This window comes from Streptomyces sp. NPDC087787 (assembly GCF_044743035.1).
Lineage (GTDB): Bacteria > Actinomycetota > Actinomycetes > Streptomycetales > Streptomycetaceae > Streptomyces.
This window is the reverse complement of record NZ_JBIUVQ010000008.1, coordinates 219,456-312,675: the sequence shown is the minus strand read 5'-3', so window position 1 is coordinate 312,675 and position 93,220 is coordinate 219,456. Positions and strand designations below refer to the sequence as shown.

The 93,220-nt window shown below is 73.2% G+C and carries 86 protein-coding genes, 1 tRNA gene and 3 pseudogenes; 39 read left to right on the top strand and 51 right to left on the bottom strand.

Annotated elements, in window-relative coordinates; all coding sequences use genetic code 11:
* Both ACIOWN_RS16075 and ACIOWN_RS16070 read right to left on the bottom strand, forming a co-directional pair.
* Positions 1 to 633 (bottom strand): maltotransferase domain-containing protein (locus ACIOWN_RS16075; RefSeq protein WP_401982515.1); only part of this gene is annotated, 633 nt, incomplete at its 3' end.
* Between the two features lie 71 nt (positions 634 to 704).
* Positions 705 to 1,007, bottom strand: coding sequence for a DUF5133 domain-containing protein (locus tag ACIOWN_RS16070; protein ID WP_362356361.1), 303 nt, complete (start codon positions 1,005 to 1,007; stop codon positions 705 to 707).
* A 308-nt stretch (positions 1,008 to 1,315) separates the two neighbouring features.
* Here ACIOWN_RS16070 and ACIOWN_RS16065 point away from each other — a divergent pair, with 308 nt between their 5' ends.
* Together ACIOWN_RS16065 and glgX are read left to right on the top strand one after the other, a co-directional pair.
* Positions 1,316 to 1,828: a pep a2 gene (locus tag ACIOWN_RS16065; RefSeq protein WP_326800978.1), complete on the top strand. Its 513-nt coding sequence runs from the start codon at positions 1,316 to 1,318 to the stop codon at positions 1,826 to 1,828.
* Complete coding sequence (gene glgX / locus ACIOWN_RS16060; RefSeq protein WP_362356359.1) at positions 1,825 to 3,969, top strand: glycogen debranching protein GlgX; 2,145 nt, start codon at positions 1,825 to 1,827, stop codon at positions 3,967 to 3,969. Before ACIOWN_RS16065 ends, glgX begins: the two co-directional genes overlap by 4 nt.
* A 21-nt stretch (positions 3,970 to 3,990) precedes the next feature.
* On the opposite strand, the gene ACIOWN_RS16055 is transcribed toward glgX, so the two are convergent.
* Positions 3,991 to 4,794 (bottom strand): VOC family protein, encoded by an 804-nt coding sequence (locus ACIOWN_RS16055; protein ID WP_362356357.1) that lies wholly within the window; start codon positions 4,792 to 4,794, stop codon positions 3,991 to 3,993.
* Between the two features lie 151 nt (positions 4,795 to 4,945).
* A complete protein-coding gene (locus tag ACIOWN_RS16050; RefSeq protein WP_362356355.1) occupies positions 4,946 to 5,737 on the bottom strand; it encodes a SigB/SigF/SigG family RNA polymerase sigma factor in 792 nt (263 codons plus the stop codon).
* Between the two features lie 399 nt (positions 5,738 to 6,136).
* Here ACIOWN_RS16050 and ACIOWN_RS16045 point away from each other — a divergent pair, with 399 nt between their 5' ends.
* The 4 genes from ACIOWN_RS16045 (at position 6,137) to ACIOWN_RS16030 (ending at position 9,015) form a co-directional block, all read left to right on the top strand.
* Entirely contained in the window at positions 6,137 to 6,592 is a 456-nt protein-coding gene (locus ACIOWN_RS16045; RefSeq protein WP_362356353.1) for a MarR family transcriptional regulator, read from the top strand.
* Positions 6,589 to 7,452, top strand: a complete 864-nt coding sequence (locus ACIOWN_RS16040) for an ATP-binding cassette domain-containing protein (RefSeq protein WP_362356351.1) — start codon at positions 6,589 to 6,591, stop codon at positions 7,450 to 7,452. The genes ACIOWN_RS16045 and ACIOWN_RS16040 overlap by 4 nt, the downstream gene beginning before the upstream one ends.
* On the top strand, positions 7,412 to 8,272 hold the full coding sequence (locus tag ACIOWN_RS16035; RefSeq protein WP_362356349.1) for an ABC transporter permease: 861 nt from the start codon (positions 7,412 to 7,414) through the stop codon (positions 8,270 to 8,272). The genes ACIOWN_RS16040 and ACIOWN_RS16035 overlap by 41 nt, the downstream gene beginning before the upstream one ends.
* A 212-nt stretch (positions 8,273 to 8,484) precedes the next feature.
* Positions 8,485 to 9,015, top strand: a complete 531-nt coding sequence (locus ACIOWN_RS16030) for a hypothetical protein (RefSeq protein ID WP_362356347.1) — start codon at positions 8,485 to 8,487, stop codon at positions 9,013 to 9,015.
* Between the two features lie 124 nt (positions 9,016 to 9,139).
* Here the strand turns inward: ACIOWN_RS16030 and hemC are convergent, their stop codons facing one another.
* Together hemC and ACIOWN_RS16020 are read right to left on the bottom strand one after the other, a co-directional pair.
* Positions 9,140 to 10,075 carry a hydroxymethylbilane synthase gene (gene hemC / locus ACIOWN_RS16025; RefSeq protein ID WP_362356345.1) on the bottom strand — a complete coding sequence of 312 codons (936 nt, stop codon included), beginning with the start codon at positions 10,073 to 10,075 and terminating at the stop codon, positions 9,140 to 9,142.
* Between the two features lie 75 nt (positions 10,076 to 10,150).
* A complete protein-coding gene (locus ACIOWN_RS16020) occupies positions 10,151 to 11,113 on the bottom strand; it encodes an ATP-dependent DNA ligase (RefSeq protein ID WP_401982520.1) in 963 nt (320 codons plus the stop codon).
* A 211-nt stretch (positions 11,114 to 11,324) separates the two neighbouring features.
* Between ACIOWN_RS16020 and ACIOWN_RS16015 the strand changes: the two genes are divergently transcribed.
* Positions 11,325 to 12,296 (top strand): TauD/TfdA family dioxygenase, encoded by a 972-nt coding sequence (locus ACIOWN_RS16015; RefSeq protein WP_362356343.1) that lies wholly within the window; start codon positions 11,325 to 11,327, stop codon positions 12,294 to 12,296.
* Positions 12,297 to 12,342: 46 nt separating this feature from the next.
* Here ACIOWN_RS16015 and ACIOWN_RS16010 read toward each other — a convergent pair whose 3' ends face one another.
* The 3 genes from ACIOWN_RS16010 to ACIOWN_RS16000 form a co-directional block, all read right to left on the bottom strand.
* On the bottom strand, positions 12,343 to 13,845 hold the full coding sequence (locus ACIOWN_RS16010) for a metallophosphoesterase (protein WP_362356341.1): 1,503 nt from the start codon (positions 13,843 to 13,845) through the stop codon (positions 12,343 to 12,345).
* 87 nt (positions 13,846 to 13,932) lie between these two features.
* A complete protein-coding gene (locus ACIOWN_RS16005) occupies positions 13,933 to 15,126 on the bottom strand; it encodes a glycoside hydrolase family 64 protein (RefSeq protein WP_401982510.1) in 1,194 nt (397 codons plus the stop codon).
* Between the two features lie 186 nt (positions 15,127 to 15,312).
* On the bottom strand, positions 15,313 to 15,933 hold the full coding sequence (locus ACIOWN_RS16000) for an L-threonylcarbamoyladenylate synthase (RefSeq protein WP_362356337.1): 621 nt from the start codon (positions 15,931 to 15,933) through the stop codon (positions 15,313 to 15,315).
* Positions 15,934 to 16,320: 387 nt separating this feature from the next.
* On the opposite strand from ACIOWN_RS16000, the gene ACIOWN_RS15995 reads away from it, so the two are divergent.
* Positions 16,321 to 17,832 carry a helix-turn-helix domain-containing protein gene (locus ACIOWN_RS15995; RefSeq protein ID WP_362356335.1) on the top strand — a complete coding sequence of 504 codons (1,512 nt, stop codon included), beginning with the start codon at positions 16,321 to 16,323 and terminating at the stop codon, positions 17,830 to 17,832.
* Positions 17,833 to 18,407: 575 nt separating this feature from the next.
* Here ACIOWN_RS15995 and ACIOWN_RS15990 read toward each other — a convergent pair.
* A complete protein-coding gene (locus ACIOWN_RS15990) occupies positions 18,408 to 19,910 on the bottom strand; it encodes an FAD-binding oxidoreductase (protein WP_401982508.1) in 1,503 nt (500 codons plus the stop codon).
* A 253-nt stretch (positions 19,911 to 20,163) separates the two neighbouring features.
* Here ACIOWN_RS15990 and ACIOWN_RS15985 point away from each other — a divergent pair, with 253 nt between their 5' ends.
* Complete coding sequence (locus tag ACIOWN_RS15985) at positions 20,164 to 20,511, top strand: antibiotic biosynthesis monooxygenase family protein (protein WP_401982506.1); 348 nt, start codon at positions 20,164 to 20,166, stop codon at positions 20,509 to 20,511.
* A 26-nt stretch (positions 20,512 to 20,537) separates the two neighbouring features.
* Here ACIOWN_RS15985 and ACIOWN_RS15980 read toward each other — a convergent pair whose 3' ends face one another.
* Both ACIOWN_RS15980 and ACIOWN_RS15975 read right to left on the bottom strand, forming a co-directional pair.
* Positions 20,538 to 21,659 (bottom strand): DUF4037 domain-containing protein, encoded by a 1,122-nt coding sequence (locus ACIOWN_RS15980; protein WP_401982505.1) that lies wholly within the window; start codon positions 21,657 to 21,659, stop codon positions 20,538 to 20,540.
* A gap of 56 nt (positions 21,660 to 21,715) precedes the next feature.
* Positions 21,716 to 22,120 (bottom strand): nuclear transport factor 2 family protein, encoded by a 405-nt coding sequence (locus tag ACIOWN_RS15975; RefSeq protein ID WP_401982503.1) that lies wholly within the window; start codon positions 22,118 to 22,120, stop codon positions 21,716 to 21,718.
* A 236-nt stretch (positions 22,121 to 22,356) separates the two neighbouring features.
* On the opposite strand from ACIOWN_RS15975, the gene ACIOWN_RS15970 reads away from it, so the two are divergent.
* Positions 22,357 to 22,521, top strand: a complete 165-nt coding sequence (locus ACIOWN_RS15970) for a hypothetical protein (protein ID WP_401982502.1) — start codon at positions 22,357 to 22,359, stop codon at positions 22,519 to 22,521.
* Between the two features lie 51 nt (positions 22,522 to 22,572).
* A complete protein-coding gene (locus ACIOWN_RS15965) occupies positions 22,573 to 23,013 on the top strand; it encodes an Lrp/AsnC family transcriptional regulator (protein ID WP_401982500.1) in 441 nt (146 codons plus the stop codon).
* 71 nt (positions 23,014 to 23,084) lie between these two features.
* Here the strand turns inward: ACIOWN_RS15965 and ACIOWN_RS15960 are convergent, their stop codons facing one another.
* Positions 23,085 to 23,972 (bottom strand): Gfo/Idh/MocA family protein, encoded by an 888-nt coding sequence (locus ACIOWN_RS15960; protein WP_401982499.1) that lies wholly within the window; start codon positions 23,970 to 23,972, stop codon positions 23,085 to 23,087.
* Positions 23,973 to 24,156: 184 nt separating this feature from the next.
* Positions 24,157 to 24,387 carry a hypothetical protein gene (locus ACIOWN_RS15955; RefSeq protein WP_401982497.1) on the bottom strand — a complete coding sequence of 77 codons (231 nt, stop codon included), beginning with the start codon at positions 24,385 to 24,387 and terminating at the stop codon, positions 24,157 to 24,159.
* A 217-nt stretch (positions 24,388 to 24,604) separates the two neighbouring features.
* Between ACIOWN_RS15955 and ACIOWN_RS15950 the strand changes: the two genes are divergently transcribed.
* Positions 24,605 to 25,423, top strand: a complete 819-nt coding sequence (locus ACIOWN_RS15950) for an SAM-dependent methyltransferase (RefSeq protein WP_362356317.1) — start codon at positions 24,605 to 24,607, stop codon at positions 25,421 to 25,423.
* 115 nt (positions 25,424 to 25,538) lie between these two features.
* Here ACIOWN_RS15950 and ACIOWN_RS15945 read toward each other — a convergent pair whose 3' ends face one another.
* Together ACIOWN_RS15945 and ACIOWN_RS15940 are read right to left on the bottom strand one after the other, a co-directional pair.
* Entirely contained in the window at positions 25,539 to 26,462 is a 924-nt protein-coding gene (locus tag ACIOWN_RS15945) for a helix-turn-helix transcriptional regulator (protein ID WP_362356315.1), read from the bottom strand.
* Between the two features lie 118 nt (positions 26,463 to 26,580).
* On the bottom strand, positions 26,581 to 26,811 hold the full coding sequence (locus tag ACIOWN_RS15940) for a DUF397 domain-containing protein (RefSeq protein WP_401982496.1): 231 nt from the start codon (positions 26,809 to 26,811) through the stop codon (positions 26,581 to 26,583).
* A 153-nt stretch (positions 26,812 to 26,964) separates the two neighbouring features.
* On the opposite strand from ACIOWN_RS15940, the gene ACIOWN_RS15935 reads away from it, so the two are divergent.
* The 4 genes from ACIOWN_RS15935 to ACIOWN_RS15920 all read left to right on the top strand — a co-directional run bounded on the left by ACIOWN_RS15935 (position 26,965) and on the right by ACIOWN_RS15920 (position 29,056).
* A complete protein-coding gene (locus ACIOWN_RS15935) occupies positions 26,965 to 27,459 on the top strand; it encodes an ATP-binding protein (protein ID WP_362356313.1) in 495 nt (164 codons plus the stop codon).
* A 44-nt stretch (positions 27,460 to 27,503) separates the two neighbouring features.
* Positions 27,504 to 28,022, top strand: a complete 519-nt coding sequence (locus ACIOWN_RS15930) for a hypothetical protein (RefSeq protein ID WP_401982495.1) — start codon at positions 27,504 to 27,506, stop codon at positions 28,020 to 28,022.
* A 378-nt stretch (positions 28,023 to 28,400) separates the two neighbouring features.
* Positions 28,401 to 28,649 (top strand): WhiB family transcriptional regulator, encoded by a 249-nt coding sequence (locus tag ACIOWN_RS15925; RefSeq protein WP_362356373.1) that lies wholly within the window; start codon positions 28,401 to 28,403, stop codon positions 28,647 to 28,649.
* 143 nt (positions 28,650 to 28,792) lie between these two features.
* Positions 28,793 to 29,056: a DUF5133 domain-containing protein gene (locus ACIOWN_RS15920; RefSeq protein ID WP_100571865.1), complete on the top strand. Its 264-nt coding sequence runs from the start codon at positions 28,793 to 28,795 to the stop codon at positions 29,054 to 29,056.
* A gap of 86 nt (positions 29,057 to 29,142) precedes the next feature.
* Here the strand turns inward: ACIOWN_RS15920 and tgmB are convergent, their stop codons facing one another.
* The 3 genes from tgmB to ACIOWN_RS15905 form a co-directional block, all read right to left on the bottom strand.
* Positions 29,143 to 30,126 (bottom strand): ATP-grasp ribosomal peptide maturase, encoded by a 984-nt coding sequence (gene tgmB / locus ACIOWN_RS15915; protein WP_401982494.1) that lies wholly within the window; start codon positions 30,124 to 30,126, stop codon positions 29,143 to 29,145.
* Positions 30,127 to 30,140: 14 nt separating this feature from the next.
* A complete protein-coding gene (gene tgmA / locus ACIOWN_RS15910) occupies positions 30,141 to 30,332 on the bottom strand; it encodes a putative ATP-grasp-modified RiPP (protein WP_100571863.1) in 192 nt (63 codons plus the stop codon).
* 121 nt (positions 30,333 to 30,453) lie between these two features.
* Entirely contained in the window at positions 30,454 to 30,786 is a 333-nt protein-coding gene (locus ACIOWN_RS15905; RefSeq protein ID WP_362356371.1) for a YkvA family protein, read from the bottom strand.
* Between the two features lie 227 nt (positions 30,787 to 31,013).
* On the opposite strand from ACIOWN_RS15905, the gene ACIOWN_RS15900 reads away from it, so the two are divergent.
* Complete coding sequence (locus tag ACIOWN_RS15900; RefSeq protein ID WP_401982492.1) at positions 31,014 to 32,057, top strand: hypothetical protein; 1,044 nt, start codon at positions 31,014 to 31,016, stop codon at positions 32,055 to 32,057.
* A gap of 191 nt (positions 32,058 to 32,248) precedes the next feature.
* Here ACIOWN_RS15900 and ACIOWN_RS15895 read toward each other — a convergent pair whose 3' ends face one another.
* Positions 32,249 to 33,493 (bottom strand): hypothetical protein, encoded by a 1,245-nt coding sequence (locus tag ACIOWN_RS15895; RefSeq protein WP_401982490.1) that lies wholly within the window; start codon positions 33,491 to 33,493, stop codon positions 32,249 to 32,251.
* 398 nt (positions 33,494 to 33,891) lie between these two features.
* On the opposite strand from ACIOWN_RS15895, the gene ACIOWN_RS15890 reads away from it, so the two are divergent.
* Positions 33,892 to 34,125, top strand: coding sequence for a chaplin (locus ACIOWN_RS15890; RefSeq protein ID WP_362356301.1), 234 nt, complete (start codon positions 33,892 to 33,894; stop codon positions 34,123 to 34,125).
* A gap of 136 nt (positions 34,126 to 34,261) precedes the next feature.
* Here the strand turns inward: ACIOWN_RS15890 and ACIOWN_RS15885 are convergent, their stop codons facing one another.
* Entirely contained in the window at positions 34,262 to 35,626 is a 1,365-nt protein-coding gene (locus ACIOWN_RS15885; RefSeq protein WP_362356299.1) for an FAD-dependent oxidoreductase, read from the bottom strand.
* Between the two features lie 158 nt (positions 35,627 to 35,784).
* Here ACIOWN_RS15885 and ACIOWN_RS15880 point away from each other — a divergent pair, with 158 nt between their 5' ends.
* Positions 35,785 to 36,708, top strand: coding sequence for a DMT family transporter (locus ACIOWN_RS15880; RefSeq protein ID WP_362356297.1), 924 nt, complete (start codon positions 35,785 to 35,787; stop codon positions 36,706 to 36,708).
* Between the two features lie 7 nt (positions 36,709 to 36,715).
* On the opposite strand, the gene ACIOWN_RS15875 is transcribed toward ACIOWN_RS15880, so the two are convergent.
* Genes ACIOWN_RS15875 through crtI form a run of 3 tightly spaced genes read right to left on the bottom strand, consistent with a single transcriptional unit; the run spans position 36,716 to position 40,292 of the window.
* Positions 36,716 to 37,732: a DUF5914 domain-containing protein gene (locus ACIOWN_RS15875; RefSeq protein WP_362356295.1), complete on the bottom strand. Its 1,017-nt coding sequence runs from the start codon at positions 37,730 to 37,732 to the stop codon at positions 36,716 to 36,718.
* Entirely contained in the window at positions 37,729 to 38,754 is a 1,026-nt protein-coding gene (locus ACIOWN_RS15870; protein WP_362356293.1) for a phytoene/squalene synthase family protein, read from the bottom strand. Before ACIOWN_RS15870 ends, ACIOWN_RS15875 begins: the two co-directional genes overlap by 4 nt.
* Positions 38,751 to 40,292: a phytoene desaturase family protein gene (crtI, locus tag ACIOWN_RS15865; protein WP_362356291.1), complete on the bottom strand. Its 1,542-nt coding sequence runs from the start codon at positions 40,290 to 40,292 to the stop codon at positions 38,751 to 38,753. Before crtI ends, ACIOWN_RS15870 begins: the two co-directional genes overlap by 4 nt.
* A 386-nt stretch (positions 40,293 to 40,678) precedes the next feature.
* Between crtI and ACIOWN_RS15860 the strand changes: the two genes are divergently transcribed.
* Together ACIOWN_RS15860 and ACIOWN_RS15855 are read left to right on the top strand one after the other, a co-directional pair.
* On the top strand, positions 40,679 to 41,872 hold the full coding sequence (locus ACIOWN_RS15860) for a lycopene cyclase family protein (RefSeq protein ID WP_362356290.1): 1,194 nt from the start codon (positions 40,679 to 40,681) through the stop codon (positions 41,870 to 41,872).
* Between the two features lie 58 nt (positions 41,873 to 41,930).
* Positions 41,931 to 43,589 (top strand): NAD(P)/FAD-dependent oxidoreductase, encoded by a 1,659-nt coding sequence (locus ACIOWN_RS15855; protein WP_362356288.1) that lies wholly within the window; start codon positions 41,931 to 41,933, stop codon positions 43,587 to 43,589.
* Positions 43,590 to 43,611: 22 nt separating this feature from the next.
* Here ACIOWN_RS15855 and ACIOWN_RS15850 read toward each other — a convergent pair whose 3' ends face one another.
* Positions 43,612 to 44,457 (bottom strand): SigB/SigF/SigG family RNA polymerase sigma factor, encoded by an 846-nt coding sequence (locus ACIOWN_RS15850; RefSeq protein WP_362356286.1) that lies wholly within the window; start codon positions 44,455 to 44,457, stop codon positions 43,612 to 43,614.
* Positions 44,458 to 44,657: 200 nt separating this feature from the next.
* Positions 44,658 to 44,927 (bottom strand): annotated as a pseudogene (locus ACIOWN_RS15845) (IS200/IS605 family accessory protein TnpB-related protein); the annotation flags it as partial.
* 310 nt (positions 44,928 to 45,237) lie between these two features.
* Here ACIOWN_RS15845 and ACIOWN_RS15840 point away from each other — a divergent pair.
* The 3 genes from ACIOWN_RS15840 to ACIOWN_RS15830 all read left to right on the top strand — a co-directional run bounded on the left by ACIOWN_RS15840 (position 45,238) and on the right by ACIOWN_RS15830 (position 49,190).
* On the top strand, positions 45,238 to 46,776 hold the full coding sequence (locus ACIOWN_RS15840; RefSeq protein ID WP_362356284.1) for a CYTH and CHAD domain-containing protein: 1,539 nt from the start codon (positions 45,238 to 45,240) through the stop codon (positions 46,774 to 46,776).
* A 630-nt stretch (positions 46,777 to 47,406) separates the two neighbouring features.
* The gene (locus tag ACIOWN_RS15835; protein ID WP_362356283.1) at positions 47,407 to 48,906 is read left to right on the top strand and encodes an MFS transporter; all 1,500 of its coding nucleotides are present in this window, start codon (positions 47,407 to 47,409) and stop codon (positions 48,904 to 48,906) included.
* A gap of 110 nt (positions 48,907 to 49,016) precedes the next feature.
* Positions 49,017 to 49,190, top strand: a complete 174-nt coding sequence (locus ACIOWN_RS15830; RefSeq protein WP_362356281.1) for a CsbD family protein — start codon at positions 49,017 to 49,019, stop codon at positions 49,188 to 49,190.
* 446 nt (positions 49,191 to 49,636) lie between these two features.
* On the opposite strand, the gene ACIOWN_RS15825 is transcribed toward ACIOWN_RS15830, so the two are convergent.
* The gene (locus tag ACIOWN_RS15825) at positions 49,637 to 50,173 is read right to left on the bottom strand and encodes a hypothetical protein (protein ID WP_362356279.1); all 537 of its coding nucleotides are present in this window, start codon (positions 50,171 to 50,173) and stop codon (positions 49,637 to 49,639) included.
* Positions 50,174 to 50,190: 17 nt separating this feature from the next.
* Entirely contained in the window at positions 50,191 to 50,736 is a 546-nt protein-coding gene (locus tag ACIOWN_RS15820) for a DoxX family protein (protein WP_362356277.1), read from the bottom strand.
* 175 nt (positions 50,737 to 50,911) lie between these two features.
* On the opposite strand from ACIOWN_RS15820, the gene ACIOWN_RS15815 reads away from it, so the two are divergent.
* Both ACIOWN_RS15815 and ACIOWN_RS15810 read left to right on the top strand, forming a co-directional pair.
* A complete protein-coding gene (locus tag ACIOWN_RS15815) occupies positions 50,912 to 51,475 on the top strand; it encodes a hemerythrin domain-containing protein (RefSeq protein WP_362356275.1) in 564 nt (187 codons plus the stop codon).
* Positions 51,476 to 51,703: 228 nt separating this feature from the next.
* Positions 51,704 to 53,293 carry a N,N-dimethylformamidase beta subunit family domain-containing protein gene (locus ACIOWN_RS15810; protein WP_362356273.1) on the top strand — a complete coding sequence of 530 codons (1,590 nt, stop codon included), beginning with the start codon at positions 51,704 to 51,706 and terminating at the stop codon, positions 53,291 to 53,293.
* A gap of 13 nt (positions 53,294 to 53,306) precedes the next feature.
* Here the strand turns inward: ACIOWN_RS15810 and ACIOWN_RS15805 are convergent, their stop codons facing one another.
* Positions 53,307 to 53,675: an STAS domain-containing protein gene (locus ACIOWN_RS15805; protein WP_362356271.1), complete on the bottom strand. Its 369-nt coding sequence runs from the start codon at positions 53,673 to 53,675 to the stop codon at positions 53,307 to 53,309.
* Between the two features lie 215 nt (positions 53,676 to 53,890).
* On the opposite strand from ACIOWN_RS15805, the gene ACIOWN_RS15800 reads away from it, so the two are divergent.
* The gene (locus ACIOWN_RS15800; RefSeq protein ID WP_362356269.1) at positions 53,891 to 55,168 is read left to right on the top strand and encodes a PP2C family protein-serine/threonine phosphatase; all 1,278 of its coding nucleotides are present in this window, start codon (positions 53,891 to 53,893) and stop codon (positions 55,166 to 55,168) included.
* Positions 55,169 to 55,331: 163 nt separating this feature from the next.
* The gene (locus ACIOWN_RS15795) at positions 55,332 to 56,324 is read left to right on the top strand and encodes a hypothetical protein (protein ID WP_362356267.1); all 993 of its coding nucleotides are present in this window, start codon (positions 55,332 to 55,334) and stop codon (positions 56,322 to 56,324) included.
* A gap of 26 nt (positions 56,325 to 56,350) precedes the next feature.
* Here the strand turns inward: ACIOWN_RS15795 and ACIOWN_RS15790 are convergent, their stop codons facing one another.
* From ACIOWN_RS15790 to ACIOWN_RS15780, 3 genes are all read right to left on the bottom strand, one after another.
* Entirely contained in the window at positions 56,351 to 56,845 is a 495-nt protein-coding gene (locus ACIOWN_RS15790; RefSeq protein WP_362356265.1) for a hypothetical protein, read from the bottom strand.
* A 213-nt stretch (positions 56,846 to 57,058) separates the two neighbouring features.
* Complete coding sequence (locus ACIOWN_RS15785; RefSeq protein WP_362356263.1) at positions 57,059 to 57,268, bottom strand: hypothetical protein; 210 nt, start codon at positions 57,266 to 57,268, stop codon at positions 57,059 to 57,061.
* A 635-nt stretch (positions 57,269 to 57,903) separates the two neighbouring features.
* The gene (locus ACIOWN_RS15780) at positions 57,904 to 59,151 is read right to left on the bottom strand and encodes a PP2C family protein-serine/threonine phosphatase (RefSeq protein WP_401982485.1); all 1,248 of its coding nucleotides are present in this window, start codon (positions 59,149 to 59,151) and stop codon (positions 57,904 to 57,906) included.
* A gap of 286 nt (positions 59,152 to 59,437) precedes the next feature.
* Here ACIOWN_RS15780 and ACIOWN_RS15775 point away from each other — a divergent pair, with 286 nt between their 5' ends.
* Complete coding sequence (locus ACIOWN_RS15775; protein ID WP_362356261.1) at positions 59,438 to 60,250, top strand: SAM-dependent methyltransferase; 813 nt, start codon at positions 59,438 to 59,440, stop codon at positions 60,248 to 60,250.
* Positions 60,251 to 60,311: 61 nt separating this feature from the next.
* On the opposite strand, the gene ACIOWN_RS15770 is transcribed toward ACIOWN_RS15775, so the two are convergent.
* On the bottom strand, positions 60,312 to 62,390 hold the full coding sequence (locus ACIOWN_RS15770) for an NlpC/P60 family protein (protein ID WP_401982483.1): 2,079 nt from the start codon (positions 62,388 to 62,390) through the stop codon (positions 60,312 to 60,314).
* Positions 62,391 to 62,776: 386 nt separating this feature from the next.
* Here ACIOWN_RS15770 and ACIOWN_RS15765 point away from each other — a divergent pair, with 386 nt between their 5' ends.
* The 7 genes and pseudogenes from ACIOWN_RS15765 to ACIOWN_RS15735 all read left to right on the top strand — a co-directional run.
* Positions 62,777 to 63,523 carry a response regulator transcription factor gene (locus tag ACIOWN_RS15765; RefSeq protein WP_362356258.1) on the top strand — a complete coding sequence of 249 codons (747 nt, stop codon included), beginning with the start codon at positions 62,777 to 62,779 and terminating at the stop codon, positions 63,521 to 63,523.
* Positions 63,524 to 63,525: 2 nt separating this feature from the next.
* Positions 63,526 to 64,638, top strand: coding sequence for a HAMP domain-containing sensor histidine kinase (locus tag ACIOWN_RS15760; RefSeq protein ID WP_362356256.1), 1,113 nt, complete (start codon positions 63,526 to 63,528; stop codon positions 64,636 to 64,638).
* Positions 64,639 to 64,699: 61 nt separating this feature from the next.
* The gene (locus ACIOWN_RS15755; RefSeq protein WP_362356254.1) at positions 64,700 to 65,443 is read left to right on the top strand and encodes an SOS response-associated peptidase; all 744 of its coding nucleotides are present in this window, start codon (positions 64,700 to 64,702) and stop codon (positions 65,441 to 65,443) included.
* A 190-nt stretch (positions 65,444 to 65,633) separates the two neighbouring features.
* Positions 65,634 to 66,806 carry an AI-2E family transporter gene (locus ACIOWN_RS15750; protein ID WP_362356252.1) on the top strand — a complete coding sequence of 391 codons (1,173 nt, stop codon included), beginning with the start codon at positions 65,634 to 65,636 and terminating at the stop codon, positions 66,804 to 66,806.
* Between the two features lie 95 nt (positions 66,807 to 66,901).
* Complete coding sequence (locus tag ACIOWN_RS15745; RefSeq protein ID WP_362356250.1) at positions 66,902 to 67,315, top strand: SRPBCC family protein; 414 nt, start codon at positions 66,902 to 66,904, stop codon at positions 67,313 to 67,315.
* 299 nt (positions 67,316 to 67,614) lie between these two features.
* Entirely contained in the window at positions 67,615 to 69,015 is a 1,401-nt protein-coding gene (gene selA, locus ACIOWN_RS15740; protein WP_401982481.1) for an L-seryl-tRNA(Sec) selenium transferase, read from the top strand.
* Positions 69,016 to 69,025: 10 nt separating this feature from the next.
* A pseudogene (locus tag ACIOWN_RS15735) lies at positions 69,026 to 69,445 on the top strand (GTP-binding protein); the annotation flags it as partial.
* A gap of 66 nt (positions 69,446 to 69,511) precedes the next feature.
* Here the strand turns inward: ACIOWN_RS15735 and ACIOWN_RS15730 are convergent.
* The gene (locus ACIOWN_RS15730) at positions 69,512 to 70,015 is read right to left on the bottom strand and encodes a hypothetical protein (protein ID WP_362356248.1); all 504 of its coding nucleotides are present in this window, start codon (positions 70,013 to 70,015) and stop codon (positions 69,512 to 69,514) included.
* A gap of 162 nt (positions 70,016 to 70,177) precedes the next feature.
* Between ACIOWN_RS15730 and ACIOWN_RS15725 the strand changes: the two are divergent.
* Positions 70,178 to 70,729: pseudogene (locus ACIOWN_RS15725) on the top strand (selenocysteine-specific translation elongation factor); the annotation flags it as partial.
* Positions 70,730 to 70,812: 83 nt separating this feature from the next.
* On the opposite strand, the gene ACIOWN_RS15720 reads toward ACIOWN_RS15725, so the two are convergent.
* A tRNA-Sec gene (locus ACIOWN_RS15720) sits at positions 70,813 to 70,905 on the bottom strand.
* A gap of 109 nt (positions 70,906 to 71,014) precedes the next feature.
* On the opposite strand from ACIOWN_RS15720, the gene selD reads away from it, so the two are divergent.
* Positions 71,015 to 72,037, top strand: a complete 1,023-nt coding sequence (gene selD, locus ACIOWN_RS15715) for a selenide, water dikinase SelD (protein ID WP_362356246.1) — start codon at positions 71,015 to 71,017, stop codon at positions 72,035 to 72,037.
* 19 nt (positions 72,038 to 72,056) lie between these two features.
* Here the strand turns inward: selD and fdh are convergent, their stop codons facing one another.
* The 16 genes from fdh to ACIOWN_RS15635 form a co-directional block, all read right to left on the bottom strand.
* On the bottom strand, positions 72,057 to 75,317 hold the full coding sequence (gene fdh / locus ACIOWN_RS15710; RefSeq protein WP_362356244.1) for a formate dehydrogenase: 3,261 nt from the start codon (positions 75,315 to 75,317) through the stop codon (positions 72,057 to 72,059).
* 36 nt (positions 75,318 to 75,353) lie between these two features.
* Complete coding sequence (locus ACIOWN_RS15705; protein WP_362356242.1) at positions 75,354 to 76,178, bottom strand: hemerythrin domain-containing protein; 825 nt, start codon at positions 76,176 to 76,178, stop codon at positions 75,354 to 75,356.
* 101 nt (positions 76,179 to 76,279) lie between these two features.
* Positions 76,280 to 77,311, bottom strand: coding sequence for an NrfD/PsrC family molybdoenzyme membrane anchor subunit (nrfD, locus tag ACIOWN_RS15700; protein ID WP_362356240.1), 1,032 nt, complete (start codon positions 77,309 to 77,311; stop codon positions 76,280 to 76,282).
* Positions 77,308 to 78,336 (bottom strand): 4Fe-4S dicluster domain-containing protein, encoded by a 1,029-nt coding sequence (locus ACIOWN_RS15695; protein WP_362356238.1) that lies wholly within the window; start codon positions 78,334 to 78,336, stop codon positions 77,308 to 77,310. Before ACIOWN_RS15695 ends, nrfD begins: the two co-directional genes overlap by 4 nt.
* A 314-nt stretch (positions 78,337 to 78,650) precedes the next feature.
* Positions 78,651 to 79,043, bottom strand: coding sequence for a hypothetical protein (locus tag ACIOWN_RS15690; RefSeq protein ID WP_362356236.1), 393 nt, complete (start codon positions 79,041 to 79,043; stop codon positions 78,651 to 78,653).
* Positions 79,044 to 79,122: 79 nt separating this feature from the next.
* On the bottom strand, positions 79,123 to 81,459 hold the full coding sequence (locus ACIOWN_RS15685) for a prolyl oligopeptidase family serine peptidase (RefSeq protein WP_401982479.1): 2,337 nt from the start codon (positions 81,457 to 81,459) through the stop codon (positions 79,123 to 79,125).
* Complete coding sequence (locus ACIOWN_RS15680) at positions 81,432 to 83,216, bottom strand: N-acetylglutaminylglutamine amidotransferase (RefSeq protein ID WP_401982477.1); 1,785 nt, start codon at positions 83,214 to 83,216, stop codon at positions 81,432 to 81,434. The genes ACIOWN_RS15685 and ACIOWN_RS15680 overlap by 28 nt, the downstream gene beginning before the upstream one ends.
* A complete protein-coding gene (locus ACIOWN_RS15675) occupies positions 83,216 to 83,356 on the bottom strand; it encodes a hypothetical protein (RefSeq protein ID WP_362356232.1) in 141 nt (46 codons plus the stop codon). Before ACIOWN_RS15675 ends, ACIOWN_RS15680 begins: the two co-directional genes overlap by 1 nt.
* An 82-nt stretch (positions 83,357 to 83,438) precedes the next feature.
* Complete coding sequence (locus ACIOWN_RS15670) at positions 83,439 to 84,599, bottom strand: glutamate--cysteine ligase (protein WP_362356230.1); 1,161 nt, start codon at positions 84,597 to 84,599, stop codon at positions 83,439 to 83,441.
* Positions 84,600 to 84,743: 144 nt separating this feature from the next.
* Complete coding sequence (locus ACIOWN_RS15665) at positions 84,744 to 85,217, bottom strand: hypothetical protein (RefSeq protein ID WP_362356228.1); 474 nt, start codon at positions 85,215 to 85,217, stop codon at positions 84,744 to 84,746.
* A 40-nt stretch (positions 85,218 to 85,257) separates the two neighbouring features.
* The gene (locus ACIOWN_RS15660; protein WP_362356226.1) at positions 85,258 to 85,476 is read right to left on the bottom strand and encodes a hypothetical protein; all 219 of its coding nucleotides are present in this window, start codon (positions 85,474 to 85,476) and stop codon (positions 85,258 to 85,260) included.
* 94 nt (positions 85,477 to 85,570) lie between these two features.
* On the bottom strand, positions 85,571 to 86,809 hold the full coding sequence (locus tag ACIOWN_RS15655) for a cytochrome P450 (protein WP_401982476.1): 1,239 nt from the start codon (positions 86,807 to 86,809) through the stop codon (positions 85,571 to 85,573).
* A gap of 64 nt (positions 86,810 to 86,873) precedes the next feature.
* Positions 86,874 to 88,268 carry an NAD(P)/FAD-dependent oxidoreductase gene (locus ACIOWN_RS15650; protein ID WP_401982474.1) on the bottom strand — a complete coding sequence of 465 codons (1,395 nt, stop codon included), beginning with the start codon at positions 88,266 to 88,268 and terminating at the stop codon, positions 86,874 to 86,876.
* Positions 88,258 to 88,500, bottom strand: a complete 243-nt coding sequence (locus tag ACIOWN_RS15645) for a ferredoxin (protein WP_362356220.1) — start codon at positions 88,498 to 88,500, stop codon at positions 88,258 to 88,260. The genes ACIOWN_RS15650 and ACIOWN_RS15645 overlap by 11 nt, the downstream gene beginning before the upstream one ends.
* A 184-nt stretch (positions 88,501 to 88,684) precedes the next feature.
* Positions 88,685 to 88,825: a hypothetical protein gene (locus ACIOWN_RS15640; RefSeq protein ID WP_401982473.1), complete on the bottom strand. Its 141-nt coding sequence runs from the start codon at positions 88,823 to 88,825 to the stop codon at positions 88,685 to 88,687.
* A 94-nt stretch (positions 88,826 to 88,919) separates the two neighbouring features.
* The gene (locus ACIOWN_RS15635) at positions 88,920 to 90,599 is read right to left on the bottom strand and encodes a multicopper oxidase family protein (protein WP_362358030.1); all 1,680 of its coding nucleotides are present in this window, start codon (positions 90,597 to 90,599) and stop codon (positions 88,920 to 88,922) included.
* A gap of 550 nt (positions 90,600 to 91,149) precedes the next feature.
* On the opposite strand from ACIOWN_RS15635, the gene ACIOWN_RS15630 reads away from it, so the two are divergent.
* Entirely contained in the window at positions 91,150 to 93,072 is a 1,923-nt protein-coding gene (locus ACIOWN_RS15630) for a DUF1996 domain-containing protein (protein ID WP_401982470.1), read from the top strand.
* The last annotated feature ends 148 nt before the right edge of the window (positions 93,073 to 93,220 follow it).

Below are 93,220 nucleotides of genomic sequence, written 5' to 3'. Positions count from 1 at the left end.
CAGGGCGAGCGGCTCGGAGGCGGTGACCAGGTCCCGCAGCGGACGACGGGCGAGGACCGCGTCCACCTCCGGCGTCAGCGCCGCCGCCAGCCGGGTCATCACCGGCAGTGTGTCGTCCTGGAGCGCCGCCGCCGCGGCCAGCACGGTGTCCTGCTCCGGACCCTCGGGCACTCCGGCCGCCGCCCGGGTGTGCAGGGCGGCCCCCTCCTCCAGCACGAGACCCGCGTCGATGCCGGCCGGGACCTTGACGGACGCGACGCGGCGCCAGGTGGTGACCGGGTCCGCCCAGGCCTCCACCTGATACGTCCAGCGGCCGACCGCGCCCGGAGTGACCTCGGCGCCCCAGCGGTCGGTGCCGGGGGCCAGTTCGCGCATCGGCGTCCACGGGCCGGCCCGGCCCTCCGGATCCGTCAGCACCACGTTCGCGGCCACCGCGTCGTGGCCCTCACGGAACACGGTGGCGGTGACAGGGAACGTCTCTCCCGCGACCGCCTTGGCCGCTCGCCTGCCGCCGTCGACGGCCGGACGGACGTCCCGCACCGGGATGCGGCCGATCGCCGGGGCCGTACGGAAGGCGGGACCAAAGGCCCTACTTGAGGCGGGACTTGAGGCCTGGCTCGGGGTCGAACTCATGGGTGTCACCTCCACCGTGCTCGAGGCCGGGCTCGCGCCCGGCCGGGGATCGGGTCGTGCCGGGCGGGGGCCTACCGCCCGGCGCGGGAACGCCTCTGGGCCGCCTTCGGCGGGCCCCGGCGGGGGACGGCATTCCGGTGCGGCCGGCCGCTCTGCTCCCGCAGGTAGGTGACGAGGCTGGTGCACAGATATCGCTCGGCGGCGTCCGCGGCCTCCCGGGCGCAGCGCTTCCCCATCAGCACGCACAGGGTGTAGCCGGAATCCTCGAAAGTGGACCGCACCCGGTGGTCGTCCGGTGACGCGAGCATCGCGCGTTCCCATGCCCGATAGCGGCGCAAGTGACGGGCGACTTCGGCTTTGGCAGGTAGCAGCATGGCGCCATTCACCTTTCGGATGCGCTCGATGGGCTCGTTCCCCCCGACAGCCGGGGCGGCGACCGCGCACGCGTGGGCAGCGGTCCCGTTGACGGCGCTCGAGACTTCACTCATGGTGCACGTTCAACGACACAGCGTCCTGTTGGAACTTCAACAAGCCCGCTGACCTGCTCGTGTTGCACGGATGGCGTAGCGCGCGCACTGTTGATCCTACTCAGAGGCAACATTCGCTCACGCTTCGTGTTCGGGGCTCCTCTCGCAGCATGCGGGAGAGGAGCGTGGGCCTCGCCGGTGAGGAGCCAACGACGATGAAGACCGCAGTGCCCTGTTACTACCACCTCGACGTGGAAGTCAGCCCGGAGCGGGTCGGGCAGGTGAGGCGCATCCTGGCCGCGCACCTGCGTTTCTGGGACCTGGAGGACCTCGTCGAACCCGTGTGCGGGGGCGCCGAGATGCTGCTGAAGGCCATTGACGAGCACGCCACCGACAAGCACACCTCGATCGAGATGTGGTGGACCGGCCAGCACCTGATCACCGCCGTCGCGGAGAACAACCACGACCTGCGCCCGGACCAGGACCTGCGAAGCTGCCTGGCCCGGATCGCGGCGACCAGCGACGGCTGGGGCTGCTGCGCCGCCGCGACCGGCAGCAAGGTCATCTGGTTCTCGCAGCGGGCCCGCGCCGGGGTGCGTGTCCCGCTGGTCCCGACGGCTCCGGCCCCGACCCTGCGCGAGGGGCTGAGGACTCCGCGCGAGCTGCCGGTCGCGGCCCTGGCCTCTCCGCTCAGCGGGCCGCAGGCCGTGCTGGAAGCGGCCCCATGACGGGGCGAAAGCGCCGCAAAGGGGTACCCGTGTGGAGCGGGTACCCCTATCCGCTGGGGGCGGTGTACGACGGGAAGGGCACCAACTTCGCGCTCTTCAGCGAGGTGGCCGAGCGAGTCGACCTCGTCCTGGTGGACGACGCCGGCATCCATCGCGGGGTGCCCCTGACCGAGGCCGACGGCTTCGTGTGGCACGGCTATCTGCCCGGTGTCGGGCCGGGGCAGCGCTACGGATACCGGGTGCACGGGCCCTGGCATCCGTCCGCCGGCCACCGCTGCAACCCGAGGAAACTGCTCCTCGACCCCTATGCCAGGGCGGTGGACGGGCAGATCGACGACCATCCCTCGCTGTACGAGCGTGCCGCGCACGGTCCTGACCCGGCCGACAGCGCCGGGCACACCATGCTGGGCGTGGTGACCGACGCGGCCTTCGACTGGGGCGACGACCGTCCGCCGCGGCGGGGGTACTCCGACACCGTGATCTACGAGGCCCACGTACGCGGCCTGACCCGCACCCATCCCGCGGTGCCGCCCGAACTGCGAGGCACCTACGCGGGGTTGGCGCACCCGGCGGTGATCGAGCACCTGACCTCGCTGGGCGTGACCGCGGTCGAGCTGATGCCGGTCCACCAGTTCGTGCACGACGGCGTGCTCCAGGGCCGGGGCCTTTCCAACTACTGGGGCTACAACACCATCGGCTTCTTCGCCCCGCACAACGGCTATGCCGCCGGCGGCACACGCGGACAGCAGGTCGCCGAGTTCAAGTCGATGATCAAGGCGCTGCACGCGGCCGGGCTCGAAGTGATCCTCGACGTCGTCTACAACCACACCGCCGAGGGCAACGAGAAGGGCCCGACCCTGTCCTTCCGGGGCATCGACAACGCCTCTTACTACCGCCTGGTCGACGGCGACTGGGCGCATTACTACGACACCACGGGCACCGGCAACAGCCTGCTGATGCGCCACCCCTACGTACTGCAACTGATCATGGACTCGCTGCGGTACTGGGTCACCGAGATGCGAGTCGACGGCTTCCGTTTCGACCTCGCGGCCACGCTGGCCCGGCAGTTCCACGAGGTGGACCGGCTGTCCGCGTTCTTCGACCTGATCCAGCAGGACCCGGTGATCAGCCGGGTGAAGCTGATCGCGGAGCCGTGGGACGTCGGCGAGGGCGGCTATCAGGTGGGCAACTTCCCGCCGCTGTGGTCGGAGTGGAACGGCCTGTACCGGGACGCCGTACGCGACTTCTGGCGCGGCGAGGAGCACACGCTCGGCGAGTTCGCCTCCCGGCTGACCGGCTCCGCCGACCTGTACGCCCACAACCGGCGCAGGCCGCGCGCCAGCGTCAACTTCGTGACCGCGCACGACGGGTTCACGCTGCGGGACCTGGTCTCCTACAACGACAAGCACAACGAGGCCAACGGGGAGGGCAACAGCGACGGCGAGAGCGCCAACCGGTCCTGGAACTGCGGGGCCGAGGGGGAGACGCGCGACCCGGCCGTCCTGGAACTGCGGGCCCGTCAGCAGCGCAACTTCCTTGCCACGCTGCTGCTTTCGCAGGGCATCCCGATGCTGTGCCACGGCGACGAACTGGGGCGCACCCAGGGCGGCAACAACAACGCCTACTGCCAGGACAGCGAGGTCTCCTGGATCGACTGGCGGCTGACCGACGGGCAACGCGAACTCGCCGACTTCACGCGCTACTTGATTGCTCTGCGCGCCGCCCATCCCGTGCTGCGCCGGCGCCGCTTCTTCCAGGGAGAGACGGCGACCCGGTCCGACCAGCCGCTGCCCGACCTGGTGTGGCTGCTGCCGGACGGCCGTGAGATGGCGGAGGAGGACTGGCAGCGCTCCGACGCGCACTCCGTCGCGGTCTTCCTCAACGGCGACGCCATCGCCGAACCCGACCGGCAGGGCCGCCCCGTGGTGGACGACTCCTTCCTGCTGCTGCTCAACGGCTACTGGGAGCCGGTCGACTTCCGCCTCCCCGGCCCCGCGTACGGCGACCGCTGGACCACCCTCCTGGACACGGCCGACCCCGCTGACCCCCCGGACGAATCCGAACACAAACCCGCCACGACCCTCCGCACGGACCCGCGCAGCCTGATCCTCCTGACCCGGCCCCCGAAGACCCCTCGCTGACGAGGAGGGCGCCTCGGGCGTTCACGCCTCGCGGCGGGACGTCACCGTGAACTGCGCGCCGTCCCGGTCGCGGAGTACGGCCTCGTCGGGGCCCTCGCGCAGGACGCTGCCGCCGTGGGCCTCCGCGGCGCGGGCGCAGGCGGCGACGTCGGCGACGCGGAAGTGGATCTGCCAGTGCGGACGGATCGTGGGGTCGGGCGCCGCCTCCAGCGCGCCGGACTCGATGCGCGCCACGACCTCGCCGTGGCTGCGCAGCACCACCTCGTCGCCCTCGTAGCGGACCTCGCAGCAGCCGGGCCGCCGTGAGGCCCAGTCCAGCACCTCGCCGTAGAAGATGGCCGCGTCGAAGGCGTCGCGCGTGTGCAGCCGGATGAAGGCCGGCGCGGCCTTGCGCCAGGTCTCCCAGTCCGTGAAGAGGTCACCCTCCCAGATCCCGAAGGTCGCCCCGTCCCGGTCCGCCAGCAGCGCCGCCCGCCCCGGCGGGAAGGAGATCGGCCCGACCGCGGCCGTGCCGCCGCGCTCCTGCACCCGTGCGACGGCCTGGTCCGCGCTGGGCACCGCGAAGTACGGCGTCCAGGCGACCGCCATCTGCCACATGGCCGCCACCGCGCCGATCCCCGCGACCGGGGCGCCGTCCGCGAGCGCGATGCGGAAGTGGTCGCCGAGTCTGGCCGGCCGCCACTCCCAGCCCAGCACCGCCCGGTAGAAATCCTCCGTTGCCTGGAGATCGCGGCTGGTCAGGCTCACCCAGCAGGGCGCGCCGCACACCGAGTGCGTGGAGACGACGTCGGGGGAACTGCCGGAAGGTGTCCTGTCGTGGTTCATGGCCCGTCCTGGTCGAGTCAGACCGGTTTCCACCAGCCTGACACCAGTGTCCGACCGGCGCGCGGAAGACGCCTGCCGAGTACCCGCCGCGCGCCGCCGAAACGGCGCGGCACGTGACGGCCGCCCCACGGGCGCCGCGGCGCCGCGCCGTTCACCCGGCTTCGGTGAGCAGTTCCTCGCGCAGCTGGGCGAAACACCCGCTGAGCAGGCGCGAGACATGCATCTGCGAGATGCCCAGCTGCTGCGCGATCCGGCTCTGCGTCATGCCCCGGAAGAACCTGAGGTACAGGATGGTCCGCTCGCGTTCGGGCAGCGCCTCCAGGCAGGGCCTGACCGCCACCCGGTCCACGACCAGGTCGAACCGGGCGTCGGCCTCACCCAGCCCGTCGCCGAGCGCGTAGCCGTCCGTACCGGGGACCTCCGCTTCCAGGGACAACGCGGCGAAGCAGTCCAGGGCCTCCATCCCGGTGTGCACGTCGCTCACGCTCAGGTGTGCGTATTCGGCGATCTCGGCCACGGTCGGCGTCCGGCCGGGTGTGGTCTGCGCCAGCTCCTTCGTGGCGCGCCGTACCCGGTTGCGCAGATCCTGGACCCGGCGCGGCACGTGCAGCGTCCACATGTGGTCGCGGAAGTGCCGCTTGATCTCCCCGGTGACCGTCGGCACGGCGTACGCCTCGAACGCGTAGCCGCGTGCCGGATCGTAGTGGTCGACGGCCTTGACCAGACCCAGCGCGGCGACCTGGTACAGATCCTCAAGGGCCTCGCCGCGCCCGCGGAACCGCACGGCGATCCGCTCGGCCATGGGCAGCCACACCTGGACCAGCTCGTCCCTCAGCGCCTTGCGGTCGGCGCCCTCGGGCATACGGGAGAGCCGCTCGAACGCCTCGGCCGTGTCGGGGGCGTCGTCATGCGGATGGGTCTTCGTTCTGCCGGTGGTACGCATGCGCTGCGCCTCCCTCAGCAGGTGCTGGATGGACGGACACCTTGGGAGGGGCGGGGCTCGGACCTACGGGGATGAACATCGGGGCCCGGCGCGCCGGCTCCCACGGACGTGCCTCCTGTCCGAAGCACTGGACTCGGGATTCCCGAAGTCGGCGATTTCGTAACTGTTCCGGGAATGCGGTGACATTATGCGACCGCACGAATCTCAATTGTTGTCCAGATTCCGGGGAATCGCCACCGGAGGAAATGCGCGCATTTCCATGGCGGCGCGAATGCGGGTCCGGCCCGGCGGTTCAGCGCCGTGCCGGACCCGCCTCCGTGCTCGCCCGCCGCCGTGTCCCGCGGCATCCTTGACCGGCTCTTGGGGTTTTACCTCTGCCACAGAGGTAATGTCGCAGACGTGACACCGGAGACCTTCCCCGAAGAGCTGGCCGACGCCCTCGTCGGCGTCCAGCGGCTGATTCGCCGCCGGCTGCGCGACGGGATGACCGTGACCCGTCCCCGCGGCGCCGAGATCGAGCTGCTGCGTCTGGTCGAGAGCCGCCCCGGCATAGGAGTCTCGGAGGCCGCCAAGGAGTTGCACCTGGCGGGCAACTCCGTCTCGACACTGGTCAACCAGCTCGTCAGGGACGGTCAGTTGATCCGTGAGACGCACCCCGCCGACCGGCGGGCCGCGCGCCTGCTGCTGACGGAGGCCGCCGGAGCCCGCCTGCGCGACTGGCGGGAACGCCGCGCCGCCCTCGTACGCCATCTGGTGGACCGGCTCGACGAGAAGGACCGGGACGCGCTGCGCGAGGCGATCCCCGCCCTGCGCAGACTGACCGAGAACCTGCGCGAGGAGGCCGACCGCCCATGACCCGGAACGCTGCCGCCGAGCCCGCCGCGGACGCGGTCGCCTGCACCCGGCTCGCCTACGCCTTCGGCGACACCCACGCCGTCGACGGCGTGGACCTGTCCGTGCGTCCCGGCGAGGTGTTCGGCCTGCTCGGCCCCAACGGCGCCGGGAAGACCACGGCGATCCGCTGCATCACCACCCTCCTGCCGGTCCCCTCCGGCATGGTCCGCGTCTTCGGCCACGACGCCGCCACCGAGCGCATGCCGGTGCGCCGCATGCTGGGCTACGTCCCGCAGCAACTGTCCGCCGACGCCGCCCTCACCGGCCGGGAGAACGTGACCCTGTTCGCCCGCGTCTTCGACGTCCCGCGCCGCGAACGCGCCGACCGGGTCGCCCAGGCGCTGGGCGCGGTCGGTCTGGCCGACGCCGCCGACCGCCTGGCGAACACCTACTCCGGCGGCATGGTCCGCCGCCTCGAACTCGCCCAGGCCCTGGTCAGCTCACCCCGCCTGCTGATCCTCGACGAGCCGACGATCGGGCTCGACCCCATCGCCCGCACCGGGGTGTGGGAGCACATCGGCGCCGTCCGCGCCGCCACCGGCATGACGGTCCTGGTGACCACCCACTACATGGACGAGGCCGACACCTACTGCGACCGGGTCGCCCTGATGCACCGCGGCCGCATCCGGGCCCTCGGCACCCCGGCCGAGCTGCGCGAAGGGCTCGGCGAGCGCCGCCGCGCCCAGGGCGCCCCGGCCACGGACCCGCTGCCCACGCTGGAGGACGTCTTCCGCGACGTGGCCGGCAGCGGCCTCGACGACACCTCAGGAGACTTCCGCGATGTCCGAAGCACCCGCCGCACCGCGCACCGCGTCGGCTGACGCCGTCCGCGCCGACGACATCGGCCTGCTGCTGCGGCCGCCGCAACCCCGCGCCGGCTGGCGGCTGCTGCCCTCCCGGGTCGTCGCCATGTGCGCGGTGGAACTCCAGAAGCTCCGCCACGACCGTACCGAGCTCTACACGCGCGCGGTGCAGCCCGCCCTGTGGCTGCTGATCTTCGGTCAGACCTTCACCCGCATCCGGGCGATCCCCACCGGCGGCATCCCGTACATCGACTTCATGGCCCCGGGCATCATCGCCCAGTCCGCCATGTTCATCGCGATCTTCTACGGCATCCAGATCATCTGGGAGCGCGACGCGGGCGTCCTCAACAAGCTCCTGGTCACTCCGACCCCGCGCTCCGCCCTGGTCACCGGCAAGGCGTTCGCCGCCGGGGTGAAGGCGCTGATCCAGGCGATCGTCGTGATCGTCATCGCCGCCCTGCTCGGCGTGGCGCTGACCTGGAACCCGCTGCGGCTGCTCGGTGTCGCCGCGGCCGTCGTCCTCGGCTCGGCGTTCTTCTCCTGCCTGTCGATGACCATCGCCGGCATCGTGCTCAGCCGCGACCGGCTGATGGGCATCGGGCAGGCGATCACGATGCCGCTGTTCTTCGGCTCCAACGCCCTGTACCCGGTCGCCGTCATGCCCGGCTGGCTCCAGGCGGTCAGCAAGGTCAACCCGCTGAGCTACCAGGTCGACGCCCTGCGCGGGCTGCTGCTCGGCACCCCCGCGCACCTGGCCGCCGACTTCGCCGTCCTCGTGGTGGCCGCCGCGCTCGGCATCGCCGCGGCCTCCGCCCTGCTCGGCCGGCTGGCCCGCTGACGGCGCCCGGCGGACCGCCCACGGTGCCGCCCGTCGGAGTGATGTGCGGCACGCCCGGCGGACCGCCTCGGCGGCCCGTCGGCGAATTCCCGCTGCCCACGGCTTGATCAGCGATCAAAGACGGTGAATTCCCCGGCCACGGCGCATTCCGCACATTTGACAGTGCGCTGAGCGCGCGGATAGGAAGCAGCTCTGAAGTCGAGAGGTGCATTGTGTACGAGCCGAACGTGGTCGGTGACTGGCAGGAGTACGAGGAGCATGCCGGTCTGCGAGTCCGCGTCCACCGACTGGAGCGGTCCGAGCCGCCGCGGGGGCGCGACGACGCCGCCGAGGGGCTCACGTACTTCCGCCTCCGCGTCACCGTGGAGAACCGCGGCACGCGGCGTTTCGGCGTCCACCTGGAGGACGGGCAGATCGACGTGCGGCTCGGCCCCGACGGCGAGGGCGCGTTCGTCGACTGGCGCAACTCGCAGTTCATCGAGGGCTACGACGTCTATCCGCTGCGCCGGGTCACCGCGGTCCTGTACGCGGCGGGGCCGGAGGCCGCCCTGTCCCAGATCGACGCGCAGATCCAGCTGCGGGTCGACGAGGAGTGGACCTCCCGCGCGCTGTGGACCGGCCGCGTGGACGGGCACGAGGAGTCCGCCGGAACCGGCACGCACGCCACCGCCGGGCAGGGCGGGCTGGCCCACCAGATCAGCACCTTCCTGCGCGACCAGGCAGGACCGGGCACCGCGGGCTGACCCGCCGCCCTCGCCGTACCCTCGGAGACCTCCGCCGCGCCGCACTCCGCTGCCCCGCCGTATTCCCGGAGCGCCTTCGTCGTGCCCCGCCGGGTCCGCTCCTTGCCGCGCCGCCCCCGCGTCCTCAGTGCGGGATCCCGTCGATGATCTCCCGGGCGCCCTGGCGGAGGAGGGCGACGGCGACCGACGTGCCGAGGGTGGCCGCGTCCAGCCGGCCCGCCCACTCGTGGGCGTTCAGCCGGATCTTGCCGTCGGGGGTGAACACACAGGCCCGCAGCGAGAGTTCCCCGCCCCGGTCGACGTGCGCGTACCCGGCGATCGGGCTGTTGCAGTGCCCCTGGAGCACATGCAGGAACATGCGTTCCGCGGTGGCCGCGCGATGGGTGCCGGGGTCGCCGAGCGGCCCGACCGCCTCGATGAGCTCGCCGTCGCCCTCCCGGCACTGCAGGGCGAGGATGCCCGCGCCGATCGGCGGCATCATCGCCTCCGGGGACAGCACCTCGCTGATGACGTCCGCGCGCCCGATGCGCTCCAGGCCGGACGCGGCGAGCAGGAGCGCGTCCGCCTCGCCCGCGGCCAGCTTCTGCAGCCGCCGGTTGGCGTTGCCGCGGAAAGGCACGCACCTGAGGTGCGGGTGGGTCGCCGCGAGCTGGGCGACACGGCGCACCGCGGACGTGCCGACGCGGGTGCGGGCCGGAAGCCGGTCCAGAGTGAGCCCGCCCGGGTGGACGAGGGCGTCGCGGACGTCGTCACGCTTCAGGAACGCGGCGAACGTCGTGCCGGCCGGCAGCGGCCGGTCGGCGGGTACGTCCTTCAGGCAGTGCACCGCGAGGTCCGCCTCGCCGGCCAGCAGCGCGGCGTCGACCTCCTTGGTGAAGGCGCCCTTGCCCTCGACCGCGGACAGATCGCCCAGCCACTTGTCACCGGTGGTGCGCACCGGGACCACCTCGGTGCGCACACCGGGGTGCGCGGCGGCCAGTTCGGCGCGGACGCGTTCCACCTGCGCGAGCGCCATGGGGGAGTCACGGGAGACGATACGGATCAGTTCGGGGACGGACATGCGGGACACCCTAGACCTCGGTGCGGGCGGCCCGGGCGGTTCAGGACAGTCCGGGGTACGGAAGTTGACGTGCCGTCACGTGTCCCGATCCTCGGGCGGATCCACCACCGCGGCCTCCTCCGGTGTGAGGTCGGGGCGCAGCCGCAGCCAGGAGGGCTGGCGCAGCATCCCCGCCCGGGTACGCACGCTGTAGCGGACCTCGCCGACCAGGCGCGGCAGCACCCAGTGGGCCCCGCGCACCGCCGGTACGGGGTCGAAGGGGCACACATCGGTCGCCAGGACCGCCAGCAGCGCGGCGAGCTCGGACCGCTCCGCCTCGCTCCAGCCGGTGCCCACACTGCCGACGCAGCGCAGCCGCCCGCCCGCGAACCGGCCCATCAGGACGGCGCCCGGCAGGCCCGTCAGCCGGCCCTTGCCGGGCAGCCAGCCGCCCACGAGGACGTCCTCGCTGCGCATGTTGCGGATCTTGATCCAGGCCCGGGAGCGCACCCCCGGCTCGTACACCGAGTCCAGCCGCTTGCAGACCAGGCCCTCGAGGCCGTGCTCGCGGGTGGCGGCCAGTGCCTCGGCGCCGTGGCCGACGACCGCCGAGGGCGTCGACCAGTAGGGACCCGTCAGGCCGAGGCCTTCCAACCGCTCGCGGCGCCGGAGGTAGGGCAGCCTGAGCAGCGGGCGCGCGCCCAGGTGCATCACGTCGAACAGGACGAGGTGGACCGGGATCCGTGCGGCCCGGCGCGCGGCCCGGCCGGGGGCGTGCGCCAGCCCCATGCGCCCCTGGAGCAGCTGGAAGCTCGCCCGGCCCCGCTCGTCCAGCGCCAGCACCTCCCCGTCCAGGATCGCCGGTGTGGCGCCGAGCACCCGGCCGAGGGGCCGCAGTTCGGGGTAGGCGGCGGTGATGTCCTCGCCGGAACGGGCCCGCAGCAGGAGTCCGCCGTCACCGGGCAGATAGGCCACCACGCGCTGGCCGTCCTGCTTCGTCTCGTACGCCCACCGCGCGTCCTGGGCGGCCGGCGGAAGCGAACCCGGCGTGGCGAGCATGGGCGGGATCAGCGGCAGGGTCACGGCAGAGATGTCGACGAACCGGCCCGCCGCCACGCGCGCCGCCCGGCAATTTCCCCTGAAAGGGTCCCCGGCGGCAGTCTGCGGGCGGGCACGTCGCCGACGGGGGAGGGGAGGCGCTGTCGCCGGGGACGGGAAACGCTGACACGATCGGCACAGACCGTCACGACGACCATTTCGGAGCGCGGGGATGACGACGGACACGGGCACAGCGGGCGGGCGGCGGACCGGCGGGATCGAGGTCAGGCCCGTCGCCGGGTACATCGGGGCCGAGATCGGCGGAGTGGATCTGGCCGGGGAGTTCGACGACACCGTGGCCGCCGGGATCCGCGCGGCGGTGCTGCGCTGGAAGGTGGTGTTCTTCCGCGGGCAGCGGCTGGACCACGCCTCCCACGTGGCCCTCGCCCGCCGCTTCGGTGAGCCGGTGGTCCTGCGGCGGCGCGGCGGCGCCTCACCGCCCGACGTGCCCGAGGTGGAGACCACCGCGGACCGGCTGGAGCTGGGCGGGCGGTTCGGCATGGACCACGAGGAGTGGCTTCGGCGGCGCCGGCACACGCTGCTGCGCGGCTGGCACTGCGATCACGGCGCCCGCGTCGACCCACCGGCCGCGACGATCCTGCGCGCCGAGACCGTACCGCCGTACGGCGGCGACACCACCTGGGCCAACCTGGCCGCCGCGTACGCCGGGCTGTCGGCGCCGGTGCGCGCCTTCGTCGACGGGCTGCGCGCCGAGCACCGGCTCGGGGTCGGCTACCAGCCGCGGCCCGGGGACGACGCGTACGTCCGTCACCTGATGGGCCATCAGATCGCCACCGTGCACCCGCTGGTGCGCGTCCACCCCGAGACCGGTGAGCGGGTGCTGTTCGTCAACGGCTACTACGTCGAGCAGATCGAGGGACTCTCCCGGGCGGAGAGCGCGGCGATCCTGGAGATGCTGCTCGCGCAGGCCGTCCGGCCCGAGTACACGGTCCGGTTCCGCTGGGAGCCGGGCAGCGTGGCCTTCTGGGACAACCGGGCCACCATCCACCTGGCGCCAGGCGACAGCGCCCACCTCGGCCACCCACGGATCATGCACCGGGTGATGCTCGCCGGTGACGTACCGGTCGGAGTGGACGGCACACCGTCCGAGCCGGTGACCGGCAGCGAGCCGGGCCGCTGGTGACGCGGCCCGCCGGTGACCGGCCCGCGCACGGCCGGTGCGGCTCCGGTCAGTGCAGGGGGATGACGACCTCGTCCTCGACGGGCGGGTCGATCTCCTGGGCCCGCCCGCCGGTCGCCGCGAAGCAGCGCAGCCGGACCGCCTCCCCGGTGACGTCGAGCCGCAGGAACGACTTGAAGAACGGCGGGCTGAACGTGGCCGAACCCGGCGAGAACAGCTGGGTGTAGAGGCTGCGCACCGGAAGGCGGAAGCGGGCCCGGCGCTCCGGGCGGCGCCCGGCACCGAGCAGGCTCGCCACCAGCCGGACGCGCCGGCTGACCCGTACGCGCTCGCCCCCGGAGCGGACGGACGGGACGCCGAGCCGTTCGGCGACGACGGCCATCGCCTCGGCCTCGCTGAGCGTGAGGAGGCGGCGCAGCCGCAGCCGGCGGGCGTACACCTTGCTGTAGAAGGCCAGGGAGTCGCCGCGCAGCGGATAGCAGCGGAAGCCGGACTCGGTGACGTTCGCCACCGAGACGCGCGGGATGGTGTGGGTGGCGTGCATGAACGCGCCCCCGCCGCCGGAGACGACGTACTGCAGGGTGCGGCCGTCCACGTCGACCGGGTAGCGCTGGTAGTTGTGGATGTCGCCGCCGATCGCGGCCACATAGCGGTGGGCCGGGTCGCGCACGATGTCGTCGACGGTGCCGCCGCCGTCGATGGGGCAGGGATGGTGCTTGCCGTCCACGTACAGCGGTGATCCGGTGAGGAGGATCTTCGGGCGGGGCCCCCGTGACACCTCCCGCAGCCAGGCGCCCTGTTCGGCGTCGATCGTGCCGAGCAGACCGGTGTCGATGCCGACGATCCGCAGCGGACCCGCGTCGATCGCCCAGTACGGGCCCGGCTGGACGGCCTGTTGACCCGGCTGCGACCGCAACTTCCTTGCCTCGGTGAGGCGCTGTTCGTCCACCGGACGCGGCCGGTGCCACAGCAGCGCACGCCACCAGGCGCGGCTCAGCGGCCGGGGTTCCGGTTCGGGCGACAGCGGCGGGGCGTCGTCGCAGAAGACGCGCATGAATCCGCCGAGGTCCTCGTACCAGTCGTGGTTCCCCGGTATCGCGTAGATCGGGGCCGGATAGTCCTGGTACGGGCGGAAGAACTTGGTGCCGTAGTCGTCGGTGCTCCCGACCGGGTAGATCACGTCACTGGCGATCACGGCGAACGCCGTGCCCTGACCCGCCTTCAGCAGGCCGGGTACGACGGCGTACTGCGAGTCGTCGCCCGCGCCGGTGTCCCCGATGACCAGGAAGGAGAAGTCGTCGCCCTCCGGCCGTCGTATCACCTTGTCCGCCGGGGCGCCGGCCGCCGCACGCTGCGCCACCCACCGGGACCGGGTACGGCCGGTCGGGTCCCCGAACCAGGAGGCGACCACCCCGTTGCGGGCGGCCCACAGGACACGTGGGTCGAGCCAGGACAACTTCCTTACCCTGGGGGGCAGTAACTGCCGGTAGGAGCCGGGTTCGGCGCCCGTCCAGCCGGCGCCTTCGACGGTATCGCGTGAGGAGTCAGACACGCGGTGCACCGTAACAACGATCATGCCCGGCGTACGAGAGGGGCCCGGCCGACCGCTCGCCTGGCCCCTCCGTGGTCAACTCCTCTTCTAGTCCAGGGGATCGAGGGTGAGATAGGCCTGCTGCGGATCGCCGTCGTGGACCAGGGACTCCTGGTTGCCGACGTCGTCGAAGGCGAACGCGTAGGCCTTGGAGTCGGCCATCCGGTCATGGATGACGCGCGCGTAGTGGTTGGTCACCGCGTCCTGGTAGAAGTTCGCCGCCGAGGTGTCCGGCTGCTCGGAGTTCACCAGGAGGGTGGAACGGTTGAACGCCGCGCACAGGGTGCGGGAGATGGGGCCGCGCACAGTGTCGTTCGGCGCGTCCAGCAGCTTGTGGCAGCCGAAGACGCTGTCGGCGTCCGGCTTCCGGAAGCTGGTGACGACCGTGCCCGAGGCGTCGGTGAAGTTCATGACGTCCCCCGAGACCCGGCCGTGGTACCGGATGTCGGGCTGGTCCCCGAAGGGGGTGACGGTGAGCGTGGTGCCGGCGTACTTCTGCCACACCCGGTTGACGTAGTCGTCCATCACGTCGCCCGGCAGGTCGCCGTTCTCCATGCCGTGCCCGGGCGCGAGCGCTCGCAGCACGGTGCCGTCGGACCGGGTCTGGATCAGGCCGCCCCAGCCGGACCGCGCGCGCAGGGCGTCGAACACGGCGTGGTAGCCGCCCGGCTTGAGGCGGCCGGTGGTGACGGTGCCTCCGTCGGCGCGCCGGACACCCACCGAGTACGGCGCCGAGAACATGTCCACCTGAGTGCTGTTGAGCCACAGCCCGGCGTCGTTCAGCGTGTACTCGGACCAGTTGAAGAGGATGTCGTGGTTGGGGTCGCCCGGGTTCTGCACCGCGGGCTGGACCAGTCCGCCCGTGGTCAGCCTGAAGTCGAGCTTCAGGCCGTAGGAGAAGTAGATCCGGCCGGAGAACTTGGGGATCCGGATGGTCGCCGACTGCCCGGCGGCCGGACCGGGGATCGAGGCGTCGGGCGCGGGCGTCGGCGGGTTCCCGCCCTCCGGCCACGGGTGGAAGACGCCGTCCGCGTCGGCCCAGCCCTGCCGGCCGGTCGCGAGGGACGTGCCGATGTCGTAGACGTACAGCTGCTCGCCGCGGCCGGAGTCGTTTTTCACCTCCAGCGGGATCGTGTCGGGCACCGCCGCGTCGGCCGTCGTGGGGAGACCGAATCCGAGCAGAGCGCCGACCAGGGCCGTGGCGGCCCCTGCCGACGCGAGCACCTTGAGTCTGCTGAGCATGCTCCACCTCCGTGGGGGGTTGGGGGATACGGAGTTGATTGGTCCGTACCTGAAGTGAGAGCGCTCTCAGAATTGCGTTCAGGGTGCGTGCATGTCAATCAGCGGCATGTTGTACGGGCGTCCACGGGGACCCCGCGGCGGCGGACGCCCGCAGCCACGGGCCGCCCGCTCAGCGCCCGGCGCTCCCTATTCGAACCGCGTGATGTCGCCCGCGCCCTGCCGTACGATCTCCGCCTCGCCACCGGAGAAGTCGATGACCGTGGTCGGTTCGGTGCCGCAGTCGCCGGAGTCGACCACCGCGTCCAGCACGTGGTCGAGCCGGTCCTTGATCTCCCAGCCCTGCGTCAACGGCTCCTCCTCGTCGGGCAGCAGCAGCGTGCTGGACAGCAGCGGCTCGCCGAGCTCCGTGAGCAGGGCCTGGGTGACGACGTGGTCGGGGATGCGCACCCCGACCGTCTTCTTCTTGGGATGCTGCAACATGCGCGGCACCTCCCGCGTGGCGGGGAGGATGAAGGTGTAACTGCCGGGCGTGGACGCCTTGATGGCCCGGAAGACGTCGTTGTCGATCCGCACGAACTGGCCGAGCTGCGCGAAGTCCTGGCACACCAGGGTGAAGTGGTGCCGGTCGTCCAGGTGCCGGATCGTCCGGATCCGCTCGATACCGTCCCGGCTGCCCAGCCGGCAGCCCAGGGCGTAGCACGAGTCGGTCGGATACGCGATCAGCGCGCCGTCACGCACGCTGTCCGCGATCTGACGGATCGCGCGCGGCTGCGGATTGTCGGGGTGCACGTCGAAATACTTCGCCATCCGCCGAGCTTAAGCCGAACCGCCCGCACGGCTGCGCAGGGGCCTGCCCACGGCTGGTACGCGCCGCGGAGCCGCTGTGCGGCCACCGCGGCACTCGCCCGTGCCGTGGTCACTCACTCGCGCCTGGAATTCACAGGCGTACTTCCTGGATCCGGGGGAAGCAGGGTTCTGGAACCGCTCGGGAGCTGTCCCCCCGGCCTCGGGCGTGCGGCTTCGCCGGTGTTCACCATCCCCCCCCGTGAACCTCCGGCGAAGCCGCCTTTCCGCGTGCTTGCCCGACCGCGCGGTGTCCTGGTCCGGACCGGAGGGATACTGCCTGGTAGCGTCGCCGACCGGAAACACCGAGGTCAAGGCCACGGACATGCGACGGATGAGGAGAGGGCCGACATGGCCGGGCGAGAGGACGGGACCGACGGGACCGCCGGAGCGCACGGACGGGCCGACCGGGCGTCCTGGGCCGAGGGACTCCTCGACCAACTGCGGCCGACCGGGCGGGACGTGCGCAAGGTCGTCGCCTGGCTCGCCGCGTCCGTGCGGGGAACCGGCTGCCTGCTGGACGGCACAGGCACCCTGCTGGCAGGGGAACCGGTGCCCCTGGACGGGAACGTGGTCGCGGACGTCGCCTCCGGCCGGTTCGCCTCCGCCGCGTTGGAGGACCGCGGACACCATGTCCGCCTGGTGCGGGTCGGAGGCCCGCATCCGCAGTCGGCCCGGGCCCGGGTCCTGGCCGTCTCCCGCGCCGAGCCCTTCGACCGGCAGGCCGCCGAGATGGTCACCCGCACCGCCGGGGTGCTCGAACTGCTGCTGCGCGCCCACGAGTCGGCCGTGGCCGGGTACCGGCTCGAGAAGGCGACGGCGGCTCTGCGGCTGGCGATCCTGCAACTGCTGATGGTGGAGGACACGGTCTCGGCCCGCCGGGTGGCCGCGGGCCTGTGGCCCGGACTGCTCGACACGGACGCCGCCTGGGTCTACGTCGTCGAGGCCCACCGCGCCGAACGCGACCGGCTGGCCGCCGAGTGCCTGGACGCCACCGGGGAGCGGGCGCTGGTGGTGCTCTGCCCGGCGGTGGACGAGCACGTGATCGTGGTCGCGCCTGTCGAGACCGACGGCCGCCACCTGCGCTCGCTGGTCGGCACGCGGCCGCGCACGTTCCTCGGCGGCAGCACCCGGCACAGCCTGGCCCGGACCGCCACCGCGTACGGGCAGGCCGTGAGCGCCCTCGCGGTCGCCCGGTTCCGCCCGGAGGGGGCCGCCGTGTACGCCGAGCGCAGCCACCCCGAACGCCTGATGGATCCCGAGGCGCTGCGCGCCTGGTCCACCCGGCTGCTGCGACCGCTGGACACGCTGGCGCACCACACGCGCGCCGAACTGCTCGCCACCACCCGGCTGGGCCTGGAGTTCACCGCGGTGAGTGCCGCGAAGGTCCTCGGGGTGAGCCGCAACACGGTACGGGCCCGTATGGAGCGGGTGGAGGGGCTGGTCGGCGCGGACTTCGGCAGCCTGGCCGCCCGGGCCGCCGTCCACCTCGCCCTGAACACCCAGGCCGGCCTGGACCACCAGCCGGCCGTGGGCCCGGCGCCGCCGACGGGCCCGGTACGCTTCGCCGACCTGCTGACCGGACCGGCGCTGCGCACCTGGGCAAGCGAACTCCTCGGCCGGCTGGCGGCGGACGCGCGGGACCTGCGCGGCACCCTGCGCACATGGATCACGGCCGGCGGCAACGCCGAGCGCGCCGCGCAACTGCTCGGCGTGCACGCGCAGACCGTCCGCGAGCACGTGCGCGGTGTGGAGCCTGTCCTGGAACGCCAGCTCCTCGCCGCCGGCAGCGACCTGTACGAGGTCGTCCTGGCCCATCTGGCACTGGGCGACCTCGAACCACCCGCCCTCGGCGCGGAGTAAGGCGGGCATTTGGGACTCACTTGTGCACGGGTGAGCCCTCCACCGGCCCGAAGGGGCATCGGCGCGATACCCAACGGCTGCCCGCTACACGTAGGTTCGACGAGCCGCGGGCACGGGACCGGAACGGGGGACCGGTCCCGTGCCGCCGGCCGCCCACGCACAGGTCACAGCGCCGCTCAACGGCGCCGACGCGAAGACCACCACCCTGCGGACGCCCGCCGCGACCTTCAGCGGACTGGGAGAAAAGGCAACCTTCACTCGGGGTGAGGCGCACGACTTCACGCTGACCATGCGCAACAGCACCAAGCGCACCTGCACCGCTGTCAAGCCCTTGCTGAATTTCCAGATCTTCCTCTCCAAGGGCGGCTCTGGGGGTACGAAGGGACGGTGTACGCCGCCTACGCGGAAGCCTGGGGCGCCACGGTCCGCTGAGGCCGGACTCACCACATGTGACGATGCGCGTGCTCCCCAGTACGGATGCAGCGAAGCTCCGGACGTTCGGAGCGGCAGCCAGGTGGCCTTGGGCCTCCGGAGCTTCGCTGGGCGATGGCAATGAGGACTCGGACCGTGCTCGGTCAGCGGGACGCGGGCGGGATGCTCTGGTCGTACTGGAAGACGTTGCGGGGGTCGTAATCCGCCTTGATCCTGCGCAGCCGGCCGAAGTTGGATCCCCAGTAAGCGGTCTCCCAGTCCTGCATGCCGATGTTCGGCACGTTGACGTAGGCGCCGTCCACGTAGGGGCGCAGTGCCTTGCTGAATTCGGCGATCCAAGCCTGCGCCTGCGGGGTGAGCGGGTCGCAGACGCCCGGCTGGTCGCTGCGCTTGCCCCAGCCGGCGCCGGGCTCGGCGTAGAAGAGCGCGTCGCGGTGCGGGAACGCCGTGCCGCCGCGGGGACTCTTCCTGACCGCGCCCCCGAAGGCCTGAACGAAGTAGTTGCTGTCGTCCGTGGGGGCGTCCTTCACGAACGAGGAGATCACGTCGATCGCCTTGGCCGGGAACGGCTTCTTGGTGAACTGCGAGTAGAACTTCCAGTTCGCGGGTTCGGCCTCGATCGGGGTCTGGAATCCCGCATACACGTCGCCCCAGTTTCCTACCTGCGTCGAAACCTTGGGGCTGTCGATCGACAGGATCGGGGCCAGCAGCTTTTTCGCCTCCGCGAGTGTTCCTTCCGCGAGGACCGCGAACAGCAGGATCTGGTTCCGGTGAAGTTCGAGCTGGGTGCCGAGGCGGTTGTCGGTGTAGGGCGCGGTGCGCTGGTAAGCCTCGAAGATCCTGCGCAGGTAGCGCAGGTCGTTGCGTCCGTCCCAGGTGGCCTGCACATACGTGACGCTCTTCAGCGGGGCCACTTTGTAGGTGAGGGAGGTGACGATTCCGAAGTTGCCGTTGCCCGCTCCGCGCAGCGCCCAGAGCAGATCCGAGTGGTGGTTCAGATCGGCCTTGATCACCTTGGCGCACTCGTCGCCTTCCGCGACGACGACCTCGGCGCCGATCAGGCTGTCGCAGGCCATGCCGATCCAGCGGGTGAGGAAGCCGAGGCCGCCGCCGAGCGTCGCGCCGGACAGGCCCACGCTGCCTTCGGTGCCGGTCGTCACCGTGAAGTTCTGCTTCGCGAGCGTGGTCACCGCTTCCAGCTGGTTGAGTCCCGAGCCGACCGTCGCGACACGAGCGGCTCTGTCGATGTGGACCGACTTCAGCTCGCTGATGTCGATCACGAGGCCGCTGTCGACGTTCGACCAGCCCTCAAGGCTGTGGCGGCCGCTCCGGATCCGCAGCGCGACGTCGTTCTGCCGCGCCCACGTCAGGGCGTTGACCACGTCCTGGGTGTTCCGAGCGAAGACGATCACCAGCGGATAGTGAGAGAAGAGCTGGTCCCAGCCGAGGCGCGCGTCCGTGTACCCGGGATCGTGGGGGCGGACGACGCGGCCGGTCAGCTTCGCCGGCCGGCACTTCGCCCCGTGCGCCTCGGTCCCGGCACTCGCACCGGAAGCCTCGGCGGCCGTGACGCCCGGCACGGCGATCGCGCCGGCACCGGCGACGGCCGTCGCCTTGAGCAGTCCGCGACGGGAAAAGTCGTTCATGGTCCGTGTCCTCTCGACCGCCAATGGGTGCGAATCGGGCTTTTGGGGGCCTTTTGCGCGAAGCGCACGTTAGCAAGGGTGGCCCGCGGCGGCCCGTCCCGACACGTTCGCCACCACGGCCGAGGCGCATTCAGCCGTCAGGCAGGCCGACCGGGAGCGTGGGTGGGCAACCGGTTGGCAGGGTTGCGAGGTCAGGCGGGTGCGCGAGATCGTTCGAGGCGCTACTGCCGGTGTCGTCTGCTGGAGGACCTCCGTGACCGATCCTGCGCCCGCGTCGCTGCCCGCCCCGCCCTACTACGCCGTGGTGTTCACCGCCGTGCGGACCGCCGGCGACAACGGCTACGCGGAGGCGGACGAGCGGCTGATGAAACTGGCTGCCGACCAGCCGGGGTTCCTCGGCGTCGATTCCGCTCGCGGTGCGGACGGCCTGGGGATCACGGTGTCGTACTGGAAGGACGAGGACTCGATCGCCGCTTGGCGGGATCACGCGGAGCACGCCCTGGCCCGTGCGCGCGGACGCGAGCACTGGTATGCCTCGTTCTCACTCCACGTGGCCAAGGTCGAGCGCGCCTACGGGTTCAGCCGCCCGGCAGACCTGTAGGCACCACCGCGCTTGGGCGGTGCCTGTCACGGACCTGCTGCCTCTCGTCCGAGAGCATGCGCTGTGGCCCGTATGGCTTGGGGCTGGTCGATCAGATCAGTGCTGTCCGCCCACTGGTCCACGCCTCCCACGAGCGCCGACGTCCGAAGGTCCGGGTCCGTGACCGTCTCCGCGAGTGCCCGCGCGAAACGCTCGGCGCGCAGAACCTGGAAGGGACGCGAGTGGTAGGGCCGCCGCCTCGGGTCCACCGGCGCGTTGAGCCCCGATGCGTTCTGCAGGGCAGCGACAATCTCATACGCGTCGCACAGACGCGCCTCCCGGGTTCGGTGGTCCGTCGCCGCCAGCGCACCACGGAGAGCCGGCTTGAGCGGCTCCGCCGCGGGCAGCCGGCCGAAGGCACTGCCGAGCCACTTGCCGTAGGGGGCGTAGCGGCGCTCCAGCAGCAGACAAAGGCGCATCAGATCACGCACCAGACGAGCTGCCACGACGGCCGAACCGATGTCGTCACCGACCTCCGCGCAGCGACCCACGAACGCTTCTTCCCGCGAGACGCGCTGCCACTGGCAAGCCAGCAGATACCGCCACACCTGGCCTGGATACCACGCCAGCCGCCGCCGGGCGTCGGTGAGAGTACCGAGCCCGTCATGGAACACCGCTCCACCAGTGGTCTCGGCGAGCCTCTGCTGCGGCATCGCCAGCCATTCACCAGTGGTCGGCTCTGCACCGGCCGGACGCACTCCGAGTTGCTCGGCCAGCCATCCGTCCACGTCGTGCACGTCGACGCGATGGTTCACCGGGCCGTCGGCCGACTGCATGCGCCCGACCGGATCCAGCGGATCGTCGCTCTCCTCGAAGTGGGTGGGCCAGCCCCGAACGTCCTTCGGCAGCCTTTCGGCCAGGGTGCGACGGATCGCACCACCGTGCTGAGCCCGGTCCTCGGCTGTCACGAAGATCTCCAGCCGCGGGCCCCACTCGTGATCCGCCGACCGCGGTGTGTCGAAACCGAGCACCTCGGAGCCGCTGCCGATCCGAGCAGCCGCGTAACGCAGCCCTGGAAACGCATCCCGGAGGATCGGCTTCACCGCCTCCTCGTACAGGACCTCCGACAACTCGAGGCCAGGTACGAACCGGGGTCCAGAGATCGCCATGGCCCAACTGTGCTGGACCCGCTCACCCCGGGGCCACCGGTTATCCGCCCTGCCGGTCAGGCCCTGGCTATGTTCCTGCCCGGCATCGGTTCCGCGAGCGCCGTCCGCCATTCCGGGGCGTCGAAGGCGTCCGCGAAGTACTGGGTCTCGTGCACCACGTGCCCCTCGGCGAATTCCATGATGCTCACCGAGTAGGTCGGCACCCCGTCGTACGTGATGACGCACTCGCTCACCCACAGATTTCCGCCGCCCATGATCCGGTGGATGGTGAAGTGGCGACTGGCGGGGTGCCCGCCACGTTGCGCCGAGATCGTCGCGCGGCCCCGGAACCGTTCACCCGACTGGGGATAGTCGAGGACGGCGTCCGCGGCGTAGATGGCGTGCTCGGCCTCGGTGTCCCCACGTTCCGATGCCCGCCAGTGTTCCTCGATCGCGGCCCTGGTCCGGATGTCAGGATCCATCGCACCGTCCTTCCGCATGCGGCCGGGCAGGTCGCCCGCCGATCGCACGCCCCGCGTGCACGCCTCCACGACCCCGACCGGGCCCCCGCACCTCACGACCGCCCCCCGCCTGGCCGGAAGCACGCTCACCTGACGGAAAGGTTCCGCCCCCGGCACCGCACCCGGCGACGGCCACGCAGGGACGCATACGTCCAGGGAACGGCCCGCCGACCTCGTCGGCAAGGCGGACGCCGGCCGTGCGGCGACGGGAGTGTCCAGCGGTCAGCATTCTGAGGGCGCGCCGGGGCATCCTGCTCACCCCGTTCCACGACATGGCGCTGATGTGCCCCGACACCACCGAGCAGGACGTCGACGCGCACACCGAGCTCTTCGCCGCCGCCCTGGCCGAACTGCTCGGCTGACGGCAGGGCCTACGCTGGGGCGAGCCGGCCGGGAGAGGGAGAGCGACACACGTGGACGAGATCGACCGGGCCATCCTGCGCGAGTTGCAGACCGACGGAAGGATCGCGTACGCGGACCTGGGCCCCAAGGTCGGTCTGTCCGCGTCCGCCGCCCGCCAGCGGCTCCAGCGCCTGCTGGACTCCAGGGCTGTCCAGGTGGTCGGCGTGACCGATCCGATGGCCATGGGCGGACAGGCCATGGCCCTGCTGGGCATCGGCGTGGACGGCGACCCGCGGGCGGTCGCCGACGAACTGTCCGGCCGCCCCGAGGTGGTCTACTCGGTACTGACCTCCGGCGGCTTCGACCTGTTCGCCGAGGTCGTAGCGCCCGGCCCGCGGGACCTGCTGGACTTCGTCAACGACGTGGTCCGTCCCATCGAGGGGGTACGGCAGGTCCAGTCGTTCCCGTACTTCGGCATCCACACCCACCGGTTCCTGTGGGACGTGGGCTGACCTGCCCCTCTCCGGCCGCTGTCAGTCACCCTCCGGCGGGCGGGGGCAGCGCGGCCGCGCTGCCGGGCCGGTCAGTCCGCATCGTGCGTCAGCTCCGTCTCCGCCGCCGCGAGTATCTCGGTGACCCGGAGGCCGAACGCGGCGTCGCACGGATGGGGTCGGCCGGTGCGGGCGGCGGTGAGCAGCGCGTCCGCCGCGCGCGTGCAGGCGGCGGACGCGTCCTCGGAGGCCTCCGGAAGCAGCGTCACACCGGCCTCGCCGCGCAGTTCCACGGTCGCCCCGGCCGCCGCCGGGGGAGCGGTCAGGCTCAGGGTGAGGGTGCTGGACGCGCCGCCGACGTGGTCGAGGACCGCGTGCACCGTGTCCCCCGGACCGTGCGCGGCGGCCGTCACGCGCCGTACGTCGCCGAGGACCGGCAGCAGTACCGACAGCGCGTGCGGGCCGACGTCCCACAGCGCGCCCTTCTCCCGCCGCCACGGCGAGTCGGCGAACGGGCTGTCGCCGGTGAACACCGCGCCCAGCCACTGCGCCCGCGCCGTGAACCAGTCCCCCCGGGCGGCCTGCTCGGCGATCCAGGCCGCCGGTTCGGGCTGGAAGCGGGTGGTGAAGAAGACCACCGAGGCCACACCGGTCTTCCGTACGGCCCCGACCACCGCGCGGCCCTGTTCCACCGTCGCGGCGAGCGGCTTGTCGAGCAGCAGATGGCAGTGCGCCCGCGCGGCCCGCACCGCGAGGTCGGCCTGGATGTGCGGGGGCAGCGCGACGGCGACCGCGTCCACCTCCGCCAGCAGGGCGTCGAGATCGTCGAAGGCGTGGGTGCCGTGTCGTTCGGCGAGATCCTTCGCGGCGGCCGTACGGCGCCCCCACACGCCGGCGAAGTCCAGCTCGCCGTGGGCGCTCAGGGAGGGGGCGTGGACCATCCGTGCCCAGGGGCCGGTGCCGAGCAGTCCGATGCGCATACCGGTGCCTCTCCACTGTGCCGGACAGAGTGACGACCGGCCGTACGGGCCGGTCGTCACCGAGCGTGTCACAGGACCCGGGTACCCGAGCAAGCCCACCGGCGAAAGCGGGCAGGGAACGGGCCCGGCGGACGCACGCCCGGCGCACACCCGCGTGCGCACGCGGGCCGGGAGGCACGCCGGCTCAGGCGGCCCGTCGCCGCTCGCCGGAGGCGGTCGGGCCCGACGCGGACGCGACCGGGCCGGCCTCGGGCCCGGAGCCGCGGCGGCCACCCGGGAGCAGCCGCAGATGTCCGCGACGCCCGGCATGGCGGCCCCGCGCCGGAGCCGGATCCAGCATGCGCTGCTCCACGTGGTCCATGACCACCAGCAGCACGGACACGAGCGGTAGCAGCAGTACGGCGACGAAGACCATGACACCCCCTTGTCCGACAGAGCATCCGGGTGCTCCGTACCGCGCGGTTGATGGGTGCCGCCCGGTGAAGAATTCGTGAGGATCGGGACAGACCGTGATGCCGTCGCGGGCCGTGTTCCGACCGTGGACTGGTTTGGGAAGATGCCGGTTCCCTACGATGTACTCTCCGTCCAACCGGCCCAGTTGGCGCGGTGGAATCGGCGAATCTGGGGGACTGATGCCTGCGGAGAACCAGCTGTCGACGAACATCGACGAGAACGTTCCGACGGCTGCGCGTATGTACGACCACTACCTGGGTGGCAAGGACAACTACGCGGCCGACCGGTCCGCGTGCGAGGAACTCGACAAGGTCGTCCCCAGCACCCGCCGGCTCGCCCTCAACAACAGGCGCTTCTTGCAACGGGCCGTCCGCACCCTCGCCGAGGAACACGGGATCCGGCAGTTCCTCGACCACGGCTCCGGTCTGCCCACCCAGAACAACGTGCACCAGGTCGCCCAGCGCGTCGACCCCGAGTCGCACGTGGTCTACGTCGACAACGACCCCATGGTGCTGGTCCACGGCCGGGCCCTGCTGCAGCAGGACGAGCGCACCGCGGTCATACACGCCGACTTGCGGCAGACCGACGAGATCTTCTCGCACCCCGAGACCCGGCGCCTGATCGATTTCTCGCAGCCGGTGGCCGTGCTGTTCAACTCGGTGTTCCACTGCATCCCGGACAGTGACACCGACGGCCCGCTCGCCGTGGTGGAGCGCGTGCGGGAACGGCTCGTGCCCGGCAGCATCATGCTCATGTGCCAGCTCGTCAGCGAGGACCCCGAAGTGCGGGCCTTCGTCACGGACTTCATGGACAAGGCCACGCAGGGCCACTGGGGCCGGGTGCGCCAGGAGAAGGACGTCGCCGAATGGTTCGAGGGCCTGGAGCTGCTCGAGCCGGGTCTGGTCGAGGTGTCCACCTGGCGGCCGGACACCGAGGTGGCGCCCCGTCAGCTCACCCATGAATGGGTGGAGTTCGGCGGCATAGGCGTGATCCGCTGACCGCATACGGCAACGCCCCGTCCAGGACCCGGACATCGGGTGTTGGGCGGGGCGTTCGTCTCATCCGGCCTTCGCGTGGCCTCGGCTGCCGTCTCCGGGCCGGTGGGCGAAGAAGCTAGGACGCGGAAGCGTAGCGGTCGTTGGCCGTCTTGCGCAGCAGCGCCAGGGACTCCTGCGGCGTGAGCGCCTCGTCCGCCAGCCGGTCCAGGGCGATCCGGTACTCCTCCGTCTCGTCGCGGTCCTCGAGGAAGTTGGCGCTTCTGATGTGCTCCAGGTAGACGACGTCCGGCAGGTCCAGGCCGCCGAAGCGGAGGTACGTGATCGGGATCGCGGGTGCCGACGCGTTGGTCACGTCCAGCGGGACGATCTGCACGGTCACATTGGGACGTTGTGCCATGGTGACGAGGTGGCCGAGCTGCTCGCGCATGACCTCGCGGCTGCCCAGAACGCGCAGCAGGACCGATTCGTCGATGACCGCCCACAGCTGAGGCGCGTCCTGCCGCAGCAGCAACTCGGCCCGCCGCGTGCGCAGTTCGATGCGCCGCTGCACTTCGTTCGCCGAGGCGGTCGGCAGCCCGCGCTCCACCACTGCCCGGGTGTACGCCGCGGTCTGGAGCAGCCCGGGCACGTACTGGATCTCGAAGGTGCGGATCGCGGCGGCCGCCTCCTGGAGGCCGACCAGCCGGTCGAACCACTCGGGCATCAGCCGCTTGTCGTAGCGCTGCCACCAGCCGGGCTCGCCCGCCCGCCGCAGCAGCCTGAGCAGGACCGAGGACTCGTACTCGTCGGTGCCGTACAGCTTCAGCAGGGCGCGGACGTCGCCCTCGGCCGGAGGGCGGCGTCCCTTGCCCGACTCGATGCGCGAGAGCTTCGCGGCGCTGAACCCGAGTTCGCGCGCCGACTGCTCCTGGGACATCCCGGCGTCCTCGCGGAAGCCCGCCAACTGGACGCCGACCAGCATCTTCAGCAGAGTCGGGGCAGGCTCGGTCCGGTCCAGATAGGGTTCGAGGCGGGAGATGCGATGTGGCTCGGCGGACATCCTGGCTCCCAGTAGACCGGCAGACTGAGAAGTCACCGTACCGCACCGTACGGCTGCGGAGGGCAGCCGCCGGGGGAAGTCGGCACGTTCCCTCCGCTTCTTGGCCGGACGGCCCCGTTCACAGCAGATGGTCGAACTCGCCGTCCTTGGCGCCGGCCAGGAACGCGGCCACCTCGGCGGGGGTGTAGACCAGCGCGGGGCCGTCGGGGTCACGGGAGTTGCGCAGTGCGATGTCGCCGCCGACCAGAGCGGCGACCTCCACGCAGTTGCCTTCGGCGTTGCTGTGCCGGCTCTTGATCCAGCGGGCGTCCAGCGAACTGGCCCGCACTCCGTTCCGCACTGGTGCCACCGCGGTCTCCTTGCTGTTCACGTTCGCACGTCCGCTCGCACTTTCACGAGAAATTTCGCGTGCAATTGCACGCGGACGCTGTCAGCGTGGATAATAGCGGGGGCGTCAACCCCTTGTGGACGCCGTTCGGTGACGTCGCATCAGGGAGATGACGTGCCCTCACCAGTGAGCCGTGTGCTCGAAGTGCCGAGCGCGGCCGCCGTGATCGCGCCGTGGGCGGAGGGGACCCCCGGCGCGATCGCGGCCGCGGCACTTCGGATCGACTGCGGCCGGGAGGGATTCGCCCGGGCCCGCGCCTTCACGCGCGAGACCTTGGTCAGATGGTCGCTCGACCACTGCGCCGACGACGCCGCCCTCGTCGTCACCGAACTCTCCGCCAACGCGGCGACGCACGCGGTGCCGTACGCCCCGCCCGGTGACACGGCCGTGTGGCTCGGACTCGCTGTCGACGCCGCACAGCTGGTCATCACCGTCTCCGACCCCTGCGCCGGCCGCCCCATACGCCGCACCCCGGCGGGCTTCGGCCTGCTGGAGCACGGCCGGGGCCTGCGCCTGGTCGACGCCCTGGCCGAGGACTGGGGCTGGACCCCGAGACCCCCGGCCGGCAAGTCGGTCTGGGTGAGGCTGTCGACGCGTTCACCCCACTGAACCGCCCTTCCCCTCTTACGACCGCCGCCGGAAAGGACGACGCCATGCGCACCGTACCGATGGAGCAGCCCGGCGCTCAGCGCACCGACCGCGCGATCCCGTTGTCGGGCCTGGGGCAGGTGCCCTGGAGCGACATCAGGGACTCCACCGGCCCCGCAGCCGACATCCCCCTGTTGCTCCGCCGGGTGGCCTCGGGCGACGCCCGGACGGCCGGTGCGGCGCTGGACGAGCTGCGCGGACGGATCTGCCAGTACGGCTTCGTGGTGGAACAGGCCACTGCCGCCACCGTTCCCTTCCTGTGGGAGCTCGCCCAGCTTCCGGGTGTGACCTGCCGTGCGCGGATCATCCAGCTGCTCAGGAGCATCGCCGACGCCCGGCAGTGGGAGAGCGTCGCCGCTGTCTACCCCAAGCTCCTCAACCATCCTGAGAACCCGGTGGTGTGGGAGCGCAGGGCGCGGCAGGCCGTACGGTCCCGGAGCGGCGCGCTGCCTGCGCTGCTGACCGACCGCGACCGTGACATCGCCGAGGCCGCGGCGGAGCTCGCCGAGGCGCTCGCCGAGTGAACCCGGATCCGGGGACCGCCGGGCGGCCCCGACCGCCCGGCCCCGGAATCCTCGGCCGGCCCTGACCGCCCGGACCCCAGGGCCTCCGGCCGGCCCTGATCGCGCGGACTCACTGCACGAATTCGGCCACCAGCGCGAAGAATCACCCGTCGAGTGGGTCCATGACCGCAGGATGTCCGCCCCGAGGGCCTCACGGCGGAGTGTTCTCCTGTGTGTCTCCTGCGTGCCGCTCACCCAATCGTGGCCATGGGGCCGAAAAGCACCTATATTGCGGATACCTCTGCCGGGTCGTGCGGCGCCCTGCTGCCGCAGACGGGAGCTGCCCGGACATGTCCGGCCGAGTGTTCAGCGGAGGTACCGGTGAGCGTTGTCCGAACGATCGAGAACTGGCGCGAGCGAGGAGCGTGCCGTTTCGAGGACCCCGAGCTGTTCTTCCCGCTCGGGGAGAGCGGTCCGTCCGTGCGTCAGATAGAACAGGCCCGAGCGGTGTGCCACCGGTGCCCCGTGCTGGGCGAGTGCCGGGCCTGGGCCCTGCGCAACAGCGAGTACGACGGCGTCTGGGGTGGCATGACCGCCGGGGAGCGCCGCGCCGCGGTGCGGCGCGGAACGGGGAGCCGCGGCCGGTAGACCGGCGGCGCCCCGGTGGCGAGCGGTGGCCCTGCCGCCGGAAATCGACTGAATTCGGTCAAACATATGTTTGCGGCTGGTCGTCGTGCATGGCACGGCGTGCCGCGGGCATACGGAGCAAAAATCGAAGAGAGGGGCGCTCCGTGCTGGTTCCGGACCCGAAGGTCGTCAGGACGTTGCTGACTCGGTACGCATCGCTGAAGATCGCTCAGGCGGAGAGGGAGCGGGCCGAGACGGCCCGGGAACTGGAGGACGTCAGCTACACCTTGTGCGTCATGATGGGGGCCACCGGCATCCACGAGGCCATCGGCAAGGCGGACGCCCTGCTGCTCGCCCGGGGGCGAGCAGCGGACGCGGGCATGAGCACCGACGTCGAAGAGGACGGCGCCCTGTCCCTGGCGGTCTGAATCCGGCCGTCCAAACCTGGTTGCCCGCAACGTGGTTGACCCCGCGGCAGGCGTGCGAGCGGGCGTTCTCCTGGCACTGCGTGCCGTCAAGGAGCCGCCGTACGCCTGCCGTTGGCGTACTCGTGTGCGCGTGGGCCGGGACGGCCGAGCCACTTGGCGATGGTGCGGGCGATCGGCTGGCCGGTCTCCACCTCGACGAACCCGAACTGGCCGGACTGGTTGCACTCCAGGAACCACCAGGTGCCGTCGGCGTCCTCGGCGAAGTCGAAGGCGCCGTAGGCCAGTTCGGCCTGCCGCAGATAGGTGCGCACCGACGCGGCCACGGGCGGCGGAACCTCGGCCGGCCGCCAGGGCGTCTTGGACCTGGCGAACCGGACGTCCACCTCCTCGGGGTCGGCGTCCGCCGGGGTCGTCTTGCGGGCGGCCAGCAGTGTCTCGCCGACCGCGGTCAGCCGGATGTCGGCGCGCTTGGCGATCCTGCTCTGCAGCAGGGTCGGTCCGTAGGCCACCGCGCCGAAGTCGGCGTCCGGGGCGACCCGGCTGGTCGGCACCGCCCTCGGCGGCTCCTGCGGATGCGCACCGGAGATCGGTTTCACCACCAGGTCCGGGAAACGCTCGGCGAACTCCCGTGCGGCACGCGGGAACGTGGTGATGAGCGTGGCCGGCACCGGCAGGCCGCTGCGCTGGGCGAGGCGCAGCTGCCAGGGCTTGTGCCGGGCACGCTCGGCGGCGTCCGGATGGTTCATCCAGCGGGCTCCGCAGCCGCGCAGCATTCCGTACAGGGCCTGTGCGGCCTCCTCGGACAGCCACGCGGACGGCCGGCCCGCCCGGGCGGCCGGAACTCCCGGTCTGCGCACCCAGACCGAGCGCAGGCGACTCACGCTGACCAGCCGTCCGGCCACCGACAGATGGCCGTCGAAGGAGCCGTGGGCCCACTCGCCCGACAGGGCGGCGCCCGTGGTCAGATCGGCCGGATCCAGCCGGACCACCGGGGTCGAGGAGGCGTTCAGGTGCATGACCACCATGTCCGCCGTCACGTCCTCCTCGCCGGTGAGGATCAGTACGGTCATCTCCGCGGCCGTCTTCAGTCGTCGAAGTGCGTCTTGGAGCCCGCCGTGGAGGTCGTGGTGCCCAGCTCCCTCAGCAGCGCGTGGTCGGATGCGGCGATCCGTCCGTCCATGAGAACGTTCAACTGCAGCCCGGAGTCGTAGGCGTACGGCGTGGTGGCGTCCAGTTCCACTGCCGGACGAGCGTAGTTGAGCGCGAACGGTTGCATCGTCTCTCCCCTGTCGGTGCAGCCGCGACCAAGCGGTGTTGCTGCTTGTGGCGTCGCTTGGCCCGCTGACTTCGTTTCGGGTTCCCGAGACTTATACGAATCGAACGGGTGAATGGTTTCCTTACGGAGCGTAGTTTTTGGCGTCCGGATTCCCTCGGTGCCGGAAAAGTCCGGGTCGGCGGACCGGAGCGGGCAGCCGGTCACCGCCGGCGGCGTGCAGCGAACGCAGGGCCAGGAGCAGCACGCCGATGTCGTCGAGGTACACCGGGTCGGGCAACAGGTCCGTGGGCAGGACGAGATAGACGACCGCACCCCAGAAGACCCAGCGCGGCCCGGTCGGAAGGCCGGCGCGGCGCAGCTCCCGCCGGGTGCGCACCAGACGCCTGAGCAGGACGACGGCCACGGCCAGCACGGCGGCCAGAGCCAGTACGACGACCGTGATGACGGCGGTCATGAGCAGCACCTTCGCGGTGGAGTCCACGGTTGGGGCCCTTCCTGTCGTGCCGCTCGCGGCGCCTTCTCCTGTCGGATGCCCACGTTTCCGCACTTCCATGACCCGACGTCACCCCGGTGCGTCGTCCCGGTGGCGCGCCGGGCGGCGGCTCCCGTGTAATGGCGGGGTAAAGGCGTGTCGCGCTTCGGGGGCGCAGAGGCGGCCGCACCCCTGCCATGGAGCCCAGCATGACCACCCGCTCTTCACCATCCCAGTCGAACCAGGCCGTCATCGACTTCACCGACGAGATCCAGTGGTCCCGGCCGCCCGGCGGCATGGTGGAAGGCGGCGAGGGCGCGGCCGGTGATCCCGTCGGCGGCCTCGTCCGGGCCGCGGTCGACGACCGCCCCCTTGAGGAGGTCCTCCGGCTCGTCACCCTCCTGGAGGGGTCGCCCGAGCACGCCGAGGCCGTGCGGCACGCGCTGCGCGCGGTCGCCCTCGACCGGCCCGTGGAGGACGTCGCCAGTCTGGTCGCGGAGCTGACCCGGCCGCCGCGGCCGGCCGACAGCGCCGACGACACGATTTGCGCCGCGGTCGGCGGCCGGTGCGTGGCGGATGTCACCCGGCTGGTGGCGCTGCTGCACCGACCGCCGCACCTGCCGCACTGCGGCCGGACGGCGATCCGCGCGGCCGCCGCGAGCCGCACGGTCGAGGAACTCGTGGAGCTGATCGGGCGACTGGCCGTGGATCGGCCCGACGAACCGCGCGGAGCACCGCACGACGTGCCGGCTGCCGAGCCGTGCGCGGCTCCGCCGCGGGAGCCGGAGGCCGCGCGGGAGCCGGGGGAGCGGGCCGGGCGGGCCGCCTTCTGGCCCAGCTGGATCGCCGCGGCGGCCCTCGCGGTGTGCGGCGCGGCCTACTTCCCACTGCGCTGGCAGGGCGTTCCCCTGTTCGTCTGCTTCCTGGCCCTCATCGTGTCGGGGCTGTGCGGGCTGCTGGCCCTGCTGCTGGCCCTGCGCGCCGGTGTGGCGGCCCTGGTGGCGGGAGCGGTCGTCCCGGCGGTGCCGGCCGCGGTCGGCTACGTCGAGGGCAGGTTCGCCCCGGCACAGGCCTCCCGAGCCCTGGCGATCACGGTGGCACCACCGCTGAGCGCAGGACTGACCGCGGTGTGCGCGTCGTTGGCCAGTCTGGCCGCGCTCTCGCTGCTGCTGATGGTGCAGGCGGCGGAGCGGCATCCGCCGCCCCGGCCGGCCGGACTGGGCTCCCGGGCCGTCAATCCGCCTGCTCCGTAGGTCAGTTGCCCGGTGCCGGGAAGGGCCCGTTCAAAAGCGGACGCCCAGGGCCCGACGGACGGCGCCGCCCGAGAGGGAGCCGCCCCGCCGCGGCGCGTCCGGGCGGCCTCCCGGACGTGCCGCAGCGCGGATCGAGCGTCCGGACCGCCTCACCCGGCGGGTCCGGGCACCCTTACCGCCGCGAACCGGGTTCAGTCCCCGGTCCGCGGATCCGAGCCTCCGGCCGGCGGGGACGTGCCGGCGTCCCCGCCGGCCGGAGCCGCGCCACCGTCGTCGGACGGGGCCGCACCGGCCTTCGGCCGCCGGTCCTGGGCACTGCCCGGACGCAGCGACAGGGCGGTGCCCTTCAGGCGCCCGAGTCCGCGCGCCAGTTGCTGGAAGGGGGAGCCCGAGGCCGTGCGGGCCTGCTTCCCGGCGGGCAGTACGCCCCCGGTCTCCGCCTCCCGGTACACGGCGAGGGCCTCGTGGGCGCGCTCGGCGGCCTCCTTGTACAGGTCCCGGGACTTGATCATCGCCTCCAGGGCCTCGGAGTACATGGTGACGAGCTCGCGCGCCCGGGTGAGTTCCTCCTCGAAGGTCAGCAGCTGCCAGTCCTCGCGCAGCGCGGTGAGCGCCCGGTCGGCGCCGTCCGGCAGGGGCCTGGGCAGCGCGGCGAAACGGTTGACGGCGCCGAGGAGTTCGGCCGGTTCCGTGCCGTCGAGGAAGACGCTGCGCACCGAGAAGTCGGCCACGTCGTAGCCGGGCGGCGCGGGACTGCCGGGCAGGACCACGGCGCCGCCGCGGGGCATCCGGACGCCGAAGTCGTCCAGCACCCAGTTCACGGCCCGGAACCGGTGCGGCGCGGCCCGGTGCTCCACCACCCGGTGCCGCAGCCCCTCGGGCAGCGCCCGCACCACCGCCGCGCGGCCGCGCTCGTCGGGCGTCATGGCCTCGTGGACGACGACGTGCAGCGCCCAGGTGTCCCGCGCCGCGTGCCGCAGGATCCGCCGGAGGTCCTTGTCGTCTTCCGGGAGGGGGGTGACCTCGCCGAGCCGCAGCCCGGTGACGGCCTCGTACTGCCAGCCGGCGTCGGGTCCCTGCGGCCAGAACATGGCGGCGGGGGAGGGCCACCGTGGATCCCACGGCTGCTCCGCCTCCGCCATCAGCACCCACTCGTACTCCTGTCCGGCCTGTCCCGATCCGGAGCTGGTGAGGGGCGACAGCGTGAGCCGGGCCCGTACGGTCACCTCGCCGGGCACCAGCCAGCGGGCCTCGAAGACCTTCTCGCCGCCGGGGCCGGCGTCCTCCGGTTCGAGGTGGTCGAAGATGACGCCGTCGGCCTTGAGCTGCTTGAGGTGGCGCCGTACGACGTCCTCCGCGGCGGGCCCGGTGTGGCGGCCGCGGGCCGGCCACACCGTGGGCGGTGTCGCGGGACGGGGGGAGGGAGAGTTCGACATGAGCCAATCTGAGAGCGGAGACGGCGTGTGCGTTCAGTATCGCCAAGCCGGATCATGCCCGGTCGCGCGGGGTCCATACGCGCACCGCCGCGGCGGTGGCACCGCCCGCCCACGGCCGTGCGCGGGACGTGGCGGGGTGTTCTCCGTGGTCAGCCCGTCCGCGCGGTGGCCCGCGGACACTCACGACGAGTCCCCGGCGAGCGACGGCACGGCGTTGACGCGGGCGCCGGAGCACCGTGACTTTGTCGGGACCGACCTGATCGCCTTCCTGCGTTCGGAGCAGGCCGCGCCCTGTGAGGCTGACAGTCCTACTGCATTCGGCGGTGAAACGGTGTTCTGCGGGGCCCGGGACCCTCACCGTGGGAACGCCCGTGTTCTTCGAGCGACAGGAGTTCTCCATGAGGATCAGAATGACGGCTGCCGCCGCCCTGGCTGGTGCGGCCCTGATGACGTGCGCGGGAACCGCCGCGGCCGACGCCGGCGCGACCGGTACGGCGAGCAACAGCCCCGGGGTGCTCTCCGGCAACGTCATCCAGGTCCCCCTCGACCTCGGCTTCAACGTGTGCGGCAACTCGCTCAACCTGGTCGGCCTGCTCAACCCCGCCGCCGGGAACGTGTGCGGGAACCGCTAGGCGACCCGGCGGGGCGGTGCGTGCGTCCGCGCGCACCTGTTTCCCGCACAGCGGGACGAGCCGTGCCCCGCGAGGGGTCACGGCTCGTCTCGTGCCGAAATCCGCGCGGGCCCGGAATCCGCGCGGGCCCGCGGGACTATGCGCCGCTCGCCCGGAGCATGTCCTCGCGTTCGACGATCTTCACGCGCTCGCGGCCCTGCGGCTCGCCCAGGGCCTTCTCGGCGGCGTCCAGGCCATGCCAGCCCTCCCAGGTGGTGAAGCGGACCTTCCGCTCGGCGAGGAAGGCGTCGACGGCCTCCGGGGCGGGCGCGGCGGGGGTGTGCATGCGCCCGTTCGCGAAGTCGTCCAGCAGGTTGGCGACCGTCTCGTTGGCGTCGCCCTTGGTGTGGCCGATGAGGCCCACGGGGCCGCGCCGGATCCAGCCGGTGACGTACAGGGACTGCACGTGCTGGCCGGACTCGGCGATGATCCGGCCGCCCTCGTCCGGGACCGTGCCCGACTCCAGGTCCCAGGGCAGCTTGGGCAGCTTGTCGGAGAGGTAGCCCACGGCGCGGTAGACGGCCGTGACGTCCCAGTCCTTGAAGGTGCCGGTGCCCTTGACGTTGCCGGTGCCGTCGAGTTCCGTGCGCTCGGTGCGCAGGCCGACGACCCGGCCGTCCTCGCCGAGGATCTCGGACGGGGACTCGAAGAAGTGCAGGAACAGCTTGTGCGGCCGGTCGCCGACGTCGCGGATCGCCCAGTTCTCCAGCGTCTTGGCGACCATGTCGGCCTGCTTGTTGCCGCGCCGGGTCGCGATGGAGCCCTCGTCGTAGTCGATGTCCTCGGGATCGACGACGACCTCGATCGTGGGGGAGTGGTCCAGCTCCCGCAGCTCCATCGGGCTGAACTTGGCCTGTGCGGGGCCCCGGCGGCCGAACACGTGGATCTCCACGGCCTCGTTGGCCTTCAGGCCCTCGTGCACGTTCGGCGGGATCTCGGTCGGCAGCAGCTCGTCGGCAGTCTTGGCCAGGATGCGGGCCACGTCCAGGGCGACGTTGCCGACCCCGAGCACGGCGACCTTCCGCGCCGTCAGCGGCCAGGTGCGCGGCACGTCCGGGTGCCCGTCGTACCAGGAGACGAAGTCGGCCGCGCCGTACGAGCCGTCCAGCTCGATACCGGGTATGGGCAGCGCCCGGTCGGCCGTCGCGCCGGTCGAGAAGATCACGGCGTCGTAGAAGGCGCGCAGATCGTCCAGGCTGATGTCGCCCGGGTAGTCGACGTTGCCGAAGAGCCGGATCTGCGGCTTGTCGAGCACCTGATGGAGGGCCGTGACGATGCCCTTGATGCGGGGGTGGTCGGGTGCGACCCCGTAGCGGATCAGGCCGAACGGGGCCGGCATGCGCTCGAAGAGGTCGATGGACACGCCCGGCTCGGTGGCCACGTCGGACTTGAGGAGGGCATCGGCGGCGTAGATCCCGGCGGGGCCGGCTCCGACGATGGCTACCCGCAGGGGGCGGGGCATGATCAGGTTCCCTTCGAGCGAGGATGTTCGACTCGTCGGCAACCCTAAACTAAGGCAAACCTAACTTGGTACGCGGGTCCCGTCTATGGGCTCATAAGCCCGATGTATGGCCTGTCCGACCGCAGGACGGCACGGCGCCGGTCGGGCATGGTGGACGTGTGATCGGGTTGGCCGCGTGCTTCGCCGTGATGGGGGCCGCCAGCAACGCCATGGGCACGGCCTTCCAGCGCAAGGCGGCCTCCACGGTCGCGCGCGGCGGCGGCCTGCGCCTGCTGCTCGCCCTGGCGCGCCGCCCCGCCTGGCTGGCGGGCATCGGCGGGGTGATGGGAGCGGCTCTGTTCCAGGCTCTCGCCCTGGTGAACGGGCCGATGGCGCTCGTGCAGCCCCTGTTCATCCTGGAACTGCCGTTCGCCCTGCTCATCGCCGCGCCCCTGATGCACCGGGGGCTGCCGCGGGCGGGCTGGTGGGGCGTGGCGGGCACGGTCGGCGGGCTCACGCTGGTCCTGGTATCGGCCGCACCCTCCGGGGCCCGGGACCAGGCGTCCATGACGGGGTGGATCCCGGCCCTGGCGGTCTGCCTCGGGGCGATGGGCACGGCGGTGGTCCTCGCCCGGCCAGGACGTCCCGCCCTGTTCCGTGCCGCCGTGCTGGCCGCGGCCGCCGCCATCGGCAACGCCCTGACCGCCGCCCTGCTGAAGTCGGCGGCCGGCACCCTTGACGCCTCCGGCTTCGCGGCCTTCCTCACCACCTGGCAGACGTACGGGTTCGCGCTCACCGGGGTCGGCGCCCTGTTGCTGCTGGAGAACGCCCTCCAGGCCGGCTCCCTGGCCGCCTCCCAGCCGGCGCTGACGATCGGCGACGCGACGGTGAGCCTCCTGCTGGGCGTCATGCTCTTCGACGAACAGATCCGCACGGGCTGGTGGCTGCTCCCCGAACTGATCGGCGCCGGGGCGATCCTGTGGGGCGTCCTGCGCCTCATCCACGTGGTCCCGCACGCCCAGCAGACCCTCCTGGGCGACGGCCGCCGGGCCGCCCCGGCCGCCGACCGGCCGGCCCCACCCGGGCACGCGGCCGGGTCCTAGGGAGCCGTCAGCCCGGGAATCGGTTCGTGGAGCGCAGGCTCCAGCGGCGTTCCGCGTAGGCGAGGTCGTCGCGCCACAGGCGTCCTGCGGCCGCGCGGATCAGCGGTCGCAGCAGCGGTGCCGCGCGGCGGGCCGCGGCGAAGCCCGGGCGGTCGGAGGTGGCGATCACCGCCTCCACCACGGCGGTACGCGGCCGGCCCCACGAGTCGGGGCCGAGCGGCGTGGCGTGTGTCTCCACCACCGAGCCCCGCCCCTCGCCCTCGGTGATGCGCATGACCACCGTGCGCGGCTCGGGGGCGGTGAACTCCGCCCGTACGGGCACGACCAGGCGCCCCGCCACCTTGAAGGACACGTCCACGGTGAAACCGTCGTCGCCCTCCGTCCCGTCACGGCGCGCGGCCCCGCCCCCCGGCGCGACCACCCTGAGGTCCACGAACGAGTACGGGTGGAACCAGGCCCCGTGCCAGGGGTCCAGCCGGTTGGCGACCACGTCCTCGGGCTCGCAGGCGCCCACGCCCACGTAGACGGCCGACAGCGCGGCGGAACCGGCGGGCCGCCGGGGAACGAACGGCGCGGCCGTGGCCGGCTCACCGCCGGCGTCGTCCAGGCGCACCCAGACCAGCACCCCGTCGTCGTACACCGGCAGCGGCTCCCAGCCGGCGAACGGTGTCCCGTCCAGGGCGAGTCCGTGCCAGTGACAGATCAGCGTGCCGCACCGGACCGCGCTGTCCGCCAGCGGTGCCCCCAGGTGCGGGCAGATTCCGGGACCGGCCACCAGCCGGCCCCCCGCGCCGCGCCAGACGACGACCTCCCGGCCTCCGACGGTCCCGGCGAGGGGGCGCTCGCCGCGCACGTCACGGACGGCCCCGACGACGTACCAGTTGCCCGACGGGCGGGCCTGCGCCCGCTTCAGCGCCTGCGCGATGACGGCGGGGCGTGCGTCCATCCAGGTCGGGCGCTGGTCCTGCCAGGGAACGGGACGCCGCCGCACCCGCAGGAGGCGGCCGGAAGGCCGGGACCTCACACGACCTCCTGCTGTAGCGGTGCGGAAGGCGCGGACGGTGTGGTGAGGGGTTCGGAAAGGGGCCGTTCCGTACGGACGGGGCCGCGGCGTCGCTCGGCGAGGCGGGCCGCGGCCACACGGACGAGGCCGTCCGCGGCGACCACCGCACGGCGCCTCCGCGCCACCACGGCCCGCCGCTGCACCGTGCTGTACCCGGCGTCGGCGACCGCGTCGAGAATGCCCGCGTACAGCACGAACGCGGTCCGGATGCAGGGCCGGGACACCGGGTCGAGCATGGCGATGCCCGGCGCGGCCCGGCGGTACACCCGCCGGGTGAGGTCCTCGAAGGCGCGCAGCGCCGCCACGATGCGCCGGTCGGCGCGGCCCCGGTCCCGGCTCCAGCGCAGCAGCTCCCGGTCGACCCCGTGGGCTGCCAGCAGGTCGGCGGGCAGGTAGACCCGGTCGCGGTCCAGGTCCTCGCCCACGTCCCGCAGGAAGTTGGTGAGCTGGAAGGCGACGCCGAGCGCGGCGGCGTGCGGGGCCGCCTCCTCGCGCGGCACCACCGTCCCGAGCACTGGCAGCATCTGCAGCCCGATCACCGCGGCCGAGCCGTGCATGTAGGCGTGCAGGTCGGCGTAGGTCGCGTAGTCCGTGACCTCCAGATCGCTGCGCATCGAGGCCATGAAGTCGGTGAAGTGGCGGTGGTCGATCCGGTACCGGCGCGCGGTGTCGGCCACGGCCCGCACCGTCGGCTCGCCGCTGCGGCCCTCGCGCAGAGCCAACTCCAGTTCCTCCTGGAGCCGGGCGAGCACCGCGGCCCGCGAACTCGCGCTCACCGCCGGGTCGAGCGAGTCGACGATGTCGTCCGCCCACCGTGCGAAACCGTACAGGGCGTGCACCGCCGGCCGCCGCTCGGCGGTCAGGAGCCGGGTGGCGAGGAAGTACGTCCTGCCGTGACGGGCGTTCAGCCGACGGCACAGTGTGTACGCGTGACGCAGCGCCGGATCGGTGATGCCCGCCGCGTCCAGCTCGCGTCCGGTCATGAGCGCGTTCCACGGGTCGCCGTGCGCGCGTGTCCGCGCGTCCCCGGCCGGGCCGCCGCCCCTCCGGTGACACGGGCCGCCGCCAGCTTGCCGGACAGCAGGACGGTCGGCACGCCGACGCCGGGCGTGGTGCCGCACCCGGCCAGCACCGCGTTCTCCGTGCCGCGCACCAGGTTGCGGGGCCGGAAGGGACCGGTCTGCGCGAAGGTGTGGGCGGCGGAGAAAGGCGTGCCCGCGGCATGGCCCAGAGCCTGCCAGTCGGCGGGGGTGACCAGGCACTGCCGCTCGATCGCGGACCCGATGCCCGCGAGGCCCCTGCGTTCCAGCTCGGTGAGCAGTGCGTCACGGTAGCGCGGCGCGAGGTCGCTCCACTGCGCGGCGGAGGGCCCCAGGGCCGTGTTGGGGCAGGGCGCCAGGACGTAGTGGAGATGGCGGCCCGGCGGGGCCAGCCCGGGATCGGTGGCCGTGGGGCGGGTGATCAGCAGGGAGGGGTCGCTCATGAGCTCTCCGGTCCGGGTCAGTTCGTGGAAGGTGCGCCGCCACGCCCGCCCGAACGACAGGGTGTGGTGCGCCAGTTGGGGCCAGGTGCGATCGCATCCGGCGTGCAGGACCACCGCGGACGGCGCATGCGTCACCGGCACCGGGCGACGCGGCGTGCGCCCGAGCAGGCGGTAGGCGGCCGGCAGGTCCGGCGTGAGGACGACGGCGTCGCACGGGATGCGCTCGTCGGCCGTCACGACCGCGGTGATCCGGTCGCCGGACCGTTCCAGCCGGGTGACCGCCCGGCCGAACCGCAGGTCGGCGCCCGCGTGGGCGGCGGCGTCCGCCATGGCCCGAGGCAGCGCGTGCATGCCGCCGCGCGGGAAGTACACCCCGGCGACGGTGTCCATGTAGGCGATCACCGCGTACGCGGCGAGGGCCCGGTGCGGTGCGACCCCCGCGTACAGCGACTGGAAGGAGAAGACCCGTCGCAGCCGTTCGTCCCGCAGGTACCGGCCGATGCGCGCGTCGAGCCGCCCGAAGCCGCCCAGGGCGGCCAGCCGGACCAGATCGGCGTTGACCAGTTGCAGCGGCGAGTCGAAGTTGGCGTCGATGAACCGGCGCCGCTGCACCCGGTGGAGCTGTTCGAGCCAGCGGCGCAGCCGCCGGTACCCCGCCGCCTCCGCGCCGCCCGCGAAGCGCTCCACCTCCGCCTCCATCGCGGCCGCCTCGGTGTGCACGTCGAGCACGGCGCCGTCGGCGAACCTCGCCCGGTACGCCGGATGCAGCGGCATCAGTTCCACCCGGTCGCCGAGCCGCTCGCCGACCGCGGCGAACGCCTCCTCGGCGATGTCGGGCATGGTCAGCACGGTCGGGCCGGTGTCGATGAGGTAGCCGCCCCGCACCAGCCGGCCGGCCCGCCCGCCGGGCAGCGGGTCCCGTTCGACGACGGTGACCCGGCGGCCCGCGCCCAGCAGATGCAGTGCGGCCGACAGCCCGGACAGCCCGGCACCGACGACCACCACGTGATCGGTGCGCCCGGTGAGGGTCCTGGTCATCGGCCGCTCACCCCGCGCCCGTCGCCGCCGCCGGCCCCGGGAGGGGCCGTACGACCCGACGGGGCACCGGTGGCGGTTCTCCCGCTCGGTGTCCCTTCGTCCGAGTGGAGCGCATGACTCGTCCGAGTGGAGCGCATGATCCATTCCTCTCGCGTGGCCGAAGCACGGTTCGGCGAAGCACGGTTCGTCTGAGTCATTCCTCGGCGGCGGCGTCGCCGGATGCGCCGAACGGGGGGCAGGTCGCCGGGGAACCACCCCACCGGGCCCGCCGGGCCCGCCGCGCCCGCCGACACGCCGCGCGCGCTGCGTCCGGACGCCCGCAACAGCCGGAATGCTTCGGGTGACGCCCGAGTCCGTACGGGCGCGGCGGGAAGGAGCCCTGAACCGTGCTGGAGACGGACGTCGCCATCGTCGGAGCGGGAGCCGCGGGCCTGTCCCTGGCCCACTGGCTGGCCCGGCGCCCCGCCGGGACACGCCCCGTGACCGTCGTCCTCCTGGAGGCGCCGCCGGGCCCGCTGCGCCCGCCCCACCGCACCTGGTGCTACTGGGAGACCGAGGACGGCCCGTACGACGCGGCCCTCACCACGTCCTGGCGGCGGCTGCGCGTCCACGGAGCCGACGGGCACGCCACCGAACGGGACATCGCCCCACTGCGCTACAAGATGCTCCGGTCGGACGACTTCGAGACGTTCGTCGCCCACGGGACGGCCGCCGGCCCGGACACGCGGTGGCTGACGGCCGCGGTCGAGACCGTCGAGCCGGCTCACGGCGGCGCCGAGGTGCGCGCCCGTACCGCCGACGGGCGACCGGTGGCCGTGCGGGCGCGCTGGGTGTTCGACTCGCGTCCCCCGGACAGCCTCCCGGCGGCCCGGACCACGCTGCTCCAGCACTTCCACGGCTGGTTCGTGCGCCACGACCGGCCGGTCTTCGACCCGGACGCCGTGGAGTTCATGGACTTCCGCACACCACAGCCGGCGCACGGGCTGTCGTTCGGGTACGTCCTGCCCACCGGGCGGCGGCACGCGCTCGTCGAGTACACCGAGTTCTCCGGCCGGGTCCTGCCACGCGAGGCGTACGAGGCCGCGCTGCGCCGCTACACGGGGAACGTGCTGCGGCTCGGCCGCTTCGAGGTCACCGGCACCGAATCAGGGGTGATCCCCATGACGGACGCCGTGTTCGCCCGGCAGAGCGGGCCGTCGGTCTTCCGCATCGGCGCGGCCTCCGGGGCGACCCGCCCGTCGACCGGGTTCACGTTCGCCGCGGTGCAGCGCCAGACGCGCTCCGTGGCCGCCGCGCTGCACGCGGGACGCCATCCCCTGCCGCCGCCCGCGCACCGGGCCCGCTCACGGGTCATGGACGCCGTCCTGCTGCACGCCCTCGACAGTGGCCGCGTCGACGGGGCGGCCTTCTTCGCAGAGCTGTTCCGGCGGGTTCCGGCACGGCGGCTGCTGCGCTTCCTCGACGGCCGGACCGGGCTCCACGAGGACCTGGCGATCGGCCTGCGCACCCCCGTCCTGCCCATGCTGCGCTCCGCACTCGAACTGCCCCGCCTGCCCCGTCGGCCCTTCCCCGACTCCTGACCGCCTTGGCCGTGCCCGACACCTCCCCGCGCCGCACCCCACGACCCACGGAGACCGCATGCCCGCGCCGCACGACCCAGCCCCGAGCACCGCGATCGACGACCCCGGCGGTTGCGGCCCGCGCGCCGCGGCAGCTGTCCCCGGCGGCCGCGCACCGGCCTCGCCGCGGAGGCGGACGGTCCGTGCCCGCCGTGGCCGGGACCGGCGCGCCCGGGTACTGCTGCCGGCCCCGGGCGCACCGCGGATCACCGGGCCGGCCCCCGCGACGGCCGTCGTCGGGGGCGGTGTCGCCGGGCTGGCCGCGGCTACCGCGCTGGCGGAGCGCGGAGTGCGGGTCACCCTGTACGAGCGCGAACCGGTCCTCGGCGGACGCCTCGCGGGGTGGTCCACCACGCTGCGGGACGGTACGACCGTGACGATGGGCAGGGGATTCCACGCCTTCTTCCGCCAGTACTACAACCTGCGCGGGCTGCTGCGCCGGACCGATCCGGGCCTGGAACGGCTGAACGGCCTGCCGGACTACCCCCTGTGGCACCGGTCCGGGATGCGCGACGGCTTCCGGCACGTGCTGCGGACCCCGCCCTGGAGCGCCCTCGGCTTCGCGGCCCTGAGCCCGTCCTTCCCGCCGCGCGAGCTGACCCGGATGCGCCCGGCCGCCGCGCTGCCGCTGCTCGACGTGCGCGTACCCGACGTGTACGACCGCCTCGACCACGTCAGCGCCCACGACCTCCTGGAGTCGATCCGCTTCCCCGAGGCCGCGCGTCACCTCGCCTTCGAGGTCTTCTCCCGGAGCTTCTTCGCCGACCCGCGAAAGCTGTCGGCCGCCGAGATGGTGCTCATGTTCCACATCTACTTCCTGGGCTCCGCGGAGGGACTCCTCTTCGACGTCCCGGCCGAGCCGTTCCCGGCCGCCCTGTGGGACCCCCTGGCCCGCTACCTGCGGCTGCACGGTGCCGATCTGCGCACGTCGGCACCCGTGCACAGCGTCGTACCGGCTCCGCACGGCGGATTCACCGTGACCCTGCCGGACGGGCCGCGCCACCACGACGCCGTGGTGCTGGCCCTCGACGTCGCGGGGCTGCGACGCCTGGTGGCGGACTCCGCGCGGCTCGGCGACCCCGCGTGGCGCGCGGGAATCGGCCGCCTGAGCACCGCGCCGCCCTTCCTGGTCTCCCGCCTCTGGCTGGACCGCCCGGTGGCCCGCGACCGTCCGGGCTTCCTGGGCACGAGCGGATACGGCACGCTCGACAACGTCAGTGTGCTGGAGCGCTGGGAGGGCGAGGCCGCCCGCTGGGCCGCGCGGACCGGCGGATCCGTGGTCGAACTGCACGCCTACGCCCTGCCCGAGGACGCCGACCCGCACGCCCAACGGGACTGTCTCGTACGGCAGTTGCACCAGGTGTACCCCGAGACGCGGGCCGCGCGCGTCGTGGACGAACGGCACGAGTGGCGGGCGGACTGCCCGCTGTTCCCGGTGGGCGGATACCGTGACCGGCCCACCGTGCGCACGGCCGACCCCTACCTGGTGCTCGCCGGTGACACGGTCCGTACGGATCTGCCGGTCGCGCTCATGGAACGGGCCGCCACCAGCGGCTTCCTGGCCGCCAACGTCCTGCTGGAGCGCTGGGGAGTGCGCGGGCAGACGCTGTGGACGGTCCCGGACCAGGGGCGCAGCCGCGTGCTGCGCGGGCTCGCCCGGCTGGCGCACAGGATGTGAAGGACCCCGAACGGGGCGCTGCTCAGCGGGTGCTCAGCAGCCCCTGCCGCAGCCGCCCCAGCAGCCGGTTGAGCAGGCGGGAGACATGCATCTGGGAGATGCCCAGACGCTCCCCGATCTGTGCCTGGGTGAGTTCCTCGACGAACCGCATGTGGATGATCAGCCGGTCCCGCTCGTCGAGTTCGGCGAGCAGCGGAGCCAGGCTGTGGAGGTCCTCCACGAGCTCCATGCCGGTGTCCTCGGCGCCGATGAAGTCGGCGAGGACGTTCTCGCCCTCCTCGCTGCCGCTGACGGCGGCGTCCAGGGAGGCGGAGGTGTAGCCGTTGGACGCCACCATCGCGTCGACGACCTCCGGCTCGGGCAGGTTCATCAGTTCCGCGAGCTCCGTGGTCGTGGGCTTGCGGCCCAGCCGGCTGCCGAGCTCCTCGGTGGCCTTGGCCAGCTCGACGCGGGCCTCCTGCAACCGGCGCGGGACGTGCACGGCCCAGGAGGTGTCGCGGAAGAAGCGCTTGATCTCACCGACGATGTACGGCACGGCGAAGGACGTGAACTCCACCTCGCGGGCCAGCTCGAACCGGTCGATCGCCTTGATCAGACCGATCATGCCGACCTGGACGATGTCCTCCATCTCCTGCGGGCCCCGGCTGCGGAAGCGGCCGGCCGCGTAGCGGACCAGGGACATGTTCATCTCGATCAGCGTGTTGCGCGCGTACTGGTGCTCGGGCGTGCCCTCCTCCAGCGTCGTCAGCCGTTCGAAGAACAGCCGTGACAGGGCCCGCGCGTCGGTGGGCGCGACCTTTGAGGGGTCGGCCACCTCCGGCAGCTCCGTACGAGCCCGAGTCGCCTTCGCCTCTGTGGTCACCGCCATCGTGCGGCCCTCCCTCTCAGCCGGAACACCTTCGGTACGCGTCCGTCTTGTTGATCAAGGCGGACCTCGCAGCGTCTACCCCGGTACGCAAACCTCACACTCAATATTTCCCCTTCTCGCGCCGACGCGCCCGTCGGGCCGGGGCGGGAGGGCGGGGCGAAGGGCGCCGGACCGGCTCCTTGCGAGTGGTCAGCCGACCTGTGCGTGGCCTTGGTGATGCTGCCCGCCCACCGCGAGGACGACTGGCCGGTCAACGCCCGCTTCCGCCACGCCCACTGCTCACCGTCGTGCTCCAGCCCCGCCGCACAGCGGGCCTTCAGATCGCCGGAGGCCAGCGCGCCGAGCAGAGCGCCGACCTGGCGCAGCACCGCCTCGTCCTGCCCGGTCAGACCCTTGAGACTGCCCCGGATGGCCACCCCGGACGGGCCGGGCACCACGAACGACGCCGCCACCTCACGCAGCCCACCCACACCCTCACCCCCGCCCGAGACCGCAACCGTCACCGCACCCAACGAGCAGCCCCGGTCAACGGTCACGCATTCGAAACCAGAACTCCCGGTCGCCGCCCCCGGCCGCGCGCCTTCACGCACACCACCCTCACTCATACACACCAGAACACGTCCAACCACTGTCAAACGGCAGCAGTTCAAACCCCTGCCCGGCACATGCCATACGCGTCACGCCGTTCGCCGCCCCGAACCGGCGGGACGGGAGGACTCTCGTACGTCTCCCGGGGCGGGCCACGGGTTTGATCCCGCGGATCGCGTCAACGGGCACTGTATGGCCCAGTCGAAGCGCGTGACAGAACACACCTACGCGGCGCCCGTCGCGGACGACGCGTCCTGGCTGCCCGATCTCACCCCGGTGGATCCGGGCGCCCACCTCGTCGACGGCGGTGTGCGGGACCTCGACGCCGTCTACTACGACACCGACGACCTGCGCCTGACCCGCACCCGGGCGACGCTGCGCCGCAGCACCGGCGACACGGACGCCGGCTGGCACCTCGAACTGCCACTGCCCGGCGACACCCATGAGGACGTGGAGGTCCCCCTGTCCGACGAGGTTCCGGACGAACTGCGCGACCTGACCCTGTCCCGGACCCGCGGGGACCCGTTGCGGCCGGTGGCCCGCATCCGCACGACCCGGTCCGTGCGCCACCTGCTGAGCGGAGCCGGCGCCGTCGTGGCCGAGCTGAATCTCGACACGGTACGGGCGCAGTCCCTGCTCGGACAGGGCGAAAACACCCTGTGGACGGAACTGGACGTCGAACTCGCCGAGGACGGCGACCGCGTACTCCGGGACGCCGTCGAGAAGGCGCTGCGCGACAAGGGCGCCGGCCGGACCGGGGCCCGGTCCGAGGTGGCCCGGGCCCTGACCGGTACGGGCTCGCCCCCGGACCTCTCCCCGGATCCGCGGCCGGACCCCGCGCCGGGTTCGACCGGCGAACACGTCCTCGCGTACGTGCGCGGCCTGGTCACGGCCCTGACCGACCTGGATCCGGCGGTACGGCGGGGCAGGCCCGACGCGGTGCACCGGATGCGGGTCGCCTGCCGCCGGCTGCGCGGCTGCCTGCGCACCTGGCGTTCCGTCCTGGACCGCTCGGTCACCGACCCCGTCCGCGCTGACCTGAGGTGGCTGGGCGGCGAGCTGGGGGCGGAACGCGATCACGAGGTGCTCGCCGAGCGGCTCACCGCGGCCGTGGGGGAACTGCCCGGCGAACTGGTCCTCGGCCCGGTCACCGCGCGACTGCGCGCGTGGGACGTGTCACGTCGGGCGCAGACACGCCGCCGCACTCTCGAAGCGCTGGCCTCGCCCCGCTACCGGGCCCTGCTCGACTCGCTGCACGGGCTGGTCGCCGAACCGCCGCTGCGAGCGAAGGCCGCCGCGGGCAAACCCCGCAAGGTCATGGCCAAGGCCCTGCGGAAGGAGGACGGCCAGCTGCACCGCCGTATGGAACGCGCGCTCAGCCTGCCACCCGGCGCCGAACGCGACGCGGCGATCCACCACGCCCGCAAGGCGGCCAAACGGGTCCGCTACGCCGCCGAGGCGGCCCGCCCGGCACTGGGCAAGGCCGCTGGGCGCCTGCGCCGACGGGCCAAGACCGTGCAGAAGGCCGGGGGCGACCATCACGACGCGGTGGTGGCCAGGGACGCCCTGCGCCGTCTGGCCGTCGCGGCCCACGCGGCCGGCGAGCCCGGCTTCACCTGGGGCGTGCTGCACGGCCAGGAACGGGCGGCGGCGGGGGTGCGCGAACAGGAACTGTCGCGGATGTGGGGCCACCGCTCGCAACCGGACCCGCACCGCAAACGCGGCGGCTGACCCACCTTCGCCGCGCGCGGCGGGGCGGCTGACCCACCTCGCCGCGCGTCGGTGGCGGGGTGGTGCGGGAGCGTGTCGACGGTGAGTGGCCGGGAACACGACCGCGGCACGCGCAAGCCGCCCGCCGGACGGCGGCACGCGCGGATGTCGCCCTCCCGGGCGGGTGCCCGTGTGGTTGTTGATCGCCGGTCGCGGGCGGGCGCGGATGTGGCCCGCTGGGTGGGTGCGCGTGTGGTTGCTGATCGTCGGTCTCGGGCACGCGCGGTTCTCGCCCGCCGGGTGGGTGCGTGTGTGGATGTCGCTCGCCGGTCGCGGGCGGGCGCGGTTGTCGTTCGCTGGGCGGGTACGCGTGTGGATACCGTCCGCCGGTCGCGGGCGGGCGCGGATGTGTCGCGCCGTGCGGGGGACGCGTGTGCGATTCGACCGTCGGTCTCGGGTGGGCGTGGACATGGTTGGCCGGGCCGGGGCGGTGCAGCTGTCGACCGCCCGGGCTGGAGCGCGTGCGGAAAGCGGCCGCCGAGCCGCGGCACGTGCGGAAGACGACCGTCCAGGCGGGGCGCGTGCCGGCATTGACCGTCGGCGCGTGCTTCGGCGGCAACCGGAAGGAGCCTTCGTGAACGAGGAGCCTCCGTGAACAAGAACGCGCGGGCGGGCGCACGCGCCGACGATACGGCCGGACTCGACCCGAGGCGGTGGAAGGCCCTGTGGGTCACGCTCGCCACCGGGTTCATGAGCCTGCTCGACGTGACGATCGTGGCCGTGGCGCTGCCGTCGATGCAGCGGGACCTGACGGCCTCGCCAGCCTCCGTGCAGTGGGTCGTCTCCGGCTACGCCCTGTCGTTCGCCCTCGCCCTGGTCCCGGCGGGCCGGCTGGGCGACGCGGTGGGACGGCGCAAGATCTTCCTGTGGGCCCTGGCCGGCTTCGTGATCTGCAGCGCCGGAGCGGGCGCCGCGCCCACGATCACCTGGCTCGTCGTGGCCCGGATCGCGCAGGGCGCCTGCGCGGGCTGCCTCGCCCCGCAGAACTCGGCGCTGATCCAGCAGATGTTCCGAGGGGCCGAGCGAGGCCGCGCCTTCGGATTCCTCGGCGCCACGGTGGGCATCTCCAGCGCGGTGGGCCCCGTCACCGGAGGCCTGATCCTGGCGCTGGCCCACGGCACCCAGGGCTGGCGCTGGATCTTCTACGTCAACGTGCCGATCGGGGCGCTCGCGCTGCTGCTCGGCCTCCGCCTGCTGCCCCGCGTGGCGCGGGGCCGCCGGGAACACCTGGACCTGCCCGGCGTGATCCTGCTGGGCGCCGGGGTGCTGGGCCTGATGCTGCCCCTCGTATTCGCCGACAGCGGGGGAGTGCGCCGCCTGTGGTGGCTTTTCGTGGTGGGCCTGGTGCTCCTGGTGGCCTTCGCCCGCTGGGAGCGGCGGGTCGCGGCGCGCGACGGCGGGCCGCTGCTGGATCCACGGCTCCTGACCTGCACCCGCGGCTACGCGGCCGGCACGGCGCTGGGCACGCTGTACTTCGTGGGGTTCAGCGGGGTGTGGCTGGTGTTCGCCCTGTTCTTCCAGGACGGCCTCGGTTACGCACCATTGGCCTCGGGTCTCGCGGTGACCCCGTTCGCGATCGGTTCGGCGGCCGCGGCGGTGGTCGCGGGCCGGCTGGTGGAGCGGTTCGGACGGCTGCTGACCGTCTGGGGGCTGGTCACGGTCGTCCTCGGGCTCGCGGCCACCGCGCTGATCCTGCGATCGGCTCCGCCGGACGTCATGGCGTGGTGGGCCGCGCCCGCCCTGTTCGTGGGCGGCGTGGGCAGCGGCTGCGTCATCTCCCCGAACGTGACGATGGCGTTGAGTGACGTACCGGTGCGGATGGCCGGGGCCGCGGGCGGCGCACTGCAGACCGGACAGCGGCTCGGGGGAGCGGTGGGCACGGCCGCCCTGCCGGGCCTGTTCTACATGGTGCTCGCGGAGAACGGGAAGGACTACCGCGAGGCCGTGGCCTTCGCCGTCGGCTGCGCCCTTGTGGCCCTGCTGGGGGCCCTGGCGCTCGCCGTCCTCGACTTCCGCCGCTACCGGCACCCCCGCGGCCGGCGCGGTCCGCGCCGGGTCAGCGCCGAGCACACCGGTGCGGGCCACGGCTGACGCCGCTGGTCACTCGTCGTGATCGCTGGCGTGATCGGGAGGTTTGGCCGCCGCCCCGCCGAGCACCCGCATGGTGACACCGACACCGATTCCGCTGGGAGTGAGCGACTGTGGCTGGTGACCAGAAGGGCAAGGCCAAGAAGGAACAGATGAAGGGCAAGGCCAAGGAGACGATCGGCCGCACGGTGGGCAACGAGAGGATGACCGCCGAGGGACAGGCCGAGAAGGCCAAGGGCGACGCCCGCCAGGCCAAGGAGAAGACGAAGGACATCTTCAAGGACTGACGCCGGCCGGCGAGAACGGCGACCCGAGCGCCCTCGGACCGAATCCTCGCCGGACGAATCCGGGAGCGCCGTCGGACGGCATGAACGATCCCAGCGGGACCCCCACTCGTCGAGTGGGGGTCCCGCCGGCGTGTTCCCGGACAGCGGAGCCGGCCGCCGGGCCCCCACCACGGGCAGCCGGTGACGGCCGCGCCGCGCCGAGGCGACCGCGGAGACCAGGGCCATCGCCGCGGCCATGGTGTCGGCGAGCCGGCCGACGGACTCGGTGTGCCGCGCGGCCGGCATGTCGCGTCCGGCGGCGGTGCCGGCGACCACGCAGCGGCGCCGGTCGACGGGGTGCGGGGAGCGCAGGACCCTCGCCGCGCTGTTCGAGCGCGGCGAGGGTCGCCGCCATCGCCTGCCGCCTGACGCGCTCCAGTTCGGCCAGTGCCTCCCCGGGCGGTGGTTCAGCGGTCCCGGAACACCTCCGCGGCCTGGAGCCTGCGCAGGTCCTCGACGACGCGCTGCTGCTGCCCGGCCCGCTCGAAGAGGTCGTCCAGCCGCCGCGGATCCAGGCGCGTGTCCCGGTCGGCGAGTCCGCGCAGCACCTCCCACGCACAGGCCTTTCCCCGGATGCCAAGCTGGAGCAGCTCCAGCTCCAGCAGGGTGCTCAGCGGAGAACGCCGCACCAGTCCGCCGTTGCTCTTCAGCCGCGCGGCCCGTTCGCCGAGGCGGCCGGCGTACACCTTGTAGCGCCGTACGGGGATCTGGAGCCGACGCATGATCTCCAGCAGGCTCCTGCGGTCCTCGGCGATCTCGGCCGCGATCGGGGCCATCGCGTCGCCGATCTCCGAGCCGCGGGTCGCCATGGCCAGGTGGCGGGAGCGCTCCGTGCCCGCGGTGGCGCCCGCCAGGTGGTCGTTGAGGTAGATCCCGAGCAGTTCGTGACCGGACTGCCCGGTGAACACCGGGAGACGGGTACCGGCGTGGGCGTGCTCGCGCATGGTGTCCTCTCCGTTGTTCATCCGCCGTTGCGGGCGGGCAGCTTGGCGCGCAGGCCGCCGACCGCGGCGGCCGGGCGTGCCGTCGCCCGTACCGAGCGGCGCACCAGCCGCGCCTCGCGCTGCAGCTCGTGGGCCGCGTGACGGCCGCGCCACAGCAGGGACGGCGCGCTGCCGGTGTCGTCGGCCGCGATCAGCAGGCCGCCCAGCATGGACAGGTTCTTCAGGAAGTGGATGCGCTGCTGGACGCGGCTCGCGTCGTCCTCCGCCTCCCAGAAGCGGTGCCCGGCGATGGTGGTGGGTATGAGGGTCCCGGCCAGGGCCGCGGCCGACAGCCGCGGGAACCACCCCAGGCCGAGGAGCACGCCCGCCACGACCTGGACGCCGCCGCTGAGCCGTACGACCTGCTCGGTACGGTCCGGCAGCACCGCCACTCGGTCGGTGATGGGCCGTACGACGGGTTCGGCGATCGGCGCCAGCTCCTCGGGACTGCGGAAGGAGCCGATGCCTCCGACGACGAACATGGAGGCGAGCAGAGGCCGACCGGCCACGCGCAGCAGACTCATGGTCCTCTCCAGGGGTGAGCGGTACGTATGCGGCGTTCCCCGGGTTCCCGGCCCACGCCAGGACAATCGGCTCATGCGTCCCGGAGGCACTCGGTGGTGTGCCGTCGCCTGGCCGGGGAACCCGGTGGCGGTCCAGCGGTACGACCTCCAAGGTCCAGCAGCAAGGAGCCCGGCCATGGGACACGGCGGAGACGTCATTCAGGAACTGACCACAGACCACCGCGAAGTGGAGGAGATCTTCGCGCAGATGGAGGCCCTCCCCATGGGGAACTCGCGGCGCAAGGACCTGGCCGACCAGGCCACCATCGAACTGGTCCGCCATTCCGTGGCCGAGGAGATGCACCTGTACCCGGCGGTGCGTCACTACGTCCGCGACGGCGACGCGATCGCCGACCGCGAGGTCCAGGACCACGCCGAGGCCGAGCGGACCATGAAGGACCTGGAGGGCCTGGCCGCGGACGACCCCCGGTTCGACGAGCTCGTCGGCCGTCTGATGCGGGAGATCCGCGAGCACGTCACCGACGAGGAACAGAACCTCTTCCCGCTGCTGCGGGACTCCACCAAGCCCGAGGAACTGGAACAGCTCGGCGAGAAGGTGCGCTCGGCCAAGAAGACCGCCCCGACCCGTCCCCACCCCGCCGCTCCGGACACGCCGCCCCTGAACAAGCTCCTCGCGCCCGGCGCCGGCCTGGTCGACCGGATCCGGGACACCGTGACCGGGCGCGGCCAGACCGGCTGAGGTCCGCGCGCCGCACCGGCGGCGCGCGGAACACCGCTCACGGGGCCGTCGCGGCCGGCACCGCCCGACGGCCCCGTAGGCATGCCCGTACGCCTGTGCCGAAGGTGCACCCAGAGGTCCGCATCCGGTAGTCGTCGCGCCCGTGCGGACCCCCGCCGCGGCCGCTACCTTCGTTTCGAAGGCACGCCGAATCCGCGGGGAGGGCTCGTTCAGCCCCAGGGAGGCGATGTGAGGCCGCACCACGCACAGGAGCACGCGGGACACACGGGGCACGCGGGGAGGGGCTTTGCGCACGGCCCCGCCCGCAGGCGTTTCCTCTGTCTGTGCGCCGGGGCCGGACTGGGCGCGGCGGCCGTCGCCTGCGACCACACGTCCGCGAACCGGCCGTCCGCCGGCACCGACAGCCGCCGCCCGGAGGCCGACCGGGACCGCCCGGGCACCCGGGACTGGCGGATCGGCTCCACGGGCCCGCCCGACGCGGTGGCCGGATACACCGACCGCATCAGCGTCACGCCGGGCCAGGAGTGCGGCCTGCACGTGTCGACCACGGCGTCGTCCTTCCGCGTCTCGGCCTTCCGCGTCGGCTGGTACGGCGGCAGCCACGCCCGCCTCGTCTGGTGCTCCCGCCCCGTGCGCGGACGCGCGCAGCCCGCCGCCCGGACGCTGCCGGCGACCCGCACCGTACGTGCCGACTGGCCCCGCACCCTGGCCTTCAGCACCGAGGGCTGGCCCGAAGGCGCCTACCTGCTGCGCCTCGACGCCGACAACGGCCATCAGCGGTACGTCCCGCTGATCGTGCGCTCCACGCACGGCGCCGGCCGCACCGTACTCCTGCACGCCCCGGCGACCTGGCAGGCGTACAACAGGTGGGGCGGCTCCAGCCTGTACGACGGCGCCTTTGGCGCGTACGCGACCCGCTCCCTCGCCGTCAGCTTCGACCGGCCCTACGACGCCGACGGCGCCGAGAAGTTCCTGGTGTACGAGTGGGCGGCCGTGGTCCTCGCCGAACGCCTCGGCATACCTCTGGCGTACACCACCGGCACCGACCTGCACCACGACCCCGGCGTGCTGCGCGGCGCCACCGCGCTCGTCTGCCTGGGCCACGACGAATACTGGACGCCCGAGCAGCGCCGGCACGTCGCCGAGGCCCGCGACGCGGGCTCCAACGTGGCCTTCCTCGGCGCCAACACCTGCTTCCGCCGGATCCGCCTGGAGGGGAACGGCGCGGGGGCCGGGCGCACCGTCGTCTGCTACAAGTCCTCCTACCGGGACGACCCCTGCTACCCGTCCCGTCCCGCCCAGGTCACCACCGACTTCCGGCAGGCCCCGGACGCCGACCCCGAGTCGTCCCTCACCGGGGTCCTCTACGAGGGCTATCCGGTGGACGCCCCGTACGTCGTGCGCGCGGCGGACCACTGGCTGTACGAGGGAACGGGAGCACACCCCGGCGAGAGCTTCGACCACCTGGTCGGAGTGGAGTACGACAGGGTCACCCCCGGCTCGCCCGTCCCCGCACCGCTGGAGATCACCGCGCACTCGCCACTGGTGTGCGCCGGCAACCGCAGCCACAGCGACTCGGCGTACTGCACGGTGCCGAGCGGGGCGGGCCTCTTCGCCACCGGCACCATGCGCTGGGTGGAGGCACTGATGGCCGGCACCCCCGAGGGCGGCCGCGACCACGGCATGGACGCCCGCACCCGGGCCTTCGTCACCCGCACCACGGAGAACCTGCTGCGCGCCTTCGCCGAGGGCCCGGCGGCGCGGCACCGGCCGGCCCCCCGCCCCGACGCACGGCAGTTGTACGGCCCGCCGGAGTGACCGGCCCTCCGGGTCAGCGGGAGGCCAGGGCCGCCTCCAGGGTGGGGTAGCAGGGTATGAGCGTGTCCACGCCGACGAGTTGGAGCACCCGCAGCACCGCCTCCTGCGGTGCGGCCAGACGCAGTCGGGTGCCGCCCGCCTGCGCGGCCTGGTGGGCGGTGATGAGGGCGTTGATTCCGCTGGAGTCCATGAAGGTCACGTCGCCGAGGTCGACCACCGTGCCGGGCGCGGACCCGGGACAGGACAGCAGCGCGTCGCGCAGATGTGCGCTGCTGTCGAGGTCGACCTCTCCGGCGAGGGCCACGACACAGCTGCCGTCGTCGGCCGTGGTACGGGTGATCAGCAGGCGCTCGGGCACCGCCGGTCCCTCGGTCTCTGCCACACTGCCCTCACTTCTCGTGAACATCCGGCCCTGGTCAGGGTGTTGTCGGCCATGATGTTAGGGCTTCGTGAAGCCGGGGGTGAGGGGGTGTCCAGAAGCCCGCCCCCTCTCGTCCCAGCCCTGCCGCGCACGCCGGTGCTCGCCCGGTGAAGAATCCTCGCCGGCGGACCCGGCCCGCGGGTCGCTACCCTCCGACGCCCGCCCGCAGTGCTGGGATGAATCCGGCAGAACGGCAGAAAGGGGTCGTGGTGGAAGGCGAGTTGGTGTCGGGCCCCGGGAGCGCCGCGACGGACCGCTTCGCACTGGCCCGGCGGGCGGTCGCCGCGATCGGTACGACCCTCGACGACCGCAGGACGGCGGCCGAACTCGCCGCCTTCCTGGTCGAGGAGCTGTGCGACTCGGCGACCGTCGATCTCTACGGCCCGCAGGAGGGCCGCCGTGAGACGGGCGAGTCCCTGCACTCCGCCGCCGTGGCCGGGCGGCGCGACCTGCTCGACAGCCTGGAGAAGGCCCCGCGCGACCGGGTGTCCGTCCGCGCCCTTGACGCGGGCCACCCGATCACGGCCTCGTCCAGCCACGGCGGCGCGGCCCTGGTGACCCTGTCGGTGCCGCTGCTCGCCTGGGACCGGGTCTACGGCGTCGCCCTCGCCCTGCGGGCCGACCGGCCTTTCGCCGACGACGAGACCGCGGCCGTCCATTACGCGGCGCGGCTGGCCGCCGCGCACATGCGGCACTCGGAGGAGCAGCGCGAGGCCGGCCCGCGGGTGTGGGACCTGCGGAAGGTGCTGCCGGCCGACCCGGAGCGTACGCACCCCGAGGTGGAGCTGGCGGTGCGTCACGTGCCCTGCGGCACGGGCGGGCGCGTCGGGGGCGACTGGTGCGAGACCCTGCACCTGCACTCCGGCCGCGTCCTGCTGGTCGTCGGTGAGGTCATGGGCCACGGCCTGGACGCGGCGGTCGACATGAACGCCTACCGCTCCACGCTGCGGTGCGTCGCCTCCACCGACCTGGCGCCGCACGGCATCCTGCGCCGGCTGGACGCCATGATGTCCGCGGAGAGCGGTCGCCGCCCGGCGGCCTGCCTGCTGGCCCTGCTGGACCCGGCGGACGGCACGGCCCAGCTGGCGAGCGCGGGACACCTGCCGCCGGTCGTCTTCCACGCCGACGGCACAGCCGGGCCGGTCCCGCTGCGGGTGGGTCCCCCGATCGGCACCGGCCCCGGCAGCGGGCTCGCCGCCCACGAGGCGACGAGGCTGCCCCTCGCGCCCGACGACACGCTGGTCGTGTTCACCTACGGACTGATCGCGCGGCGCGGCGAGGACATCGACACCTCGCTCGCCCGGCTCTCCGGCCTGCGCCCGGGGCCGGGCGCGGGAGCCGGCGAACTCCTGGACGGCATCCTCGGCGAATTCCTGTGCGTCCCGGCCCCGGACGCCGCCCGGACGGACGACGACGTCACCGCAGTCGCAGCCCGCCTGCGCCCCGGCCTCTGAGGGGCCCGCTGCCGGCCGCCTTCACCGGCCGTCGCCCGGCGCGGACGGGAGAGGGCCGGCGCGCACCGCGCCGGGCGCCCGCTGAGCCCCGCCCGGCGGGGGCGGGGCAGGGGCTGACGCCGCCGCTTGGGCCGTTGTGCGGTGCGGGCGGACACTGGAGGGCATGACCGATGGGCGGGAAGGCGCGGCGCGCCCGGTGGGGCGCAGGGCCGTACTGCTGGGCATGGCGGGCGCGCTGCTCGGCCCGGCGGGCCGCACGGGCGCCGCCCCGGAGCCGAAGCCGGCCCCCTCCACGTCACCGTCCCCCACGCACACCGGGGCGGTCCTCCCGCACACCACCCTCTGGCGCCCCGGTCCGGCCGAGGTCCATCCGGAGGTGAAGCGTCGGGCCGTGGATCTGGTCGCGGCGATCGGCGACTGGCCCAGCGGCAGGGGCGGCGCGTCCGCGGCCCGTGCCAGGGTTGCCGCCCAGGGCCTGCCGACGGGTCTCGCGGCGCAGGCGGGTGCGCTGCTGCCGTTTGCCGACGAGGCCGTCCTGCAGGTGGTGAACGCCCAGTACGGCGGGATCCTCGCCGACTCGGCGAGCGTGCTGGTGGTGTGCCGGCAGTGGACGCGGCACGGCGGCGCCGTCCGTCCGGGCGGCACGACGGTCGACGTACGGCTCGCGCGGTCCAGGACCGGATGGACGGTCACCGCGCTGCACCCGGCCCGGCCGGGCCCGCCGGAGGCCTCGCCGCCGGCCGGGGTGCGGCGTACGTCGGCCGACTCCCGGATCGTGCTGCCGCCCGCGGCGGAGGCCGACCTGAGGAGCGGCCGGATCCACGACAGCGTGCCCACCGCGATGCTGCGTCTGGCGGACACCTACCGGATGTACGTCAGTGTGGTCCGTTCGGGGCATCCACTGGACGTCTTCGGCACCAGCCGGCCCAGCGACCACCCGCGCGGGCGCGCCTTCGACGTCTGGCAGATCGACGGCCACGCGGTCGTGGACCCGGCCACCCCCCGCTCCCTCGTCGAACGCTTCATGCGCGACGCGGCGGCCGCCGGCTCCTACAACGTCGGCGGTCCCGTACTGCTCTCCGGTGGCCGCACCCCGAACCAGTTCTTCAGCGACGCCACCCACCACGACCACGTCCACATCGGCTTCCGCACCTGAAGAAGCCCCGGCGTGACGGGAGAGGTTCAGTCGTCACCCCGCGCATCCGCTTCCGTCGGTGCGCCACGGCCCACGGTCAACGACCAGCGCACGGCCTGGGGCGCCTCGATCGTCACGACTCCACCGCGCTCCACCCCGGACACGGCGAACTCGTTGGAGACGGTGCTGACCTGGCCGGCATCGCACTCCAGGGGGAACGAGACGTGCACGGGCCGCACCGCCACCGTGATCCTTCCCTTGCCCTGGCAGCTCACCGCGACGGTGAGGGCGTCACCTTTCCTGCCCTTGTCGTACGGAACGACGGCGTTCCCCGCGGTCACCTTCTGGCGGCCCGCGAGTGACGCGCCGGGTTCCGGCTCCGGCGGCTTCAGCGGGGAGGGCCGCGTGGTGCCGGGCACGGTGCCGTCCGTTGCCGGGACCGGCGTCGTCGAGTCCTGGGGCTGCGGGGGCAGCGCCGTGTGCGCGGGGTCCGCGCTGCACGCGGAGACGGATAGAAGTACCGTGGCGCAGGCGATGCTCACCGCCGTACGGGTTCGGCAGGACATATCAGCTCTCCGAGGCAGCCGGCCGACATGATGCGGCATGTGGATGATGACCTTGCGTGTGCCGTCCGGCCGGCAGCTGTCGAGATCATGTCAGCACGTCGAGCGATCCACCAGCCATTCAAGTCCTTTCTGAGCAAGACCTGAGCCGGGCCGGTCGACCGACACCCCGCCCGACTCCGCGGGCGGGGGTCAGGACAGGGCCATCATGAGGGCGGCCGCCACGGTGAGGGCCGCCAGCGGCAGCATGATCGGTCGTGCGCGTTCCCACCATGCGGGCCAGTCGTCGGTCCGGTGCCAGAGGCGGCCGATGCGGAGCCCGGCGTCCGGACCGGTCAGGGCCCGGCCGGAGCCGAGCAACGAGCGGCACCAGGGGCATTCGCCGTCCTCCCACGCTTCCATGCCGCGCTCAACGACACCCGCGGGACCGGGCAACGCCCACGCCCACCATCGTGATCCCGCCGTCACCGAGCCGTGAGCAAGCGGTGCCCCGCGCGGTCCGGGCCGGGCCCCGGGGAACGGCCCGGCCCCCTCTCCGTCCGGGCTCACGGACCCGGCAGCCCACGCGGCACGGGCACGGCCGGAACCGCGGGAACCACCCGCGCCGCCGCTTCCGGCGGCCTCTCCCCGGAGCCGACGCCCCAGGGCCGCAGCAACGGCGAACCGGGCTCCCGCCCAGCGGACGCGACGGCCGGGGCCGGCGAACCGGCGTCCGCGAAGGACGCCCACTGGACCGGGGACGGTTCGGGCGCGCGCCGCCCGCTGACGCGCGGTGGCGCCGAGGCGTGGGGCGGCGAGTGGGCCGGTGCCGGGTCCGAAGGCCCGCCGGTCAGTTCCGCGTAGGGCCGTTCCGCGGGGAGGTGGCCGAGCGAGCGCGGCACGGCCCCAGAAGTGCTCTCCATGCCGGAGCAAACGGCGCTCACACCGCCCGCGTACGCCTCATGCCGCACTCCCTCACCACATCAGGTGAGGACATCGCTCGAACGGCCGCCTCCGCTCATGCGACAAGCAGCCCAGGGCGCCCTCCCGGGCCTCCGTCAGTTCTTCCCGGGGGTCAGCTCGGCGAGCAGCAGCGTCCGGTCGTCCGTCACGTCGTCGGCGCCGTCGTGAGCGGCGTCGGCCAGCAGCCGCCGGCACAGCGACGGCAGCGCGTCCGGGTGCCCGGCGTCCGTCACGTCGTCGGCCCCGGCGTCCAGGGCGTGGGCGAGGCGCGCGATGCCCTGGTCGATGTCATGGGTACGGGACTCCACCAGGCCGTCGCTGTAGAGCAGCAGCAGGGTCGGCTCGGACAGGTGCAGCACGGTCGGCTCGTAGGGGCCCGTGGCCAGCCCCAGGGGGAGACCGGCGGAGGCGAGCGCCACCGGCGCCGCCGGGCGGCCGGGGCCGCGGATCAGGGGCGGTGGATGGCCGGCGCCGACGAACGTGCAGGTGTGCAGTTCCGCGTCCCACTCAGCGTAGATGCAGGTGGCGAAGGAGGCCCCGGGCGTGGTGCCGGCGACGGCGTCCAGCCGGTCCATGAGCTCGGCCGGCGGGATGTCGAGCGCCGCGAGGGCACGGACGGCGGTCCGCAGCTGGATCATGGCCACGGCGGACTCCGGTCCGTGTCCCATGGCGTCGCCCACGATCATGGCCAGCCGCCCGTCCCCCCGGGGCAGCACGTCGTACCAGTCGCCGCCGATGACGTTGTCCTGCCCGGCCGGCCGGTAGCCGTGCGCGACCCGGCAGCTCTCGAAGGTCTGTCCGGTCTCCGGGAGGAGACTGCGGCGGATGGCCAGCGCCGTGCGGCGCTCGCGTTCGTAGCGGCGGGCGTTGTCGAGGGCGACACAGGCCCGGGCGCCGAGCGACTCCACCGCCACCGCCTCGCCGCGCGTGAAGGGCTCCTTGCCGGGACCGCGTGTGCAGGCGATGAAACCGACCGCCGCGCCGCGCAGCCGCAGCGGGACGATGAGGAACCCGGCGCTGTGCAGCAGAGCGTCCACGCCCGCGTCGTCCGGGTCGGTGCCGCGCAGCCGCTCGAAGGTGTGCCGGTCGACGCCGTCGAGCAACTGGGTCTGCCCGGTCGCCACGGCACGCGCGTACGGCGTGTGGCGCGGGAAGACCAGCACCTCCCCGACCGGCAGCAGATGCTCCCAGTCCTCCGAGCTGTCCGACCCTATGCGCAGGGCGAGCCGGCGCGCCTCGATCTGCGGCGGGTCGGCCGCCGTGCGCGCGTTCTCCTCCAGCAACCAGCGCTGGAGCAGGTACACCGAGGCCGCGTCGCAGAAACCCGGCGCGAGCGCGTGCACGACATGACGGCCGGTCAGGTGCAGGTCCAGCTCCGAGCCGATGGCGTCGGCCGCGGGGGAGAAGTACGAACGGCGGCGGAGCGGCGCTGTGGGGGGTGGGTCTTCGGGGTGGCCGCGTTCTGTGTTCCGCAGGATCGTGTGCCTTCCGGGTGGGGCCGGTGGGCCGGAGGTCCGGTGGGGCGGGGACGGACGGGCCGGTCGGACCGGTCGGGCGGTACGGCGTGGTATGCCACTGGCAACTATATGATGCACAGTCAATGTCGTTTAATAGTAGGGGAGTTGGCGGATGCGGGACGGAGAGGGGCTGCCCCGGGGTGTCGATCCGGGCAAGGCCAGCGTGGCCCGGATGTACGACGCCATGCTGGGCGGCGAGCACAACTTCGCCATAGACCGGGAGGCGGTGGCCGCCTTCACGGCGATCGATCCCCAGGTGCGCACCCTGGCCCGCGCCAACCGCGCCTTCCTGGGCCGCGCCGTACGGTTCCTGGTGGACGCCGGGGTACGCCAGTTCATCGACCTCGGCTCCGGGATCCCCACCCAGGGCAATGTGCACGAGGTCGCCCAGGCCGCCAGTCCCGGTGCCAGGGTGGCGTACGTCGACAACGACCCGGTCGCGGTCGCGCACAGCGAGGCGCTGCTCGCCGACAACCCGGACGCGGCGATCGTGGCCGCCGACATCCGCGATCCCGCGGGGATACTCTCCGCGCCGCAGGTGAGCAAGCTCATCGACTTCAACGAGCCCGTCGCCGTACTGATGATCACGATCCTGCACTTCGTCACCCCGCAGGAGGACCCCGGCGGGATCGTGGCCGCCTTCCGGGACGCACTGCCCGCGGGCAGCTGGCTGGCCCTGACCCACGCCACGGACGAGGACCGTCCGGACACGGCGGCGGCGGTCGGGCAGCTGTACCGGGACCGGGCCACCTCGCCGGTCACGGCACGCTCCCACGACGAGATCGAGTCCCTCTTCGACGGCTTCGACCTGGCGGAGCCGGGGCTGGTCCATGTTCCGCTGTGGCGCCCCGACCGGGAGGAAGAGGTCCCGGAGGACCCGTCCCAGTTCTGGGTGTACGCCGGGGTGGGCCGCAAGGACGTGTGAACGGCGGGCGGGGGGCCCGGGTGACGCCGTGGCGGTCACCCGGGCCCCCGCCCGTGACGGCTCAGGCCGGCCGTATCGCGCTGTGGATGGCCTGCGGGCCCGCGAAGAAGATCGACTCCTCGCGTATCGACGCACCCGGACTCGGGGCGTGGATCATGGTGCCGTTGCCCGCGTACAGGCCCACGTGGCTGACCTCGCCGTAGAAGAAGATCAGATCCCCCGGCTCCAGTGCGGCGAGCTCGATCGCCGCGCCGGAGCCGACCTGTTCGTGGGTGGTGCGGGGCAGGGCCACGTCCGCGGCCCGCCAGGCGGCCTGGGCGAGGCTCGAGCAGTCGTAGGAGCCCGGACCGGTGGCTCCCCACACGCACGGCTTGCCGATCTGCGCGCGGGCGAAGGCCAGTGCCTTGGCGGCCTTCCGCCCGTAGGCCGAGGCCGGGCTCTCGGCTACCGCGGAGCCGGGGGCGGCTCCGGCCTCACCCGCCGCTCCCGGGGAGCCCGGAGCGGACGGGACCCCCGCCTGGCTGGCGTCGAAGAGCGAGTTGCCGTCCAGTGGCGGGGTCGTGTCGAAGAGTCCCGTGGCATGCTGCTGCCACTGCGCCGCCTCCGGCTGAGGCACGGGCTCCCCGGGCACGGCGTGCCGGGCCAGCATCTCGCCGGCCTGGGCGAGCTTGCTCCGCATCCGCTCCTTGGCGGGCCGCTGCACCGCGGCGCCTTGCCAACGACGCCCCGGCCCGGCCCCGCCCGCAAACGGCGCGACGGGGCCGGTGGGCGGGGCCGCAGCACCCGGGCTCCCGGCGGCAGCCTCCACGGCCCCACCGGAGAGCGCGTCCAGGCCGCCGGCAAAGGGCGCCGCCTGCATGGTGCCGGCCACAGGAGCCTGCATGGCTCCAGTGGGCGGCGGCTGCATGGCGCGGTCGGGGAGCACCCCCAGGGTGCCGGTGCTCGGCGCTTCGATGGTCCCTGCGGGGGGTGCGCCGATGGTTCCGTTCGGCAGCGGGCCCAGGCTGCCGGTGGGCGGTGGCTGCATGGCGCGGTCGGACAGTGCCCCCATGGCGCCGGTGGGCGGCTCCATGGCCCCGTTGGGGAGCACCCCCATGGTTCCTGTGGCGGGCGCGCCGCCGGTTGCGCTCGGGAGCACCCCCAGGCTGCCGGTCGGGGGCGGCTGCATGGTGCGGTTGGGGAGTACTGCCATGGTGCCGGTCGTCGCGGCTTCCATGGTTGCTGCGGGGGGCGCGCCGGTGGTTGCGTTCGGGAGCGGGCCCAGGCTGCCGGTGGCGGGCGGTTGCATGGAGCGGTCGGTGAGTGCACTCATGGTGCCTGTGGTCGGCTGCATGGTGCCGTCGGGGAGCGCGCCCATGGTGCCGGTGGGCGGCTGCATGGTGCGGTTGGGGAGTACTGCCATGGTGCCGGTCGTCGCGGCTTCCATGGTTGCTGCGGGGGGTGCGCCGGTGGTTGCGTTCGGGAGCGGGCCCAGGCTGCCGGTGGCGGGCGGCTGCATGGAGCGGTTGGTGAGCGCGCCCAAGGTGCCGGTGCCCAGCTGCGTGCCGTCGGGAAGCGCGCCCATGGGGCCGGTGGGCGGCTGCATGGCCCCGTCGGGAAGCGCACCCATGGTTCCGGTGGTGGGCGTCGGTGTCGTGGTGCCGGTGGGCGGTGGCGGTTGCATGGGGCGGGCGGTCAGTTCCGCCACGGGCAAGGCGGCGGGCAGCTCCGGGGTGGCCCGTGCCGCGGCCGGCAGTTCGGGGGCCGAGGCCGCCGGGCCGGCGGGCAGCTCCGGCCGGGGTGCCCTGCCCGCGTCGAGCGCCAGTCCCTCGCGGACATCCGCCGGACGCCTGCCCGGCGCCGCGGCAGGGGAGCCGGCCGGTTTCGGCATACGGTCCGGCGGCAGGACCGCCGGCCTGGTCGGACCCAACTGGGCACGCCCCACGTCGAACCACTTCCGGGCCATCCGGTCCACCGCCGGATCGGAGCCCCCGGAACCGCCCCAGGCAGCCGAACCCCGCCGCGTACGAGCGCTGTTGCTCATCGCGCGCGTGGCGTTGAAGTTCCCCGTGGCGTTCTCCGCCTGGTCGTAGAGGCTGCTGATCCGCTGCTGGACCTCGGCGCGGCTCGGCCTGTCGTCGCTCGGTCGTTCCGGCGTCAAGAAGGACGCACCCCTCCCATGGGCCGCCTACCGGTTCTGCTCTCGGCATCGGGCGGACGTTCTGCGGAAGGCGTGCCCCGCGGCCCTTGTCCCGAGGGACAGTTGGACCGCTTCACCCCGAGGTTGGTCGGTTCCCCGGCTCCGGTCGCTGCGGGGGCGTACCGGACTCGGCGGAGGTCGCACGATCCGACGCGACTCGCCGGAGGCAATCGTGCGGCCTGCTCGTCAACTTAGCGAACGTGTGTACCCGGTGTGAAGATTGAAGTGTGGAATGTCCGATACGTATTCGTGACCTTCCCGTGAGCTGCCTCACTTCCGGACGCCGGAGGCCGGGGAGGGCCCCCTGGTGGGCGGCGCGGGCGCAGGCGCGGTGCCAGGCTGGAGGCATGCAGGAGTCGTACGAATCCAGGGACGCCGGGTCCGGCGGGCCGACGCCGGCCGGGGCGGCGCGGGTGCTGGTCGTCGAGGACGACGCCACGGTCGCCGAGATCGTCTCCGGCTACCTGGACCGCGCGGGCCACGTCGTCGACCGTGCGGGGGACGGGCCGACCGCGCTCGCCCGCGCCGCCGCCCACTGGCCGGACCTGGTCGTACTCGACCTGATGCTGCCCGGCATGGACGGCCTGGAGGTGTGCCGCCGGATACGCGGGCGGGGCCCGGTGCCGGTCATCATGCTCACGGCCCGCGGCGACGAGGAGGACCGCATCCTGGGCCTCGAGGTCGGTGCCGACGACTACGTCACCAAGCCGTTCAGCCCCCGCGAACTCGTCCTGCGGGTGGAGTCGGTGCTGAGGCGCACCCGGCCCGCGACCGTGCCGCCGCCGCTCGCCGCCGCCGGACTCGCCATGGACCCGGCAGGGCGCCGCGCCACCAGGAACGGCACCGAACTCGCGCTCACCCTGCGAGAGTTCGACCTGCTCGCCTTCTTCCTGCGCCACCCCGGCAGGGTGTTCAGCCGCGAGGACCTGATGCGGGAGGTGTGGGGTTGGGACTTCGGCGACCTGTCCACGGTCACCGTCCACGTCCGGCGGCTGCGCGGCAAGATCGAGGACGACCCGGCCCGGCCCCGCCTCATCCAGACCGTGTGGGGCGTGGGCTACCGCTTCGACCCCACCGGACACGAGGGGAGTTGACGGTGCGCGAGCCCCTGTTCATCGCCCTGTACGCCTTCCTCGGCGCCGCCGTGGCCGGACTGGCCGGGGCGGGCGCGCTGCGGCTGATCCGGCGGCGCTCGCTGACGGCCTCCCTCGCCGTGGTCGCCGCCGTGGCGGTGGGCGCGATGCTGGCCGGCACCCTGGCCGTGGCCCAGGCGATGTTCCTGTCCGCGCACGACCTGTCCGTCGTCACCACCGTCGTGGCGATGGCGGCGGTGGTGTCCCTGGCCACCGCGCTGCTCCTGGGCCGCTGGGTCGTGGCCCGCAGCCGCGAGCTCGCCCGAGCGGCCCGCACGCTCGGCGAGGGTGGCGGCTTCGCCGCGCCCCACGGCCCGGCGACCGCCGAACTGGATTATCTGAGCAGCGAGTTGGCGGCCACCGGTGCCCGGCTCGCCGAGTCCCGGGAGCGGGAGCGTGCCCTGGAGTCCTCCCGCCGGGAACTCGTCGCCTGGATCTCCCACGACCTGCGCACCCCGCTCGCCGGACTGCGTGCCATGTCCGAGGCGCTGGAGGACGGGGTGGCCGCCGACCCGGACCGCTACCTGCGGCAGATCCGCGCCGAGGTGGAGCACCTCGACGCCATGGTGGGCGACCTGTTCGAGCTGTCCCGCATCCACGCCGGCTCCCTCGCCCTCACCCGCTCCCGGATCTCCGTGTACGACCTGGTCGGCGACGCGCTCGCCGGGGCGGATCCGCTGGCGAAGGGACTCGGCGTCCGTCTCGTGGCCGGCCACGTCGAGCCGGTGCCGGTCGAGGTGGACGCGGAGGAGATGAACCGCGTGCTGGGCAATCTGCTGGTCAACGCGATCCGCCGCACCCCCGCCGACGGCACGGTCGCGGTCGCCGCCGAACGCGCGCCCGGCGGTGTCGTGCTGTCCGTCGAGGACAGCTGCGGCGGCATCCCCGAGGCGGACCTCGCGCGCGTCTTCGACACCGGCTGGCGCGGCACCCACTCCCGCACACCGCCCGCGGGAGCCGGCCTGGGCCTGGCCATCGTCCGCTGCATCGTCGAGGCGCACCAGGGCCGGGCCGCCGTACGCAACATCCCGGGCGGCTGCCGCTTCGAGGTGACCCTGCCGGCCCCGGAGGGCTGACCCCACCGGCGGGCGTGAGGCGCTCCCGCTCCCCGCGGTGCCACCGTGGCACCCTGGCCCCATGTGCGGTCGCTACGTCTCCACCCGAGGTCCGCAGGACCTGGTCCGGCACTTCCGGGTCACCGAGTGGCGCCCCGAGGAGGCGCTCGCGCCGAACTGGAACGTCGCCCCGACCGACGAGGTGTGGGCCGTTCTCGAACGGGCCCCGCGCGGGGACGGCACCCCGGCCGCCGTCCGAAGGGAGCTGCGGCCGCTGCGCTGGGGGCTGGTCCCGTCCTGGGCGAAGAACGTGAGGGCCGGCGCCCGGATGATCAACGCCCGAGTGGAGACCGTGCACGAGAAGCCGGCCTTCCGCCGCGCCTTCGTCAGGCACCGCTGCCTGCTGCCGGCCGACGGCTTCTACGAATGGCAGCAGATCAAGTCCCCGGACACCGGCAGGACCCGCAAGCAGCCGTACTACATCAGTCCCGAGGACGGCGAGCTGATGGCGCTCGCCGGCCTGTACGCGTACTGGCGCGACCCGCACGTGGCGCGGGACGACGACCCTGCCGCCTGGCTGACCACGTGCACCGTCATCACCACCGAGGCCACCGACGAGGCCGGCCGCGTCCACCCCCGGATGCCGCTGGCCCTCACCCCGGACCACTACGACGCCTGGCTCGACCCCCGCCATCGCAACGCCGGCGAACTGCGGGCGCTGCTGAGTCCCCCGGCGGGCGGCAGGCTCGGCGCCAGGCCCGTCTCCCCAGCCGTCAACAACGTGCGCAACAACGGCCCCGAACTGCTGGCGGAGACGACGCCCTGACAGGCCGGACCGCTCCGGCCCACCCGCGCGGCACCGTGCGCCGTACGGCACCCGTTCCCTCTGATGCCCCCGAAGACCGCCCACCCGGCCGAACTGCACCCCGGCCCCCGCCCGGCCGGACCTTACGGTGCTCAAGAGGGCTCAGGAGGCTCAAGAGGTTCAAGAGGGCCCGGGACGAAGGGGAGGCGCGGTGGCTGCTGCGGGCGCTCCGGCGGGCGGGCCGGGCCGCGGGCACCGGCCGGCCGGACGGACGCCCGGCAGCCGCCCGGCGCACTCCGTACGCCTCCCGCCGCACGCCCGGACCGCCCCGGCGGCCCGGAAGGCCGAGGGCACCGTTCCCTGGCTGCGGGTCGCCGCCGCCTACGCCTGGCGCCTCATCCTCGTCGGCATCGTCGTCTACGGTGTCTTCACCGTCCTCGGCCGCTTCCAGCTCATCGCCGTGGCCCTGTTCCTCGGCCTGGTCATCACCACGATCCTGCGCCCCCTCACCGACCTGCTGAACCGCTTCCTGCCCCGGGCACTCTGCGTCGCCGTCGCCCTGGTGGGCAGCATCCTGTGCCTGTCCGCCCTGCTGGCGTTCGTCGGCAACGCGGTGGCGGGGGAGTCGGCGAAGCTCGCGGGCGAGTTCGGCGGCGGCATCCACCGGATCGAGGAGTGGCTCCAGCGCCCGCCGTTCCGGCTCAGCCGGGGCAAACTGACCGACCTGCAGAAGCAGGTCCTGGCCTACCTGTCCGCCCACCGCGCCGGGCTCCTCAGCCGCGCGCTCAGCGGCTTCGGCAGGCTCGTCGAACTGGTCACCGGCGCCGCCCTCGCGGTCTTCTCCTCCGTCTTCTTCATCCACTCCGGCGAGAAGCTCTGGCGGTGGGCACGCGACCAGCTCCTGCCCGGCCGGGCCCGGCCGATGTGGGACCGGGCCGGGTACGCCGCCTGGCGGACGTTCGCCGGGTACACACGCGGCATCATCATCGTGGCGGCCACCAACGCCGTCCTCGTCGGAATCGCCCTGTCGGTGCTGCGCGTACCGCTCGCGCTGCCACTGTCGCTGCTGGTGTTCTTCGCCACGTTCGTGCCGCTCGTGGGCTCACCGGTCGCGCTGGCCGTGGCCACGGTGGTCGCCCTCGCGGCACGTGGCCCCCTCATCGCGCTGGCCGTGCTCGCCCTCATCGTCGTCATCGGCCAGCTCGAAGGACATGTGCTGCACCCGGTGGTCATGAGCTGGGCGGTGCGCCTGCACCCGCTCGTCGTCGGCGTCTCCGTCATCGCGGGCGGCATCGTCGCGGGCGTGGTCGGCGCCGTGGTGGCCGTCCCGTTCGTCTCCGTCACCTGGGCGGTCCTGCGCGCGCTGTGGCCCGCCCCGCCCTGACGTTCCGCTTCCGTTTCCTCGGCGGGGGCTTTTCGGCCGCGGCAGAAGGGGCACGCGTCCGTGATACGACCCCCGAGCGGAGGAACGGTGCCGTCATGGCCGAGTACGAACGTTCACGCACGATGCCGGCTCTGCCCGAGCACGTCTTCGACCAGGCCGCCGACATCGGCCGGTTCGACGCCTGGCTGCCCGGTGAACTGCACGTGCACGCGGAGCAGCCCCCCGCCGTCACGGTGCACGAGGACCAGACGGACCGGGACACCGCCGCCCAGCTGCGCGCCGAACGCGACCAGATGCGGATCGAGTGGGGCACCCGGGAGCAGGGCGGCTACGCGGGCTGGCTCCAGGTCGCCGGCATCGGCAGCGGGGCCAGCGAGGTGACCGTCCATCTGTCGTTCTTCGACGACCGCCACGATCCGGGCGAGCGGGCCGCCCGCGACGCCCTCGACAGCAGCCTGCGCCGCCTGGAGGAGCAGGTACGGCTGCGCACCGACCACACGGGCGGCTGACCGCCACGCTCCGGGCCACCCCTCGACATGCCGCGGTGTGGCGCCCCATGACGGGGCCCCGGCCACCGGGGTCTCGCCAGTCGGCGTCTCGGGAGGTCACAAGACGGGCAGGCGAGTGAGGCGGAGGCCTCGTCCGGTCGCGGCCGGGTACCCGAACGGCCGCCCGGAGGCGCGGCCGGGCGGCGCACGTGCGGAAGGCCGACCTGGCGTACGGCGTGTCATGCGGACGACCGCGGGCACTGGGGGACCATGGGCGGACATTGACACCCGCAAGGTCGGTCTGCGGACGGAGAGGCCAGGTGGAGCAGCAGGTCACGGGACAGCGAACGGGCCAGGAGACCGGTACGGACGCCCGCGGCGCCGCCCCGACCGGTCACGGCTCGACCGGTCACGGCCGTGCCGTGGGCGATGCCCGGCGGCGGATTCCCCGTACGGACGCCGTCCTGCGGGACGCGCGCCTGGCGGACGCGGCGGCGCGGCTCGGAGAGGGCCCGGTGAAGGCCGCGGTCCGGCAGGCACAGGAGCGGGCGCGCCAGGGCGCCATCGACCCCGAACAGGTGGCGGACACCGCCGTGGCGCTGCTGCCGCGGTCGGCCGGCGGGCTGCGCCCGGTGATCAACGCGACCGGCGTCCTGCTGCACACCAACCTCGGCCGTGCGTCGCTGTCCGCGGCGGCCCGGCAGGCGGTCCAGGACGCCGCCGGACCCACGGACGTCGAACTCGACCTCCGCACCGGCGTCCGGGCCCGCCGGGGCCGCACCGCCCTGGACGCGCTGCGCGGCCGGGTGCCCTCCGCCGCCGCGGCCCACGTCGTCAACAACGGCGCCGCCGCGCTCGTCCTCGCCGCCACCGCGCTCGCCGCGGGCCGGGAGATCGTCGTCAGCCGAGGCGAGATGGTCGAGATCGGGGACGGCTTCCGGCTGCCGGACCTCCTGGTCTCCACCGGGGCCCGGCTCCGCGAGGTCGGCACCACGAACCGTACGACCGTCCGGGACTACGCCGACGCGATCGGCCCCGACACGGCGTTCGTCCTCAAGGTCCACCCCTCCAACTTCCGTATCACGGGCTTCACCCGGGCCGCCGGGATCCGCGATCTGTCGGCACTGGGCGTGCCGGTGGTGGCCGACATCGGCTCCGGACTGCTCGCCCCCCATCCGCTGCTGCCCGAGGAGCCCGACGCGGAGACCCAGTTGCGGTCCGGCGCGGCACTGGTGACGGCAAGCGGCGACAAACTGCTCGGCGGCCCCCAGTGCGGGCTGCTCCTCGGCGACGCGGAACTCCTGCGCGTCCTCACCCGGCACCCCCTGGCCCGCGCCCTGCGGGTGGACAAGCTCACCCTGGCCGCGCTGGAGGCGACCCTGACGGGCCCGCGGACCCCGACGGCGGAGTTCCTGACCGCCGACGAGGCCGCACTCATGCGGCGGGCCGAACACCTCGCCGCCGAGCTGGGCGCCGCCGGGGTCGAGGACGTCCGGGCCGTCGCCGGGACCGCCACCGTCGGCGGCGGCGGGGCGCCGGGCGTGACGCTGCCCAGCGCGGCGCTGTCCCTGCCGGAGTCGTACGCCGCCGTCCTGCGCACCGGGGAGGTCCCCGTGGTGGGGCGCCTGGAGGCCGGACGGTGCCTGCTGGACCTGCGCGCGGTGCCGCCCGCAGACGACGAACGCCTCACCGGGGCCGTGCGGTCGGCGGCGGAAAGGTAGGTACGACGCCATGCGAGTGCTGGCCACCGCCGGGCATGTCGACCACGGCAAGTCCGCCCTGGTGCGGGCCCTGACCGGGATGGAACCCGACCGCTACGAGGAGGAGCGGCGCCGGGGACTCACCCTCGACCTCGGCTTCGTGTGGACGCCGCCGGACGCCGGGGGTGAACGCCTCGCCTTCGTGGACGTACCGGGCCACGAGCGGTTCGTGGCGACCATGCTGGCCGGAGTGGGACCGGTGCCCGCCGTGCTGTTCGTGGTCGCCGCCGACCAGGGCTGGCAGCCGCAGTCCGAGGAGCACCTCGCGATCCTCGACGCCCTCGGTGTACGGCACGCCGTGCTCGCCGTGACCCGCAGCGACCTGGCCGACCCCGAGCCGGTGCGCGCCGAGGCCGTCAAGCGGCTGGCCCGGACCTCGCTCGGGACCGTGCCGTCCGTCGCGGTGAGCGCGGTGACCGGTGCCGGACTGGACGAACTGCGCGCCGAACTGGCCCTGCTAACCCGCGCACTGCCCGTACCGCCCGCCGACGCCGACGTACGGCTGTGGCTCGACCGCGCCTTCACCGTGCGCGGCCACGGCACCGTCGTGACCGGCACGCTCGGCGCGGGCACCCTGCGCGTCGGAGACCGGCTGGTGAGCGGGGCCGTCGCGCAACCGCTGAGGGTGCGCGGGCTCCAGTGCCTGCAACAGGACCGGAGGGCCGTCAGCGGGGTGGCGCGGGTCGCGGTCAACGTGCACGGCCCGCTCGCCGGACAACTGCGGCGGGGGAAGGTGCTGTTGGCGCCGGACCGCTGGCTGTTCACCGACCGGATCGACGTCCGTGTCACCGGCGAGCCGGTCGGCGACCTGCCCCGGAACATCGCCCTGCACATCGGCACGGCGGCCGTCGCGGTGAACGTCCGCCCCCTCGGCGAGGACACTGCCCGGCTGACCCTGCGCCCCCCGCTGCCCCTGCGCGTCGGGGACCGGGCCGTCCTGCGCGAACCCGGCGGCGGGCACAGCCCCTGCGGGGTGACCGTGCTCGACGTGTGCCCGCCGGACCTGACCAGGCGGGGCGCCGGGAGGGCCAGGGCCGCCGTACTGTCCACCCTGACGGGCCGCCCCGACGGGGCGGCGGAGCTGCGGCGCCGCGGACTGGTCCGCCGCTCCAACCTACTGGCCATGGGCATCCCCCCGCCCGCCGAACCGGTCACCGGGGACTGGCTGGCCGACGAGGCCCACTGGGCCCGGCTGCGCGAGCGGCTGGCCGCCGCGGTCGAGGAGCACGCACGCCTGCGTCCCATGGAACCGGGGCTGCCGGCCGAAGCGGCCCGGCGCCTGCTGGACCTGCCCGACCGGGCGCTGGTGGACGCCCTCGCCGCGACACCGGGCGAGCCGCGCCTGCTGCGCCGCGACGGACGCCTGTACCGGCCCGACAGCGCCGGACCCACCCTGCCGCCACCGGTGCGCGCCGCCGTCGACGCGGTTCGGCGCGAACTGGAGAAGGCCCCGTTCCGCGCCCCCGAGGCCGATCGCCTCACCGCACTGGGCCTCGACCGCAAGGCCCTGGCCGCGGCGGTCTCCGCCGGCGCCCTGCTGCGGGTGGGCGAGGGAATCGTTCTGCTCCCCGGAGCGGACGCCGAGGCCACCGCGGCACTTTGCCGCCTGCCCCAGCCCTTCACCCTCAGCGAGGCCCGCAAGGCCCTCGACACCACGCGCAGAGTCGCCGTTCCCCTGCTGGAGTACCTCGACACCCACGGCCACACGGAACGAGTCGACGCCCAGCACAGACGCTGCCGAGCGGCCACGGAGCAGAGCGGAGGCGGACGGGAATCGAACCCGCCTGTCCGAGATCCTCGGACACCTCGGTTTTGAAGACCGGGAGGGCCACCAGGCACCCACACGCCTCCACCGGCGGCCAGGCTACCGGAAGGCCGGCGGGGACGGCGCGGGCGCACCGACCGGTCCACAGGGACCGGGAGGGCGCCGGACCATCGAGACAGGAGACAGGAGCCCAGCGTGACCGCCACCCATGAAATTCCCGTACGGCTCACCCAGTTCGCCCATGGTGGCGGCTGTGCCTGCAAGATTCCGCCGGGTGAGCTGGAGGACGTGCTCGGTGGCCTGGCCACGGTGCTGCCGGACACCGGGGACACCCCGCTGCTCGTCGGACTGGCCACCGGGGACGACGCGGCCGTCGTGGCGCTGCCTGCGGGGGGCGGCGCCCCGCAGGCGGTGGTGTCCACCGCCGACTTCTTCACCCCCGTCGTCGACGACCCCTACGACTGGGGACGCATCGCCGCGGCCAACGCCCTGTCGGACGTGTACGCGATGGGCGGCCGCCCCGTCCTCGCGGTCAACCTGCTGGCCTGGCCGCGGGACGTGCTGCCCTTCGAGCTGGCCCGCGAGGTGCTGCGCGGCGGCCTTGAGGTCGCCGCCGAGGCCGGCTGCCACGTGGGCGGCGGGCACAGCGTCGACGACCCCGAACCCAAGTACGGCATGGCCGTCACCGGCCTGGCCGATCCCGCCCGGCTGCTGCGCAACGACGCCGGCCGGCCCGGTCTTCCCCTGACCTTGACCAAACCGCTCGGCCTCGGCGTACTGAACAACCGCCACAAGGCCACCGGCGAGCGGTTCGAGCAGGCCGTGGCCACCATGGTGGCCCTCAACCGGGAAGCCTGCGCCGCCGCCCTGGCCGCCGGGGCCTCCTGCGCCACCGATGTGACGGGCTTCGGCCTCCTGGGCCATCTGCACAAACTCGCCCGCGCCTCGGACGTGACGGCGGTGATCGACACCGCTGCCGTGCCCTACCTGGACGGCGCCCGCGAGGCCGTACGCGACGGCTACGTCAGCGGCGGCACACGGCGCAATCTGGCCTGGGTGGAGCCGTTCACGGACTTCGGCGGCGCCGACGCCGACACCCGCCTCCTGCTGGCAGACGCCCAGACCTCCGGCGGTCTCCTGATCGCAGGCGAGATCCCCGGCCATCCGGTGATCGGTGAACTCGTCCCGCGCGGGGCCCACTCCGTCGTCCTGAGGTGAGCCCCGCACGATCCGCCGGTCAGGGCCGGGTTCCGGTGTGCTCGTCGATGCCCGCCCGCGCCTGGTAGGAGCGGACCAGTTCCACCGCGGCCGGTCCCCTCGGGCGGCGGCCCGGGCGGATGTCGACGCCGAACGCCTTGGCCTCCTGGATGTGCGAGTTGGGGTCGAGGGAGAGGTGCAGCAGTTCGTTGGCCGCGTCGCCGGTGCTGTAGCCGTTCGGGCCCCAGTGGTAGGGCAGACCCACCTGGTGCAGGGTGCGGCCGTGCACCGTGAGCGGCGGTACCCGGTCGGTGACCAGCACCCGTGCCTCGATAACGGCCCGGGCACTGACGATCGTCGCCCAGCCGGTGCGCTCCAGACCGCGCTCGGCGGCCAGCTCCGGCGACACCTCGCAGAAGAACTCCGGTTGCAGCTCCGCCAGGTACGGCAGCCAGCGCGACATGCCGCCCGCCGTGTGGTGCTCGGTGAGCCGGTAGGTGGTGGCCACGAACGGGAACACCTCCGAACCCGGCTCGCCGGCACTGGGCTCGTAACGGTTGTCCGGGCGCGACTGCGTCACGTACCGTGCCGGATTGCGCTGCTGCCCGTACAGGAGGTTCGGGAACGGGGACTCCTGCGGCTCGTAGTGCGCCGGCAGCGGCCCGTCCGTGAGCCCGGACGGCACGTACAGCCAGGCCTTGCCGTCGGCCTGCATCACGAAGGGGTCGATGCCCGACAGGGCCTGGGGGCCGGTCGCGTCCGGCGGCGGCCGGTGGTGCGGCGACTTCTCCTTGGCGAAGTCGGCGATGTCGTGGCCGGTCCACTGGGCCTCGTCCTCGTCCCACCACACCAGCGCCTTGCGCTCGCTCCACGGCTTGCCGTCGGGGTCGGCCGAGGCCCGGTTGTACAGGATCCGGCGGTTGGCGGGCCACGCCCAGCCCCACTGGTTGGCGACCCAGTTCTGCTCCTTGCCCGGCTTGCGGCGAGCGGCCTGGTTGACGCCGTCGGCGTACACACCGCAGTAGATCCAGCAGCCGCACGCGGTGGAACCGTCCGGGGTCAGCTGCTCGTAGGACGCGAGCGGCCGGCCCTCGGCGTCGAACCCGTTGATCTCGGCGAGCACCGCCTCCGCCTCGGGCTCGGCGGTCTCGCCCTTCGTGGGGTAGTCCCAGGTCAGGTCGAGCACCGGCCGGTCCATCGGGTCGGCCGAACCGGCGAGCTTGCGCCGGATGATCCGGCCGAGGTGGAAGGTGAACCACAGGTCGCTGCGCGCCTCGCCGGGCGGTTCGACGGCCTGGTGGTGCCACTGCAGCAGCCGCTGGGTGTTGGTGAAACTGCCGTCCTTCTCGGTGTGCGCGGCGGCCGGCAGGAAGAACACCTCGGTGCGGATGTCCTCCGTGCGCATCTCCCCGCTCTCGATCTCCGGGCCGTCCTTCCACCAGGTGGCCGACTCGATGAGGGAGAAGTCGCGAACCACCAGCCAGTCCAGGTTGGCCATGCCCAGCCGCTGCGTCTTGGCGTTGGCGGAGCCCACCGCGGGGTTCTCGCCCAGCAGGAAGTAGCCCTTGCAGACGCCGTCCACCTGGGCCATCACCGTCTCGTAGGTCGAGTGGGAGCCCGTGAGCCGTGGCAGGTAGTCGAAGCAGAAGTCGTTGTCGGGCGTCGCCGCCTCACCCCAGTACGCCTTGAGCAGGCTCACCAGGTAGGAGCGCATGTTGCCCCAGTAGCCGTTGCGCGCCGCCTCGGCGTTCACGAAGGCGTCCAGGTCCTCGTTCTTGTGCGCGTGCGGCATGGGGATGTACCCGGGCAGCAGGTTGAACAGGGTGGGGATGTCCGTCGACCCCTGGATCGACGCGTGTCCGCGCAGGGCCATGATGCCGCCGCCCGGCCGGCCGATGTTGCCGAGCAGGGTCTGCAGCACGGCGGCGGCGCGGATGTACTGCACGCCCACGGTGTGCTGGGTCCACCCCACCGCGTACGCGAACGCCGTCGTCCGGTCCCGCCCGGAGTTCTCCGTGACCAGTTCGCACACCTGCCGGAACAGGTCCTGCGGCACCCCGCAGATCCTTTCCACCATGTCGGGCGTGTAGCGGGCGTAGTGCCGCCTGAGCACCTGGAACACGCACCGCGGATCGGTCATCGACTCGTCCCGCTCGGGTTCGCCCACGCCGATGGCCGCGCCGCCCGACCCGTGGGCCTCGCCGCGCGCGGCCTCGGTCAGCGACCCTGCGCCGCCGGAGCGCTTCTCGTACTCCTGGTCGCGCGATCCGGAGGCCGCCTGCACCTCGCTGCCCCGGTACTGCCACGTGCTGTTGTCGTAGCTGCCGGTCTCGGGGTCGAGGCCGGAGAAGACGCCGTCGAGGTCCTCGGTGTCCTGGAAGTCCTCGCTCAGCAGCACGGGCCCGTTGGTGTAGGCCACGACGTAGTCACGGAAGTACTTGTCGTTGCTCAGGACGTAGTTGATGATCCCGCCGAGGAAGGCGATGTCCGAGCCGGCGCGCAGCGGCACGTGCACGTCGGCCAGCGCGCTGGTGCGGGTGAACCGCGGGTCGACGTGGATCAGCTTCGCGCCCCGGGCCTTCGCCTCCATCACCCACTGGAACCCGACCGGATGGCACTCGGCCATGTTGGAGCCCTGGATGACGATGCAGTCCGAGTTCTGCAGGTCCTGCTGGAAGGTGGTCGCGCCGCCGCGGCCGAACGAGGTTCCCAGACTGGGAACGGTGGAGGAGTGTCAAATACGGGCCTGGTTCTCGATCTGGATCGCGCCCAGCGCCGTGAAGAGTTTCTTGATCAGATAGTTTTCTTCGTTGTCCAGCGTCGCCCCGCCCAGGCTGGCGATGCCCATCGTGCGCCGGGTGCGGGTGTCGTCGACCTCCCACTCCCAGCCGGTGCGACGGGCCTCGATCACCCGGTCGGCGATCATGTCCATCGCCGTGTCGAGGTCGAGCCGTTCCCACCGGGTGCCGTGCGGGCGCCGGTGGAGCACGTAGTGCTCACGGGCGCTGCCGGTGGTGAGCTGAAGGCTGGCCGCGCCCTTGGGGCAGAGCCTGCCGCGGGAGATGGGGGAGTCCGGGTCGCCCTCGATCTGGGTGACCCGCTCGTCCTCGACGTAGACGTTCTGGCCGCAGCCGACGGCGCAGTACGGGCAGATCGACTTCACCACCCGGTCGGCGGAGGCGACCCGCGGAGTGAGCCGTGCGCTGGGCCCGCTCCTGGCGGCCGCCCCGCGGCCCAGGGGATCGGTGCCCTTGAGCTGGCGGTAGACCGGCCAGGAGTCGATCCATGTGCGTACACCCATGAGAGGGATCCCTTCCGGTGCTGCTGCTCGGTGCCGTCAGTCCTGCCGTCCGTGCGGGTGCGGCACGGACGGCGCGCTCTGCCAGGTCCCGACGACGTCGGCTCCCAGTCGCTCGCGGTCCTCCTGCGGAAGATTCTCCCGCAGCCGGGCGAAGACGGCATCCTCGAACGCCACATGCCGGCGCACCTGGCTCTCCAGCCGTTCGGTCAGCTCGTCGAACTCCTCGCTGTCCGGGGAGGTGCCCCGGAGGGCCGCCAGCGTGCCGATGACCTCGTTCTCCTGATCGACTGCCTGGGCGGCCAGCCGGTCACCGGCGCCGAGCGCCCCACGCACGGCCGGCCACAGATGGCGCTGTTCGGCCGGTTCGTGACTCTCCAGCGCCTGCGCGATCAGGGCGACCACGGACTCCCGGCGCGCCAGGTCGGCCCCGGTGCCGCCCTTCGTCACCCCGGGAAGCGCCTTCAACTGCTTCAGCAGGCCGGTGACACGGTCGTGGTCACGGGTCAGCACGGCTGTCAGCTCGTGCACGTCACCGGGTGCGCGCTCGCCCTTCGGACGGGCGCTCCACTGCTCGGCGGCCTGCCGCATCCAGCGGTCGGTGACGGCCCTGCGCCGCAGCCACCGTCGCGTCCCGTCGTTGCCGGTGGTGTTCTCGGCGGGCGGGTCGGCGAGGTGCCGGGTGGACTCCTGGGGCATACCGGCACGGTGCTGCTCGGCCGTGGTGAGGGTGTCGCCGCCGTCGGCGGGCAACCCCGTGGCGATCAGGAAGGCCTGACCGGCGGGCACCCCCAGCCGGTGTCCGGCCTCCTCGTAGTCGAGGCCGTCCGCCAGCAGGCGCTGCACCTGACTGCGGCTGGGCATGGGCCTGGTCTCCTTCCGGTCCGGTCGGGTCGCCGCACCGAAGTACCCGGTCCGTACGGCGTGAAACAGCCCGCCGCGTGCCGGGCCGTCAGTCCATGCCGTCAGTCCGCGCCGGCGGTCCGGAGGCGCTCCCGTTGCGGTACGACCGTGTACTTGGGGTCCTCCGCCGAGGCCACCCCCGCGTGGAACACGCCGAACCTGAGCGCGGCGGAGCCGGACAGCAGGGCCAGCCCGGCCGCCACGGCCGGCGCGCGGCCACCCCGGCGCCGCCCCGCGACCGCCGCCAGCGCGGTGCCGCCCGCCGTGAGCAGCTCCGCCGCCCGCAGCAGACGCCTGGCATCGCCCTGCTCGAACGGCTCGGCGGCCAGGCCCATCCGGCGCTTCATCAGCTGGAAGGAGCCCATCTCCAGCCCGGCCGCCAGCACCGCCATACGGTGCGCGGGCCCCGCCTGCTCCGCCGGCACGAGGGCCAGCGCCAGCCCGGCGGCCGCACTGGCGCCGGAACCGGCGAACACGAAGGGCATCTCCCGGTAGCCCTCGTGCCACGACGGCACCGCCGTGTCGGAGATCAGTACGGCGGTGTAGGTGGCGACCGCCGGACCCAGCACGGCGGCACCCGCCGTCGCACCGGCGCCCAGCAGGCGGTAGCGCCGGGCGACATCGGTGGCGGCGGCGACCACCGTCAGCGGCGCGTACCCGGCCAGCAGCCAGGAGCCCACGCTCATCGGCGAGGTCGGCTTGAAGACGCGCAGCATGTTGACGAAACGGGCGGGCCGCCCGAGGTCGTGCACGAGCGCCACCAGCGAGGCGGAGATCGCGCCCGCCGCACCCAGCTTCGCCGTCCGGGCCAGCGCCGGCCGCCCCGTGGCCTGCGCCCCCGCCGCCAGCAGCGACGACCCCCCTGCGAGACCGCCGAGGAAGAGGTAGCCGGCGATGTCGACGGACTTCCAGGTCGGCCTCTTCAGGACCGGCTTGCCGTAGTAGGAGGAGAACCGGGCCTCCGGGACCATCGACTGCTCGCCGCGTCCGCGGCGACGCCGGTGCCGCCCGTGCCCGGCCGCGCCGTCGGCCGGGGCGTCCCGGCCGGGCCGCGCCCCCTTCACACCCTCACGGGTGACGTCGGACTCGCTCACCGTGGCCTCCTGACGAAAGCGGCGACGCCCAGAGCCGCGAGCGACACGGCCGCGGTCGCCGCGTGCTTCCACATCGCGGGCAGATCCCGGGTGGTGACCACCGGGTCGGGCGGCAGGCCGTACACCTCGGGCTCGTCGAGCAGCAGGAAGAACGCGCCGTCGCCGCCCACCCCGTCGTCCGGGCTCTCCCCGTACAGCCGGGCGTCGGTGACACCGGCCGCGTGGAGCTGCGCCACCCGCGCGGCCGCCCGCTCACGCAGCTCGTCCAGCGGGCCGAACTGGATGGAGTCGGTGGGGCACGACTTGGCGCAGGCCGGCTCCATGCCGACGCCGAGCCGGTCGTAGCACAGGGTGCACTTCCAGACCCGGCCGTCCTCCTTGCGCTGGTCGATGACCCCGTACGGGCAGGCGGGCACGCAGTAGCCGCAGCCGTTGCACACGTCCTGCTGGACCACGACGGTCCCGAACTCGGTGCGGAACAGCGCACCGGTGGGACACACGTCGAGGCAGGCCGCGTGGGTGCAGTGCTTGCACACGTCGGACGACATCAGCCAGCGCAGCTCGGTCCGCCCGTCGGGTGACACCGGGGAGATCGCGTCGGCCGGCGCGCCGGCCGGGGGCGAGTCCGGCGCGGTGGAGGGCGTGGAACCGAGCTGCCGGGCCGCCTCGAACGCGTCGAAACCGCCGCCGCCCGCCCCCGGTTCCCGACCGCCGCCCAGCGGCCTGCGCTGCTCGATGAAGGCCACGTGCCGCCAGGTGTCGGCGCCGAGCCCCTGGGTGTTGTCGTAGGACATGCCGGTCAGCTCGAGGCCGTCCTCCGGCACGGCGTTCCACTCCTTGCACGCCACCTCGCAGGCCTTGCAGCCGATGCACACGGAGGTGTCGGTGAAGAAGCCCATCCGGGGCGGGGCGTCGGAGTATCCGGACGCCTGCGCCACGTCCGGCAGCGGACCGAACCACAGGTTCCGTGACGCCGGCGGGTCGCCGCCCGTCGCGTTCAGCGCCGTCGTGTTGCCGTCGGTCATGTCCGGACCTCCTCGCTCAGCTCAGCAGGCAGGGCGATCGCTCGTCGGCCGCGCGGACCATCCGCTCGGCGCGCGCGGGCGGCCGGGTCGATGCGTGCCCGTCAGCCACCGCCACGCCGTGCCCGCCTTTCTGCTGCCGCGTGAAGCCCGCACTACGGTGCTCGTCTCGAGCCTGGCACGGGTGCCCGGACCGCGCGCGCCCGAAACCGTGCCCGGAGGAGACCGCCGGCCGGGGCACCGGCCTGCCGCGCGACGTACGACGTTCGATTCGACCTGGCCACGGTGGCCGTCCTGCCGTCCCTGCCGCCATGCGCTCAGGGCGGCGTCTGCCGGCGCCGGCGTGCGGTGTGCCACGCGACGGCACGGCGGATCTCCGGCTCGTGCAGCCCCGTACGGCGGCCGAGTTCCTCCAGCGTGGTGACCTGGGTGCCGGCGCCGAAAGCACGGACGATCTTGGCGGCCCACAGTTCCTCCGCCACGAAGTCACGGCGCCGGTACTCGTCCTGGACGGCCGCGAAGTGCGCGTCACCGCACGCGGTGACGCGGCGCAGGCCGTCGAACCAGTCGTTGGTGGGATGGACGCAGGAGGAGTCGGGAACCCAACCGCGTACGGCCTCGTCCTCCGGGAAGGTCGCGCCGCACAGGTCGCACAGCTCCAGCGGCAGGGGTTCGCCGGGCCGCCGTATGTGCCTACCGCGCTTCCGCATCGCATCTCACTCCCCGTCGTGACTCAAGGCCCCGAGGAAGAGGGGTTGCCGCGGTCGCCGTATGCCGAAACGTCCCGGTTCAGCCGGACAGGTGACGCTGGATCCAGTCGGCGGCGGTCCTGCGGAAGGCACGGCGGTTGTCCGCACGCCGGAAGTCGTGGCCGTCGTCGCGCAGGACGAGGAGTTCCGCCTCCACCCCGCGTTCCCGGGCCGCTCGTACGAACTGCTCGGACTCGCCGGGCGGCACGTTGGTGTCGTGTTCGCCGTGCACGGCCAGCACCGGGACGCGCAGCGCGTCGACGCGGCTCATCGGGGACAGCGCGCGCAGCAGCTCACGGTCGCGTTCCGGATGCCCGTACTTGTGCGCGGCCGACCGGGCAAGCCACGGCTCGGTGCCCGCGAAGAACGTCGCGAAGTCCGACATCCCGCACACCGGGACGCCGGTGCGGAACAGCTCCGGATGCCACACGAGGGACGCCATCGTCAGGTAGCCGCCGTAGGAGTGGCCCATCACGGCCAGCCGGAGCGGGTCGGCCAGGCCCTCCAGGAGGACGTGCGCCGCGCAGTCGGCGACGTCCTCGATCGCGGCGAACCTGCCCCTGCCGAGATCCGCGTCGACGAAGGAACGGCCGTAACCGGACGAGCCGCGCACGTCGGGGGCGAACACGTCCAGTCCCCGGCCCAGCAGCTCGTGGTAGAGCGGGTCGAACACCGGGCGCTCCTGCTCCTCCGGGCCGCCGTGCAGATGCAGGACGCAGGGCGCGGGCTCCCGCGGTGAGCGGCCCGGCGCGCGGTAGTACCAGCCGCCGAGGCCCAGTCCGTCCCGGGCGACGGGACGCACCGGCACCGGCCGTACGGGACGGTGGACGCCGGGGGCGACGACGTCCTCGTCGCGCGAGGACCACGGGGTACGCAGCGCGGCGCCCTGCGGGAGCCACCAGACCCCCGGCCGGCGCAGCGATCCCGACAGCGCCACGACGGGCGCGTCAGGGTCCGCGGTGACGGCCACACGGGTGACGACCTCGTGCGGGAGCGGTACGGCGCGGGACGGTCCGAGGGCCGTCCCGGGCACCGGGACCACCTCCAGCTCGCTGACCCCGCGCACGTTCCAGGCCAGCACGGCGCCGCGGCCGTCGCGGTCCACGGCCAGCAACTCGAGGCCGCTCCCGTCGCGTTGGGCGGCCACCGTCAGGCCGAGGCGACGTCCCCGCCGGTCGAGGGCGACCGCGTACAGGGCGGCGTGCTCACGGTCGTGGTCGCTGCGCAGCCACACCGTACGGGCGTCCGGCGCGAACGCGCCGATCCACGGGTCACCGTCGGCCACGGGCAGCGCGCAGGTCACCCGCAGATCCCGGGTGCGCACCACCAGGGCCTCCCGCCGGGCCCGCGGTCCCCGGCGCACCAGTGCCAGCCGCCCGTCCCTGCTGATGTCGCACACGCGCAGGGTGGCGGCGTCCGGTTCGCTCGCGACCAGTGCGGGGGCGGCCGAGCCGTCCGGGTCGACCAGGTACGCAGACAGGGTCCGGGGCGTGGGTTCGGCCGGGGCCGTGCTGCCGTCGGCGGCGGAGACCGAGTCGACTGCGGTGACGCGAGTCGTCGGCGGCCCGGGCCGGACAGGGGCGCCCAGGAGGGTGGCGCGGCCGTCGCGCGCGGTCCAGCCTTCCGGATGGACCGTCGTGGCGGCGCCGAGGACGAGTGAACCGGAGGAGACGGCACCCGCGCGGGCCTCGACCCCGGCCGGGGCCGGAAAGTACGTGGGGGCCTCGGCGACCGTCACGGCGAGCGCCGAACCGTCGCGCGTCCAGCAGCCGAGGTACGCCGAACTCCCCGGCTCGCCGCCCGCCAGGACCCGCCGCCCGGTGCCGTCGGGGCGTACGCACAACACGCGTGTGTGCCCGCTGCCGCCCGGAGCGGTGGTGTACGCGATCCACCGGCCGTCGGGAGACCAGGCGACCTCGGTCACCGGATCCGGCTCGGTGTCCAGCAGATGCACGTCGTCGCCGTCGACCGGGCCCGCCCACAACTGTGGCACCCCGCCCCGGTCGCAGATGAACGCGACGTTCCGCCCGTCTGGGTCGACGGAGGGGTACCAGCATCCGTGCGAGACGAGCACCCCCGGCACCGCGTCGAGCGGCACCGCCGCGTCCGGCACCGGCACGGCCTCGGGCGCGGCCTGCGCCCCGCCGCGTGCCACCTGTCCGGGAACGGCCGGCGCCGTCGGCGACTGCCCGGCGAGGCCTTCGCGCGGGTGTGGAGCCCACCCCGACGACGGCGTGCGCGCGGGACCCGCCCCGTACTCCGCGTCCGCGGTGCTTCCCTCCCCGGCGGTGCGGAGTAGGTCCACTCCGTGTTCCGCCGTGGGCGGGAGCGCCCCGGGGGGCTCGCCGGTCAGTGGATTCCGTGGGTCTGCAGCCATATCTCCAGCAAAGCAACCTGCCACAGCGCGTTCGCCCCGCGCTTGGTGCGGTGGGCGTCGGGCGCGGCGAGCAACTCGTCGACGTAACTCTGGCGGAACAGGCCGCGGGCCCGCGCCTCGGGGGCGGAGAAGGCCTCGCGGACGCGGAGCAGCACCGGTGCGGCCATGTGCTTGATCGCCGGGACGGGGAAATAGCCCTTGGGCCGGTCGACGACCTCCCGCGGCAGGACTCTGCGGCCCGCCGCCTTCAGGACGCCCTTGCCGCCGTCCGCGAGCTTGAGCCCGGGCGGGCAGGCGGCGGCCAGCTCGACCAGTTCGTGGTCGAGGAACGGCACGCGGGCCTCCAGACCCCAGTCCATGGTCATGTTGTCGACCCGCTTGACCGGGTCGTCGACCATCATCACGTGGGTGTCCAGCCGCAGATCCGCGTCCAGCGCGGTCTCGGCGCCCGGCACGGCCATGTGCGCCCGCACGAAGTCGCCGCAGACGTCGTGGCCGGGCAGCACCGAGGGGTCCAGCATGCGCGCGAGGTCCGCGTGCGGCCGGTCGAAGTACGTCTCGGCGTACGCGTCGGCCGCGCGGTGCCGGGGCACGTCCGCCATCGCCGGGTACCAGTGGTAGCCGGCGAAGACCTCGTCGGCGCCCTGGCCGCTCTGCACGACCTTGACCTCCTTGGCCACCTGCTCGGACAGCAGGTGGAAGGCCACCACGTCGTGGCTGGTCATGGGCTCGCTCATGGCCAGGACGGCGCCTTCGAGGGCCTGCGAGACCCGGTCGGAGGGAACCATCAGCTGGTGGTGGTCGGTGCCGAAGTGCCGTGCCACCAGGTCGGAGTAGTGGAACTCGTCGCCCTCCTCGCCCCCCTCGGACTCGAAGCCGACGCTGAACGTGGCCAGGTCGCACTGCCCCTCCTCGGCCAGCAGCGCCACGATGAGGCTGGAGTCCAGCCCGCCCGACAGGAGCACGCCCACCGGCACGTCGGCGACCATCCGGCGCCGTACGGCCGTGCGCAGCGAGTGAAGGACCGCTTCCGTCCAGTCCTCGTCGCTCAGACCGGCGTACTCGGGGCGGCGCGTGTAGTCCGGCTGCCAGTAGCGGTGGTCGCGGTACGTGCCGTCCGGCTCGACCACCCGGACGGTGGCCGGCGGCAGCTTGCGCACGCCGTTGAGGACGGTGCGGGGCGCGGGCACGGTCGCGTGCCAGCTCAGGTACTGGTGCAGTGCGAAGGGGGCGATGGACGTGTCCACGCCGCCGGCCGCCAGCAGCGCGGGCAGCGAGGAGGCGAACCGGAGCCGTCCGGGCGACTCCGCGAGGTACAGCGGTTTGATGCCCAGCCGGTCGCGGGCCAGGACCACCCGTCCGCTGTCCTGCTCGACGATCACGAAGGCGAACATGCCGGTGAAGTGCTCGACGCAGGAGGTGCCCCACTCGACGTACGCCTTCAGGATCACCTCGGTGTCGGACCCCGAGAGGAACTGATGGCCCAGCGAGGCCAGTTCGCGGCGCAGCTCGCGGTAGTTGTAGACGCATCCGTTGAAGACGCCGACGACGCGCGCCCGGGGGTCGGCCATCGGCTGCGCACCGCTGTCCGTCAGATCGATGATCTTCAGCCGTCGGTGGCCGAGGGCGACGGGCCCCTGCGACCACACCCCGCGGCCGTCCGGCCCGCGGGGGGCGAGCCGGTCGGTCATCCGCTCGACCGCGGCCAGGCCCGGCTGCCGGCCGTCGAACCGGACCTCGCCGCTGAGCCCGCACATCAGACGGACCTCCCTTCCGCGGCGGCCTCGTCGGCCGCCGCGGGGGGTCTGACGCCGGTGCCGGAGGCGCGGGGCACCCCGAGGGAGGCCGGCACGGCCGGGCAGTCGGCGGTGGCTGCGGTGGCGGGGGCGGGTGACATGGCGCTGACCACTCTCCTGGGACGGTCTCGGGCGCCGCCGACAAGGGCGGCACGCGGGTCGGGCCGGGACGAGAAGGGCCCGTCAGGTTCCGGCGCCGGCGGTCGGGCTGGAACGGTGGGCGCGGGCGGGGCGGGCCGGTGGTACCGGGCGCGGCCCGGCGGCGCCGCGGGTCTCGGCGACCATGAGGTCGATGCTGGCGAGGAGGTCCTCCTCCTCGGCCGCCCGCCGCAGCCGGTGCGCGGCACTGCCGAAGGCCAGGGCCCGGGTGAGAAGTTCGTGCACCGCCTCCCGGTCGCCGGACGCCTCCAACGCGGGACGGAGCCGTGTCGCCATGGCGCGCAGCACCTCGTGGGCGGGGGCCGGGCGCCGGGTGACCGGGTCGACCAGCGGGCCCTCCAGGCCCGAGCGGGCGGCCCGCCAGCCGGCGGCCCGCAGCCACTCGTGGTGGCCGTCGCACCGGCCGCCGTCCCCGCGGGCCAGCCGGTCGCAGGCGTCCTGGACCAGTGCCCGGAAGAGGCCCGCGACCAGCACGACCGTCTCCACGCGCGGACAGGCGTCGCAGATCCGCAGCTCCAGCGTGGGCTGGTGCGCGGAGGGCCGTACGTCGTGGTAGATCATGCCGGCGTCGGCGATGACGCCCGAGCGGATCAGCTCCTCCAGGGCGGCGTCGTAGGCGGAGGCGTCGGCGTAGCAGCCGGGTGGTCCGGCGGTCGGCCAGCGCTGCCAGAGCATCGTCCGCCAGCTCGCGTAACCGGTGTCCGCGCCGAGCCAGAACGGCGAACTGGCCGACAGCGCGAGCAGCGGCGGCAGCCACGGCGCGACCAGGCACATGGCGCGTACGGCGGTGTCCCGGTCCGGTATGTCGACGTGCACCTGCGCGCTGCAGATGAGCTGTTCGTCGGCGACCCTGCGGTAGTCGTCGGCCATGCGCCGGTAGCGGCGCCCGGCGGTGATGTTGCCGGAACCGATCCGTGCCAGCGGCACGGTGCCCGCGGCCACCGTGGCCAGGCCCAGCGAGGAGGCCGCCGTGTCCAGCAGCCGCCGCGACCGGGCCAGGTCCGCGAGAAGGGCGTCGAGGGTGTCGTGGACCGAGCTGTTGGCCTCCACGACGGACTGCTGGAGCTCGGTGGTGAAACCGGGCCTGCGTAGCCGGTCCAGTACGGCGCGGGCCCGCGGCACCAGCCGGCCGCTCTCCACGTCCAGCACGTGGAACTCTTCCTCTGCCCCGATGCGCAGCGTCACGTCACGTTCTCCCCTTGCCTGGGCGATCACCCGGCGCTCGCGCCCGGTCCCTCTGGGGACCCGCGGCCCCGGGGACCCCCGAGTGCCCAGACCGGCACCTTCGCAAGCGTCCCGGCCACGGACGAAAAATCCGTGGCGGGGGGATCAGTCCCAGAGGGGATACGTCTCCACGCGTGCGGCGCCTTCCGGGCGGGCCGCCGGGAACTCCAGGCTCAGTCGGGTGAAGTGCCGCAGTTCCGGGCGCTTCTTCCAGGGGGCCGGACTGTCCAGCCGCACGATCACCGGGTAGTCGTGGAACCGTCCGGCCGCGCAGTAGGGCTTGCAGTCGTTGACGAGGTTGTAGCCCCTGGCCGTCGCGGACTGTTCGTTCCACTGCGACCAATGCAGGGCGGACAGGACGCTGTTGCCGTCACCGCAGGCGAGGATGAACGCGCCGGGCCGCTGCCGTGGCTTCCACAGGCAGTCGACCAGCACCGGATGCCCGTCCGTCCGCTTCACGGCGTGCGGCGAGTCCGTACCGTGCGGGGCCGCCGGTGCGGCGGAGGCCGTGGCCGCGCTTGCCGCGAGCAGCCCCGCGGCGCAGAACGCGACCGCTGTCCTCACTGTGTGTCCGCCCATGTCCGCTCCTGGCCGACGACGTCCTGGCTCCTTAAAGACGCTACGGCCGAGTCGGACGACGTACCACTCGTGTGGGGCGAGGCGTACGCGTGTCGAGCGGCGGGTCTTCGTCCGCGCCCTGCTGGCAGGCCGCGCACAGTTCGTGGTGACCGTCATCGGTGACCACGGTTCCCCAGCCCAGGCAGGCCTCGCAGTCACGGGCCGGGCCCAGATCGGGGTGGGGAGGCGGGGTCGCGTTGTGGTCGGCTCCGTACGCCATACCGAGGCGGCTCCTTGGAAGCGGCGGTGGGGGGATGTGGACCATTTTGCCCTATTTCCTAAATCTGTCCAGACTCTTTCCTGGTTCTTGGAAATCACGAACGCACCGAGTCGACAACGATGTTCAGGTGGCGCGGGCCGCGCAGCACCGCGTTCCGCCGGTAGGGCGGCGGGTCCTCCGTCAGGCGGGGGTTGCCCAGACGGCGGGCCAGCTCGGCCAGCGCGAGTTGCGCCTCCCGCCGGGCCAGCGGCGCGCCGAAGCAGATGTGGATGCCGCTGCCGAAGCCGAGGTGCTCGATGTCCTCGCGGTCGGGATCGAACCGGTCGGGATCCGCGAATCGCTCCGGGTCCCGGTTGCCCGCGGCGAGCATCAGCCAGATCCGCGCGCCCCTGGGAATCGTGACCCCGCGCAGCTCGATGTCGGCGACACAGGTGCGCTGCGGCACCAGGTGTACCGGAGGCTCGTAACGCAGCAGTTCCTCCACGATCCTGACGGACAGTGCCGGATCCTCGCGCAGCCGGTGCAGATACTCCGGGTGGCGCAGCAGGGTGAGCATCCCGTTGGTGATGAGGTTGACCGTCGTCTCGTGGCCCGCGATCAGCAGCAGCACCGCCGTGCTGAGCACCTCCATCATCGACATGGTCCCGTCCGTGCCGTGACTGGCCGCGAGGTCGGACAGCAGGTCGTCGCGGGGCTCCCTGGTGCGCTGTTCGACCAGACCGGCCAGGTACATGCCGAGCTGCATCCGGGCCTCCCGCGAGGCACGCTGGAAGTCGTCGTCGGTGCGCTGCCGGGTCTCCGGGTCCAGGGCGGCGACGATCGGGTCCACCCAGGTGCGAAAGCGCGGCTCGTCCTCGCGCGGCACTCCCAGCAGCCGGCAGATCACCGTCACCGGGAAGGGGTGGGCGAACTCGTCGACGAGGTCGATCTGCCGCGCGTCGCCGAAGCCGTCGATGAGCTCGGTGACGATCCCGCCGAGTTCCCCGCTCATGGAGTCGATACGGTCGGGCCGGTGCGGCGGGCCGAAGGAGCTGTTGGCGATCCGCCGCAGCCGGTCGTGCTCGGGCGGGTCGAGCCTGATGAAGCTCGGCGGCAGCCCCGTGGCCTCCGGTCCCGACAGCTCGTCCGCGCCCGCGGCGATGAGGTTGGTGGCGTCCGAGCTGACCCGCGGGTCGTGGAGCAGCCCGAGGATGTCGTAGTACGAGCTGACGGCGTAGGGGCCGTCCTCCTCCTCGTGCAGCACCGGCGTCCTGCGCAGCTCCTCGTAGAGCGGATACGGGTCGGCGCGGTTGGCGTAGTCGGTGATCCGTTGCAGGAGCGGGCCGTGCGTCATGTCGGGTCCTTGGGGCGTGGAGGTCCGGAGAGCCGGGATCCGGGAGGGGAGGCGGGGCGGCGGCTCAGTGGCGGGCCGGCGTGAAGACCAGTTGCCGGTCGACCGGGGAGTAACCGCTGAGGGTCACGGTCGGGCCGTGCGTCGGCAGCGACGGGTCGGGGAAGTCGGCCGGCACCGGCTTGCGGCCCTCGGGCCGGCGGTCCACCGTCGGGAACTCCACCGGGAACGGCGCGCCCGTCTCGATCAGCCGCTGGTAGAACTCCAGCCACCGCGTGTTGTCGAAGCTCACGGCGGCGATCACGCGGCCCTGGTAGCCGTACACCCCGACGAACCGCCGCTCGGTCAGCGACCCCTGGGTGATCATGACCTCCTCGCCCATGGACGGCACGCCGACCGACTTGATGTTCACGCCGAGCTGCGAGGACCAGAAGGCGGGCACCCACATGTGCGGACGCCGGTCGGCGCCGGCGCTGATCATGTTGTGCGCGGCCACCTCGGCCTGGGCGACGGCGTTGCCCCAGTGCTCCAGGGACAGGAACTGGTAGCCGAACAGCGGATGCGGGGAGCGGGCGACGTCGCCCGCGACATAGATGTCGTCGGTGACGATGCCGCGGAAGTCGAAGGCCCGGCAGCCCGCGTCGCACGCGATGCCGCGCGGTCCCGCACCCAGCCCCGAGCCGGCCAGCCAGCCGGTGTTGCGGCTCGCGCCCAGCGAGACCACGACCACGTCCGCCTCGACGGAACCGCCGTCTGACAGGTGCGCGACCCGCACCCGGCCCGTGGCGTCCCCCTCCAGACCGGTCACCATGATCCCGGTGCGCAGGTCCACCCCGTTCTCCCGGTGCAGCTCTGCCGCCACCGCGCCGATCACCCCGCCGAGCGCGCCCACCAGGGGAGCGTCGGCCCGCTCAGCGACCGTGACCGCGATGCCCTGGTCCCGGCAGGCCGAGGCGATCTCCGATCCGGTGAAGCCGGCCCCGATGACCAGCACCCGCCGGGGCGGGCCCTTCATCCGCCGGTGCAGACGGACCGCGTCGTCCCGGGTGCGCAGCACGAACACCCCGTCCAGCTGGGCCTCCTCCTCCTTCGGCCAGGGCCGGGCGTGCACACCGGTCGCGATCAGCAGCCGGTCGTAGGGCACCTCCTCGCCGTCGGCCAGCCACACCCGCCTGGCCGCCATGTCGAGACCGGTCGCCGCGACCCCGAGCCGCCACGTCGCGTCGATGTCCCGGCGCCGGGGCAGCTCGGTGTGGTCCGGGGACGCCTTGCCGAGCAGCACCGCCTTGGACAGCGGGGGACGGTCATACGGCTCGTAGGGCTCGTCACCGATCATGGTGAGCGATCCGGCGAACCCCTCGGCGCGCAGCGTCTCGGCGGCCCGCAGGCCCGCCAGCGAGGCACCCACGATCACGATCCGGCCCTCGCGTCCGAGCCACTCGTGGAACGCCTCAGCGGGCATCGGAGGTCCTCCGCCCGGCGCCGACGGGCGCGCCGGTGCCGGGCAGTCCCTCGGCGGTGATCGCCTGCACCGGGCACGCCGCGACGGCGCGCGCGACCTTCTCCCGCTGCTCCGTGCCGGGCCGCGGGTTGTAGACCAGCGACTCCTCGCCGTGCATGGTGAACACGCCCGGCGCGAGGAACGCGCACTGCGCGTATCCCTGGCACCTGTTGAGATCGACGACAAGCCTCATTGGCGACCCGCCCTTCCGGCGGCCAGGTCCTCGGGAGCCACCCGCTCGGCGGTCACCCTCGGACGGCGGTCATCCCACGCCAGGATCGAAGCCCCGGTGCCCTCCCCGCGCGCCGGGACCCGCCGATGGGGTGACGCCGGCCGCGGGGCGAAGGGGCCGGGACGGGCCGCGGCCCGTCCCGGGCTCACCCGGCCGCCGCGGTGCCGCCGGGAGCCGCCTCACCGGGCCGCCGCAGTGCCGGGTCGTGCTCGGCGGACGCCGGCCGCCCGAGCACCGACGGCGAGCACGTGAAGAGGGCCGCCGTCCGCATCGCGTACCCGGTCATCAGCGGGTACGCGATGCGGACGGCGGCCGAAGTCCCCGGCGGCGGGCCCGCCCGGCCGCGCGCGGTGTCCGCGGCGGCCGGGCGGGCCCGTCGGTCACTTGAGATAGCCGAGGATGGTCATCATTCCCGACTCGGAGTGGTACTGGTTGTGGCAGTGGAGCATCCACAGCCCCGGGTTGTCGGCGTAGAAGTCCACCACCAGCCTGTCCTGCGGCAGCACGATCGCGGTGTCCTTGCGGGGGCCGAGGCCGTCCGGGCCGACGAGGGCGAAGGTGTGGCCGTGCAGGTGCAGCGGGTGCCACATGCCGGTGCGGTTGTGGAACGTGATCCGGACCCGCTCGCCCTGGCGGACCGGATGGCGCTGCTCGACCGAGTACGGCCGGCGGTCGAAGCTCCAGTCGTACCACTTCATGTTGCCGGTCAGCTTGATCTGGATCTCGCGGTCCGGCTCCTCGTCGGGGAATGTCACCGAGTCGTCGGCGGTCAGCTGGTGGGCCATCAGGAGACGCCCGTCCAGCTCGTCGATGTGGACGGAGGGCGGGGGCAGGTCCCTCGACCTTCCGGTGTTCAGCACGGCGAGGGCGCGCGCGTCCTTGCCCTCGGCCAGCGCGACGAGCGGGAACACTCCGTCCTCGGCGGTGATGACGACGTCGTACCGCTCCGCCATGCCGATGAGCAGCGAGTCCGTCGTGATGTGATCGACCGGGTAGCCGTCCGTGTGCGTCACCGTCATCTCGTGGTCGCCCAGCGCGACCCGGTAGGCGGTGTCGGCGCTCGCGTTGATGAACCGCACTCGGATGCGGTCGCCGGGACGGGCCCGGAAGACCGAGGGATCGTGCGGGACGCAGCCGTTGATCAGGTAGTACGGGTAGTCGACGTTGCCGCCCATGCCCTGCAGGATGCGGCTGAGTCCGGCCCGCAGCATGCGGTCGGGACCGTGGGACGAGCCCTGCGGGGCCGAATGCCCGCCGTGGCCCCCGTGGCCCCCGTGGCCCATGTCCATGCCGCCCATGTGCATGCCGCGCGGAACGGGACCCTTGACCTTCTGCAGCTGCGCGAGCACGGCCTCCGGAGTTGAGCCGCCCAGGCCGTCCACCCAGTCGTCCAGGACGACCACCCACTCCCTGTCGTACGACAGCGGCTCCCTGGGGTCGTCGATGATCAGTGGTGCGTACAGACCGCGGTCCAGTTGCATGCCCTCGTGCGAGTGCAGCAGGTAGGTGCCGGGGTGGGACACGACGAAGCGGTAGTTGAACTCCGAGCCGGGCCTGATGGTCCTCTGGGTCAGGTCCGGCACGCCGTCCATGTCGCAGCGCAGCCGCACACCGTGCGAGTGCAGTGTCGTCCCCACCGGCAGGCGGTTGCGAAGCGTGATGTCGAGGATGTCACCCGCGGTGGCCCGGACCAGCTCGCCGGGGATCCCGTCGCCGTACGCCCAGGTCTTCACGGTCTTGCCGGACAGGTCGAACGACGTTTGGCGGGCGGTGAACTTGTACTTGCGCACCGGCCCGCGTCCGCGCCGGTGTTCGGCGGCCAGGACCTCCCGGTCGGACGGGTTCACGTACCCCTTGGGTCCCTTGGGAACGAACGGGCGGAAGCCGTCGACGGCCCCGGGGCCCCGCGCGGACCCCGAGCTCTGCCCCGAGCCCGGCGCGGACCCCGAGTGCGGGCCGGGCTCCGCGCGGGAGCCGGCTCCGGAGCAGGCGGTCAGGAGTCCCGAAGCGGCAGCCGTGACCGAGGCACTGAGCAAGGTGCGCCGCGAGTATGTGTGCATGAGTCGAATAACACACGTTTTGTGGCGATATGTGGGAGAACTGACACGGCGCGTCTGGCGATCTCGGCAACCATTGCCCTGGTGACGGGGTGATACGGGGTGCGGCCCGCGCGGCGACGTGCCGCGGCGGGACATCTGCGCTATGATCGATCTTGAGCGCGTCGCCGGAACTCCCGGTGACCGGCTGTGCGTTGGTGGTCCAAGGAAAGACGCCCCGCTTCCTGCGGGGAGATGCAGGTGCAAGGCCTGCCCGGCGCTCGTGGACGAGCCCCGCTCCCGGCACGGGAGTGGGGCTTTCGTCGTGCCCGCCGAACGGACGTTCGCCCACCTGCCGATCCACGACGCGCCGCCGCTTGGGCGGGCCGCCACCGCCCGCCGCCCGGGTCCGTGAGACGGGGAATCCGCGGGGCGCTTGAACATTCCCGGGCCGAACTCCGTATGGGACGGGGGGGAATCGCATTCCCGGCCGGCCACGACGCGTAGGAGAAGTTCGGTGAGACGCAACACGCGCAGACGACCCACAGGCCCACGGCGCGCCACCATCGGTGCGATGGCGCTCATCCTGGGCGGAGGCGGGCTGATGGTCGCCAACGTGTACGCCTCCGCCACCGAAGACACGTCGGCCGTGCAGTCCGTAGGGGACCGTAAGCAGAGCCCGGCGGCGGGAGGCGCCACGATCGACTGCCCGGACGTCGGCGCCCGGCTGACCGAGGTGCCGGACGAGGCGAAGGCGACCGTCGACGAGCAACTCGCGGTCCTGGACCAGCAGATCGCGAGCGCCTACCAGCGGATGCTGGAAGCGGTGCGGGACGGGCGCATCGACGTCGACGCCGTGGACAAGGGGATCGTGGGCCCGCTCACGCAGGAGCGGACCACGACGATCGGCGGCATCGCCGACGCGATCGAGCGTGTCGGGGAGCGGCCCGACGGGCTCGACGACCTCGCGGCCTGCACCCTGCGCACCCCCGACACCGAGGGCGGCGACGGGCAGACCGGGCAGGAGCAGAGCGGCCAGGACCAGAGCCGGCCGCAGGACGGACAGCAGGAGCCGGAGCAGGGCGCCGGCGACGGCCGGTCCGGCAACGGGCCCGTGGCCGCGGACTACGCGGACATCAACTCCGTGCAGCCCGATGCAGGCAAGCCCCGTGAGGAGGCGGACGCCTCACGCGGCACCTTCGCCTCCAGCTGCGGAGTGAACGCGGGCGGCCTGTTCAACTCGGACAACGTGATCGTCGCCCCCGGCGTCACCAACGGCGCCCACCACTTCCACGACTACATCGGCAACCAGGGCAACAGCGCCTTCGCCAGTGACGAGGACCTGGCGAAGGCCGACACGAGCTGCGTCGACAAGGGCGACAGGTCGACCTACTACTGGCCCGTGCTGCGCCTCCAGGACGGAACCCGTGAGCGGGACGCCGACGCCCCCGGCGGCGGGACCGAGGGCAACACGGGCAAGATCGTTACGCCGAAGCAGGTGACGCTGTCCTTCGAGGGCAGCCCGCGCGGCAAGGTGACGGGGATGCCGCGCTTCCTGCGCATCATCACCGGTGACGCCAAGGCGTTCGTCAACGGCCCCGCCAACGCCAACGCCTCCTGGTCCTGCACCGGGTTCGAGGACCGGCAGCTGAAGGACAAGTACCCGCTCTGCCCCAAGGGCAGCGACGTGGTGCGCACCTTCAGGTTCCAGAGCTGCTGGGACGGCCGGAACGCCGACAGCGCCAACCACCGCACGCACGTGGCGTTCGCCGACGGCGAGGGCAACTGCCCGGAGGGATTCCGGGCGATCCCGCAACTGGTGCAGCGCATCGTCTACGGCGTCGACGCCCCGAGCCTGAACGACGCCGGTGCGACCACCCCGCTGTTCGCCGTGGACTCCTTCCCCGAGCAGCTGCACAAGCCGGGCACGGACCACGGCGACTTCATCAACGTCTTCGACGAGGACCTGATGGGCCGGATGGTCGACTGCATCAACAGTGGCCGCACGTGCGGCGCCGGGGCCGACCAGGGCGCGGAGTCCGGCGCGCAGCCGGAGAAGCCGCAGAAGCCGGAGAAGCCGCAGGCCCCTCAGGAGCCTGAGGAGAAGCCGACGGAGACCTCGGGCGCGCGGCCCGGAGGCGGCGCCGGCGCGGCCGGGGCCGGCAAGGGTGGCGCAGGAGCGGAGAAGTCCGCGGAGCCCACGGGCGGCGCGGTGGAACCCAAGGCCGACACCTCCCGTCAGGCCGGGACGAGCGCCACGGGCGCCGCGACCGGTGGTGAGGTGGGCACGCCCGCCTACACCCCGGCTCCCGGCGGAAACGGCCAGGCGGCGGCCGGCGCACAGACCGAACCGCAGGCTGCACCGCAGACCGAACCGCAGGCCGTCAGGGGCAGCCTGGCCGAGACCGGAGCCAAGCTGTGGCCCGCGGCCGCCGGTGCGGTGCTCGTGACCGCGGGCTTCGTGCTGCTGCGCCGGATCAGGCGCAGCGCCGCCTGAGGACGCCACAGGCCGCGAAGGGGGCGGCGGGGGGGGGCGGCGGGCGGGGCCCCCCCCCCCCCCCCCGGGGGGGGCCGCCCGGGGGGGGGGGGGGCGCGGGGGGGGGGGGTAGTGGGGGGGGGGGTTTTGTGGGAGAGGGTTTGGGGGC

Coding starts and splice junctions, on each gene's coding strand:
- ACIOWN_RS15890 (WP_362356301.1), top strand. CDS start 33,892: ATGAGGATCAGAATGACGGCTGCCGCCGCCCTGGCTGGTGCGGCCCTG.
- ACIOWN_RS16055 (WP_362356357.1), bottom strand. CDS start 4,794: ATGAACCACGACAGGACACCTTCCGGCAGTTCCCCCGACGTCGTCTCC.
- ACIOWN_RS15775 (WP_362356261.1), top strand. CDS start 59,438: ATGCGGGACGGAGAGGGGCTGCCCCGGGGTGTCGATCCGGGCAAGGCC.
- ACIOWN_RS15855 (WP_362356288.1), top strand. CDS start 41,931: ATGCCCGCGCCGCACGACCCAGCCCCGAGCACCGCGATCGACGACCCC.
- crtI (WP_362356291.1), bottom strand. CDS start 40,292: ATGACCAGGACCCTCACCGGGCGCACCGATCACGTGGTGGTCGTCGGT.
- ACIOWN_RS15660 (WP_362356226.1), bottom strand. CDS start 85,476: ATGGCGTACGGAGCCGACCACAACGCGACCCCGCCTCCCCACCCCGAT.
- ACIOWN_RS15690 (WP_362356236.1), bottom strand. CDS start 79,043: ATGCGGAAGCGCGGTAGGCACATACGGCGGCCCGGCGAACCCCTGCCG.
- ACIOWN_RS15995 (WP_362356335.1), top strand. CDS start 16,321: ATGGCCGGGCGAGAGGACGGGACCGACGGGACCGCCGGAGCGCACGGA.
- ACIOWN_RS15645 (WP_362356220.1), bottom strand. CDS start 88,500: ATGAGGCTTGTCGTCGATCTCAACAGGTGCCAGGGATACGCGCAGTGC.
- ACIOWN_RS15900 (WP_401982492.1), top strand. CDS start 31,014: ATGACCACCCGCTCTTCACCATCCCAGTCGAACCAGGCCGTCATCGAC.
- glgX (WP_362356359.1), top strand. CDS start 1,825: ATGACGGGGCGAAAGCGCCGCAAAGGGGTACCCGTGTGGAGCGGGTAC.
- ACIOWN_RS15820 (WP_362356277.1), bottom strand. CDS start 50,736: ATGAGTCTGCTGCGCGTGGCCGGTCGGCCTCTGCTCGCCTCCATGTTC.
- ACIOWN_RS15680 (WP_401982477.1), bottom strand. CDS start 83,216: ATGTGCGGGCTCAGCGGCGAGGTCCGGTTCGACGGCCGGCAGCCGGGC.
- ACIOWN_RS15905 (WP_362356371.1), bottom strand. CDS start 30,786: ATGACCGCCGTCATCACGGTCGTCGTACTGGCTCTGGCCGCCGTGCTG.
- ACIOWN_RS15960 (WP_401982499.1), bottom strand. CDS start 23,972: ATGCGCATCGGACTGCTCGGCACCGGCCCCTGGGCACGGATGGTCCAC.
- ACIOWN_RS16020 (WP_401982520.1), bottom strand. CDS start 11,113: ATGCTCGCCACGCCGGGTTCGCTTCCGCCGGCCGCCCAGGACGCGCGG.
- ACIOWN_RS15975 (WP_401982503.1), bottom strand. CDS start 22,120: ATGGATCCTGACATCCGGACCAGGGCCGCGATCGAGGAACACTGGCGG.
- ACIOWN_RS16035 (WP_362356349.1), top strand. CDS start 7,412: ATGTCCGAAGCACCCGCCGCACCGCGCACCGCGTCGGCTGACGCCGTC.
- ACIOWN_RS15705 (WP_362356242.1), bottom strand. CDS start 76,178: ATGCCCAGCCGCAGTCAGGTGCAGCGCCTGCTGGCGGACGGCCTCGAC.
- ACIOWN_RS16065 (WP_326800978.1), top strand. CDS start 1,316: ATGAAGACCGCAGTGCCCTGTTACTACCACCTCGACGTGGAAGTCAGC.
- ACIOWN_RS15630 (WP_401982470.1), top strand. CDS start 91,150: ATGGCGCTCATCCTGGGCGGAGGCGGGCTGATGGTCGCCAACGTGTAC.
- ACIOWN_RS15800 (WP_362356269.1), top strand. CDS start 53,891: ATGAATCCGGCAGAACGGCAGAAAGGGGTCGTGGTGGAAGGCGAGTTG.
- ACIOWN_RS15850 (WP_362356286.1), bottom strand. CDS start 44,457: ATGGCGGTGACCACAGAGGCGAAGGCGACTCGGGCTCGTACGGAGCTG.
- ACIOWN_RS16000 (WP_362356337.1), bottom strand. CDS start 15,933: ATGGCGAAGTATTTCGACGTGCACCCCGACAATCCGCAGCCGCGCGCG.
- ACIOWN_RS15795 (WP_362356267.1), top strand. CDS start 55,332: ATGACCGATGGGCGGGAAGGCGCGGCGCGCCCGGTGGGGCGCAGGGCC.
- ACIOWN_RS15785 (WP_362356263.1), bottom strand. CDS start 57,268: ATGGAAGCGTGGGAGGACGGCGAATGCCCCTGGTGCCGCTCGTTGCTC.
- ACIOWN_RS15655 (WP_401982476.1), bottom strand. CDS start 86,809: ATGACGCACGGCCCGCTCCTGCAACGGATCACCGACTACGCCAACCGC.
- tgmA (WP_100571863.1), bottom strand. CDS start 30,332: ATGCAACCGTTCGCGCTCAACTACGCTCGTCCGGCAGTGGAACTGGAC.
- hemC (WP_362356345.1), bottom strand. CDS start 10,075: ATGTCCGTCCCCGAACTGATCCGTATCGTCTCCCGTGACTCCCCCATG.
- ACIOWN_RS15990 (WP_401982508.1), bottom strand. CDS start 19,910: ATGAACGACTTTTCCCGTCGCGGACTGCTCAAGGCGACGGCCGTCGCC.
- ACIOWN_RS15825 (WP_362356279.1), bottom strand. CDS start 50,173: ATGCGCGAGCACGCCCACGCCGGTACCCGTCTCCCGGTGTTCACCGGG.
- ACIOWN_RS15640 (WP_401982473.1), bottom strand. CDS start 88,825: ATGACCGGGTACGCGATGCGGACGGCGGCCCTCTTCACGTGCTCGCCG.
- ACIOWN_RS15950 (WP_362356317.1), top strand. CDS start 24,605: ATGCCTGCGGAGAACCAGCTGTCGACGAACATCGACGAGAACGTTCCG.
- ACIOWN_RS16015 (WP_362356343.1), top strand. CDS start 11,325: ATGACGACGGACACGGGCACAGCGGGCGGGCGGCGGACCGGCGGGATC.
- ACIOWN_RS16070 (WP_362356361.1), bottom strand. CDS start 1,007: ATGCTGCTACCTGCCAAAGCCGAAGTCGCCCGTCACTTGCGCCGCTAT.
- ACIOWN_RS15635 (WP_362358030.1), bottom strand. CDS start 90,599: ATGCACACATACTCGCGGCGCACCTTGCTCAGTGCCTCGGTCACGGCT.
- ACIOWN_RS15695 (WP_362356238.1), bottom strand. CDS start 78,336: ATGACCGACGGCAACACGACGGCGCTGAACGCGACGGGCGGCGACCCG.
- ACIOWN_RS15745 (WP_362356250.1), top strand. CDS start 66,902: ATGGCCGAGTACGAACGTTCACGCACGATGCCGGCTCTGCCCGAGCAC.
- ACIOWN_RS15930 (WP_401982495.1), top strand. CDS start 27,504: ATGCGCACCGTACCGATGGAGCAGCCCGGCGCTCAGCGCACCGACCGC.
- ACIOWN_RS15815 (WP_362356275.1), top strand. CDS start 50,912: ATGGGACACGGCGGAGACGTCATTCAGGAACTGACCACAGACCACCGC.
- ACIOWN_RS15840 (WP_362356284.1), top strand. CDS start 45,238: ATGGCCCAGTCGAAGCGCGTGACAGAACACACCTACGCGGCGCCCGTC.
- ACIOWN_RS15755 (WP_362356254.1), top strand. CDS start 64,700: ATGTGCGGTCGCTACGTCTCCACCCGAGGTCCGCAGGACCTGGTCCGG.
- ACIOWN_RS15685 (WP_401982479.1), bottom strand. CDS start 81,459: ATGGCTGCAGACCCACGGAATCCACTGACCGGCGAGCCCCCCGGGGCG.
- ACIOWN_RS16005 (WP_401982510.1), bottom strand. CDS start 15,126: ATGCTCAGCAGACTCAAGGTGCTCGCGTCGGCAGGGGCCGCCACGGCC.
- ACIOWN_RS15945 (WP_362356315.1), bottom strand. CDS start 26,462: ATGTCCGCCGAGCCACATCGCATCTCCCGCCTCGAACCCTATCTGGAC.
- ACIOWN_RS15955 (WP_401982497.1), bottom strand. CDS start 24,387: ATGGTCTTCGTCGCCGTACTGCTGCTACCGCTCGTGTCCGTGCTGCTG.
- ACIOWN_RS16040 (WP_362356351.1), top strand. CDS start 6,589: ATGACCCGGAACGCTGCCGCCGAGCCCGCCGCGGACGCGGTCGCCTGC.
- ACIOWN_RS15665 (WP_362356228.1), bottom strand. CDS start 85,217: ATGGGCGGACACACAGTGAGGACAGCGGTCGCGTTCTGCGCCGCGGGG.
- ACIOWN_RS15885 (WP_362356299.1), bottom strand. CDS start 35,626: ATGCCCCGCCCCCTGCGGGTAGCCATCGTCGGAGCCGGCCCCGCCGGG.
- ACIOWN_RS15650 (WP_401982474.1), bottom strand. CDS start 88,268: ATGCCCGCTGAGGCGTTCCACGAGTGGCTCGGACGCGAGGGCCGGATC.
- ACIOWN_RS15675 (WP_362356232.1), bottom strand. CDS start 83,356: ATGTCACCCGCCCCCGCCACCGCAGCCACCGCCGACTGCCCGGCCGTG.
- ACIOWN_RS15895 (WP_401982490.1), bottom strand. CDS start 33,493: ATGTCGAACTCTCCCTCCCCCCGTCCCGCGACACCGCCCACGGTGTGG.
- ACIOWN_RS16050 (WP_362356355.1), bottom strand. CDS start 5,737: ATGCGTACCACCGGCAGAACGAAGACCCATCCGCATGACGACGCCCCC.
- ACIOWN_RS15980 (WP_401982505.1), bottom strand. CDS start 21,659: ATGGCGATCTCTGGACCCCGGTTCGTACCTGGCCTCGAGTTGTCGGAG.
- tgmB (WP_401982494.1), bottom strand. CDS start 30,126: ATGACCGTACTGATCCTCACCGGCGAGGAGGACGTGACGGCGGACATG.
- ACIOWN_RS15870 (WP_362356293.1), bottom strand. CDS start 38,754: ATGACCGGACGCGAGCTGGACGCGGCGGGCATCACCGATCCGGCGCTG.
- ACIOWN_RS15765 (WP_362356258.1), top strand. CDS start 62,777: ATGCAGGAGTCGTACGAATCCAGGGACGCCGGGTCCGGCGGGCCGACG.